This is a genomic window from Burkholderia diffusa, from assembly GCF_001718315.1.
In the GTDB taxonomy this organism is placed as follows: domain Bacteria; phylum Pseudomonadota; class Gammaproteobacteria; order Burkholderiales; family Burkholderiaceae; genus Burkholderia; species Burkholderia diffusa_B.
Genome location: NZ_CP013363.1, coordinates 277595 through 392114 on the forward strand (window position 1 = coordinate 277595; position 114520 = coordinate 392114).

General features: G+C 68.3%; 103 protein-coding genes and 2 pseudogenes (2 of these 105 cut by a window edge). 52 read left to right on the forward strand and 53 right to left on the reverse strand.

Annotated features, from left to right (window positions below):
- Positions 1–44: the 5' end (the start) of a LysE family translocator gene (locus WI26_RS16745; RefSeq protein WP_069226572.1), read on the reverse strand. It extends 571 nt beyond the left edge of the window; 44 of the gene's 615 nt are visible here — the first part of the coding sequence; it begins with the start codon at positions 42–44; its stop codon lies off the left edge, out of view.
- Positions 45–270: 226 nt separating this feature from the next.
- Here WI26_RS16745 and WI26_RS16750 point away from each other — a divergent pair, with 226 nt between their 5' ends.
- Positions 271–1422: a porin gene (locus WI26_RS16750; protein WP_059540382.1), complete on the forward strand. Its 1152-nt coding sequence runs from the start codon at positions 271–273 to the stop codon at positions 1420–1422.
- A gap of 278 nt (positions 1423–1700) precedes the next feature.
- Here the strand turns inward: WI26_RS16750 and WI26_RS16755 are convergent, their stop codons facing one another.
- Complete coding sequence (locus tag WI26_RS16755) at positions 1701–2720, reverse strand: zinc-dependent alcohol dehydrogenase family protein (protein ID WP_069226573.1); 1020 nt, start codon at positions 2718–2720, stop codon at positions 1701–1703.
- 127 nt (positions 2721–2847) lie between these two features.
- Here WI26_RS16755 and WI26_RS16760 point away from each other — a divergent pair, with 127 nt between their 5' ends.
- The 5 genes from WI26_RS16760 (at position 2848) to WI26_RS16780 (ending at position 8212) form a co-directional block, all read left to right on the forward strand.
- Positions 2848–3801: a LysR family transcriptional regulator gene (locus tag WI26_RS16760; RefSeq protein ID WP_069226574.1), complete on the forward strand. Its 954-nt coding sequence runs from the start codon at positions 2848–2850 to the stop codon at positions 3799–3801.
- 200 nt (positions 3802–4001) lie between these two features.
- A complete protein-coding gene (locus WI26_RS16765; RefSeq protein WP_069226575.1) occupies positions 4002–5960 on the forward strand; it encodes an arylsulfatase in 1959 nt (652 codons plus the stop codon).
- Between the two features lie 10 nt (positions 5961–5970).
- The gene (locus WI26_RS16770; protein WP_069226576.1) at positions 5971–7020 is read left to right on the forward strand and encodes a formylglycine-generating enzyme family protein; all 1050 of its coding nucleotides are present in this window, start codon (positions 5971–5973) and stop codon (positions 7018–7020) included.
- Positions 7017–7826 carry a MetQ/NlpA family lipoprotein gene (locus WI26_RS16775; RefSeq protein WP_069226577.1) on the forward strand — a complete coding sequence of 270 codons (810 nt, stop codon included), beginning with the start codon at positions 7017–7019 and terminating at the stop codon, positions 7824–7826. The genes WI26_RS16770 and WI26_RS16775 overlap by 4 nt, the downstream gene beginning before the upstream one ends.
- A gap of 62 nt (positions 7827–7888) precedes the next feature.
- A complete protein-coding gene (locus tag WI26_RS16780) occupies positions 7889–8212 on the forward strand; it encodes an antibiotic biosynthesis monooxygenase family protein (protein ID WP_059466094.1) in 324 nt (107 codons plus the stop codon).
- Positions 8213–8281: 69 nt separating this feature from the next.
- Here the strand turns inward: WI26_RS16780 and WI26_RS16785 are convergent, their stop codons facing one another.
- Positions 8282–9214 carry a LysR family transcriptional regulator gene (locus WI26_RS16785; protein ID WP_059466093.1) on the reverse strand — a complete coding sequence of 311 codons (933 nt, stop codon included), beginning with the start codon at positions 9212–9214 and terminating at the stop codon, positions 8282–8284.
- Positions 9215–9417: 203 nt separating this feature from the next.
- On the opposite strand from WI26_RS16785, the gene WI26_RS16790 reads away from it, so the two are divergent.
- From WI26_RS16790 to pdeR, 4 genes are all read left to right on the forward strand, one after another.
- Entirely contained in the window at positions 9418–10191 is a 774-nt protein-coding gene (locus tag WI26_RS16790) for a putative hydro-lyase (protein ID WP_069226578.1), read from the forward strand.
- Between the two features lie 176 nt (positions 10192–10367).
- Positions 10368–11675, forward strand: coding sequence for an MFS transporter (locus WI26_RS16800; protein ID WP_069226580.1), 1308 nt, complete (start codon positions 10368–10370; stop codon positions 11673–11675).
- Between the two features lie 118 nt (positions 11676–11793).
- Positions 11794–15432 carry a hydantoinase B/oxoprolinase family protein gene (locus WI26_RS16805; RefSeq protein WP_069226581.1) on the forward strand — a complete coding sequence of 1213 codons (3639 nt, stop codon included), beginning with the start codon at positions 11794–11796 and terminating at the stop codon, positions 15430–15432.
- A gap of 674 nt (positions 15433–16106) precedes the next feature.
- Positions 16107–18110 carry a cyclic di-GMP phosphodiesterase gene (gene pdeR / locus WI26_RS16810; RefSeq protein ID WP_069226582.1) on the forward strand — a complete coding sequence of 668 codons (2004 nt, stop codon included), beginning with the start codon at positions 16107–16109 and terminating at the stop codon, positions 18108–18110.
- 51 nt (positions 18111–18161) lie between these two features.
- On the opposite strand, the gene WI26_RS16815 is transcribed toward pdeR, so the two are convergent.
- Positions 18162–19025: a crotonase/enoyl-CoA hydratase family protein gene (locus WI26_RS16815; protein ID WP_069226583.1), complete on the reverse strand. Its 864-nt coding sequence runs from the start codon at positions 19023–19025 to the stop codon at positions 18162–18164.
- Between the two features lie 509 nt (positions 19026–19534).
- Between WI26_RS16815 and WI26_RS33025 the strand changes: the two are divergent.
- The 4 genes and pseudogenes from WI26_RS33025 to WI26_RS16830 form a co-directional block, all read left to right on the forward strand.
- Positions 19535–19854, forward strand: a pseudogene (locus WI26_RS33025) (amino acid transporter); the annotation flags it as partial.
- Positions 19855–20111: 257 nt separating this feature from the next.
- Positions 20112–21092 (forward strand): OmpA family protein, encoded by a 981-nt coding sequence (locus WI26_RS16820; protein ID WP_059466086.1) that lies wholly within the window; start codon positions 20112–20114, stop codon positions 21090–21092.
- Between the two features lie 61 nt (positions 21093–21153).
- Positions 21154–21585, forward strand: coding sequence for a DUF3617 domain-containing protein (locus WI26_RS16825; protein WP_059540376.1), 432 nt, complete (start codon positions 21154–21156; stop codon positions 21583–21585).
- A gap of 326 nt (positions 21586–21911) precedes the next feature.
- Positions 21912–22232, forward strand: a complete 321-nt coding sequence (locus WI26_RS16830) for a DUF1840 domain-containing protein (RefSeq protein ID WP_059540417.1) — start codon at positions 21912–21914, stop codon at positions 22230–22232.
- A 111-nt stretch (positions 22233–22343) separates the two neighbouring features.
- On the opposite strand, the gene WI26_RS32735 is transcribed toward WI26_RS16830, so the two are convergent.
- Together WI26_RS32735 and WI26_RS16835 are read right to left on the reverse strand one after the other, a co-directional pair.
- Positions 22344–22502 (reverse strand): hypothetical protein, encoded by a 159-nt coding sequence (locus WI26_RS32735; RefSeq protein WP_167359250.1) that lies wholly within the window; start codon positions 22500–22502, stop codon positions 22344–22346.
- A gap of 216 nt (positions 22503–22718) precedes the next feature.
- Complete coding sequence (locus WI26_RS16835; protein WP_059466084.1) at positions 22719–22904, reverse strand: hypothetical protein; 186 nt, start codon at positions 22902–22904, stop codon at positions 22719–22721.
- Between the two features lie 291 nt (positions 22905–23195).
- On the opposite strand from WI26_RS16835, the pseudogene WI26_RS16840 reads away from it, so the two are divergent.
- Positions 23196–25104, forward strand: a pseudogene (locus WI26_RS16840) (DUF3857 domain-containing transglutaminase family protein).
- A gap of 60 nt (positions 25105–25164) precedes the next feature.
- Positions 25165–25332, forward strand: a complete 168-nt coding sequence (locus WI26_RS32740; protein ID WP_167359251.1) for a hypothetical protein — start codon at positions 25165–25167, stop codon at positions 25330–25332.
- Between the two features lie 91 nt (positions 25333–25423).
- Here the strand turns inward: WI26_RS32740 and WI26_RS16845 are convergent, their stop codons facing one another.
- Positions 25424–26458, reverse strand: coding sequence for an AraC family transcriptional regulator (locus WI26_RS16845; protein ID WP_069226584.1), 1035 nt, complete (start codon positions 26456–26458; stop codon positions 25424–25426).
- A 70-nt stretch (positions 26459–26528) separates the two neighbouring features.
- Between WI26_RS16845 and WI26_RS16850 the strand changes: the two genes are divergently transcribed.
- A complete protein-coding gene (locus tag WI26_RS16850; RefSeq protein ID WP_059466081.1) occupies positions 26529–27740 on the forward strand; it encodes an MFS transporter in 1212 nt (403 codons plus the stop codon).
- 152 nt (positions 27741–27892) lie between these two features.
- On the opposite strand, the gene WI26_RS16855 is transcribed toward WI26_RS16850, so the two are convergent.
- From WI26_RS16855 to WI26_RS33035, 3 genes are read right to left on the reverse strand one after another with little or no spacing between them, the layout of a single operon-like run.
- Entirely contained in the window at positions 27893–28660 is a 768-nt protein-coding gene (locus WI26_RS16855) for an isocitrate lyase/PEP mutase family protein (protein ID WP_060320089.1), read from the reverse strand.
- Entirely contained in the window at positions 28647–29075 is a 429-nt protein-coding gene (locus tag WI26_RS33030; RefSeq protein ID WP_236849345.1) for a hypothetical protein, read from the reverse strand. The genes WI26_RS16855 and WI26_RS33030 overlap by 14 nt, the downstream gene beginning before the upstream one ends.
- Before the next feature lie 30 nt (positions 29076–29105).
- Positions 29106–29702 (reverse strand): saccharopine dehydrogenase NADP-binding domain-containing protein, encoded by a 597-nt coding sequence (locus WI26_RS33035; protein ID WP_236849346.1) that lies wholly within the window; start codon positions 29700–29702, stop codon positions 29106–29108.
- Positions 29703–29820: 118 nt separating this feature from the next.
- Here WI26_RS33035 and WI26_RS16865 point away from each other — a divergent pair, with 118 nt between their 5' ends.
- Positions 29821–30414: a TetR/AcrR family transcriptional regulator gene (locus WI26_RS16865; protein WP_069226585.1), complete on the forward strand. Its 594-nt coding sequence runs from the start codon at positions 29821–29823 to the stop codon at positions 30412–30414.
- An 18-nt stretch (positions 30415–30432) separates the two neighbouring features.
- On the opposite strand, the gene WI26_RS16870 is transcribed toward WI26_RS16865, so the two are convergent.
- Positions 30433–30900: a MarR family winged helix-turn-helix transcriptional regulator gene (locus WI26_RS16870; protein WP_059509478.1), complete on the reverse strand. Its 468-nt coding sequence runs from the start codon at positions 30898–30900 to the stop codon at positions 30433–30435.
- Between the two features lie 82 nt (positions 30901–30982).
- On the opposite strand from WI26_RS16870, the gene WI26_RS16875 reads away from it, so the two are divergent.
- Both WI26_RS16875 and WI26_RS16880 read left to right on the forward strand, forming a co-directional pair.
- Positions 30983–31351 carry a YciI family protein gene (locus WI26_RS16875; RefSeq protein ID WP_059466077.1) on the forward strand — a complete coding sequence of 123 codons (369 nt, stop codon included), beginning with the start codon at positions 30983–30985 and terminating at the stop codon, positions 31349–31351.
- Positions 31352–31445: 94 nt separating this feature from the next.
- Positions 31446–32063: a glutathione S-transferase family protein gene (locus tag WI26_RS16880; RefSeq protein ID WP_069226586.1), complete on the forward strand. Its 618-nt coding sequence runs from the start codon at positions 31446–31448 to the stop codon at positions 32061–32063.
- 72 nt (positions 32064–32135) lie between these two features.
- On the opposite strand, the gene WI26_RS16885 is transcribed toward WI26_RS16880, so the two are convergent.
- On the reverse strand, positions 32136–32858 hold the full coding sequence (locus WI26_RS16885; RefSeq protein ID WP_069227757.1) for an HAD family hydrolase: 723 nt from the start codon (positions 32856–32858) through the stop codon (positions 32136–32138).
- A 134-nt stretch (positions 32859–32992) separates the two neighbouring features.
- Positions 32993–33907, reverse strand: a complete 915-nt coding sequence (locus WI26_RS16890) for an NAD(P)/FAD-dependent oxidoreductase (RefSeq protein WP_059466075.1) — start codon at positions 33905–33907, stop codon at positions 32993–32995.
- 143 nt (positions 33908–34050) lie between these two features.
- Between WI26_RS16890 and WI26_RS16895 the strand changes: the two genes are divergently transcribed.
- From WI26_RS16895 to WI26_RS16910, 4 genes are all read left to right on the forward strand, one after another.
- The gene (locus tag WI26_RS16895) at positions 34051–34491 is read left to right on the forward strand and encodes an Rrf2 family transcriptional regulator (protein ID WP_059466074.1); all 441 of its coding nucleotides are present in this window, start codon (positions 34051–34053) and stop codon (positions 34489–34491) included.
- Between the two features lie 270 nt (positions 34492–34761).
- Positions 34762–35316, forward strand: a complete 555-nt coding sequence (locus tag WI26_RS16900) for a DUF2760 domain-containing protein (protein WP_069226587.1) — start codon at positions 34762–34764, stop codon at positions 35314–35316.
- A complete protein-coding gene (locus WI26_RS16905) occupies positions 35313–37154 on the forward strand; it encodes an Hsp70 family protein (RefSeq protein ID WP_069226588.1) in 1842 nt (613 codons plus the stop codon). Before WI26_RS16900 ends, WI26_RS16905 begins: the two co-directional genes overlap by 4 nt.
- Before the next feature lie 5 nt (positions 37155–37159).
- Complete coding sequence (locus tag WI26_RS16910) at positions 37160–39907, forward strand: Hsp70 family protein (protein ID WP_069226589.1); 2748 nt, start codon at positions 37160–37162, stop codon at positions 39905–39907.
- A gap of 153 nt (positions 39908–40060) precedes the next feature.
- Here WI26_RS16910 and ctlX read toward each other — a convergent pair whose 3' ends face one another.
- Both ctlX and WI26_RS16920 read right to left on the reverse strand, forming a co-directional pair.
- Positions 40061–41062, reverse strand: coding sequence for a citrulline utilization hydrolase CtlX (gene ctlX / locus WI26_RS16915; protein WP_069226590.1), 1002 nt, complete (start codon positions 41060–41062; stop codon positions 40061–40063).
- 58 nt (positions 41063–41120) lie between these two features.
- On the reverse strand, positions 41121–42200 hold the full coding sequence (locus WI26_RS16920) for an ornithine cyclodeaminase (protein WP_069226591.1): 1080 nt from the start codon (positions 42198–42200) through the stop codon (positions 41121–41123).
- Between the two features lie 295 nt (positions 42201–42495).
- On the opposite strand from WI26_RS16920, the gene WI26_RS16925 reads away from it, so the two are divergent.
- Positions 42496–42927: an Lrp/AsnC family transcriptional regulator gene (locus WI26_RS16925; RefSeq protein WP_059449152.1), complete on the forward strand. Its 432-nt coding sequence runs from the start codon at positions 42496–42498 to the stop codon at positions 42925–42927.
- 226 nt (positions 42928–43153) lie between these two features.
- Here WI26_RS16925 and WI26_RS16930 read toward each other — a convergent pair whose 3' ends face one another.
- Positions 43154–44575 carry a sensor histidine kinase gene (locus WI26_RS16930; RefSeq protein ID WP_069226592.1) on the reverse strand — a complete coding sequence of 474 codons (1422 nt, stop codon included), beginning with the start codon at positions 44573–44575 and terminating at the stop codon, positions 43154–43156.
- Positions 44562–45227: a response regulator transcription factor gene (locus tag WI26_RS16935; RefSeq protein ID WP_059466067.1), complete on the reverse strand. Its 666-nt coding sequence runs from the start codon at positions 45225–45227 to the stop codon at positions 44562–44564. Before WI26_RS16935 ends, WI26_RS16930 begins: the two co-directional genes overlap by 14 nt.
- Before the next feature lie 236 nt (positions 45228–45463).
- Here WI26_RS16935 and WI26_RS16940 point away from each other — a divergent pair, with 236 nt between their 5' ends.
- The 3 genes from WI26_RS16940 (at position 45464) to WI26_RS16950 (ending at position 48272) form a co-directional block, all read left to right on the forward strand.
- Positions 45464–46480 (forward strand): ABC transporter substrate-binding protein, encoded by a 1017-nt coding sequence (locus WI26_RS16940; RefSeq protein WP_069227758.1) that lies wholly within the window; start codon positions 45464–45466, stop codon positions 46478–46480.
- A 113-nt stretch (positions 46481–46593) separates the two neighbouring features.
- On the forward strand, positions 46594–47904 hold the full coding sequence (locus WI26_RS16945) for an MFS transporter (RefSeq protein ID WP_069226593.1): 1311 nt from the start codon (positions 46594–46596) through the stop codon (positions 47902–47904).
- A 104-nt stretch (positions 47905–48008) separates the two neighbouring features.
- Positions 48009–48272 (forward strand): prevent-host-death protein, encoded by a 264-nt coding sequence (locus tag WI26_RS16950; RefSeq protein WP_069227759.1) that lies wholly within the window; start codon positions 48009–48011, stop codon positions 48270–48272.
- 126 nt (positions 48273–48398) lie between these two features.
- Here the strand turns inward: WI26_RS16950 and WI26_RS16955 are convergent, their stop codons facing one another.
- Positions 48399–50201: a sensor histidine kinase gene (locus WI26_RS16955; RefSeq protein ID WP_069226594.1), complete on the reverse strand. Its 1803-nt coding sequence runs from the start codon at positions 50199–50201 to the stop codon at positions 48399–48401.
- A complete protein-coding gene (locus tag WI26_RS16960; protein WP_059542796.1) occupies positions 50198–50845 on the reverse strand; it encodes a response regulator transcription factor in 648 nt (215 codons plus the stop codon). The genes WI26_RS16955 and WI26_RS16960 overlap by 4 nt, the downstream gene beginning before the upstream one ends.
- Before the next feature lie 307 nt (positions 50846–51152).
- Here WI26_RS16960 and WI26_RS16965 point away from each other — a divergent pair, with 307 nt between their 5' ends.
- From WI26_RS16965 to WI26_RS16975, 3 genes are all read left to right on the forward strand, one after another.
- Positions 51153–51605, forward strand: coding sequence for a hypothetical protein (locus WI26_RS16965; RefSeq protein WP_069226595.1), 453 nt, complete (start codon positions 51153–51155; stop codon positions 51603–51605).
- Between the two features lie 102 nt (positions 51606–51707).
- Positions 51708–53726, forward strand: coding sequence for an LssY C-terminal domain-containing protein (locus WI26_RS16970; protein WP_069226596.1), 2019 nt, complete (start codon positions 51708–51710; stop codon positions 53724–53726).
- 163 nt (positions 53727–53889) lie between these two features.
- Positions 53890–54399, forward strand: a complete 510-nt coding sequence (locus tag WI26_RS16975) for a GNAT family N-acetyltransferase (RefSeq protein ID WP_069227760.1) — start codon at positions 53890–53892, stop codon at positions 54397–54399.
- A gap of 7 nt (positions 54400–54406) precedes the next feature.
- Here WI26_RS16975 and WI26_RS16980 read toward each other — a convergent pair whose 3' ends face one another.
- Complete coding sequence (locus WI26_RS16980; RefSeq protein WP_069226597.1) at positions 54407–55360, reverse strand: leucyl aminopeptidase; 954 nt, start codon at positions 55358–55360, stop codon at positions 54407–54409.
- A 58-nt stretch (positions 55361–55418) separates the two neighbouring features.
- On the reverse strand, positions 55419–55541 hold the full coding sequence (locus tag WI26_RS33255; RefSeq protein WP_059452075.1) for a hypothetical protein: 123 nt from the start codon (positions 55539–55541) through the stop codon (positions 55419–55421).
- Positions 55542–56039: 498 nt separating this feature from the next.
- Here WI26_RS33255 and WI26_RS16985 point away from each other — a divergent pair, with 498 nt between their 5' ends.
- Complete coding sequence (locus WI26_RS16985; RefSeq protein ID WP_069226598.1) at positions 56040–57290, forward strand: YbfB/YjiJ family MFS transporter; 1251 nt, start codon at positions 56040–56042, stop codon at positions 57288–57290.
- A 108-nt stretch (positions 57291–57398) separates the two neighbouring features.
- Here the strand turns inward: WI26_RS16985 and WI26_RS16990 are convergent, their stop codons facing one another.
- From WI26_RS16990 to WI26_RS17020, 7 genes are read right to left on the reverse strand one after another with little or no spacing between them, the layout of a single operon-like run.
- A complete protein-coding gene (locus WI26_RS16990) occupies positions 57399–58445 on the reverse strand; it encodes an ABC transporter substrate-binding protein (RefSeq protein WP_059540353.1) in 1047 nt (348 codons plus the stop codon).
- The gene (locus WI26_RS16995; RefSeq protein WP_069226599.1) at positions 58442–59593 is read right to left on the reverse strand and encodes an NAD(P)/FAD-dependent oxidoreductase; all 1152 of its coding nucleotides are present in this window, start codon (positions 59591–59593) and stop codon (positions 58442–58444) included. The genes WI26_RS16990 and WI26_RS16995 overlap by 4 nt, the downstream gene beginning before the upstream one ends.
- Positions 59586–61025, reverse strand: a complete 1440-nt coding sequence (locus WI26_RS17000) for an NAD(P)/FAD-dependent oxidoreductase (protein ID WP_069226600.1) — start codon at positions 61023–61025, stop codon at positions 59586–59588. Before WI26_RS17000 ends, WI26_RS16995 begins: the two co-directional genes overlap by 8 nt.
- On the reverse strand, positions 61022–61369 hold the full coding sequence (locus WI26_RS17005; protein WP_069226601.1) for a (2Fe-2S)-binding protein: 348 nt from the start codon (positions 61367–61369) through the stop codon (positions 61022–61024). The genes WI26_RS17000 and WI26_RS17005 overlap by 4 nt, the downstream gene beginning before the upstream one ends.
- Complete coding sequence (locus tag WI26_RS17010) at positions 61369–62163, reverse strand: ABC transporter permease (RefSeq protein ID WP_069226602.1); 795 nt, start codon at positions 62161–62163, stop codon at positions 61369–61371. The genes WI26_RS17005 and WI26_RS17010 overlap by 1 nt, the downstream gene beginning before the upstream one ends.
- Entirely contained in the window at positions 62160–63122 is a 963-nt protein-coding gene (locus tag WI26_RS17015; RefSeq protein ID WP_069226603.1) for an ABC transporter permease, read from the reverse strand. The genes WI26_RS17010 and WI26_RS17015 overlap by 4 nt, the downstream gene beginning before the upstream one ends.
- Positions 63123–64205, reverse strand: coding sequence for an ABC transporter ATP-binding protein (locus WI26_RS17020; protein ID WP_069226604.1), 1083 nt, complete (start codon positions 64203–64205; stop codon positions 63123–63125).
- Between the two features lie 293 nt (positions 64206–64498).
- On the opposite strand from WI26_RS17020, the gene WI26_RS17025 reads away from it, so the two are divergent.
- The 3 genes from WI26_RS17025 to WI26_RS17035 all read left to right on the forward strand — a co-directional run bounded on the left by WI26_RS17025 (position 64499) and on the right by WI26_RS17035 (position 66197).
- Positions 64499–65389 (forward strand): IclR family transcriptional regulator, encoded by an 891-nt coding sequence (locus tag WI26_RS17025; RefSeq protein WP_059466049.1) that lies wholly within the window; start codon positions 64499–64501, stop codon positions 65387–65389.
- A gap of 17 nt (positions 65390–65406) precedes the next feature.
- Positions 65407–65682 (forward strand): hypothetical protein, encoded by a 276-nt coding sequence (locus WI26_RS17030; RefSeq protein ID WP_236849347.1) that lies wholly within the window; start codon positions 65407–65409, stop codon positions 65680–65682.
- A gap of 131 nt (positions 65683–65813) precedes the next feature.
- Positions 65814–66197 (forward strand): hypothetical protein, encoded by a 384-nt coding sequence (locus WI26_RS17035; protein WP_069226606.1) that lies wholly within the window; start codon positions 65814–65816, stop codon positions 66195–66197.
- Positions 66198–66303: 106 nt separating this feature from the next.
- Here WI26_RS17035 and WI26_RS17040 read toward each other — a convergent pair whose 3' ends face one another.
- The 4 genes from WI26_RS17040 to WI26_RS17055 all read right to left on the reverse strand — a co-directional run bounded on the left by WI26_RS17040 (position 66304) and on the right by WI26_RS17055 (position 71545).
- Positions 66304–67863 (reverse strand): methyl-accepting chemotaxis protein, encoded by a 1560-nt coding sequence (locus tag WI26_RS17040; RefSeq protein WP_069226607.1) that lies wholly within the window; start codon positions 67861–67863, stop codon positions 66304–66306.
- Between the two features lie 301 nt (positions 67864–68164).
- Positions 68165–68575, reverse strand: a complete 411-nt coding sequence (locus WI26_RS17045; protein WP_069226608.1) for a VOC family protein — start codon at positions 68573–68575, stop codon at positions 68165–68167.
- 107 nt (positions 68576–68682) lie between these two features.
- On the reverse strand, positions 68683–70167 hold the full coding sequence (locus tag WI26_RS17050; protein WP_069226609.1) for an alkaline phosphatase family protein: 1485 nt from the start codon (positions 70165–70167) through the stop codon (positions 68683–68685).
- A 508-nt stretch (positions 70168–70675) separates the two neighbouring features.
- Positions 70676–71545, reverse strand: a complete 870-nt coding sequence (locus tag WI26_RS17055; protein WP_069226610.1) for a helix-turn-helix transcriptional regulator — start codon at positions 71543–71545, stop codon at positions 70676–70678.
- Positions 71546–71640: 95 nt separating this feature from the next.
- Here WI26_RS17055 and WI26_RS17060 point away from each other — a divergent pair, with 95 nt between their 5' ends.
- A complete protein-coding gene (locus WI26_RS17060) occupies positions 71641–72534 on the forward strand; it encodes an SDR family oxidoreductase (protein WP_069226611.1) in 894 nt (297 codons plus the stop codon).
- Positions 72535–72593: 59 nt separating this feature from the next.
- Here WI26_RS17060 and WI26_RS17065 read toward each other — a convergent pair whose 3' ends face one another.
- The 5 genes from WI26_RS17065 to WI26_RS17085 all read right to left on the reverse strand — a co-directional run bounded on the left by WI26_RS17065 (position 72594) and on the right by WI26_RS17085 (position 77320).
- A complete protein-coding gene (locus WI26_RS17065) occupies positions 72594–73583 on the reverse strand; it encodes a zinc-dependent alcohol dehydrogenase family protein (RefSeq protein ID WP_069226612.1) in 990 nt (329 codons plus the stop codon).
- 141 nt (positions 73584–73724) lie between these two features.
- Positions 73725–74627, reverse strand: a complete 903-nt coding sequence (locus WI26_RS17070; protein ID WP_059466038.1) for a LysR family transcriptional regulator — start codon at positions 74625–74627, stop codon at positions 73725–73727.
- 114 nt (positions 74628–74741) lie between these two features.
- The gene (locus tag WI26_RS17075) at positions 74742–76118 is read right to left on the reverse strand and encodes an FAD-containing oxidoreductase (protein WP_069226613.1); all 1377 of its coding nucleotides are present in this window, start codon (positions 76116–76118) and stop codon (positions 74742–74744) included.
- A gap of 162 nt (positions 76119–76280) precedes the next feature.
- Positions 76281–76856, reverse strand: a complete 576-nt coding sequence (locus tag WI26_RS17080; RefSeq protein WP_069226614.1) for a hypothetical protein — start codon at positions 76854–76856, stop codon at positions 76281–76283.
- Positions 76856–77320: a GNAT family N-acetyltransferase gene (locus WI26_RS17085; protein ID WP_059466035.1), complete on the reverse strand. Its 465-nt coding sequence runs from the start codon at positions 77318–77320 to the stop codon at positions 76856–76858. The genes WI26_RS17080 and WI26_RS17085 overlap by 1 nt, the downstream gene beginning before the upstream one ends.
- Before the next feature lie 156 nt (positions 77321–77476).
- Here WI26_RS17085 and WI26_RS17090 point away from each other — a divergent pair, with 156 nt between their 5' ends.
- On the forward strand, positions 77477–78115 hold the full coding sequence (locus tag WI26_RS17090; RefSeq protein ID WP_059452115.1) for a LysE family translocator: 639 nt from the start codon (positions 77477–77479) through the stop codon (positions 78113–78115).
- 132 nt (positions 78116–78247) lie between these two features.
- On the opposite strand, the gene WI26_RS17095 is transcribed toward WI26_RS17090, so the two are convergent.
- Positions 78248–79459, reverse strand: coding sequence for a hypothetical protein (locus WI26_RS17095; protein ID WP_069226615.1), 1212 nt, complete (start codon positions 79457–79459; stop codon positions 78248–78250).
- A gap of 454 nt (positions 79460–79913) precedes the next feature.
- Here WI26_RS17095 and WI26_RS17100 point away from each other — a divergent pair, with 454 nt between their 5' ends.
- Genes WI26_RS17100 through WI26_RS17115 form a run of 4 tightly spaced genes read left to right on the forward strand, consistent with a single transcriptional unit; the run spans position 79914 to position 85001 of the window.
- A complete protein-coding gene (locus tag WI26_RS17100) occupies positions 79914–80657 on the forward strand; it encodes a DUF3348 domain-containing protein (RefSeq protein WP_069226616.1) in 744 nt (247 codons plus the stop codon).
- Between the two features lie 10 nt (positions 80658–80667).
- On the forward strand, positions 80668–83715 hold the full coding sequence (locus WI26_RS17105) for a DUF802 domain-containing protein (RefSeq protein ID WP_069226617.1): 3048 nt from the start codon (positions 80668–80670) through the stop codon (positions 83713–83715).
- Positions 83716–83718: 3 nt separating this feature from the next.
- On the forward strand, positions 83719–84363 hold the full coding sequence (locus WI26_RS17110) for an OmpA family protein (protein ID WP_059466030.1): 645 nt from the start codon (positions 83719–83721) through the stop codon (positions 84361–84363).
- The gene (locus WI26_RS17115) at positions 84360–85001 is read left to right on the forward strand and encodes a DUF2894 domain-containing protein (protein ID WP_069226618.1); all 642 of its coding nucleotides are present in this window, start codon (positions 84360–84362) and stop codon (positions 84999–85001) included. Before WI26_RS17110 ends, WI26_RS17115 begins: the two co-directional genes overlap by 4 nt.
- A 29-nt stretch (positions 85002–85030) precedes the next feature.
- On the opposite strand, the gene WI26_RS17120 is transcribed toward WI26_RS17115, so the two are convergent.
- The 5 genes from WI26_RS17120 to WI26_RS33330 all read right to left on the reverse strand — a co-directional run bounded on the left by WI26_RS17120 (position 85031) and on the right by WI26_RS33330 (position 89596).
- A complete protein-coding gene (locus WI26_RS17120; RefSeq protein ID WP_069226619.1) occupies positions 85031–85603 on the reverse strand; it encodes an NADPH-dependent FMN reductase in 573 nt (190 codons plus the stop codon).
- Positions 85604–85657: 54 nt separating this feature from the next.
- Complete coding sequence (locus WI26_RS17125) at positions 85658–86335, reverse strand: histone acetyltransferase (protein ID WP_208604143.1); 678 nt, start codon at positions 86333–86335, stop codon at positions 85658–85660.
- Positions 86336–86437: 102 nt separating this feature from the next.
- Positions 86438–86587, reverse strand: a complete 150-nt coding sequence (locus WI26_RS32250; protein WP_155768785.1) for a hypothetical protein — start codon at positions 86585–86587, stop codon at positions 86438–86440.
- A gap of 363 nt (positions 86588–86950) precedes the next feature.
- Positions 86951–88234 (reverse strand): isoprenylcysteine carboxylmethyltransferase family protein, encoded by a 1284-nt coding sequence (locus WI26_RS17130; protein ID WP_059509558.1) that lies wholly within the window; start codon positions 88232–88234, stop codon positions 86951–86953.
- A 120-nt stretch (positions 88235–88354) separates the two neighbouring features.
- Positions 88355–89596 carry a collagen-like triple helix repeat-containing protein gene (locus WI26_RS33330; protein WP_069226621.1) on the reverse strand — a complete coding sequence of 414 codons (1242 nt, stop codon included), beginning with the start codon at positions 89594–89596 and terminating at the stop codon, positions 88355–88357.
- Between WI26_RS33330 and WI26_RS33335 the strand changes: the two genes are divergently transcribed.
- Both WI26_RS33335 and WI26_RS17145 read left to right on the forward strand, forming a co-directional pair.
- Positions 89541–90473 carry a highly repetitive protein gene (locus WI26_RS33335; RefSeq protein ID WP_069226622.1) on the forward strand — a complete coding sequence of 311 codons (933 nt, stop codon included), beginning with the start codon at positions 89541–89543 and terminating at the stop codon, positions 90471–90473. The two genes, WI26_RS33330 and WI26_RS33335, sit on opposite strands and share 56 nt — an antisense overlap.
- Positions 90474–90851: 378 nt before the next feature.
- The gene (locus WI26_RS17145; RefSeq protein WP_069226623.1) at positions 90852–91250 is read left to right on the forward strand and encodes a carboxymuconolactone decarboxylase family protein; all 399 of its coding nucleotides are present in this window, start codon (positions 90852–90854) and stop codon (positions 91248–91250) included.
- 40 nt (positions 91251–91290) lie between these two features.
- On the opposite strand, the gene WI26_RS17150 is transcribed toward WI26_RS17145, so the two are convergent.
- The 3 genes from WI26_RS17150 to WI26_RS17160 are packed head-to-tail and all read right to left on the reverse strand — an operon-like array spanning position 91291 to position 94746.
- Positions 91291–92277 (reverse strand): alpha/beta fold hydrolase, encoded by a 987-nt coding sequence (locus WI26_RS17150; protein ID WP_059466023.1) that lies wholly within the window; start codon positions 92275–92277, stop codon positions 91291–91293.
- Between the two features lie 7 nt (positions 92278–92284).
- A complete protein-coding gene (locus tag WI26_RS17155; RefSeq protein WP_069226624.1) occupies positions 92285–93847 on the reverse strand; it encodes a flavin-containing monooxygenase in 1563 nt (520 codons plus the stop codon).
- The gene (locus WI26_RS17160; RefSeq protein WP_069226625.1) at positions 93844–94746 is read right to left on the reverse strand and encodes an SDR family NAD(P)-dependent oxidoreductase; all 903 of its coding nucleotides are present in this window, start codon (positions 94744–94746) and stop codon (positions 93844–93846) included. The genes WI26_RS17155 and WI26_RS17160 overlap by 4 nt, the downstream gene beginning before the upstream one ends.
- Before the next feature lie 88 nt (positions 94747–94834).
- Between WI26_RS17160 and WI26_RS17165 the strand changes: the two genes are divergently transcribed.
- On the forward strand, positions 94835–95491 hold the full coding sequence (locus WI26_RS17165; RefSeq protein WP_069226626.1) for a TetR/AcrR family transcriptional regulator: 657 nt from the start codon (positions 94835–94837) through the stop codon (positions 95489–95491).
- 67 nt (positions 95492–95558) lie between these two features.
- A complete protein-coding gene (locus WI26_RS17170; RefSeq protein WP_069227761.1) occupies positions 95559–96026 on the forward strand; it encodes a hypothetical protein in 468 nt (155 codons plus the stop codon).
- Between the two features lie 187 nt (positions 96027–96213).
- On the opposite strand, the gene WI26_RS17175 is transcribed toward WI26_RS17170, so the two are convergent.
- The gene (locus WI26_RS17175) at positions 96214–97161 is read right to left on the reverse strand and encodes a LysR family transcriptional regulator (RefSeq protein WP_059466018.1); all 948 of its coding nucleotides are present in this window, start codon (positions 97159–97161) and stop codon (positions 96214–96216) included.
- A gap of 125 nt (positions 97162–97286) precedes the next feature.
- Between WI26_RS17175 and WI26_RS17180 the strand changes: the two genes are divergently transcribed.
- The 3 genes from WI26_RS17180 to WI26_RS17190 all read left to right on the forward strand — a co-directional run bounded on the left by WI26_RS17180 (position 97287) and on the right by WI26_RS17190 (position 100371).
- Entirely contained in the window at positions 97287–97931 is a 645-nt protein-coding gene (locus WI26_RS17180; RefSeq protein ID WP_059594270.1) for a glutathione S-transferase family protein, read from the forward strand.
- 31 nt (positions 97932–97962) lie between these two features.
- Positions 97963–100035, forward strand: a complete 2073-nt coding sequence (locus WI26_RS17185) for a pyridoxamine 5'-phosphate oxidase family protein (protein ID WP_069227762.1) — start codon at positions 97963–97965, stop codon at positions 100033–100035.
- Positions 100036–100167: 132 nt separating this feature from the next.
- Entirely contained in the window at positions 100168–100371 is a 204-nt protein-coding gene (locus tag WI26_RS17190; protein WP_059510474.1) for a DUF2970 domain-containing protein, read from the forward strand.
- A gap of 49 nt (positions 100372–100420) precedes the next feature.
- Here WI26_RS17190 and WI26_RS17195 read toward each other — a convergent pair whose 3' ends face one another.
- The 6 genes from WI26_RS17195 to WI26_RS17220 form a co-directional block, all read right to left on the reverse strand.
- Complete coding sequence (locus tag WI26_RS17195) at positions 100421–101560, reverse strand: porin (protein ID WP_069226627.1); 1140 nt, start codon at positions 101558–101560, stop codon at positions 100421–100423.
- A 330-nt stretch (positions 101561–101890) separates the two neighbouring features.
- Entirely contained in the window at positions 101891–103216 is a 1326-nt protein-coding gene (locus tag WI26_RS17200; RefSeq protein ID WP_069226628.1) for an NAD(P)/FAD-dependent oxidoreductase, read from the reverse strand.
- The gene (locus tag WI26_RS17205; protein WP_069227763.1) at positions 103213–103905 is read right to left on the reverse strand and encodes a S8 family serine peptidase; all 693 of its coding nucleotides are present in this window, start codon (positions 103903–103905) and stop codon (positions 103213–103215) included. The genes WI26_RS17200 and WI26_RS17205 overlap by 4 nt, the downstream gene beginning before the upstream one ends.
- Entirely contained in the window at positions 103898–105625 is a 1728-nt protein-coding gene (locus WI26_RS17210; protein WP_069226629.1) for an ABC transporter ATP-binding protein, read from the reverse strand. The genes WI26_RS17205 and WI26_RS17210 overlap by 8 nt, the downstream gene beginning before the upstream one ends.
- A 49-nt stretch (positions 105626–105674) precedes the next feature.
- Positions 105675–107606, reverse strand: a complete 1932-nt coding sequence (locus tag WI26_RS17215; RefSeq protein WP_069226630.1) for a sigma-54-dependent Fis family transcriptional regulator — start codon at positions 107604–107606, stop codon at positions 105675–105677.
- Between the two features lie 488 nt (positions 107607–108094).
- Positions 108095–109588 carry an aldehyde dehydrogenase family protein gene (locus tag WI26_RS17220; protein WP_059594264.1) on the reverse strand — a complete coding sequence of 498 codons (1494 nt, stop codon included), beginning with the start codon at positions 109586–109588 and terminating at the stop codon, positions 108095–108097.
- 447 nt (positions 109589–110035) lie between these two features.
- Here WI26_RS17220 and peaA point away from each other — a divergent pair, with 447 nt between their 5' ends.
- The 4 genes from peaA to peaD all read left to right on the forward strand — a co-directional run.
- Positions 110036–111637, forward strand: coding sequence for a quinohemoprotein amine dehydrogenase subunit alpha (peaA, locus tag WI26_RS17225; RefSeq protein WP_081334290.1), 1602 nt, complete (start codon positions 110036–110038; stop codon positions 111635–111637).
- A 71-nt stretch (positions 111638–111708) separates the two neighbouring features.
- Complete coding sequence (gene peaB, locus WI26_RS17230; protein WP_069226631.1) at positions 111709–113139, forward strand: quinohemoprotein amine dehydrogenase maturation protein; 1431 nt, start codon at positions 111709–111711, stop codon at positions 113137–113139.
- A 1-nt stretch (position 113140) separates the two neighbouring features.
- On the forward strand, positions 113141–113464 hold the full coding sequence (gene qhpC / locus WI26_RS17235) for a quinohemoprotein amine dehydrogenase subunit gamma (RefSeq protein WP_059466008.1): 324 nt from the start codon (positions 113141–113143) through the stop codon (positions 113462–113464).
- Positions 113465–113492: 28 nt separating this feature from the next.
- Positions 113493–114520, forward strand: the 5' portion of a protein-coding gene (gene peaD, locus WI26_RS17240; RefSeq protein WP_069226632.1) for a quinohemoprotein amine dehydrogenase subunit beta. Its footprint extends 91 nt past the window's final position; only the first 1028 of its 1119 coding nucleotides appear in the window; its start codon is at positions 113493–113495; the stop codon falls past the right edge of the window.

Sequence of the window (114520 nt, forward strand, 5' to 3'; positions counted from 1 at the left end):
AGGACGCCGGCGAGCGGCAGCAGGGTAGCGATAGTGGTCGACATGGCTTGGGCGGTGAAGCGACGGAAGGGATGTTGATCTTAACCGAGCACGACTTGCCGGTCGCCGCACGGCTGCTGGTGCGATTGTTGACGGCATTGGAAAGGTCCAATCCAGAAGCAGCAATATGTGCCGCGAATATGACCGATTATTCTCCCGAGCGCTATACCGGCAGTCGGACACGAATGCTGTCGGACTGCTTACAAAATCAATCGCTCAGGGAGGCCTTTCATGAAACGCATCGTCGTATCCGGTGGTGTCGGCGCGGTATTTGTCTTGACAGCGGCGTCGTCCGCATTTGCGCAGAGTTCCGTCACGTTGTATGGCCTCGTCGATACGGCGATCCGTTATCAGACGAACGCCGGCCCGGACGGCCGCGACCTGGTCGGCATGACGGTCGGCCCGGAAACGCATAGTCGCTGGGGCTTGCGCGGCAGCGAGGATCTCGGCGGCGGCCTGTCGGCGATCTTTCGTCTCGAGAACGGCTTCGAGCTCGGCGACGGCAAGCTGCACGTCGCGAACACGCTGTTCAGCCGGCAGGCATACGTCGGCCTGTCGAGCGACCGGTACGGCTCGCTGACCTTCGGCAACCAGTACGCGCCGCTGTACGACACGATGGGCGACGTGTTCGATCCGATGACCGTCGGCGACTACTGGCAGGACAGCTGGGCGTACAACGGCATCGGCAATTACCTGACCGTGCCGAACTCCGTGAAGTACAAGTTCACGTACAACGGCTTCAGCGTCGATGCGATCTACGGGTTCGGCAATCATGCCGGCGCGATGGGCCTCGACAGCACGTACGGAGTCGAGCTGACCTATGCGCAAGGGCCCGCGTCGATCAACGCCGGCTTCCAGCAAACCTCGGTGGCGTCCGTGAACGGCAGTGCGGTCAATGGCGCGAAAGTGAACTTCCTGCACGTGAGCGGCGCGTATCAGGTCACGCCGTCCGTGCGTCTGCTGGCCGGCTGGCTGCATGGTCAGGACAAGACGGGCACGACGGACTTCAACATGCAGCAGGCCGGTGCGCCCACGCTCGGCGGCGGCAGCCCGAATCGCATCGACGATACGTTCTACGTCGGCGCGAACTGGCAGGCCACCGCGCCGCTGCTGATCACGGTGGCCGGTTATTACGGCCACGCGCGCAATGCGGAGCGTCTCGACGGCACGCTCGGCTCCGGGATCAACTACTCGGCGACCGTGCTGGCGGAATATGCGCTGTCGAAGCACACGGAGGTGTACGGCACGGTCGATTTCGCACGCGGCAACGGCGCGTTCGCGGCCGACTATCCGGGTGCCACCAACCGGCTCACCGGCAAGGTCGACCAGATCGGCAGGACCAACAATGTCGGGGCCGCGATCGGCCTGCGCCAGATGTTCTGACGACGGCGCGCGCGGCGGTCGCAAACGAAAGAAACGCGTGGCGACCGGCGCCGCCACGCGTCCGGTATCGACGCGTGCGGCGCCCGAATCGGGCGTCTGCGCGTTCCGGCGTCGGAAGTCGAACCCCAGCCCGCCCGGTGCCGCGGCCCGCGCCGTATCCTTCTGCGCTTCCGACACGGTCGCATCGGTCGTCATCATCAGCCGCGCGACCGATGCAGCGTTTTGCAGTGGTATAGAGTGCGCGGCGACGAGAAGGTGGCGTGTGCCGCGTTCATCCGTCACGACGCGACGCGAATCACGACCTTGCCGAAATGCTGTCCCGACTGCAGGTAGGCATAGGCCTGCGGCGCCTCGTCGAAACCGAACACGCGATCGACCACCGGCTTGATCCGCTTCGCGTCGACGAGCCGCACGACGTCGTCGAGCATCGCGCGGCTGCCAACCATCAAGCCGTGCAGCTGCCGGATGCCGCCGATCAGCGACAGCAGTCCGAGTTCCGGGCCGCCAAAGCTGCTGAGGCCGCCGATGACCGAGACGATGCCGCCCATTTTCGTCGCGGCGATCGAGCGCGCGAGCGTATCGCGTCCGCCGACTTCGACGACGAGATCCGCGCCCGCACCGCCGGTGAGGCGCAGCACTTCATGCTGCCATTCGGGTGTCGTGCGGTAGTTGATCGTTGCGTCCGCACCGAGTGCGCGGGCGCGTTCGAGCTTTGCATCGCTCGACGAGGTCACGATCGTGCGCAGTCCGGCCGCATGAGCGAGCTGCAGCGCGATGATCGATACACCGCCCGTGCCCAGCAGCACGACCGTCGCGCCCGGCTCCAGCCCGCCATCGACGAACAGCGCATTCCACGCGGTGATGCCCGCGCACGACAGCGTCGCCGCTTCGTCGTAGTCGAGATGCGCGGGAATTCCGACCAGCGCGGTTTCCTCGGAGACGAAGCGTTCCGCGAGCACGCCGTCGAAATGGGAGCCGGGCGACCCCGAGACTTTCCGCGGCGTGGGCGGCCCGTCGATCCAGTGCGGGAAATACGTGTTGATCACGCGATCGCCCGGCTTGAACCGCGTGACGTCGCGGCCGGTTTCGACGACCTCGCCTGCGCCGTCGGCGACAGGGATCAGTGCGTCCGTGCCGATGCCGAGATAGTCGCCGCGCGCGAACATCAGGTCGCGATAGTTCAGTGCTGTCGAGTGGATCCTCACGACGACGTCGGTCGGTCCGACCGGGCGGAGCGTCGCGTCGATGCGCCGGAGCCCGGCAATGCCGTCTCCTGGTTTGACTTGCCATGCGTGCATGGCGACTCCTTTTTCGAGATAGACGGGACTATCATAATGTTGCGCAACGGGACGCATTGGCGAGAATTCGGCCAACGATTGTCGCCGAAGCGGATACAAATCAGTCATCCCACCGGAGCGGAATTGCATGGACGAGCGGCTGAGGGGCATCGCCGAATTTGTCGACGTCGTGGAGTCGGGCAGCTTCGCGGCGGCGGCGCTGCGCCTCGGCATGACGCGCTCGGCGGTTGCGAAGATCGTCGCGAGGCTCGAACAGCGGCTGGGCGCGCGGCTCTTGCGGCGTACGACGCGCCAGCTCGGCTTGACCGACGAAGGGCTCGTCTATTACGAGCAGTGTCGGCGCTTGCTGGCCGAACTCGGCGAGACGGAAGCCGCGCTCGACGCGGGCCGACGCCAGCCGACCGGGCGCGTGCGGGTCAGCGTGCCCGTGCTGTTCGGCCGCCAATGCGTGGCGCCTGTCGTGCGGCGTCTCGTCGAGCGTCATCCGCGGCTTGAAATCGACGTGTCGTTCAGCGATCGCGTCGCCGATCTCGTCAACGACGGCTTCGACATCGCGGTGCGTATTGGTCCGCTTGCCGACACGAGTGCGCTGGTCGGCCGCAAGCTGGGTGTGCAGCGCATGGGCATCTGTGCATCGCCCGCGTATCTCGATCGCCACGGCCGGCCGTCGGGGCTCGACGAACTCGCGTCGCACGGCGGCGTCGCCTATTCGCGCGGCGGGCAGCCGACGCCGTGGCGAATCATCGGCGCGGACGGCGCGGTGCACGACCATCGCCCGGCAGGCCGCCTGCGGTTCGACGACCTGCAGGCGATCGCCGACGCGGCGGCAGCGGGCGCGGGCCTCGCGTGGCTGCCATGCTGGCTGATGGCGCCGTACGTGCGCGACGGCCGTCTCGTGCTCGTGATGGACAGCGACAGCGTGTCGGGCGCCGAAGTGTTCGTGGTGCGGCCGGCGTCGCGCAATGTGCCGATGAAGGTGCGCGTTGTCATCGATGCGCTCATTGACGAGATTCCGCGGATGCTGGCGTCGGACGAGGCGGACGGCGAGCGCGTGCCGCGGCGCATCGTTCAGGCGCCGTAGCCACGACGCACGATCGGAGCGGCCGACGCGAACCATGGCGACCATACGCGCATTCGCGCAACGCACGCATTGTCGCGCGCGTCGTAAAACAAGGGCCGGCGTGCATATTCCCCATTCCCGTTAGCATGTGACGAATCCGACTTTGGGGCTTGCGCGGGCGACGCTAAGATCGCCGATCCGTAGATCGAGCGTTCGACAAAATGAAAAAATCCGCGTCGCCGTGGCATGCCTTCCGTTTCCGTGTCGTCTGCGCCGCGACCGCCGGCGCGCTGTCGCTCGCGTCGTGCGGCGGCATCGATGGCGATCCGCCGCCGCAGGCCAATGCGACGCCCGCGGCCAAGCGCCCGAACATCCTGTATATCATGGCCGACGATCTCGGCTATTCCGACATCCATGCATTCGGCGGCGAGATCAGCACGCCGAACCTCGACGCGCTCGTCGCATCGGGCCGCATCCTGTCGAATCACCACACGGGCACCGTATGCGCGATCACGCGCGCGATGCTGATTTCCGGCACCGATCATCACCTCGTCGGCGAAGGCACGATGGGCGTGCCGACCGACGAGCGGCGCGGGCTGCCCGGCTACGAAGGCTATCTGAACGATCGCGCGCTTTCGTTCGCACAACTTCTGAAGGACGCCGGCTATCACACTTATATCGCGGGCAAGTGGCATATCGGCTCGGGGATCGTCGGCAGTGCGACGGGCAGCGGACAGACGCCGGACCAGTGGGGCTTCGAGCGCAGCTACGTGCTGCTTGGCGGCGCGGCGACGAACCACTTCGCGCACGAGCCGGCCGGCTCGTCGAACTACACGGAAGACGGCCGCTATGTGCAGCCGGGCCAGCCCGGACAGCCGGGCGGCGCGGGCGGCGCGGGCGGCAGTCCGGCCGTGTTCTATTCGACCGACTTCTATACGCAGAAGCTGATCTCGTACATCGACTCGAACAAGCAGGACGGGAAGCCGTTTTTCGCGTATGCGGCGTACACGTCGCCGCACTGGCCGCTGCAGGTGCCGGACCCGTGGCTGCATAAATATGCGGGCGTGTACGACGCCGGCTACGACGCGATCCGCAACGCGCGGATCGCGCGACAGAAGGCGCTCGGCCTGATCCCCGCCGACTTCAAGCCGTTCGACGGCCTGCCGGAAACGACGTCGGCATCGCCGGCCACCGCGAACAACGGCACCGCGAACGCGAAGTACATCAGCGCCGTGCACTCGGCCGCCGACGGCTACAGCGACTACGGCGCCGGCAAGGTCGACAAGTCGTGGGCGAGCCTGACCCCGGCCGAGCGCCGCGCGCAGGCGCGCTACATGGAGATCTATGCGGGGATGGTCGAGAACCTCGACTACAACATCGGCCTCCTGATCCAGCACCTGAAGGACATCGGCGAATACGACAACACGTTCATCATGTTCCAGTCGGACAACGGCGCCGAAGGCTGGCCGATCGACTCCGGCGCGGACCCGACGGCGACCGATACCGCGAACGGGCAGGAGCCGGTCTATTCGACGCTCGGCACCGACAACGGCAAGCAGAACGCGCAACGGCTGCAATACGGGCTGCGTTGGGCAGAAGTGAGCGCGACGCCGTTCCGGCTCACCAAAGGCTATTCGGCCGAAGGCGGCGTGTCGACACCGACGATCGTGCGCCTTCCGGGGCAGACGCGGCAGTTGCCGACGCTGCGTGCGTTCACGCACGTGACCGACAACACGGCGACCTTCCTCGCGGTCGCGGGCGTCACGCCGCCGTCGCAGCCGGCGCCGCCGCTCGTGAACACGTTGACGGGCGTCGACCAGAACAAGGGCAAGGTGGTCTACAACAACCGCTACGTCTATCCGGTGACGGGGCAATCTCTGTTGCCGGTGCTCACCGGCTCGGCGACGGGCGAAGTGCATACGACGCCATTCGGCGACGAAGCGTACGGCCGCGCCTACTTGCGCAGCGCCGACGGCCGCTGGAAGGCGCTGTGGACCGAGCCGCCGCTCGGCCCGCTCGATGGTCACTGGCAGCTGTACGACCTCGCGGCGGACCGCGGCGAGACGACCGACGTATCCGCGCAGAACCCGTCGGTGATCGGCACGCTGGTCGACCAGTGGAAGACCTACATGGGCAACGTCGGCGGCGTGGAGCCGTTGCGTCCGCGCGGCTACTACTGAGGACGACACGATGCGGCTCCGCTTCTGGACGCTCGGCGCGGCGCTCGCGGCCACGCTGTTCGCCGCCGCGTTCGCCGCTGGCTATGCAAGCCCGTCGGCGTTGCCCCGCGGCGCCTTCGACGACGCGAATCGCGGCCGCACGCTCGCACCGCTCGGCTCGGAGCGGCAGTGCGAGCGCTACTCGGGGCTGCCGGCGAAGTGGCGCGACGACCCGAAGGCCGGGATGGTGCACCTGAGCGGCGGCGCGTTCGTGTTCGGCAGTACGCGCGGCTATGCGGACGAGCGTCCGGTCGGCGACGGCAAGACGCGTGTCGGCGGCTTCTGGATCGACCAGACCGACGTGACGATCGCGCAGTTCGCCGCGTTCGTGCAGGCGACCGGCTACGTGACCGAGGCCGAGCAGCAGGGCGGCGCTGCGGTGTTTCATGTGCCGACGCGCGAAGAGTTGAATGCGCGCGACCTCGCGTGGTGGACGTGGGTGAAAGGCGCATCGTGGCGGCAGCCGCACGGCCCTGGCAGCAGCGTCGACGGGCTTGGCAACCTGCCCGTCACGCTCGTCACGCTGCGCGATGCGCTCGCGTATGCGCACTGGCTCGGGCGCGATCTGCCGACCGAAGCCGAATGGGAATACGCGGGCAAGGCCGGTCGCGACGACGCGTCGCTCGACGCGGCGCCGCGCGACGCGCAGGGCAAGCCGGCCGCGAACTACTGGCAGGGCGCGTTTCCGGTGCTCGATACGGCCGAGGACGGGCACGCTGGGCTGGCGCCCGTCGGCTGCTACGCGGCGAACGGCTTCCGCCTGTACGACATGATCGGCAACGCATGGGAATGGACGAAGGACGCATACACGGGTTTGCATCAGTCGCACACGAACGGCGACACGGCGGCCATTGCGCCGCCGACGCGCCGGCACGACACGCCGATGGTGATCAAAGGCGGCTCGTTCCTGTGCTCGCGCGATTACTGCGTGCGCTATCGCGCATCGTCGCGCGAACGGCAGGAAGCCGATCTGGCTGCGTCGCATATCGGGTTCCGCACGATCCTGCGGGATGCGTCGTGAAGCAGGTGCTGCGTTTCATTGCCGCGTGGCTGACCGTTGCTTGCGGTCTTGCCCAACCGGTCGGGGCCGTTGCCGCCGAATCCGCCGCGCCGGTGGTACGCGTCGGCGTGACGCGAGGCGTGCATGCGGAGATCGTCGACGAAGTGAAGCGCGTCGCGGCCGCGCGCGGGCTGGGCGTTGACGTCGTCGAATTCGACGATGCGTCGCGCATCGATACCGCGCTCGCGGACGGCAGGATCGATGTGGCGAGTTTCGAGGACGCGCAGTGTCTCGCCGCGACGCGCGCGGCGAAAGGTTATGCACTGACTGCGGTTGCGCCGACCGTCACGCTGCCGATGGCGCTCTATTCGCGCAAGATGAGGAGTCTGAACGATTTGCTGCCCGGCGCCACGGTCGCGATCCCCGCCGATCCGCGCGGGATGGCGCGTGCGCTCGTGCTGCTGCAGAACGACACGCTGGTGACGCTGCGGGACAAGGCCGGCCTGCATGCGACGCTGCGCGACGTGACGGGCAACCGGCTCGCGCTGAAATTCGTGGCACTGCGCCGCGACCGGCTGCACGAGGCGCTCGATTCGGCCGCATTCGTCGCGATCGACAGCGAGGACGCCGCGCGCGCGGGGTTGCAGCCGGCGCGCGACAGCATCAATCTCGAGGATGCACGCTCGCCGTATGCGAACGTGCTGACCGTGCGCGACGCCGACCGCGCGAAGCCGTGGGTCGCGCAATTTGTCGCCGCGTATCACTCGGACGACGTCGCGCATTTCATCCTGACGCGCTACCAGGACTCGGTGCGCCGCCCGTGGTAGACGACTGCCGCCGCGCGGGCCTTACACTTGCCGCTCTTTCAACCGTCTCCGATGGAGTGCGCATGTACGCGTCGACCTTCATTTTCCGCGCGGGGCAATACGACGACGAGTTTCACCGGCTCGACCGCCAGATCGCCGACATGGCGCGCGCAACGCCCGGCTATCTTGGCGAGGAGACGTGGGAGAACGCCGAGGCCGGGCTGATCCAGAACGTCTACTACTGGGAATCGGAGGCGGCGCTGCAGCAGTTGATGCGGCATCCCGCGCATCTGGAAGCGAAGGCGAAGCAGGCGCGCTGGCTGGACGGCTATCGCGTGGTGATCTCGCAGGTGCTGCGCGAGTACGGCGACGGCAAGCTCGCGCAGCCGCATGCGGGACCCGCGTGATGCGGCCCGGCGGGCTCGCGCCGCCGATCGCGATTGCGGGGGCGATTCGCACGGTGACGTCGAACCGCATCAAAGCGCCTCCACCAGCAACCGGTTGCTCTTCTCGCAATACTCGTGACAGGCGGCTCGCGCCGCGATCGACGCGCCATGCACGAACTTCGGTGCGTCGGCCCGCCGCGACATCGACACGACGATCGACGGCGGCGACGGCTGCAGCGGCAGCTCGACGACCTCGCCGCTCGCGATCAGCGCATCGACGAACAGCACCGGAATCGCGGCGACGCCGAAGCCGTCGCGCACGAGCTGCACGATCACCGAGATCGACGGCGAGCCGGTGATGCGCGTCTCCGACAACGGCACGCCATGCGCGTGGGCCAGCGTGCGCACGATGTCCTCGAGCGCCCGGTGCGGCGCGGTCCCGCGCCCGTAGGTCAGGATCGGCTGGCGCAGCACCTGCCGCGCGAGGCCCGTGCGCGTGGCCGGCAGCAGCCCCGCGCGCGCGATCCAGCGCACCGGATAGTTCGCGAGTGCGTCGCAGACGACCGATGGCTCGTCGCTGCCTTCCACGCGAATGATCAGATCAAGCTCGCCGGCCATCAGCCGGCGTTGCAGCACGACGCTCACGTCGACGGTCAGATCGATCTCCAGCTGCGGATAGTCGGCGGCGAGGCGGCGCAGGTAATTCGGCAGCCAGCTGTGCACTACCGTCTCGATCACGCCCAGCCGCAGCTTGCCGCGCAGCGCGCTCTCGCCGGCAGCGGCGGCCTGCAGCTCGTGCGTGGCCTCGACGACGGCCTTCGCATAGCCGAGCAGGTATTCGCCGTTCGGCGTGAGCCGGAACTCGCGGCTGTCGCGATCGACGAGCACGGTCTGCAATTCGTCCTCGAGCGCCTTCAGGCGCTGCGAGATCGCGGCCGGCGTCGCGTGCAGCGCGGCGGCCGTCGTGCGGAAGTTGCGAAGTTTCGCGAGCGTAACGAAGGTTTCGAGGAAACGCGTGTTCATGGCGGGCTGACTGACGGTGGACGCGCAGCTTGCCGGTGGAGAAAAATGAACGGGACCGGGGAAAACCCCGAGATCCGTTAAGGAATTCTATACACGGGGCGCAAAAAAACTCGTTGGCGACAAAATTTTTTCTTTTCTATTCTTCGCCGTATCCGCTGACGCAACCGTCATCCCGACGACATACCGATCCGCCAACGACCATCATGACGCCTTCCGAATTCCGCCAGTCCGTCCGCAATGGCGCATTCCGCAGCCCGACTGCCGGCCAGTGCGGCCCGTTCGCGCAAGCGAATCTCGCGATCCTGCCGAATGCGTACGCGCACGATTTCCTGCGTTTCTGCCAGGCGAACCCGAAGGCGTGCCCGCTGCTGGGCGTCGGCGAACCGGGCGCGTTCCGGCTCGACGTGCTCGGCGAGGATCTCGATATCCGCACCGACGCGCCGAGCTACAACGTGTACCGCGACGGCCGCCTGACCGAGCGGGTCGAATCGCTCGAGGCGCTGTGGCGCGACGATTTCGTCGTGTTCGCGATCGGTTGCTCGTTCTCGTTCGAGGACATGCTGGCGCGCGAAGGGATCGGGCTGCGCCACATCGAGGAGGGGCGCAACGTGCCGATGTATCGCACGTCGATTCCGAATCGTCGAGCGGGAATCTTCGGCGGCCAGCTGGTCGTGTCGATGCGGCCGCTGCGCGGCGCCGACGCGATTCGCGCGGTGCAGATCACGAGCCGGTTCCCGGGTGTGCACGGCGCGCCGGTCCATATCGGCCATCCGCGTGAGCTTGGCATCGCCGATCTCGGCGCCCCCGATTTCGGCGACGCGGTGACGGTGCGCGACGACGAACTGCCGGTGTTCTGGGCGTGCGGCGTGACGCCGCAAACCGCGCTGATGGAAGCGAAGCTGCCGCTCGCGATCGCGCATACGCCCGGCTACATGCTGATGACCGACATCACGAACGCGTCGCTGGCCGTGTTCTGATCCGGCTGGCGCCGGCGGCCCGCGCGCTCGCCGGTCCGGTCCCGACACGGCGGCGCGCCGCGACCGCAGACGATCCGCGCGGCCGGAGGGCGGCGCGCAGCCGCGGCGCGGCAATCACGAGCACGACCCGCACGACCCGCACGGTTCCGACCGCACATTTCGACAGGAGCTTCACCATGGAAAGCAAGACCCTCGCGGCGCCCGCCGCCGACCCCGCGGGCCCCGCGAGCCCCGAGCGCAACGGCCCGTTCGGATGGTATGCGCACGCGCAACCGCGCGAACGCCGCGCGTTCTGGAGCTGCAAGGTCGGCTACATGCTCGACGGGATGGACACGCAGATGCTGTCGTTCGTGATCCCGACGCTCGTCGCGACCTGGGGCATCTCGCTCGCGGACGCCGGGTTCATCGGCACGATGACGCTGCTCGCGTCGGCGCTCGGCGGCTGGATCGCCGGGATCCTGTCCGACCGGATCGGCCGCGTGCGCACGCTGCAGCTGACGGTGCTGTGGTTCGCGGTATTCACCGCGCTGTGCGGGCTCGCGCAGAACTACCACCAGCTGCTCGCGGCGCGCGCGTTGATGGGCTTCGGCTTCGGCGGCGAATGGACGGCAGGCGCGGTGCTGATCGGCGAAGTGATCCGCGCGCGCGATCGCGGCAAGGCGGTCGGCCTCGTGCAGTCGGGCTGGGCGATCGGCTGGGGGCTGTCGGCGTTGCTGTATGCGCTGCTGTTCTCGGTGCTGCCGGCCGAACTGGCGTGGCGCGCGCTGTTCCTCGTCGGCCTCGCGCCCGCGCTGCTGGTGGTCGCGATCCGCCGCTACGTGAAGGAGCCCGACGTCTACGCGAAGGAGAAGGCCACGCAGGCGAAGGTGGCGGACGCGCCGCGCCTTACCGAAATCTTCGCGCCGAAGCTGCTGTCGACGACGCTGCGCGCGGCACTGCTGACGACCGGCGCGCAAGGCGGCTACTACGCGATCACGACCTGGCTGCCGACGTTCCTGAAGACCGAGCGGCATCTGACCGTGATGGGCACCGGCGGCTATCTCGCGATGATCATCTTCGGCTCGTGGGTCGGCTACCTGACGAGCGCATACCTGACCGATCGCCTCGGTCGCAAGCCGAACTTCATCCTGTTCGCGCTCGGCTCGATGGTGATCGCGTTCTCGTACACGTCGCTGAACCTGACCAACGCGTCGATGCTGTGGCTCGGCTTCCCGCTCGGCTTCTTCGCTTCGGGCATCTTCTCCGGGATGGGCGCGTTCCTCACCGAACTGTTCCCGACCCGCGTGCGCGGCTCCGGGCAAGGCTTCTGCTACAACGTCGGCCGCGCGATCGGCGCATTGTTCCCCTTCCTGATCGGCGCGCTGTCGAAGCAGTACGGGCTCGGCATGAGCATCGGCATCTTCGCGGTCGCAGCGTACGGCGTGGTGATCGTCGCTGCGCTGACGCTGCCCGAAACCCGCGGCCGCGAACTCGACGCCGCCTGAGCGGGCACCCGCCCGCTTTTTTTCCGCTCCCATTTCATCGAAGCCCTCACATGGCGCGCGACGCGCGCCGTGCGGCGGCGCTCGTCCTTCGCTTCAACGACGCATCGAGTTCATCGCCATGACCGACCGACATACTCTCCCCGTTTCCTCCGACGCCGCGCGCTGGCAATTCTGGATCGACCGCGGCGGCACCTTCACCGACATCGTCGCGCGCCGGCCCGACGGCTCGCTCGTCACGCACAAGCTGCTGTCGGAGAACCCCGAGCAGTATCGCGATGCGGCCGTGGCCGGCATCCGCCACCTGCTGGGCCTCGCCGACGGCGAGCCGATCACGCCCGAACGCGTCGACATGGTGAAGATGGGCACGACGGTCGCGACCAACGCGCTGCTCGAACGCAAGGGCGAACGCACCGCGCTCGCGACGACGCGCGGCTTTCGCGACGTGCTGCGCATCGCTTACCAGAACCGGCCGCGCCTGTTCGATCTCGACATCGTGCTGCCCGATGCGCTGTACGAGACCGTCGTCGAAATCGACGAGCGAATCGGCGCGCACGGCGACGTCGTCGTGCCGCTCGACCTGAACGGTGCGCAGGCAGCGTTGCGCCGCGTGTTCGACTCGGGCGTGCGCGCGCTGGCCATCGTGCTGATCCACGGCTATCGCTACACGGCGCACGAACGCGCGCTCGCGGACCTCGCGCGCCGGATCGGCTTCACGCAGGTGTCGGTGTCGCATGAGGTGTCGCCGCTGATGAAGATGGTGTCGCGCGGCGATACGACCGTGGTGGACGCGTATCTTTCGCCGATCCTGCGCCGCTACGTCGAGCAGGTCGCGCACGAGATGCCCGGCGTGAACCTGCAGTTCATGCAGAGCAGCGGCGGCCTGACGCGCGCGGATGCGTTCCAGGGCAAGGACGCGATCCTGTCCGGCCCGGCCGGCGGCATCGTCGGCATGGTGCGCGCCGCGCGCGCGGCCGGCTTCGATCGCGTGATCGGCTTCGACATGGGCGGCACGTCGACCGACGTATCGCACTACAACGGCGAATTCGAACGCGTGTTCGAGACGCAGGTGGCTGGCGTGCGGATGCGCGCGCCGATGATGAGCATCCACACGGTCGCGGCCGGCGGCGGCTCGGTGCTCGGCTTCGACGGCGCGCGGCTGCGCGTCGGGCCCGAATCGGCCGGCGCGAATCCGGGGCCGGCCGCGTACCGGCGCGGCGGCCCGCTGACGGTGACCGACTGCAACGTGATGCTCGGCAAGATCCAGCCCGATCATTTTCCGCGCGTATTCGGCCCGCACGCGGACGAACCGCTCGATCGCGACGGCGTGGCCGCGAAATTCGCGGCGCTCGCCGACGAGATCCACGCGGCGACCGGGCGGCGCGACACGCCCGAGGCGCTGGCCGAAGGCTTCCTGGAAATCGCGATCGGCAGCATGGCGAACGCGATCAAGAAGATCTCGGTGCAGCGCGGTCACGACGTGTCGCGCTACGTGCTGACGACGTTCGGCGGCGCGGGCGGTCAGCACGCATGCGGCGTGGCCGACGCGCTCGGGATGACGCAGGTGTTCGCGCATCCGCTCGCGGGCGTGCTGTCAGCCTACGGAATGGGGCTTGCCGACCAGACCGCGATGCGCGAGCGCGCGGTGGAGGCCGTGCTGTCCGATGAGTCGTTGCCGGCGCTGAATGCCGCGCTCGACCGGCTGACCGACGATGCCGTCGGCGCGCTGCTCGAACAGGGCGTGCCGCCGGAGCGCATCGCGACCGAGCGGCGCGTGCACCTGCGCTACCAGGGCACCGATTCCGCGCTCGACGTGCCGGCCGGCAGCGTCGCTGCGATGCAGCAGGCGTTCGAAGCCGCATACCGGCAGCGTTACGCGTTCCTGATGCCCGGCACGCCGCTTGTCGCCGAACTGGCATCGGTCGAGGCAATCGGCCGTTCCGATGCGCCGGTCGAGATCGCGCCGCTCGCGCCGCGCGGCGCGGGCGCGACGCCGCACGCGCACAGTGCCGTGCGCTTCTATTCCGGTGGCCAATGGCATGACGCGGCGCTGTACGTGCGCGACACGCTGCTCGCCGGCGACGCGATCGACGGCCCCGCGATCGTCGCGGAAAAGAATGGCACGACCGTCGTCGAACCCGGCTGGCGCGCGCGGATGACCGCGCAGGGCAACCTCGTGTTGACGCGCACGACACCGCTGCCGACGCGCCGCTCGCTCGGCACCGACGCCGACCCGGTACGGCTCGAGATCTTCAACAACCTGTTCATGTCGATCGCCGAGCAGATGGGGTTGCGGCTGCAGAACACCGCGTATTCGGTGAACATCAAGGAGCGGCTCGATTTCTCGTGCGCGATCTTCGACGGCGGGGGCAACCTGATCGCGAACGCGCCGCACATGCCCGTGCACCTGGGCTCGATGGGCGAGAGCATTGGCACGGTGATCGAGCGCAATCGCGGCCGCATGCGCGACGGCGACGTGTTCATGCTGAACGACCCGTATCACGGCGGCACGCACCTGCCGGACGTGACCGTCATCACGCCGGTGTTCGCCGACGGCTCGGACGCACCGCTGTTCTACGTCGGCTCGCGCGGCCACCACGCGGACATCGGCGGCACCACGCCGGGCTCGATGCCGCCCGATTCGACACACATCGACGAGGAGGGCGTGCTGATCGACAACTGGCAGCTCGTGTCGGCGGGCGTGTTGCGCGATGCCGATACGCGCGCGTTGCTCGCATCGGGCCGCTATCCGGCGCGCAACGTCGAGCAGAACATGGCCGATCTTCGCGCGCAGATCGCGGCGAACCAGAAGGGCGTCGACGAGCTGCGGCGGATGGTCGAGCAGTTCGGCCGCGATGTCGTGCTTGCGTTCATGCGACACGTGCAGGACAACGCGGAAGAGGCGGTGCGGCGCGTGATCGGCGCGCTGCAGGACGGCGCGTACCGCTATCCGCTCGACAACGGCGCGGAGATTCGTGTTGCGATTCGCGTCGATCGCGCGGCGCGCCGTGCGGAGATCGACTTCACCGGCACGTCCGCGCAGCTCGACAACAACTTCAACGCGCCGAAGGCCGTCTGCATGGCCGCCGTGTTGTATGTGTTCCGTACGCTGGTCGGCGACGACATCCCGCTTAACGCCGGCTGCCTGAAGCCGCTGACGGTAATCGTGCCCGCGCGCTCGATGCTGAATCCCGAGTATCCGGCGGCGGTCGTGTCGGGCAACGTCGAGACGTCGTCGGCGATCACCAATGCGCTGTACGGCGCACTCGGCTGCGTCGCATCGAGCCAGGGAACGATGAATAACTTCACGTTCGGCAACGATCGCTACCAGTACTACGAAACCATTGCCGGCGGCAGCGGCGCGGGCGACGGCTTCGCGGGCGTCGGCGCGGTGCAGACGCACATGACGAACTCGCGGCTGACCGACCCCGAAGTGCTCGAATGGCGCTATCCGGTGCGGCTCGACTCGCATCGGTTGCGGGCGGGCTCCGGCGGCGGCGGGCGCTGGCGAGGCGGCGACGGCGCGGTGCGGCGGATCCGCTTCCTCGAGCCGATGACCGCGTCGATCCTGTCGAACAACCGGATCCATGCGCCGTTCGGCGCGGCGGGCGGGGAGGGCGGCGCGCTCGGCCGCAACACGATCGAGCGGGCGGACGGCACGGTCGAAACGCTCGAGCACGTCGGCCGCGCGCAGATGGCGCCGGGTGACGTATTCGTCGTCGAAACGCCGGGCGGCGGCGGTTACGGCGCCGCCGGCTGAGCGGTGCGATGCAATGCAACGTGCGGAAACGGTGCGGCGGCGCGCCCGACGTACGGTTTTCGCGCGTCGCGGCAACGAGGATCACACCGGCTCGATTACCTCGCCGCGAGGCCTGCGCGACTCGGCGAGATATTCGTTTGCGGCAATTGGCCTGATATTGCGGCGAATATGGGAATAAGGACGTACATTCCCGCATGAACGGAAATGGAAATTCTCCATTTTCCGCATCGCTCAATGCGATCCGACCCCGTCTAGAATGCCGCCGCGCGCGGATCGCCGCCGGGCATGGCGATCCCTCGGAACGTCCGCCTGGCAAGGCGCGACGCCGGTTTCACCAGCCTGGTTCAGGGTTTCCGCGCGCGCCCGTGCGCGAGTTGCCGATCACGAAAAATCCCCCGAGGCAATCGAATTCCGATTCCTTGACACCTCGTTCAAGATGTGAGTGCCAATCCTCTTCGTCATTTGATAAGATGGCTTCCATCATTCGGTTGGAAACCTGCGCGCGACATGCGCGAACGCCGGTTCGCATTGGTTGGAAACAAGTACGCAACGAGGGGCCGCTGGCACGGTCATCACGACTGCCCCGCCGGGTACGCGCGCAGCGCGCCCGGGATCGGTGGCGGCCGGCTCGCCTCCGTCTAAACTGTGCGTTTTTTCTCGATCGGGGCGTGTCCATGGATGACGAAAACGATAGCGCCGTGCTCGAAGCGCATCTCGGTACGCGCAGCCCATGCTGGCGTCTCGGCTGCGACAGCAATGCACTCGAACTGGCCGCCGTTCGCGGCCTGACCAATGTCGCGGTGGCACTGACCGGCGAGCAGGCCGCGCGGATCCGCGCGCTTACCGGCGTCACGTCGCATCTCGTGCTTGAACTCGCGCTGTTCGGCGATCCGGTCAGCCTCCATCTGGTCGGCCGGAAGGTCGATACCGCCAATTGGGCCGGCACGGCCTCCGCCTATTCCGATACCGCGTCCGTCGCCAGCGACCTCGCGCACGGGCTCGCGTTCGCCGAGCAGGTCGTGTCCGAAGTGAATTCGCTCGTCGTGATCCTCGACCGCAACGGCATGGTGCAGCGCTTTAACCGTCTGTGCGAGGAAGTGACGGGCAAGCGCGAGGTCGACGTGATCGGCCGAAGCGCGTTCGAGCTGTTCATGAGTCCCGAGCAGGGTGCGCAGTCGCGCAGCAACATCACCGGCTTTTTCCAGAACAACCGCTCGTTCGCGGTCGAGCGCTACATCAACACGGTCAACGGTCCGCGCCTGTTCCAGTTCCGCAACAAGTTCGTGCAGAGCGGCAGCGGCGTCGACGAGCAGTTCCTGATCTGCTCGGGAATCGACGTCACCGAGGAGCGCAACGCGCAGCAGCGGCTCACCGAGCTCGCGAATACCGACGTGCTGACCGGTTTGCCGAATCGTCATGCAATCAGCGAGCGCATCCGTGTCGCGCTGGCCGCGGACCGCACCGACGTGCGCGGCCAGGTCGGCATCCTGTTCCTCGATCTCGACAACTTCAAGCGCGTCAACGACCACTACGGGCACATCACCGGCGACCGCCTGCTGCAGGACGTATCGGCGGTCATCGGCGGCTGCCTGCCGTCCGGCGCGACGCTCGCGCGGCTCGGCGGCGACGAATTCCTGGTGCTGTTCGAGCACGGCACGCGGCCGCTGCTCGAGGCGACCGCGCAGATCATCCTCGAGCGGCTGCGTACGCCAATGCATCTCGGGCTGGTGGAGGTCTACACGAGCTGCTCGATCGGCATCGCGATGTATCCGCAGCATGGCGATTCGCTCGAAACGCTGATCCGCAGCGCCGATACCGCGATGTACGTCGCGAAGGAAGAGGGCAAGCATACGTACCGCGTGTTCTCGCTGGAGATGAACCAGAAGGTCGCGAAGTACATGTGGCTCGACACGAACCTGCGAAAGGCGCTCGAGGAAGAGCAGTTCGTGCTGCACTACCAGCCCGTCGTCGACATCGCGACCGGCGACGTGCACGGCGTCGAGGCGCTGATCCGCTGGCAGTCGCCGGATCGCGGGATCGTCGCGCCGATCGAATTCATCCGTTTCGCGGAGGAGTCGGGGTTGATCGCGCCGCTCGGCCGCTGGGTGATGCGCACCGCGGCCGCGCAGGCTGCCGCGTGGAAGGCGAAGGGGCTGGGCGTGCGAATCGCGGTGAACGTGTCGGCGCGCCAGTTGCAGGACATGAACATCGTCGACCAGTTCGCGTCGATCCTCGACGGCGCGGGGCTGAAGCCGAGCCTCGTCGACATCGAGCTCACCGAAAGCAGCTTCATCGAGGACGAGGAAGCAGCGCACGAGCTGATGAAGCGGTTCCGCCAGCTCGGCGCGGAGATTCACCTCGACGATTTCGGCACCGGCTATTCGTCGCTGTCGCAGCTGTCGCGGCTGCCGCTCGATTCGATCAAGCTCGATCGCTCCTTCATCACGGGCATCGACCGCAACCCGCGCTCGCAGGCGCTCGTGCGCTCGGTCGTGTCGCTTGCGAAGGCGCTGAGTTTCTCGGTGGTCGCCGAAGGTGTCGAGACGCGCGCGGAAGCCGAATTCCTGAAGCAGATCAACGTCGACCACGCGCAGGGTTTCTACTTCGCGCGGCCGATGCCGGCCCAGGCGTTCGAGGCCTGGCTCGCGGAAACGAGAAAGCTCAGGATGATCGCCTGAGCCTCACCGCATGACGGGCGCCGCCGGTTTCGCGGCGGCGCCTCGCTCACATCACACCGTGCGCAGCTTCGACACGCGCCGGTTCTGCAGCATCACAAGGCGTTCCATGTACGCGAGATCCTTCGGCTCGATCGTGAACGCCGCGTGAACCCATTGCTCGGTGATGTCCATCAGCTCGGAACGCGTGAGATTGAACACGCGCTCGCGTGCGCGCAGCATCGCGCGGATGCCGTTCAGCTTCGGCTTCATCACGTCGATGAAGGTGCGCGTCGCGAGATACGCATCGCCCTCGTCGAACGTCTGGTCGATCAGCCCGCGATCCTCGTACCACTCGGCCGCATGCGCCTCGCCGGACGAGATCAGCGATTCCGCGAGCCCCCGGTCCGCCTTGCGCGCGACCAGCGAATAGCCGCCCATGCCCGGAAACAGGTTGAACGCGATCTCGGGAAAGCCGAGCTTCACGCCCTTCTGCGCGAGCATGTAGTGGTGCGCGAGGGCGGCCTCGAAGCCGCCGCCCAGCGCGCTGCCCTCGACCATCGCGATCGAGATCGCGCCGGTACCGAAGCCCGTGTAGATCTCGTACACGCCGTCGATGCACGAGCGCGCGTAGGCCATCAGTTGGTCGCGGCGACCGCTGCGGATCGCGTCGACGAAGAAGCTCAGGTCGCCGCCGACGTTGAACAGCTCGGGAACGAGCGAGCCCGTCACCCAAAAGTCGAACGGCAGGCCCGAGTCGCGTGCGACGCGCGCGAGATGGATGATGTCGGTGACGAGTTGCTGGTTGAAGCACGGGCGCGGCTCCGATCGCAGCATCATCCACATGACGTTGCGGCCTTCTTCGTAGAACGCGGTCAGTTGCGTGAGTTCGCCTGCTTCGTAAAACGGACGGCACGCCGGATGGGATTGGAGTTGCATGGTATGTCCTCGTGAGATGTGGTTTTCAAGAACCGCCGCGGCCGGCATCGTGGAAACCTTCCCCCGGACGGCGCCGGCCGCGAGGCACCGCCATTGTTGCGCGCGCATAGAAGCGGAAATGCGCGGAACAACGCATGAACGGGACGCGAGCGGGCAGTGCGTTCGGCGCGAACCGTGCGAGCCATGCGAATGAAGCGATCGATGCGATCGCTCGACGGGAGAATGGCGACGTCGAGTGCCGGTCGGGGTGCGGCCTCCCGGCCGCGCGGAGGCGGCAAGGGCGGTCGGGGTGACGATGCGGTGATCGTTCGTGCGTTCGACCGCTGGTCGGTACGGGCATGCGGTTGCGGCGCGACTTGCCAATCGTTTGCGCGTTGAAAACGGCGTTGGGCCGCCGGCCGCGTCTCGTGGAATGTGCGGACCGATGCGGCGGCCGGGGCGGCTGGCTTTAGAGAACGCCGCCACGCCGGGCGTTACGGGAGGGACCATGACCGACCGCATTCCAGAGGGTGTGTCGGTCGCGCGTCGGAAAGCCGCTGAACGCGCTCGACCCGCATGCGGCTTGCGGTCGGCGTGACGCCGTCGGGGCCTGGGTCGAGCCCGGCGCCGACCGGATATCGCCATCGTGCTACGGCCAGGAAGAGGCGTTCCTCGCGCTCGTGCACCACACGCCGCTTGCGCTGTTCCTTGCGTGTGCCACTGTGGCGGCCGTGTTCGTCATCGCGCTCGGCTACAAGCAGGAAATCGAGCTGTTCCCGACCGGCGCCACGGCTGGCGCATCGCGACGTCGTTGCTCGGGGGGAAGCCGGGGCTGGTGTCGGGCGTGGCTTCGTCCTCCTGCATTTCCTGCTGAGCGTCCGATCCGCGCGTGCCGAACGGCCAGGTGACGATGCGGTACACGTCGACGTTGCTCGCGCTCACGGCCGGCGGCGGGCTCGCGGTCGCGAATCGGGCGCACGAAAACGTTGTCGCCGGAAGGGCGCTGAAAACATATTCAGGTATCGATATTTTGTCCGGAAAGATTTGGTAATATTCGCGCGCTTCGTTGCTTTCGATCACACAACAAAACCTTTTCCGAGGGACTCAATGAAGAAGGCTGCAACATCCACATTGCGCGGGCTGTCCGCTGTCGCGCTGCTGACGCTCTCCACGCTGGCCTCTGCCGCCGGCGACGTACCGGGTTCGAAGGATCATCCGCTGCTCACGCGCTTTTCCGGCGCGACCATCAACGCTTATTCGCAGACCGAGTTCGACGAAGCGTTTCTGCCCAACCAGCCGATCGACAACGTCAAGGCGGCCAAGGGCCTGGCGCTGGAAGGGAAGGTGACGCGTGTCGCGTATACCATCGGCGGCAACAGATCGACGCTGGAAGTCGAGCGCAACTATCTCGACGCGTTGCAGAAGGGTGGGTTCCAGATTCTGTTTCGTTGTACGCAGGATCAGTGTGGTCAGGGCAACGGCCTCGAGTTCCAGCGCTTCGTGATCAGCTCCAACAAGATGATGAAGTCGGGTGGAGGCGAAGCGTACTTCGGCGACAAGCACCGGACGATCCTCGCGAAGCTGCCGCGCGCGTCGGGCGATGCATATGTGTTCCTGCACGTGATGGACGATTCGGCGTCGAACAAGCGGACGCTCGTCTACGAGGAAGTGGTCGAAGTGAAGCCGATGCAGACCGGCCAGGTCAAGGTGCTCGATTCCGGCGCGCTGCAGAAGGGCCTGGCAGCGACGGGCAAGGTCGCGCTGTACGGCATCTACTTCGATACCGACAAGGCACAGGTTAAGCCCGAGTCGAAGCCGCAGCTCGACGAGATGGCGAAGCTGCTGACGGCGAACCCGGCGCTCAAGGTCTACATCGTCGGCCATACCGACAATCAAGGGCAGTTCGCACACAATGTCGACCTGTCGCAAAAGCGTGCGGAGGCGGTCGCACAGGCGCTTGCGACGTCCTACAAGGTCGCGCCGGCGCGGCTCGTCGCGAAGGGCGTCGCGTCGTTGTCGCCGATCGCGTCCAATGGCGACGACGCCGGCCGCGCGCAGAATCGCCGCGTCGAACTCGTGCAGCAATAACACCTTCCGGACCGAGCGCATGCGCTGCCGCGCATGCGCCTTTCAATCGATCCTCGACCCCATGAAAATGCTGGTTGCCGCCGGTCTTTCCGGCATTGCTTTCTCGACATTCGCGCAGACCGTCTCGCCGGGTATCTGGCACGACGAAGCCGCATACACGCTGAACGGCAAGCCGCTGCCGCAAGGCACTGACCCGGCGCCGGACCAGTGCCTGACCGATGCGGATGCGAAGAACCTGCGCAAGACGATGGCGTCGCGCCTGCAGCGCGACAACGTCAAATGCACGATTACGAACTGGAACTATGCAGGCACGACACTGAAGGTCGCGTTGACCTGCGCGAACGAACAGGGCCGCGGCAATGCGACCGTGACCGGCGACGTGACGTCGACGCGCTACGACCTGAAGGGGCAATTGCATGGTCAGCATGCGCAGGCTGGCGCGTATACGCTCGCCTGGACGTGGCGCGGCAAGCGCATCGGCGACTGTCACTGACGCGACGATGCGCGCCGCGCGCGTGCCGCACGGCGCGCGGCATCCCCGGCGCACACTGGCAGCTTTTGCGCCAAACGTGCCGTCATTCCCGGGCCTGATGCTTGAATGCATCATAATGTGACATAAAATAAAGGCAGGCAGTTGTCTGCGGCGGGTGCGCCGCAAACGCACTGCCGTACGATGCGCACATCGTGCCGGGCGAACCACCGGTTCAGAAGCTCGGCGCGACGACCGTGCACATCGGCATCGCCGCGCAGGCAGGGCTCGCCGCGACCGTCGGCGAATGACGGCGCGCGGTCCCGCGGCGACGACAACGGAGCATGGCGATGATGGTGACGTTTCGGTCGTCCGCCGCACCGGACATCGTGATGTTGAGCGATCTGGCGCAGTACCTGCTGGGAATTGCCGGCAAGGGGCTCGACGTGCGCGGCGTGATTTCCGCCGACGAATTGCCGGGTGCCATCGCGCGGCTCGAGCAGGCGATCAGGGACGACATGACGCGGGAAAGCGCGCACGAGCGCTCGACGCAGGCATTGCGCAGCGAGTTGCCGCCGCATGCGGGCGGGCTTGCGCAACGCGCGTGGCCGCTGCTGGACATGATGCGTGCGGCCTGCGAACAGGGGCGGCACGTGATGTGGGGCGTGTAGGCGCGCCACGTGCGCCGGCTGCCCGGGAACCGGACCTCCGCTGCAAGGCCGACGGCGTGGCGTCGCGAGACGCCATGCCGTCGGCCGATTTTTGTGCGCGGCGCTTGCCCCTTATGAATGGTGGTGCCTATGCGAGCGTGCCGAGCGCCGCGACGTGCGGTGCAGCAGCCGGTCGCGCGTGCTGTCGCGGCTGCGCCGTTCCGCGAAGAACAGCACCGCGAATACGAGGACCGCGAGCAGCAGGATGGTCGCGACGATACCGTTTTCCATGTCGCCTCCAACAGATTGGGGAACGATGGGCTCCGTGAGCCGGCGTCAGCCGACTGGCCCCCGGACCGGCCAACGCGCCCGCGCGAATCCCGCATTGATGCCAGGCCAGGCAGAGCGCGAACTCCATGATCCCTCCGTCACGCGTGCCGGCCCGTTCCGACCCCGCGCCGGAGGTGCGTGGCGGGGAGGGGGAACGAGCGAGGGGCCAAGCCGCGCTTACGTGAGCATCGGCATCGCCTCGATCAATGCGATCCCGAGCAGTGCGCCGATCGCGGCGCCGACCAGCTTCGGATGCCAACGCTCGAGATGCAGCGATGTGAGCAGTGCACCGATCAGGATCACGCCCAGCAGCGCAAACGCGATCACGAGATAACCGATTTCGAAATCGTTGTTGATCAGCATGATGTCTCCTTCCCCATGCCGGCGTGTCGAATTCGACGGACTCGTCATTCGTTTCGGCGACGTCGCATGCATCGTTACCTGTCCGAATTATATGTCACGACGTGATGTAAATGGCGATCTCGCGAAGCCGATCCGTGAAAGTGTGACGGACCGCTCGAGCCGCGCCGGCGGCCCGCAGCGGCTTGACGCTCGCGGGCGCGTCACCCACACTGGACTGAACGACAGGGCGTGGCGCGCGCATGCGTGTCCGTTGCGCCCCGACATGAACACGAACGCGCGGAGAGCTTCGACGTGGTGCGTTTTCCGTTCCGATCGACGGGCAGGCTGCCGGGCCGTGCCGCCGCGCTGGCGGTTGCCGCCGCCGTCGTCGCGCTGGTATTCGTGCGTCCCGCTTTCGCGGACACGGGCGACGAAGCGCCCGTCACGCTCGTCAGCGATGTCCATGTGTTCGTGATCCAGCACGACGGTTCGCTCGACGAGCACGACGATTCGACACTGCGAGCGAACAACGCGAACGGCATCGACCCCGTCGCGCAGCGCTACGTGTGGTTCGACAAGAACCTGGAGAAGGTCGACCTGCTCGCGGCCGAGACGATCGATCGCGACGGCGTCGCGCATCCGGTCGGCCCTGACGGCATCCGCGACGTCCAGGAGCCGCGCTCGGCCGGCGCGCCGACGTTCCAGGACGGGTTGCTGCGCACCGTCGTGTTTCCGGGCGTCGAGGCCGGGTCGAGCACGCGCATTGCGTTCCGCAAGTCGCGCACGAGGCCCGTCAACGTCGGGTATTTCGGCTACTACGTCGAACCGTCGCGCGAGCCGGTGGAGAACCAGCGGCTGATCTTCGACGTGCCGGCCGACATGACGCTGCACGCGGACGCGCGGCTACGTCGCACTGCCGCCGGTGACCGCGAACGGCCGCACGCGCTACGAATTCGATTACCGGCACGGCCCGTACGAGCGCATCGAGAGCGGCGCGGTCGGCTACCCGACCTACGGCGACCGGCTCGTGGTATCCACGCTGCCCGACTATGCGGCGTTCGCCGCGCGCTACCGCGACGCGGCCGTCGACCCGGGCGTGAACGATCCGGCCGTCGTGCAACTCGCACGCGCGCTCACCGCCGACGCCGCCGATCCGCACGACAAGGCGCGCATCCTGTACGACTGGGTGCAGGCGAACGTGCGCTACGTCGCGCTCTTTCTCGGCGAGACGGCCGCCGCGCCGCATCGCGTGACCGACATCCTGCGCAATCGCTACGGCGACTGCAAGGACCACGTCGCGCTGTTCGGCGCGTTGCTCGCGGCCGTCGGCATCCGCAGCGAACCGGTGCTGATCAATCTCGGCTCCGTGTACACGCTGCCGTCGGTGCCGGGTTACGGCGGCGGCGCGATCAATCACGCGATCACATGGCTGCCCGATTTCGGCTTCTACGCCGACACCACGACGGCCGGCATCGCGTTCGGCTACCTGCCGCCGATCGTGATGGATCGGCCGGCGCTGCTCGTCGACTCCGGCGTGCTGTCGCGCACGCCCGCCATGCAGCCGAAACACCGCACCGCGCGCGTGGCGATCGATGCCTCGCGACCGGGCGCCGCGCCGTTCCACGCGCTCGTCGAGGACGACGGCTGGACCGCCGAGCTCGAACGCACGCTGTTTCGCCGTGCGGCGCCCGACCGCATCCGGCAGCTCGCGAACGAACGCCTGCGGCAAAGCGGGTTGCGCGGTCGCGCACGGATCACGACGAGCGATCGCCGTGCGACGGGCGGCCCGTTCGACGTGACGTATGCCGGTACGCTCGATCACTTCGTGTGGCCGGACGGCACGACTGCCGTGCCCGTGCTGTCGAGCCTCACGGGCGGCATCGCGACGCAGGTGGAAGGCTGGCTGGCCGAACCCGTGCGCACGCAGCCGTGGACGTGCGTCGGCGGTACGTTCGAGGAGACCGGCCAGATCGCGCTGCCGCCCGACGTCGCGGTGACCGACCTGCCGGCCGATGCGGCCGTGCACGACCGCTTCGTCGACTTCGCGTCGCATTACGTATTCGATGCGGCCACGCGGATCGTGCAGGTCACGCGGCGGATGAAGGCGGAATTCGGCCGTCAGGTCTGCACGCCCGACGAGTTCACGGCGCTGCGTGCGTCGCTCGAACGCATCGAGCGCGACACGCAGGCGCAGATCGTCGTGCGCGCGAAAGGGCATTGAGCGGCCAGGGGAAAGTGAGCGCGTCGCCCGCCATCGGCGCGGCGCGCAAGGAGGAACATCATGACGGAACGGGACAACGAGATCGCCGATCTCTCGAAAGATTTGCTGGGCCGGATCGTGCAGGGCACCGTCGCAAACGGTGCGCCGGTGGACGCAGAGCAGTGCGCGGCGCTGGCCGTGCAGTGCGCGACCGCGCTGGTCGACAAGCTCGACGCGCGCAGCGGCTGAACGCAGTCGTCACGGGCGACGGCGGATCGATTGATGCCGGTGCGATTCGGAAGGCATTCGCCCGGCCCCGCGCTGCGCGAGGCGTTGTACGTCACACGTCGGCGTGCGTGTCGCCTTCGGCACGCACCGCCCCCGGCGGCCTGCCGACCACGCGCTTGAACGCGCGGCTGAATGCGGCGAGCGACCCGTAGCCGAGCCGGTACGCGACGGCTTCGATCGTCTCGCCCTCGCGCGCGATCCACTGCGCGGCGAGCCGCATCCGCAGCTCGGTCAGGTAACGCACCGGCGTCATCCCGGTGGCCGCGAGAAAGCGCTCGGCAAACACCGAGCGCGATACGCCCGCTTCGTCCGCGAGATCCGCGACGCTCCAGTTGCGCCCCGGATCGCGATGCAGCGCGACGATCGCGCGGCCGAGCTTCGGCTCGCGCAGTGCCTGTACCCAGCCCGTCGCGTCGCCGCATCCGCATTCGACCCAGCCGCGCACGATGAACGCGGCGACCACGTCCGCGAGCCGAGCGAGGATGCCCGCGAAGCCCGCGCGCTCGGAGCACGATTCGCGCTCCATCGCGTCGAGCATCGGGCGGATTTCCGGGTAGCGCGCGAGCAGCGTGCCGACATGCATGAATTCCGGCATCGTTCCGACGAGCGGCTGCATGCCGCCTAGATCGAGTTCCATGCACGCGCTGAAGATCAGCGCATCGCCGGCGGCCGGCTCCGTCGCGGCGCACGACGTCGCGCCCACCGCGGCGACCGTGTCGCAGATCTTCGCGGCCTCGAATCCGCCGATCTCGCGGCACGGCGCATCCGGATCGGACACCAGCGCGTGCATGCGGCCGTGCGGCAACAGGATCGCGTCGCCGGCCTCGAGCCGCATCGTCGTGCCGTCCGCGTCGCGCAGCAGCACGGGCCCGCGCCCGACGAAATGAAACTGCGCGCGGCCCGGCGCATGGCCGAAACTCAGCCCGAACGGCCGCGGCACCTGGATGCGGCGGTATTGCACGCCGCTCAGGCGCATCCCCAGCAGCAGCTCGCTGACGAGGTCGTGCACGTCGGGGACGGGAGGGAGCAGGGGTTCGGACATCGCGAAATTCGGACGATCGATCAACAAGAACGGATTGTATGTCATAGACCGTCCTGCTGTCGTTCCTTACGATACGCCCTCATCAGTATTTTCCCTATACGACTCGGAACGACGCATGAATCCCGGAATCTCCTCTGCCGCCACCACGGCGGCCCCCCGCGAGCCGGCCTGGGGCGCCGTCTTCGCGATGACGCTCGGCGTGTTCGGTCTCGTCACCGCCGAATTCCTGCCCGCGAGCCTGCTCACGCCGATGGCCGACAGCCTCGGCGTGACCGAAGGCGTGGCTGGCCAGGCCGTCACGGCCACCGCGACGGTCGCGCTCGTCACGAGCCTGTTGATCTCGGCGCTGACGCGCACGATCGACCGCCGGCGCGTGCTGCTCGCGTTCTCGGTGCTGCTGGTCGTGTCCAATCTCGCGGTCGCGTTCGCGCCCAACCTGACGACGCTGCTGATCGGCCGCGTCGTGCTCGGCGTCGCGCTCGGCGGCTTCTGGACGATGGCGACCGCCACCGCGATGCGGCTCGTGCCGACCGCGATGGTGCCGCGCGCGCTGTCGATCATCTTCAGCGGCGTGGCGGTCGCGACGATCGCGTCCGCGCCGATGGGCAGTTATTTCGGGCACCTGATCGGCTGGCGCAACGTGTTCCTGATCGCGGCCGGACTCGGCGGTCTCGCGTTCGCGTCGCAGGTGATGACGCTGCCGTCGATGCCGCCTAGCGGCACGACGCGACTGCGCACGCTCGTCGACGTGCTGCGCCGGCCGACCGTCGGCCTCGGGATGTTCGCGACGATCCTCGTGTTCACCGGGCATTTCGCGTTCTTCACGTATCTGCGGCCGTTCCTCGAACAGGTTGCCGGTGTCGGCGTGAACGGGCTGTCGGCGATCCTGCTCGGCTACGGGATCGCGAACTTCGTCGGCACGTCGCTCGCGGGCCGCGTGCTCGAGCACCGGCTGCGGCCGATGCTGATCGGGATGCCCGCGCTGATGGTCGTGCTCGGCGTCGCGCTCGTCGCCCTCGGCCGCGCACCGATGATCGACGCGGTGCTCGTCGCGTTGTGGGGAATGGCGTTCGGCGGCGTGCCGGTCGCATGGTCGACATGGGTCACGCGCACCGTGCCCGATGAAGCCGAGAGCGCGGGCGGGTTGATCGTCGCGGCGATCCAGCTCGCGATCGCGACGGGCGCGGCGGCGGGCGGCGTCGTGTTCGACGCGAACGGCGCAGGCGGCGTGTTCCTCGGCGCGGCCGTGGTGCTGGCCGTGGCGGTCGCGACGATCGTGACCGGCGTGCCGAAGCGGGTGGGCGTGGCGCCGGCGCTCGCCGAGTGACGTGCACGCGGGCCGCTCGACGCGCGCGGTGAGCGCGCTCCGGTGCGGTCCGTCGGTCGGGAATCCAGCGCATCTGGATGAAGTGATCGGCGCGGGCACGCTGCACCTTGCAGCGTGCCCGCAGTTTGCTTCATGCGACATTCAGCGGCCGATCAGCCGCCCTGCCTGACCACTGCCGCAAGCGCCTTCATCGCCTGCAGGTAAGGGTACGGCCCGTGACTGATGCGCGCGACGCCGTACGACGCGAGTTCGGCCAGTGTCGGCGTTTCCGCCACACGCATGATGTTCACCGGCAGCGGCGACGCCGCCGTCAGCGCGCGAATCAGCGCCGGCGACCGCAGCCCCGGCACGAAGAGCCCGTCGGCGCCGGCTTCCGCGTACGCACGCGCGCGAGTCAGCACGTCGTCGAGCAAACGTTCGTCGTGTGTGTCGGCCGCGGCCTTGAAGAACACGTCGGTGCGCGCGTTGATGAAGTAGCCGGTCTGGGCGCGGTCGGCCGCCTGCCGTGCCGCCGCGAGGCGCGCCGCCGCGGCGTCGACGGCGCGCAGTTCGCCCGTCGCCGGAAAGCTGTCCTCGAGATTGCAGCCGATCGCGCCGGCCTCGATGCTGCGCGCGATCGTGTCGGCGACATCCTCCAGCCGCTCGCCATACCCGCTTTCGAGATCGACGGTGACGGGCAGGTCGGTCGCCTGCGCGATCCGCGCGAGCACTTCCATCGCGAGCGCTTTCGGAATCTGCTCGCCGTCGACGAAACCGTTGGCCACCGCGACCGACCAGCTGCCGGTCGCCAGCGCGACGCCGCCCGCGTCGGCCACCGTGCGCGCGCTGCCGGCGTCCCACACGTTGAACAGCGCGAGCGGCTGGCCCGCGCGGTGAAGCGAACGGAAATACGCGGCTTTCTCGTCGTTATTGCGGCTCATGCTCGTTCCTCCGGTTGAAATTCCGATCGGTGATCGTGTCGAACGATACGGCGACCGTGTCGAGCGCCGCGAGAAAATCGCGTGCGTCGAACAGTTCGCCGAGGCTGCGTACGCCGCCCGGCGTCGGCGTCCCGCCGCGCAGCAGGCGGCGCGCCGCCTCGACGACGATCGGCGCGCTGACCGCATAGATGTCGCGTCCCGACGCGGTCGCGCGATGCGGGGTGCCGTTCTGCACGGCGACCACGTCCATCGCGAATTGCTGCGCCGAGCGGCCGAGCGCGTCGGCCGGTTGCGGCGGCGGCGTGCCGGCATCGCGCACGTCGCGCAGCGCGCGCGTCGCGAGCCAGGACTCGATCGTATCGATGCGCAGATGACGCGCGAGTGTCATCACTTCCGAAAACGGCAGCAGCGTCACGTCGATGTCGCCGAGCGGCGCCGGGAACGACTACCTGCGTTCGCGCGGCGTCGACGGCACCTCGGTCGGCTTGCCGTCCTTCCGGATCAACCGGATCGCATGATTGCGCGCGCCGGTCACGCGCGTGCCGCGCGTCGGATGCCAGCTGTCGAGGCCGGTTGCGACATCGACGCGCTCGATCGGCTCACGTGGGTCGACGACCGCCGTGACGAGCAGATCGGCCAGGCCGCCGTAGAACGCGGCGGCCGGCACGAGCGTCACGCCGGCGGCGCGTGCCTGGGCATCGCGCTGGTCGGTCAGCGCCTGGACCGACGGCTGCTCGGCCGTCAGGTCGAGGTACGGAATGCCGGCCCGCAACGCCGCGTCGGCGAGCGGCAGCGCGGTATCGAGGTACGGGCCCGCGCAGTTGATCACCGCATGCGCGCCGCGCAATGCGGCGTCGAGCGCGGCCGGATCGTCGACCGACGCGACGCGCCACGGCGCCGCGTCGTGGCCGCCTTGCGCGAGTCGCGCGGCATCGCGCCCGATGCGGATCGCGCCAAGGCCGCGCCGTTCCAGTTCGGCCACGACGAACCGCCCCGTGTGACCCGTGGCGCCATACACTGCAACCGTCATTCGATCGTCCATGATCAACTCCGATACAGAACGGTCTGTTTTATAGTACAGACCTGTAGCGTCGTCAACTTCCCGGTGCTATCATCGGATGCACTTTCGCGGGACAGGCGGCCTCGGCGGCCGGGCTTGGATGAAAAAGGGAACGGACACGAACGGGCGCGCGCCCGATACGCGCGAACGCATTCTGCAAACGGCGAGCGCGCTGTTCTACCAGGAAGGAACGCGGGCGGTCGGCGTGGACCTGATCGTCGCGCAGGCGGGCGTCGCGAAGACGAGCCTGTATCGACACTTCGCGACGAAGGACGACCTGATCGAGGCGTTCCTGCTGCGTGAGGACGCGGATTTCTGGGCGCACTGGGACGCGGTGGCCGCGCAGTACCGGCGCACGCCGCGCGAGGAACTGGATGCGCAACTGCGGTGGATCGGCGAGCGCATCGAGCGCCCCGGCTATCGCGGCTGTCCGCAGATCAATATCGCCGCCGAGTACGCGGACGGCAATCATCCGGCCCGCAAGGTGGCCGTCGCGCACAAACAGGAATTGCGGCGCCGGCTGACGGAGCTGGCCAGCGCGATGCGGATCGACGAACCGGAAACCTACGCGCTGCGCCTCGCGACCGTCATCGACGGCGCGCTCAGCAGCGGGCAGGCGTTGCACGCGCACGGGCCCGTGCGCTTTCTGCAGGAGTTCGCGCAACTGCTGATGCCGACGAAGGGGCGCAAGTGAAGCGCATGGCGCGCCACGTCAGCCGCGCGTAACCGGATCCTCCGACAGCGCGCGCAACTGCCCGCGCAGCACATCGACTTCGCCCGCTGCGAACGGCCGCTCAATTTCGGCGTGCGTCTGCTGCCACAGCGGGAACGCTTCGGCGAGCAACCGATGGCCGGCCGGCGTGAGTTCGAGCAGGCGGCTGCGCTTGTCGTCCGGATCCTGCGTGATCGTGAGCAGCCCGCGCCGCTCGAGCGGCTTGAGCGCGGCGGTCAGCGTGGTGCGGTCCATCGCGAGCAACGACGCGACCGATTTCATCGCGGCCGGCTGCGGGCGGTTCAGCGACATCAACAGCGAAAACTGGCCGTTGGTGAGATCGAGCGGACGCAGCACATCGTCGAAGATGCGCGCGAGATTGCGCGCCGCGCGCTGCATGTGCAGGCACAGGCAGCAATCGCGCACCATCAGCGTCGTTTCGAAGGGGAGCATTTCTTTGCGTGCCATGTTGCAATTGTGTTGATATCAACCTATTGTGTCAAGGGCGAGGAGCGGCAGCCCGTCGTTCCCGCCATCGGACGGAGGAAGCATGAGTGCGCAACAGCAGTTGTATCTCGCGGTATTCCTCGGCAGCAAGGATAGCCCGGGGATGAAGGCATGGATGGCGCTCCCGGAAGACGAGCGGCGTGCGCGGGAGCGCGAGGGGATCGCCGCATGGCATGCGTGGGTGGAGCGGCATCGCGACGCGGTCGTCGAGCTCGGCGGGCCGCTCGGCAAGACCAAGACCATCGACAAGGGTGGCGTGACGGACACCGCCAATGCGATGAGCGGCTTCACCGTCGTGCGCGCCGCTTCGCACGATGCGGCCGCCGCGCTGTTCGAAGGCCATCCGCATTTCACGCTGTTCCCGGGCGACGCGATCGACGTGATGCCGGTGCTCGCGGTGCCGGGCATGTGAGCGGCGACAGGCGCTGCGTGCGCGGCCGTCGCGGCCGATGGCCCGTCGCCCGTGCGCGGCGATTTTTCCCGACATTATCGATGGAGACATTGCGATGAAGCTTTACGGATTCGCCGGCACGCGCTCGCAACGCGCGCTCTGGGGGCTCAAGGAACTGGACGCGGATTTCGAGTTCGTGTCGGTCAACCTGCTCGAGGGCGAGCACAAGCGGCCCGAATTCCTGCGCCTCAATCCGGCCGGCAAGGTGCCCGTGCTCGTGGACGGCGACCTCGTGATTCCCGAGTCGGCCGCGATCGTGCTGTATCTCGCGGACAAGTACCCGGAGAAGGCGCTGCTGCCCGTCGATCCGGCGCTGCGCGCGCAGGCCTATCGGTGGGTGATGTTCGCGGTGACGGAGCTCGAGCAGCCGCTGTGGCGGATTACGCGCCATTCGTTCATCTATCCGCCGGAAAAGCGCTCGCCAGCCGATATCGAGCTGGCCCGCGAGGATTTCGCGACGATGGCCGCGATCCTCGACACGCATCTCGAAGGACGCGAATTCATCGTCGGCGATTCGTTGACGGTGGCCGATTGCGTGACGGTCTACCTGATCGACTGGGCGAGCGAATGCCACCTGATCGAACCGTTCCCGCAATTGCGCGCGTATCTCGAGCGGCTTTATGCGCGGCCGAAGGCGCCGCAGCGGATCGCGGACGCGCGCAAGGCGGCGTGACGCGGCGGTCGATCGTGCCGACGGGGACGATCGACCTCGGCCGCGCGATCCAGCGGCCTGGCCGGCTTCCGGTTACGACGCTTCGACGGGGCCGCCGAGCGCACGACACAGCACCGACAGGTCGCTAACGGTCAGATGCGGGGACGGAGCACGCTGCGCCGCGTGCTCCGCTTCCGTGTCCTGGCGGCGCACGACCCACGCCGCCTGCAGCCCCGCATTCAATGCGCCGACGATATCGAGGTGAAAGTCGTCGCCGACGTGGAGCAGTTCCGCCGCAGGCACGCCGAGCGTCGCGGCAGCCGCGTGAAAGATTTCCGGCTCCGGTTTCGCGAACCCGAACGCACGCGCGCTGAGCGTTTCACGGAAGAACTCGCCGCCGCCGGTCAGCCCAAGATCCGCATTGCCGTTCGTCACCGCGATCAGCGGAAATCGCGCGCTCAACCACGCGAGCGCCGGCAACACGTCGTCGAAGAACTCGACCTGGTTTCGTGCGGAATAGAACACGTCGTATGCGCGGTCGGTCAGCGTGACGTCTTCGTTCGCGCGTTCGAGCGCAAGCCGGATCGATCCGATGCGCAATGCGCGGTAGTCACCGACGAGGTCCGGGCGCAAGCGCTCGTATTCGTCGCGCAGCTGGCTCAGTGCCTGCGATGCGGGCAGTACGCTCGCGGTATTGGGCGCATGCGCGATCAGCCACGCATGCAGCGACGCCTCGGCCCGTTCGACGGAAGGGCCGAACGGCCACAGCGTGTCATCGAGATCGAACGAGATGGCGGAAACTTTGGACAGATGCATGGCGATGGAAGATATCACGCCGTCGTCGTTCAGCGCGCGACAGGCCGGATGCGACGCGCCGATCGCGCACGCTGCGCGCGGCATGAAGAAGGCCGCGTGCCGCATCGTCGATCAAGGCGGACGCCCCGCACGCATCACGCGTCGAGCCCGAAAATCAACGACCGATGCGCGCCCACGCCGGCCGCGACGCCGGACGCCGACGCGAACGTCGCATTCGTCATCAGGCTCGACGCATCGCCGGCCGCGAACACGCCGGGAACGCTCGTCTGCTTCCACGTATCGACGCGAATCGCCGTACCCAGCGGCCCGTCGTCGAATGCACAGCCGAGCTGTCGGGCGAGATCGCTCGCCATCTCAGTGCGCGCGCCGATGAACAGCGCATCGATCGGCACGGCCTGCCCGTCGGCGAGCCGCAGCGCGTCGATGTGCGGCGCTTCGCCGAGGATGTCGACGACGGGCGACCGCTCGATACGCACGCCGCGCTTGGCGAGCAGCGCGGCTTCCTCCTCGTTCGCCTCGACTACGCCCTGCGTGAACCACGTCGTCGGTCCCCAGTCCGGAATCAGGATCGCCTGATGCACGGAGAGCGGATGCGTGGCCAGCACGCCGAGTCGACGGCCCGATACCTCGTAGCCATGGCAATACGGGCAATGCAGCACGCTGACGCCCCAGCGTTGCGCGAGACCCGGCAGTGCGGGCAGTTCGTCGCGGATGCCGGTCGCGAGGATTAGCCGCTCGGCGCTTGCGCGGCTGCCGTCCGCCAGTGTCACGTGAAAGCGGCCATTCGCATCGCGCTCGGCAGTGCGCGCGTCGCCGGCGATCCGCTGCACGGTCGGATAGGCAGCGAGCTGCGCGGCGGCTTCCGCGACGATCTGCGCAGGCGGCTTGCCGTCCTGCCCGAAGAATCCGTGTGCATGTTCGGCAAAACGATTACGCGGCTGCCCGGCATCGATCACGAGCACGCGGCGCCGCGCGCGTGCCAGCTGCATCGCGGCCGATAGCCCCGCAAAGCTGCCGCCGATCACGATCACTTCATGATGATTCTGCATGTGTTCACTCCTTTCCCGAATCCGCATCAAGCGAAGAACGTGCTTCGACGGTCACTCACTCATGAAACACGAGAAGTTGCATGATAGGTCGATGGTATCATTCATGCAACTTCAAGAGTTTCGAGAGTGGAGGCCAACCGTCCGTGAGAACCGATAGCCGTTTGTCGCGCATGCTTCATGCGCTGATTCACATGGACCAGGCCGACGGCCCGCTGACGTCGGAGGCGATCGCGGCGATGCTGGGCACGAATCCGGTCGTCGTGCGGCGTTTGCTCGGCGGGCTGCGCGACTGCGGTTATGTGCAGTCGGAGAAAGGGCACGGCGGCGGCTGGGCGCTCAGCGTCGCGCTCGACGACATCACGTTGCTCGACGTCTATCGCGCGGTGGGCGAGCCGCCGGTGTTTTCCGATCTGGTGGCCGAGGATGCACCCGAATGCCTGGTCGAACAGGCGGTCAATGCGCATCTGTCGGCCACGCTGAAGGAGGCCGAGGCGGTGCTGCTTGCGCGCTTCGGCGAGGTCACGCTCGGCATGCTGTCACGCGATTTCGAGACGAAGGCGGCGCGCCGCCGCAAGCCGCGCTGACGCGCCGCAACATCTCGGCCGTCGCCCGACCGTCACCCGATAGCCGGCAGTCCGACGCAATCCGGCGCGGCGCGAAACCCGCGCGCCGCCGTGTTCTGTCCCCCAACTTCTGCCCGGTTCGCTCGCCACAGGGCAAAATACGGGTTTTCCGCACCCGAGAGGGCGCGCCCGAATCACGCGCCGGGCGGCGGCAGTGCGCAATCGCACGCCGCCGCCCGGCGCCCAGGCAAGTTGCTCGCCGTGTCGCGAGCCCACAGGAGTCCAGACCCCATGCCCGAATCCAACCTGTCCTTCTTCGGCCGGCTGTCGCTGGCCGTCGGCACGTTCTTCTCCGTGATCGGCAACCGCGAGTTCGCGGCCGGCGTGCTGCGCGTGCGCGATGGCGCCCCGGCCCCGGCGCCTGCGCCTGCGCCCGTGAAGGCTCCGGCCCCCGAGCTGCGCGAAGCGAGCCCGCAAGCCGCGCTGCAACTGCTCGGCCTGCTGCAGCGCGATGCGCGCTTCATCGACTTCGTCGAGGAAGACATCGCCGGCTATGCGGACGCCGACATCGGCGCCGCCGCACGCCTCGTGCACGACGGCTGCCGCGCTGCGCTACGCGAGCATTTCACGATCGTGCCGGTGCGCGATGAAGCCGAAGGCAGCCGCGTGACGCTGCCGGCCGGCTTCGACGCGACGGCCGTGCGCGTAACGGGCAACGTGGTCGGCGCGGCGCCGTTCACGGGTACGGTCAGCCATCGCGGCTGGCGCGTGGCCGACGTGCGCCTGCCGAAGCTGACGGGCAGCCACGACGCATCGGTGATCGCACCGGCGGAGGTGGAACTGTGAGCGATCCGCGCTATTCGATCGGTATCGACCTTGGTACGACCCATTGCGCGCTGTCGTACGTCGACAGCGCCGCGAGCGACGGCGAAAAAATTACGCAGCAGGTGCTGCCGATCGCGCAGCTGACCGCGCCCGGTGCGCTGGAATCGCGCGACCTGCTGCCGTCGTTCCTCTATCTCCCGCATGAAAGCGAGCTGACGCAGGGCGACCTGACGCTGCCGTGGACCGCCACGCGCACCTTCGCGGTCGGCGAAATGGCGCGCACGCGCGGCGCGGGCACGCCGATCCGCCTCGTGTCGAGCGCGAAGAGCTGGCTGTGCCACCCGGGCGTCGACCGCCGTGCGGCGATTCTGCCGAGCGATGCGCCGCCGGAAGTGTCGCGCGTGTCGCCGCTGGAAAGCTCGATCCGCTATCTGACGCACCTGCGCGAAGCGTGGGACCACGCACATCCGGACGCGCCGTTCGCCGATCAGGACGTGACGGTCACGATCCCCGCATCGTTCGACCCGGCCGCGCGCGAACTGACGGCGGAAGCCGCGCGTGCCGCCGGCTATTCGCGGATGACGCTGCTCGAGGAGCCGCAGGCCGCGCTCTACAGCTGGATCCAGAAAAGCGAAGGCGGCTGGCGCAAGCAGGTGCAGGTCGGCGACCTGATCCTGTGCGTTGACGTCGGCGGCGGCACGACCGACCTGTCGCTGATCGCGGTGGTCGAGCGCGACGGCAATCTCGAACTGCATCGCGTGGCGGTCGGCGAGCACATCCTGCTCGGCGGCGACAACATGGATCTCGCGCTCGCGCACGTGGTCGCGCGCAAGCTCGCGCAGCAGGGCACGCAGGCCGATCCGTGGCAACTGCGCGCGCTGACCTACGCGTGCCGCGCGGCGAAGGAAACGCTGCTGTCCGACCCGACGACCGATGCGGTGCCGCTCGTCGTGCCGAGCCGCGGCTCGAAGCTGATCGGCGGCTCGATCCGCACGGAGCTGACGCGCGCGGAACTCACGCAGACGATCCTCGAAGGCTTTTTCCCGCAGGTCGACGCGGCGGCGCGTCCGGTGAGCCGTGCGCGCGTCGGCCTGACGCAGCTCGGCCTGCCGTATGCGCAGGACGCGGGCATCACGCGCCATCTCGCGGCGTTCCTCGGCCGCCAGGTCGCGGCGCTCGATACGCTCGACGGCGTGCAGCGCACGCTGCCGCAAGGCGCGACGTTCCTCCATCCGACGGCGGTTCTGTTCAACGGCGGCGTGTTCAAGTCGACGTTGCTCACGCAGCGCGTGCTCGACACGCTCAACGGCTGGCTGGCCGCCGAAGGCGCATCGCCCGCGCGCCTGCTCGAAGGCGCGGACCTCGATCTGGCGGTCGCGCGCGGCGCGGCTTATTACGGTTACGTGAAGCGCGGCCGCGGCGTGCGCATTCGCGGCGGCACGGCGCGCGCGTACTACGTCGCGATCGAATCGGCGATGCCCGCCGTGCCGGGGCTGGAGCCGCCGGTGCAGGCGCTCTGCGTCGCGCCCTTCGGGATGGAGGAAGGCACGGATGCGGCGCTGCCGCCGCAGGAGTTCGGCCTCGTCGTCGGCGAACCGGTGCAGTTCCGCTTCTTCGGGTCGTCGGTGCGCCGTCAGGATCAGGTCGGCACGCTGCTCGACTACTGGTCGCCCGAAGAGCTGCAGGAGCTCGAGGAAATCCAGGCGACGCTGCCCGCCGAAGGGCGCACGGTCGGCGAGGTCGTGCCGGTGAAGCTGCATGCGTGCGTGACCGAAGTCGGCACGCTCGAGCTCGAGGCGATCCCGAGCGGCACGAACGAGCGCTGGAAAGTCGAGTTCGACGTGCGCGGCGCCGCCTGAGCGCGATGAAGCGCTATACGGTAGGCATCGACCTCGGCACAAGCAACACGGTCGTCGCATACGTCGAGGCCGGCTCCGACGCGATCCGCGTGTTCGACGTCGAGCAGCTGGTTGGCCCCGGCGCGGTGGCCTCGCAGCCGCTGCTGCCGTCGGTGCGCTATCACCCGGCGGCGGGCGAACTGCCGCCGGACGCGCTGCGCCTGCCGTGGACGCATGACACGACCCGCGCGGCCGCGGCCGATGCGCCGCCGGCCGTGATCGGTCGTTATGCGCGCACGCTCGGCGCGCAGGTGCCGGGGCGGCTCGTCATCAGCGCGAAGAGCTGGCTGTCGCACGCATCGGTCGACCGGCTCGCGGCGATCCTGCCGTGGGGCGCGGCCGAGGGCGTCGACAAGGTGTCGCCGGTCGACGCGAGCGCGAGCTATCTCGCGCACGTGCGTGCCGCGTGGGACGCACGCTTTCCCGATGCGCCGCTCGCGAAGCAGGACGTCATTCTGACGGTGCCGGCGTCGTTCGACGACGGCGCGCGCGCATTGACGGTCGAGGCCGCCAGACGCGCGAAACTGCCGGCGTTGCGGTTGCTGGAAGAGCCGCAGGCCGCGTTCTACGACTGGTTGTACGGCCAGCGCGCGACGTTGCGCGACACGTTTGCCGCCGCGCGCCGCGTGCTGATCTGCGATGTCGGCGGCGGCACGACCGATCTCACGCTCGTCGACGTCGCGCCGGGCGAAGGCGGCGAACCGGCCTTCACGCGCGTCGGCGTCGGCAATCACCTGATGCTCGGCGGCGACAACATGGACCTCGCGCTTGCGCGCCTGCTCGAGCCGCGGTTGACCGAGCCCGGTACGCGGCTGTCCGCCGCGAGCCTGTCGCAGCTCGTCGAACGCTGCCGCGCGGCCAAGGAGCGGCTGCTCGGCGACGACGCGCCGGCGTCCGTCGCCGTGACGCTGCTCGGCGCGGGCAGCAAGCTCGTCGGCGGCGCGCGCTCGGCCGAGCTGACGCGGCAGGAGGTCGAGCAGATCGTCGTCGACGGCTTCTTTCCGCAGGTCGAGGCCGGCGAGCTGCCGCGCCGTGCGCGGGCCGCGATCGTCGAATTCGGCTTGCCGTATGCGAGCGACCCGGCCGTCACGCGCCACGTCGCCGCGTTCCTGAATCGCCATGCGGAAGGCCCGCTGCCCGACACGCTGCTGCTCAACGGCGGCGTGTTTCGCGCCGGCGCGCTTGCCGGCCGTCTCGCGCAGACGCTCGGCGCGTGGCGCGGCGCACCGCTTAACGTGCTGCACAACGCGCATCCGGATGTGGCGGTCGCGCGCGGCGCGGTGGCCTACGGGCTGGCGCGGGCGGGGCATGCACCGCGCATCGGCGGCGGCTCCGCGCGCAGTTATTTCCTCGTGCTCGACGATGGCGACGGTGACGCGGCCCCGCGCGGCGTCTGCCTGTTGCCGCGCGGTTCGGAAGAGGGCCGCGAGATCCGGCTCGAGGAGCGCACGTTCGCGCTTCAGCTCGGGCAGCCCGTGCGTTTCCACCTCGTATCGACGGTAGCCGACACGGCATACCGGCCCGGCGATCTCGTCGAACTGGACGGCGGAGATTTCGTGCGGTTACCGCCGATCGCGACGGTCGTCGACCGGCAAGCCGGCGGCGATGCGCGCGAAACGCCGGTGAAGCTCACCGCGTCGCTGACCGAAGTCGGCACGCTCGAAATGCACTGCATCGCGACCGACGACGCGGCGCGGCGCTGGCGGCTCGAATTCCAGTTGCGCGGCGATGCGCCCGCGCAGGGCGACGACACCGCGCTCGCGCGCCATCCGCGTCTCGATCACGCGATCGAGTTGATCGACCGTTCGTTCGGCAGCAAGGCCGCGAACGTCACGCCGAAGGACACGCGACGGTTGCGTGCGCAACTTGAACAGGTGCTCGGCCCGCGCGACGAGTGGGACGTCGCGCTCGCGCGCGAACTGTTCGACGCGTTGCTCGCGCGGGCGCGTCGCCGCCGGCGCTCGGCCGATCACGAGCGCGCGTGGCTGAACCTCGCCGGCTATTGCTTGCGCCCGGGCTTCGGCCATCCGCTCGATGCGTGGCGCATCGAGCAGCTGTGGCCGCTGTTCGACGACGGGATTCAGTACGTGAACGACGCGCAGGTGTGGTCCGAATGGTGGACGCTGTGGCGGCGCGTGGCCGGCGGCCTCGACGACGACGCGCAGACGCAGGTGCGCGATGCCATCGCGTTCCTCGAACCATCCGATGACAAGCGCCGCAAGCTGCCGTTCGATCCGGCCAAGGTCGGCCCGGCCGATATGACGCGCTTGTCCGCGTCGCTCGAACGATTGCCGGTCGAGCGCAAGGTGGAACTGGCCGAGCGTTTGATCGTGCAATTGCAGAAGCCGGCCGAACGCACGCTGTGCGCGTGGGCGCTCGGGCGGATCGGCGCGCGGCGGCCGTTCTACGGGAGCGCGCACAGTGTCGTGCCGGCCGACGTCGCGAACCGCTGGCTCGACGCGTTGTTCGCGCTGGACTGGAAGCAGGTCGAACCCGCGGCATTCGCGGTTGCGCAAATCGCGCGGATGACGGGCGACCGCGAACGCGATTTGCCGGATGAAACGCGCGAGGCGGTGATCAAACGCCTGTCTTCCGCGAATGTGTCGGCCGCGTGGATCGACATGGTGCGCGAGGCGATCGCGTTCGACGAAGCCGACACGGCACGCGTGTTCGGCGAAACGCTGCCGGCCGGGTTGAAGCTGCTGGCGGGGTGAGTGGCGCTGCGGGCTCCGGTATCGTTCGGATGCCGGAGCATTCTGCAGCATTGCCGATTCGGGCTGACGCTTGCCGGTTCAATCGCCTTCAAATAAAGAACGGTTGTCGTTGCATCGCATCGGCAACCGTTCTGCGCTTTGCATGCCTGGCGGTCAGATTTGCGACATCGTCTCGCGTGGCAATGCGGCCGATTCCACGGCGGTCGCATCCCGCGCGGTTGTCCGCCGCGCGAGATAAATCCCCGCGAGCATGCAGCGCACCGAGCCGCCGGCCAGTTCGATCGTCGGCACGTCGAGCGGCAGCAGCCGCGCGCTGCGTTCGATCGTCGCGCGCTGGTCGCCGGTGAGGCAGTCGAACGCGCGCCGCGACAGCGCGAGCACGCGTCCGTTCGTGCCCGACAGTTCCAGCGTATTGCCCGCGAAATTCGCGATCTGCGCGTGATCGAGCGCGATCACCGTGCGGCCCGTTTCGGCCAGGCGTTGCACGATTTCGCCACGGCGCCGGCGATCGGCGATCAGGTCGAGACCCACCATCGCGAAGTCCGTTGCGACGCTCATCATCACGTTCGTGTGATAGATCGGTTTCCCGTTCGCGTCGGCCGTGTCGAAGCAGATCGGCTCGAAGTTGAAGTTCGTACAGAAGCGTTCGAGCGCAATCGGATCGGCGCGGCGCGAACGCGCGGTGTATGCGATCCGCGCGACGTGGTCGAGCACCATCGCGCCGGTGCCTTCCAGGAACACGTCGTCGTATTCGAGCCCCGAGTAGTCGATCACGTCCTGTACGCGGTATTCCGCTTTCAGCATCTCCACGATGTCCGCGCGCCGCTCACGGCGGCGGTTCGGGCTATACATCGGAAACAGTGCGATGTGCCCGCCCGGATGCGTCGAGAACCAGTTGTTCGGGAACACCGAGTCGGGCGTGTCGCGCTCGCCGTGATCGTCGAACACGTGCACGCGCACGCCTGCGTCGGCGAGCGTGCGCGCTGCGGCCGTGACTTCATCGCGTGCGGCGGCCGACACCGACGCGGTGCCGTTCGCGTCGGCGGCGGGCGTGCGCTGGAAGGCGTTGTCGGCCGCGGTCTGCGGATTCGGCAGGAAGCGGTGCGGCCGGATCATCACGACGGCGGCCGGCGCCTGGATCGATACGAGATTCATGAGCGGTAACGGCGAGAGGCGGAGAGCAGGGCGGCGTGCACGCCGCCCGGGATGACGATCAGCGCGCGAACGCGGCGACGGCTTCGGTCACGAAGGCCGCGTGACCCTGCGCGACCGCGGCCGGATCGTCGATCAGCGCGAACAGGTTCTTCGGATCGACGGCCGGCGGAATCAGCGCGATCTCGACGCCTGCGTTGTGCTGCTGCGCGAGCGCGTACAGGTAGCGCAGCGCCGAGTAGTCCTCGAGCGCGAAGCCGACCGAATCGAACACGGTGACTTCGTCCGCGTGTTCACGGCCGGCCGCCTCGCCCTGCAGCACACGCCACAGTTCGGTCACCGGGAAGTCGGCCGGCATCTGCTGGATTTCGCCCTCGATGCGCGACTGCGGCTCGAATTCGACGAACACGCGGCCCGCGCTCAGCACGTCCGCTTCAAGCTCGGTCTTGCCCGGGCAGTCGCCGCCGACCGCGTTCAGGTGCATGCCGGGCTCGATCATGTCCGCCGTGACGATCGTCGCGTACGCCTTGTCGGCGGTGACGGTCGTCACGATGTCGGCGCCGCGCACGGCGTCGGCGGTCGATGCGGCGCGTACGACGTGCAATTCAGGGTACGCGGCAAGGTTCTTCACGAGCTTGTCGGTCGCGTGGCGGTCGACGTCGAACACGCGGATTTCGTCGATGCCGAGCAGCGTGTGGAACGCGATGGCCTGGAATTCGCTCTGCGCGCCGTTGCCGATCAGCGCCATCGTGCGCGAGTCGGGGCGGGCGAGGGCCTGCGCGGCGAGCACTGACGTCGCGGCCGTGCGCAGCGCGGTGGTCAACGTGAGTTCGGCGAGCAGCAGCGGGTAGCCGGTGTCGACTTCGGCAAGCGCCCCGAACGCCATCACCGTGTGCATGCCGCGCGCGGCGTTGACGGGATGGCCGTTCACGTACTTGAACGCGAACAGCGATGCGTTTGCAACGGGCATCAACTCGATCACGCCGTCGCGCGAGTGGCAGGCGACGCGCGGTGACTTGTCGAAGTCGGCCCACTGCATGTAATCGGCGCGCAGCGTGTCGACGAGCTCACGCAGGAACGGCGTGACGCCAGTCCTGGCGATCAGTCGGGCGGTGGCGGGAACGTCGAGGAAGCGGGTCATCGGTCTGTCTCCAATTTTTGCCGGTACGGGTGTCCAGGCGTCCTGGCCGACCGGGGCGGGCGCGACGGCCTGGGCCCCGGCTCCATCAAAAGCGGCGTCGCGGCGTGTGCGGCCGGTCGATGGAGTCATTATTTCCGTGAGTCGAGCCAACAAAAAGACGGCAAAAGTGGCAGATTTATCGATAGACTTCGCAAATTGCTGGTCATATCCGGCAGTTTGTACAAGCCATGGTGGTCGAAATGCGCGCCGTCCGGCACGCTGGCGGCCGTCTCACGTTCAACAGGAAGGTCCGTTCATGATTACGCTCGACGACGTCGACCGGCAGCTCATCGCGCTGCTGCGCGACAACGCGCGGATGCCCGTCGTCACGCTCGCGAAGGAATTGCGCGTCGCGCGCGCGACCGTGCAGAACCGGCTGACGCGGCTGGAGAAGAACGGCGTGATCGTCGGTTATACGGTGCGGCTCAAGCCGGCGGCCGAGCGACACCGGATTCGCGCGCTGATGTCGATCGCGGTGCAGGGCAATCGCGGCGCGGAAGTAGTGAAGGTGCTGCGCGGGCATCCGAACGTCGCGTCGATCCACAGTACCAACGGGCGCTGGGATCTGGTCGCCGAGCTGCATGCCGATTCGCTCGAGCATTTCGATCGCGTGCTCGGCGCGATCCGCCTGATCGACGGGATCGCGAATACGGAAACGAGCATCTTGTTGTCGACGCACAAGGCGTAGTCATCCAGTTGCGTCGGTTTTGCCGAAGGCGCGATGCTGCGGATGTCGGGAAACACGCCAGCGTCGGAACGTTGTGGCGGCCGTTCCGCGACTGCCAGTATGGCCAGTTGGATCTGCTGGTGGCGCGACGTGCGCAGCGCAATGCCGATGATGACCGCGACAGCGACGACCGAGCGTCTGTCGCCATGTGGCGTTCGATTGCTCGCGCGTCAGATCATACGGTTCCCTAAGCTTCGCTTGCGCGCTTCGTCGCCGCTTGCGGAAACGTCAGCACCACCGCGAACCCGCCCGCATCGGGAAACGCGAACCCGATACGTCCGCCGTGCGCCTTCATCACTTCCTGCACGATCGCGAGCCCGAGCCCCGATCCGGTTCGACGCTCGCTGCCGTCCGGCGCAATCCGGACGAACGGCTGCAGCGCCGCGTCCCAATGCTCGCGTGGAATCCCTTGCCCGTTGTCGGTGACGGTCAGCGTCACCGCTCGATCCGCGTTGCCCGCGCTGGCGACCGACACGACGATGTCGTCCGCATGCCCATGCAGCAGCGCGTTGTGCAGCACGTTCGACAACGCCTCCTGCAGACTGATCGCATCGCCGTCGATCCATGCATGCGGTGCGTCGCTCGCGAATGCGACCGCCACATCGCGCGCGTCCGCGAGCGGAATCGTGCGGCCGAGCACGTCCTTCGCGAGCGCGACGAGGTCGACGGGTTGCAGCGGCACGACCTCGGTGCGATGAATCACCATGGCATGATTGAGCAGCTGCCCCGTGAGGCGGCCGACATCCGAGCAGGTCGCGCGCAACGCATCGAGCCGCGCCGCATGACGCGCGGGATCGACTTCCCCGTCGAGCAATTCGATCTGTGCGTCGAGGCGCGCGAGCGGCGTGCGCATCTGGTGCGCGGCGTCGGCAATGAAGCGCTGCATCGCGTTGATCCGCTCGGCGAGGCGGCGCATCAGTCCGTTGATCGAACCGATGATCGCGTCGATCTCGCTCGGCGTGTCGACGGCCACCGGCCGCAGATCGGCCGGATCGCGCGCGGCAATGATCGTGCCAATCTGAGCGAGCGGGCGCAGCCCGCGCCGGATCGCCAGGCCGCTCGCACCGATCGCGAGCACGCTCATCAGCAGGATCAGCGTCCACACCTTGATGCTCATGTCGTTCGTCAGCTGCTGCCGCGCATTGATTGTCTGCGCAACGGTGACGAGCGCCCAGCCTGGCGTGCTTTCCTCGGGCATGTAGCGTGCGATGGTGGCGGTGCGGATCCGGTGCCCCTGGTAGACGGCGTTCGCGAACGCAGGCCCTTGTTTCGCGGCGGCGAGCGTCGCGGGGCTCGCGAGATCGTTGTAGCCGGCCACGACGACACCGCGCGAATCGACGACCTTGTAGTACACGAGGTCGTAGCGCGACAGCGTCGACAGCGCGGCGACGGGCGGGTTCAGCGCAAGCACGCCGCCCTGCACGTACAGGTTCTCCGCGACCTGGATCGATGCGCCGGCGAGCAACTGGTCGTACGCGCGCTCGGCCGCGACGCCCGCGTAGTAGCGCGCAATCGCGGCAAGCGCGAGCGCGCCGGTCGCGACGACGAGCGCGATGAAAAGCAGCGTGCGCCCGAACAGCGTCTTCGGGAACCAGTCAATGCGCGGCAATCTGATACCCCATTCCGCGCGCGGTGCGAATCTCGACCGAGCTGCCCTGCAGCTTCTTGCGCACGCGCGTCACGTATTGCTCGACCGCGTTCGCGGTCGGCTCGTTGCCGAAGCTGAAAAGCTGGTTCAGCAGTTCGTCCTTGGAGAAGATCCGCTGCGGTCGGCTCGCGAGAATCTCGAGCAGCGCGAATTCCTGGCGCGACAGCGACAGCGGCTGGCCGTCGAGTTCGGCGAGACGGCTGCTGCGGTCGATCACGAGGCCGCCGAGCGTCAGCACGTCGTTCGCGTGGCCGCTGTTGCGGCGCAGCAGCGCCTGCACGCGTGCATCGAGCTCGCGGTAGTCGAACGGTTTCACGAGATAGTCGTCGGCGCCGAGGCCCAGGCCGCTCACGCGGTCGTCGATCGCGGAGCGCGCGGTGACGAGCAGCACCGGCGTCGTGCTGCCCGATGCGCGCAGGTTGCGCAGCACCGAGAAGCCGTCGAGGCCGGGCAGATTCGCATCGAGCACGACGAGATCGAAACGCTCGACGCGCAGCAAGCCGTTCGCGATCGAGCCGTCGGTTTCGAGATCGACCGCATGGCCGAGCCGCACGAGGCGGCTGTGGATCGCCGCGCCGATTTCGGCATCGTCCTCCACGACGAGAATGCGCATGGTGCCGTTTGCAGGTAGATGAGTTAGGGGTTTCCCCGGGGGCGGGATGTCAGCATTTTCTCAGACTCGCTCGATAACCTGTGTTCAGCCGGCACGAGCGATGACGGCATTAATACCAGAGGAGACGGCAACATGCAGCATGTCACGGGCACGACGAAGGCGCGACCGAATGCACGGCGAAGCCTGACGCGGGCTGCGGCATCGTCGCTTGCCGCCGGCCGCACGAGGGCATGCGCATGATCGCGTCGCCGCGCCGCCGCGCGTTGCTCGCCGCCGGCCTCGGCATGCTTGCCGCACCGTCGCTGGTGCGCGCGAAGCCGCGCACGGTGCGGATCTCGAAAGGCTATGGCGTGCTGTACCTGCCGTTGCTCGTGATGGAGAAACAGCGGCTGTTCGAGCGGCATGCGGTGCGGCACGGCCTGCCCGAGATCGCGGTGGACTGGGTGCTGCTCGACGGCGGCAATTCCGTCAACGACGCGATGATGGCCGGCACGCTCGATTTCGCAGGCGCGGGCGCGCCGGGTTTCATCGAGCTGTGGGCGCGCGCGCGGGGGATTCCGAACGTCGAGGTGATCGGCATCAGCGGATTGTCCACGACGTCGCTGTCGCTCAATGCGAATCGGCCGGGCCTCGCGTCGCTGCGCGACTTCACGCCGTCCGACCGGATCGCCGTACCGGGCATCCGCACGTCGCTGTCGGCGGTCGTGTTGCAGATGGTCGCGAGTCGGCAACTCGGCGCGAAGCATTTCGCGCAGCTCGATTCGATCACGGTGAACCTGCCGCATCCGCAGGCGATGCAGGCGCTGATTCGCCGCGAGAACGGCGTCACCGCGCACTTCACGTCACCGCCGTTCTCGACGCTCGAGTTGCGGCAGCCGGGCATTCATCGCGTCGTGAATTCGGTCGACGTGCTCGGCCCGCTGACGCTCGACGTCGTGTTCGCGCCGAAGCGGCTCGTCGACACGGAGCCCGCACTGGCCGCGGCGTTTCTCGGCGCGCTCGACGAAGCGAACCGCCTGATCGCGCAGGACCCGCGCGCGGCCGCCGCGTTGTATGCGGCCTCATCGGGTGTCGGCGTGTCGCACGACGACGTGATGCGGATGCTCGCCGCGCCGGACACGCGTTTCTCGGTGCGGCCGAACCAGCTGATGGACTACGTCGAATTCCTGTATCTCGCCGGCACGATCAAGGCGAAGCCGAGCGCATGGCACGAGATGTTCGCGCCGATGCTCGACGACTACCGGACCGGCTGACTGCCGCCGTCCGTTGCCGGACCGCGATTTCATCGAACATCCCCGCGCCCGCGCATGCATCGCGCGCGGCGCCGATTCAACCGACAAGCAACCGATTCACGGAGGAGCCCGCAGTGAATACCACCGAGACCCTGGACCCCGCGTCCGCCGAAGAACAGCGCATCATGTCGAAGATGGCGCGGCGCCTGCTGCCCATCCTCGTCGTGATGTTCCTGATCGCATTCATCGACCGGCAGAACGTTGGCTTCGCGAAACTGCAGATGGTGCACAGCCTCGGCATGACCGAGGCAGCGTTCGGTCTCGCGTCGTCGCTGTTCTTCATCGGCTACCTGCTGTTCGAGGTGCCGAGCACGCTCGCGCTGCATCGCTATGGCGCACGCGTGTGGCTCGCGCGGATCATGCTGACGTGGGGCCTCATCACCGTGCTGATGGGCTTCACGACGTCGATGCCCGCGTTCTGTTCGCTGCGCTTCCTGCTCGGGATCGCGGAGGCCGGCTTCTATCCGGGCGTGATCTATTACCTGACGCTGTGGTTTCCGCAGAGCTACCGCGCGAAGGTGCTCGGCATCTTCACGCTCGGCAGCGCGCTCGCGAACATGCTCGGCTCGCTGGTCGGCGGCGTGCTGCTGAGCCTGAACGGCGTGTGGGGGCTCGCGGGCTGGCAATGGGTGTTCGTGGCGACGGGCATCCCGGCCGTGATCGTCGCGATCGTCGTGTTCCGCGTGCTGCCGGCGTCGTTCCGCGATGCGCCGTTCCTCGACGAACGCGAGAAGCAGATCGTCGCGGCCGCGCTCGAGCGCGAGAAGCCGATGCAGGCCGAGCATGCGCAGCCGTGGAAGGCGCTGCTCGATCCGCGCGTGATGCTGTTCGCGGCGACCTACATGCTGATGTCGACATCGTTGTACGGTGTCACGTACTGGCTGCCGACGCTCGTCAAATCGTTCGGCGTGTCGAGCGGTACGAACGGCTTGCTGAGCATGCTGCCGTGGGCGCTCGCGGTGCTGCTGCTGCTGTGGCTGCCGTCGAAGCTGCGGCGCGCCAAGAGCATCCTGCGCACGATCGCGATCGTCGCGGCGCTCGGCGCGCTCGGCTTCCTGCTGAGCCTCGTGCTGCCGTCGACGCCGCTGCGCTTCATCGCGCTCGTGCTCGGCGGCGCGTGCATCCCGCTGCTGTATCCGTGCTTCTGGTCGATGCCGCCGCGCTACTTCACCGGCGCGCGTGCGGCGGCGAGCGTCGCGGCGATCAACTCGATCGGCAATCTCGGCGGCTTCTTCAGCCAGAACCTGATGCCGTTCGCGGGCAAGATGACGGGCACCGCATTCGGGCCGATGATCGTGCCGATCGTGTGCCTCGCGCTGCTCGGGATCGGCGCGCTGGTCGCATGGACGCGCTCGGAGCGGGGGATGGTGGCCGCGCGGGCGTGAGCGACGGCGAGAGCCGGGGGCTGCGTTTTTTTGCAGTCCCCGCACTCGATCGTGCCGATGTGCTACCGGGCACCCGATCGTGACGCATGGAGAGTGAAGCGGAAATGACGGCGACATCGGGACTACCGATCAGTCAGAGCCTGCTTGAGGAAGCGGAAACCGTGTTGGCGGAACACGAGACGCTGCCGGTGTTCGTGGAGCCGACGCTGCGCGAGGCCGTCGCACGGCGACGCGTGCAGCGCGAGTTCGTCGCGCGCGGCCGGGCATCCGCCATGGAGGCGCGGCGCACGGGTGAGTACGTCGATGCCACCGAAGTGCACGCCACGTTTCAGACGATGCTGAACGCTGCGCGCAGGCGCACGAACTGATTGGACGAGCGGCGAAAACCCGTGCGCGCGATAGAACAGGTCGCGATCCTCGCCGTTCGGCATCAATGCGAAGAAGACGACCACCGACCCCCGGCCGCGGCATTTCGCCGTTGCTGCCCGACGGCTTTATCCCTGCGCCCGCGACGCCCCGCTTCCTTCATGCGCAATCGCCACATGCGCAGCCGCCACCGGAATATCGACCTCCACCGTCGTCCCTTCGCCGAGCGTCGTATCGATCCGCAGCGTGCCGCCGACGAGATACGCGCGCTCGCGCAAACCGACCAACCCGAACGAGCCCGACTTGCGCGGCGCACCGGGATCGAATCCCGCGCCGTCGTCTCGAATCGTCAGCGCGATCGTCTCGTCACGATAAACGAGGGCCACTGTCGCGCTCGACGCGGCCGCGTGCCGCGCGACGTTCGCGAGCGCTTCCTGTGCAATGCGGAACACGGCCGTCGCATACGGTTCGTCGAGTTGCAATTCGCCTGGCTCGACATGCAGCGTGCACGCCATGCCGTGGCGGTGCCGGAAATCCTCCACGAGCCACTGCATCGCGGCCGCGAACCCGAGATCGTCGAGCATCAGCGGACGCAGGTCCGACGCGATGCGCCGCGTGGCCGTTACCGCGCCGCGCGCGAGCCCATGCATTGCCGCGATCTTGCGCGCCAGCGGCGCATCGTCCTGCGGCACGCGATCGAGCAGCCATTCGAGATCGTTCTTCAGCGTCGCGAGCGTCTGCGCGAGTTCGTCGTGCAGTTCACGCGCGATGCGGCGCTGTTCGGCTTCGCGTGCGCTCGCGCTGATCGCCGCGATCTCGCGCAGCTCTTCGCGCGATGCCTGCAGCGCCCGCTCCGCGCGCACGCGCTCCTCGACCTCGCGCCGCAGGTCGCGGTTCGACGCGCTCAACTGCGCGGTGCGCGCCGCAACGCGCTGTTCGAGCCGTTCGTTTGCTTCGTTGAGCTGCGCGCTCTTCTGCACGACGAGCAGGTGCTGATAGCGTGCGCCGGCCAGCGCGCGCACCGTCTGCGCATGCAGCCGGCCGTTCTCGAACAGCAGTGCGAACAGCACCACGGCCGACGCGACGAGGCCGTAGGTCCGTCCCGCGTAGAAGCCCAGGTCGAAGCGTCCGTGGTTCAGCATCGACGACAGCGCGATGTCGAACAGCCATGCGACGAGCACGATCATCACCCACAGGTCCAGCACGGAATGACGGCGCCGCTGCCGCCACATCAGCACGAGCGCGGCGAGGTTCAGCGCCCAGACGACCGCGATCGCGTTCGTCATCGTCGAGGCCATTCGGTTGCCCTGCATGATGCGTGGCAGCAGGTCGTGGCCGACGGTCGCGAGCAGCGCGAGCGCGCCGGTGGCGCCGGCCGTCAGGACGATGCAGAGCAGGAGCGGAATCGCGGCACGGCGCTGCTCGAGCGACGGCGGATGCGCGTGCGGCGCCGCACGCAGCAGCGCGTATGCGGCGACCGCCAGCGGAAAGCCGCCGTGCCAGAACAGATAAAGCCATGCGGTCGTCTGTTCGCCCGCGCCGAGCAGCCCCGTCGGCGTGAACAGCCCCGGAAAGGTCAGCATGTGCGTGCCGGCCATGAAACCCGTGAACAGGTAGCCGCTGGCGAGCGCGAGCAGCGATTTCTCGCGCAGGATCGCGTACTGACCGAGAAGGAGGCCGGCCGTGACCATGTCGTTGACGACGATCGCCGACTGGTACACGGGAATGAAGCCCCACACGCGGGCAAGCGGCATGCCCGCGAACGGCGCGAGGGCGACGAAGATCACGGCCGACACGACGACCGTCGCGATCGCGAGTCGCCGCTCGCGCCGCTGCGGCGGCAGCGACGACATGAACAGGCGCGACGGCTCCGACGCATCGTCGTCGGGGGCCGTGGCTGTGGCCGCGCGGAAGCGGAATGCGGACATCATGCGTCGTCGACGCCGAAGTCGAGATCGTGGCGCATTGCGTAGCGCACCAGCGCGGCTTCGTGCGGCAGCTCCATCTTCTCGAGGATGCGCGTCTTGTAGGTGCTGACCGTCTTCGCGCTCAGCGTGAGATCCGCCGCGATCCGCGTGACCGTCTGGCCCGCGACGATGCGGCGCATCACGTCGAGCTCGCGCTCGGACAACCGCTCATGCGGCAGCATTTCGGACGGCGCGCGCATCGTGCGCGCGAGGCTTTCGGCCGCCGACGCGCTCACGTACACGCCACCGGTCGCGACCTTGGTGACGGCCTGGACGAGTTCGGCGGTCGCGCTGTCTTTCGTCAGGTAGCCGGTCGCGCCGGCCTTGAACGTGCGCGCCGCGTACTGCGTTTCCGCATGCATCGTCAGAACCAGCATGCGTAGGGATGGCGCCCGCGTCTTGACCAGCCGGATCAATTCGATACCGGTCGGTGCGGGCATCGACAGGTCGAGCAGCAACACGTCGGCCGCGCGCCGCTCGACCAGCGCGAGCGTGGCCGCGCCGTCGCTCGCCTCGCCGACGATTTCGAAACCGCCGGCCGTTTCCAGGATGTAGCGCAGTCCGTCTCGCATGACTGCGTGATCGTCAGCCAGAATTACCCTGATCATCTAGCGGTCCTCTTCGGGATGACGCCGCGGGTTGCTCTGCCGGTTGTCGCCGCGGCGGTTCTTCTGATCAATATATGCCGCCGCAACGGGAAATGGTGCGCCTCAGGGACATTTTTGAGACATCCGGGTGTCGAATGTGTGTTGAAGCGAAATAATCGTCGCGAAATGGCATGGGTGGTAGAGGCAGACGGGGAGGGTATTCCCGAGGAATCGTCACGGTCGGGCGGACGGCGTGCCCTCCCGGACCACCGTGATTCAGGGATAAACTGGTGCCCGATTGCCCGTCAAGACCCGAGGAGCCGCCACGATGATCGATCTCGCCCGCATCCTGCCGTCCGCGTTGCCCGACGCCGTCGCATGGGCCGACGCGCAGGCGGCTCATGGGCTCGCGACGGGCGTGCCGCTGACGTCCGCGCAGGCCGACGACGCGCGTATCGTGGGCGTCGCACAACCGGAGCGGATCCGCGTCGTGGTCGGCGACCGGCTGCCGTTTCCCGACACGCCGGCGCTCGGCGCGATTGCGCGCGACACCGGGCTGCTGTCGCCGGGAACCATCGGCCTCACGCTCGGCCATGCGGTGTTCGTGCTGCGCGGTCACGATACGCGCCGCCTGCTTACGCACGAATTCCGCCATGTGCATCAATACGAGAGGGCCGGGTCGATCGGCGCGTTTCTCGTGCGCTATCTGCACGAGATCGCGACCGTCGGCTACCACGACGCGCCGCTCGAAGCCGACGCGCGGCAACACGAGTTCGACTGACGCGGCCGGCGGGCGCGAACGTGCACGCATACCGATGAACCTTCCCCACGCCATCGCCGGCCCGGTGCGGAATCGTCGCGCCGCCACGCCGCGCGGCCCGCGATGAGCGAAACGATCCACGCGTGGCTCAGTGCGATCGGCGCGCACCCGGCGCTGGTGCTGGCGATCGTGTTCGCCACCGCCTGCGCCGAGGCGATCGCGTTGATCGGCACGGTCGTGCCGGCCGGTGCGGTGATGTTCGCGGCCGGCACGCTGATCGGCGCGGGCGCGCTCGACGGCTGGACGGCAATCGGCGTCGCGGCCGCCGGCGCGATCGTCGGCGACGGGATCAGCTACGAGCTCGGTCGCCACTACCGCGGCGCGATCCGCAATGGATGGGTCCGGCTGGGCTATGCGGATGCGTATGCGCGTGGCGAGCAGTTCGTGCTGCGCCACGGGGTGAAAAGCATCGTGCTCGCGCGCTTCCTGGCGCCGGTGCGTGCGGTCGTGCCGGTGGTGGTGGGGTGCGCAACGCTGCCGCGCCGGTCGTTCTATCCGGTCAACATCGCGTCGGCGCTGATCTGGGCGCCCGTGCACGTCGCGCCGGGCATCCTGTTCGGCGCGTCGGCGGTGCTGGCCGCCGCGATCAGCGTGCGGGTCGCCGCGATCCTGCTGGTGGTCGTCGCGCTGGTCGCGCTCGTGTGGATCGGCGTGCGCGTCGCGCTGCGGCGCGGCTGGCCGCTGCTGCGCCGTGTGCTCGCCGCGCTCATGTACGCGTGCGTGCGCCGCTGGCCGCGATTCGGCGCGCGGCTGCACGACGCGCTGGTGCGTGTGCGCCGCCTGCCGGGTGCGGTGCCCGTGTTCGCGCTGCTGTTCGTCGGCTGCGTGTGGCTGTTTGCCGGCATCGTGCAGGACGTCGTCGCGAATGATCCGCTGATGCACGCCGACATTGCGCTGTATGCGTTCCTGCAGAACCTGCGCACGCCGCCCGTCGATGCTGCGATGCGTGCGCTCGCGGTGCTGCACGGACACGATACCGGGCTGATCGTCGCAGCGGCGTTTCTCGTCTGGCTGATGATCCATCGCTGCTGGATCACGTCCGCATGGTGGCTCGCGACGGCCGGCATCGCGCTCGTGCTCGTGCCGGCGTTTGGCGCCGGCTCGCCCGGCACGATACCCGCGAGCCTGCCGCCCGGCGCGCTGCACGTGCCGCTGCCCGACGCCGACGCGGCGTTCGCGATGCTCGCGAGCAGCGGCATTGGCTGGGTGCTGACGCGCGACCGGCCCGCGCTGTGGCGCATCCCGGTCGTGACGGCGGTCGTGCTGTGGATCGTGCTCGGCGGTTTCGCGCGGCTGTACGTCGGCGATACGTGGTTGTCGGGTCTGCTCGGCGGCTGGAGCCTCGGGCTCGCGTGGTTCGCGATGTTGGCGGGCGCGTATTCGTACTGGCGCGTGCGCGAGCATGTGCAGCCGCGAGGCGCATTGGTCGCCGTGCTTGTCGTGCTCGCGACGACTGGTGTCTGGACCGTGCCCGCGCATTGGCAGCTCGATCGCGCGGCGCGTCCGCACGCGGGCGACGTCGTCGCGATGACCGTCGATCAGTGGATGCGTGGCGGGTGGCAGCGCGTGCCGACGCGGCGCACCGAAATCGGCGGCGATCGCGAGGAATATCTGCCGCTGCAGTGGTGCGCGACGTCGGACACGCTCGACCGCCATCTTTCGATGGCCGGCTGGCAGCGCGCGACGCCGTGGTCGCCTGCCACGGCATTGCGCTGGCTGCTGCCGCAGGCGCGGGCCGATGCGCTGCCCGTGCTGCCGCGCTACACGCAGGGCGAAAGTACGCGCCGGGTATTCGTGCGTGTCGATCCGGCCCGACCGGACAGCCGCCTCGTACTGCGGCTGTGGCGTTATCCGTATGTGCTGCAGGATGCGCTCGGCATGCGGCCGCTGTGGTATGGCGCGCTGTATCGCGAGACGCTGCATCGGCCCGCGCGGCTGATGACGATCGTGCGCACGGCGACCGTCGACGACGCGGCGGCGATCGCGCAGGCGCTGCAGGTCGAGCCGACGGTCGAGCGGCCGCCGGCGGGGATGAGTGCGGCGCCGGCCGCGATGCTGCTCGTATGGATGGTGCAGCCTTGAAGCGTGAGCGGCGTGTCAGGCACACGCCGGTTGCGCGGGCTACGTGGCGGTCCTTGGATGGAGCGACATGGTCGGCGCGTTTCTGGCAACATCGCGCGATACGCGCGGCTCGCGGCGCTACCGCTGCAATGCCGCCTCGATCCCTCGACTCGAAAGGACCCGCATGATCACGCTTCGCCCGATGACCGAAGATGATTTCCCCCGCTTCTGGCCCACGTACCACGCGATCGTCGCCGCGCAGGAGACCTATGCATTCGATCCGGCGGCGACGCAGGAGACCGCTCGCGCGCTGTGGCTCGACGCGCCGCTCTGCACGTGGGTCGCCGAGGACGATGGCGTGCTGCTCGGCTCGTACTACCTGAAGGCCAACGCGGCCGGGCCCGGCAATCACGTGTGCAACTGCGGGTATATGGTCGCCGAGGCCGCGCGCGGCAAGGGCGTCGCGCGCCTGATGTGCGAGCACTCGCAGCAGGTCGCTCGCGAACGCGGTTTTCTCGCGATGCAGTTCAATTCGGTGGTCGCGACGAACGAGGTGGCGGTCGCGCTGTGGCAGAAGCTCGGCTTCGAGATCGTCGGCCGCTTGCCGCGCGCGTATCGCCACGCGCGGCTCGGCTTCGTCGACTGCCTCGTGATGTACAAGTGGCTCGGCGATACGGCGGCCGCCGAAGCCTGATCGAAAGTCAGACGGCGAACGCGCCGTCGAACACGATCCGCTCGTCGAACGCGAGCGTGCCGTGCGCGAAGATCAGGTCGAGGTGGTGGCTGCCGTTCGCGCCGCCGCCGAGGCCGAGATGCAGGCCCGGATGGCGCTCCTCGAACCCGGCGTTGCGACCGTACAGCGCGCGGATGCCCAGGTTCGTGCCGATGCCGAACTCCTCGATGCGCCGGTGATTGTCATGCCGGTCGAGGTACGACGCGAAGTCGCGCCGGAAGCCTGCGTCGTCGCTGTCGAAATCGACGATCAGGCTGTCTTCGACGTGCAGCGTCGCGAGCCGTTCCGTCACGCGGTACTTGATCGCGAACGGCACGGTGCCGAGGAACGTGCCGCTGAATACGATCGAGCCGTGCAGGTCGGTGACGTGCGTCGCGATCTCGCCGGGCACGACGTCGAGATTGCCCATCCCGTCCACGCTCGTCCATTTCTGGTCCGGCGAAAGCGAGCCGGTCAGCGTGTTGCCGGCTTCGTCGATGAAGTGGACCTGCGATGCGCGCGCGGCCGCTTCGATCAGCCGGCCGTTGCGCGCGGCGATGTCGTCGAGCGATTCGGCGAACGCTTCGTCGAGATGCGGGCCGTAATCCTTGAACAGCACCGACTTGCTCCAGTGCTCGACGATCGCGGGACGGATCGCGGCCAGGAATGGCGGGCCGCTCGGTGACGGCGTCGGCAGGCACGACGAGTCGTACAGCAGCACGAACAGATCCGCGCGCGCGAGCGCGGCGGCGATGTCGGCAGGCGGGGTGGTTTCGAGGCAGAGGGTCGCCGCGTCGAACGAGTCGGGCAACGCGGAAAACGCGCGCAACGCGACGTCGCGATTGCGGGTGTCGTAGCCGACCAGCAGTTTGCCCGTTTCGCCGCGTGCGAGCTTGTCGCGCAGCGCCGGGTGATAGCCGAGCGCGCGGTGCAGGTTCAGCATGCGTATCTCCGGAAGCGGCGGAAGGGCCGCAGCCCTTCCGCGGGAACGGGCTGGCCGCTCAGACCGGCCACAGCGCGGTGCCGAACGGCACCACGGCATCCTCGACCATCATGTCGACGGCCTCGGGGTGCGTGTCTTCCTGCATCCAGTCAAGCAATTCGATCTGCGTAGTTTCCTGCATGTCAATTCTCCTGTGGTGAACATGAGCGATTCAACATGAAGCGCGGTAAAGGAATGACCGCCACTCGTCAGGAATTTCGTGAATACCGGACGAGTGGCGTCGATATTAGTCTGACGATTTCGCGAATGCAATGCGCTGCAAGGTTTTTAGCTGTGGTGTGCTAAACAAGCGGGTTTGCTGCGGGTCGTTCGATGAAGGCGTGTGAATCGGATCGAGAAGGCCATGGATTTTTTTGAATATCAAGGTCGTCAATGATGAATGGAGTCATGCGATTTATTTGAATTGCGACTGCAATCGCGTCGATCGTTTCCATTTTCACCATTCACGAACGATGCGCACGCGTCGAGCGTCCATGCGAATGGTCCACCGGCCGTCGTCGAGCCGACCTCGGCGGCGGCCCGGATTTTCTGGCACCATCTGACGACTTCGCGTGCGGGTCGCAACCGTGCGCACACCGCCGTCCCGGCGGCACGATTCGAACCACGATGGAGACACGCGATGCGCGCAGCGCCGCAACCGGAGCACGCCGGCCGAGCACGGCCCGATGCACGCGCCACCGAACCCGACCGGATGGCCGCGTGGCGGCTCGCGATCTGCCTGTCGCTCGGCAGCGCGATCGCGCTCGGCCTCGCGCGCTTCTCGTATGCATTGCTGCTGCCGCCGATGAAGGCCGATCTCGGCTGGAGCTTCGCGCAGGCCGGCGCGCTGAACACGGCGAACGCGGCCGGTTACCTGATCGGCGCACTCGTTTTCCCGTTCCTGTCGCGCCGCTGGCGCAGCGGCTCGCTGCTGGCGGCCGGCTGCGCGCTGACCGCGGTGTTGATGGCCGCATGCGGGCTCACGTCCGGCATGAACGCGCTGCTCGTCGAGCGGCTCGCGACCGGTGTTGGCAGCGCGCTGATCTTCATCAGCGGCGGCGTGCTGGCCGCGCGGCTCGCGTCCGCGTCGCCGCGCGATGCAGGGCTGCTGCTCGGGCTTTATTACGGCGGCACGGGGTGGGGCATCGTTGCATCATCGCTGCTCGTGCCCGCGACGCTCGTGCATCGCGCGCACGGCTGGCAACCGGCATGGTTCGCGCTCGCGTTCGCATGCGTGCTGTTCTCGGCGATCGCCGTGGCGGCGGCGCGTCGCATCGAGCATGCGCACGCGGCGCCGGCCGGGCGGCGCGACGGTGCCGCGCCGGCGGCGAGCGCGAGCGCCGCGCGCTTCGCACTTGCGCTCGCGGGCTACGGGCTGTTCGGCGTTGGCTACATCGGCTATATGACGTTCATCGTCGCGCTGCTGCGTGGCGCGGGAATGAGCGGCGTGGTCGTGTCCGCGTTCTACGTGATGCTCGGCGTCGCGACCGTCGTGTCGGCGCGGCTGTGGTCGGGGTTGCTCGACCGGATGCGCGGCGGCCAGGCGCTCGCCGCGCTCAATGCGTTGCTCGGCGTGGCGACGCTGATGCCCGCGCTGTTCGTACATCCGGCGGCCGCGTTCGCGTCGGGCGTGCTGTTCGGCGCGACGTTCCTGTCGGCGGTCGCGTCGACGACCGCGTTCGTGCGCCACAACCTGCCACCGGAAGGCTGGGCGAAGGGCATCAGCGCGTTCACGACGATTTTCGCGTTCGGGCAGATCGCCGGGCCTGTCGCGATCGGCTGGGTGTCCGACAGCGCGGGGCTCGCGCGCGGGCTCGTCTATTCGGCGCTGACGCTGTTCGCGGGCGCGGCGCTCGCGGCGGGACAGCGCGCGTTGCGGGGAGCGACGTAACAGGCACCGCCGCCCTGATGGAGTCCGCAGAGAAAAAGGGGCGTGGCGTCGCTCCCGCACATGATGGTCGCGGCGCGCGCGGCCGTTCCCGCGCGCGCCCGGCGCCAATTACCGCTCGATCTGCCGGTTCCAGCGCGTGTCCCATTGCGCGCGGCGTGCGTTGATCGCCGTCCAGTCGACCACCGTCACCTTGCGCACCAGCTCGTCGATGTTGCCGAGGCTTTGCTGCATCGCGGCGGGCATCTTCGCGAGGCGGTTGGTCGGGATCTGTTTGCCGGCCTCCGCCGCCTTCGTCTGCGCGGGCGCGGACAGCAGGAACTGCGCGAGCTTCTGCGCCAGTTGCGGATCTGGGTTGTTCGCGACCACGCAAAGGTCGACGAGCAGCAGCACCGGGCCTTCCTTCGGGTTCGCATACGCAACCGGAATGCCCTTGTCCTGCAGGTCGCCGACGCCGGTCGGCGTCAGCGGGAACAGGCCGGCCTCGCCGGTCTGCACCATCTCGGAGATCTTCGCGGAGTTCGGGATGTACTCGACGACGTTCGGCCCGACCGTGCTCGCCCACTTGCTGAAGCCCGGCTCGACGTTCTGTTCGCTGCCGCCGAGCAGCCGGTTGATCGCGAGAAATCCGTGCAGCCCGAACGTGCTGCTCGACGCGGACTGGAACACGACCTTGCCCTTGTATTTCGGATCGGCGAAATCCATCCACGACGTCGGCGGCGCCCAGCCTTTCTCCGCGAACAGTTTCTTGTTGTACGCGATGCCCGTCATCCCGAGCTGCACGCCCGCGCCGACGTCGTCCTTCATCCGCGCGAACGGATACAGCTCCTTCAGCACCGGCGAATCGTCGAGCTTCTGGCATACGCCGAGGCTGACCGCGCGCGCCATCACGCCGTCGTCGAGGAACGCGACGTGGATCTGGGGCTTGTTGCGGTTCGCGAGCAGCTTCGCGAGCACGTCCGACGACGTGCCGGGCACGACGACGACCTTCACGTTGTTCGCTTTCTCGAAGTCGGGCAGCACCTGGCTCGTATAGGCCTTTTCCATCGGGCCGCCGTTCATGCCGACATAGATCGTCTTCGTTTGCGCGAATGCGGGCGCGCTGGCGCCTGCGATGCAGAAGGCGGCAGCCGCCGCGATCGTTCCGAGCAGTTTCATCGTTGGGTCTCCTCTTGACGGAAAGGGGCGGTCGGCGCGGCTTCGCGGAAGAAGCGGCCGATCGAGAATGCATCGAGTGGCGTGGCGGTTTCGCCCGTTACGACGAGATCGGCGAGCACCTCGCCGACGCCCGGCGCGAGCAGGAAACCGCCGCCGGAAAAGCCGAACGCATGCAGCAGGTTCGGCGTCGTGCGGCTCGCGCCGATGATCGGGTTGTGGTCCGGCGTGCAGCCTTCGACGCCGCTCCACGTGCGGATCAGCAGCGCGTCGCGCAATGCGGGCAGCAGCGCGCACGCATCGCGCATTACCGCGCGTGTCGTATCGACCGACGGCTGACCGAATTCGCCGTCGCCGCGGCCGCGCCCGCCACCGATCACGCAGTTGCCGCGCGCAACCTGCCGCGCGTAAACGCCGCCGCCGTACACGCCGAGGTTGTGCGTGATGAACGGCGGCAGAGGTTCGGTTACCCACATGTTCGGGTAGATCGGCTCCATCGGCACGGCTTCGCCGAAGCGTGCGGCGATCGTGTTCGCCCATGCGCCGGCCGAGTTGATCAGCCACGTCGCGGTGCATGCGCGGTCGCCGGCATGAACGTGAAAACGCGTGCCGTCGTGCCGGACCTCATCGACCGGCGTGTGCTCGAATACGTCGGAGCCTGCCGCGCGGGCTGCGCGCGCGAATGCGGGCGACACGACGCGCGGGTTCGCATGTCCGTCGGTCGCGCACAGCGAGCCGCCCACCGCCGCGCGGCCGAGCCACGGATAGCGGCGGCGGAACGCGTCGCCGCGCATCACCTGCAGCGGCAGGCCGTGCTCGCCGGCGAGCATCGCATAGGCATCGAGTGCATCGAGATCGGCGTCGCTGCGCGCGAGCCGCAAGTGGCCCGACACGACGAACTCGCCGTCGATGCCGATCAGCTCGGGCAGGCGATCCCAGATGCGCCGCGCGCGCAGCGCGAGCGGCAGCTGTTCGGCAGGGCGGCCCTGGCAGCGTACGCCGCCGTAATTCACGCCGCTCGCCTGCGCGCCGCAGTCGCGGCGCTCGAACAGGGCGACGCGCAAGCCGCGCGTCGTCAGCGCCAGCGCGGCCGATGCACCGACGAGCCCGCCGCCGACGATCGCGACGTCGTAGTGCCGATGCTCACTCATCGCGCGCCTCGTCGGGGATCGCCGCGACATCGTCGCCCGCGAGCGCGGCGGAGATCGGGAACGGCTTTACCGGTGGTTGCGCGCGCAACCGACCGACGTCCTCCAGCGAACGGCCGGTCTCCGCGGCGAGCACGAGTGCGGTCGCGTCGCCGCACATGCGGCCCTGGCAGCGGCCCATCCCGGCGCGTGTCAGCGCCTTCACCCGATTCAGCTCGGTCGCTTCGCCGGCGCGAATGCAGCGTCGCAGCGCACCCGCATCGATTTCCTCGCAGCGGCACACGATCGTGTCGTCGGGGCAGCGCGCGGCGAGTGCGGCCGGCGGCGCGAACGCGGCTTCGAGGCCCGCGCGGAACGCGCCGAGCCGGGCCAGCCTGCGTTCCAGCATCGCCGCATCGGGTTTGCCGGCGCGCGCGGGCGACGACGTGTCGATGCCCGCATCGTCGAGCAGCGCAAGCGCGGCGCGTCGCCCGGACGCCTCGGCAGCGTCGGCGCCTGCGATGCCGGCGCCGTCGCCCGCGACGTAGATGCCGGGCACGGACGTGCGGCCGGCCGCGTCGCGCTCGGGCAGCCATGCGCGGTTAAGCGGATCGAAACTGAACCGGCAGCCGGCGAGATCCGCAAGCTGGGTTTCCGAACGCAGCCCGAAGCCGAGGCCGAGCGCATCGCAGTCGAGCATCCGCGGCGGCGCGCCGCCGCCGGCCGCGCGCCATGCGAGTCCCGTCACGTGCCGCTCGCCGAGCACGCGCTCGAGCGTGACGCCCGTTTCGATCGCGACGCCATGCGCGCGCAGCCAGCCGATGTAGTACAGCCCCTTCGCAAAGGTGGACGGCATGCGCAGCAGGGCCGGTGTCGCGGCTGCCTGCTGGCGCAGCGGGCTCGTGTCGAGCACCGCGGCGACCCGCGCGCCGGCCTTCGCGTATTGATAGGCGACGAGATACAGCAGTGGTCCCGTACCCGCGAACACGATGCGGCTGCCGATCGCGCAGCCCTGCGCCTTCAGCGCGACCTGCGCGCCACCGAGCGTGTAGACGCCGGCGAGCGTCCAACCCGGCACCGGCAGCATGCGGTCGGTCGCACCGCTCGCGACGATCAGATGAGAGAACGGCACGGTCGTCTCGCGACCGTCCTGCAGCGTGTCGACGCGGCCGGCGCCGCAAGCCCATGCGAGCGTGTTGGGTCGATAGTCGACATGCGGCAGCAGCGCGGCCATGGTCCGGTGCACGGCATCGGCCTTCGCAGCCTCGAAGCCGTACAGCACGCGCTTGCCGCGCGCGAACGCACCTTCGGCCGGCGGTTGACGATAGATCTGTCCGCCCCACCGCGCGTTCTCGTCGATCACGACGGGGCGCAGCCCCGCGTCGACCAGCGCCTCTGCCGCGCGTACGCCGGCCGGCCCGGCGCCGACGATCACCGGGCGCAATGCGTCGCTCATGATGCGTCTCCCGCCGCGGCGGGCTGCGCACCCGTGAGAATCCGCATGCCGTCGACGATCGGCGTCGAACATGCGCGCACGCGTGCGCCGGCCTCGGTGCGCACCCAGCAGTCCTGGCATGCGCCGATCAGGCAAAAGCCCGCGCGCGGCTTGCCGCTGAATTCGCTCACACGCACGCGGCGCTGCGCGACGAGGATCGCGGTGAGCACGGTGTCGCCGGCGAGCGCGTGCGCGGGACGGCCATCGAGCATGAACGCGACGGCGGCGCGCTCGCGTTCGGCAACGCGCACGAACTGCGCACCGTCGTCCGCGAGGCCTGTGGAACGGGAAACGGGAGTCGTCATCAGTGTTGGCCGATCAGGATGCGGTTCAGGCCGTACACGCGATCGAGCAGCAGCATCGCGCCGGCGGTGATGAAGATAACGAGCGCCGATACCGACGCCATCATCGGATCGATCGATTCGGTCGCGTACATGTACATGCGCACCGGCAGCGTGACGGTCTGCGGCGACGTGACGAAGATCGACATCGTCAGTTCATCGAAGCTGTTGATGAACGCGAGCAGCCAGCCGCCGGTGATGCCGGGCACGATCATCGGCAGCGTGATGCGGCGAAACGTCGTCCACGGATCGGCGCCGAGCGAGCATGCGGCCTGTTCGACGCTGCGATCGAGGCCGGTGACGGACGCGAGCACGAGCCGCATCACGAACGGCGTGATGACGATCATGTGCGCGACCACCAGCCACGCGAACGAGCCGGTTGCGCCGATCAGCGCGAAGAACCGCAGCAGCGCGATGCCGAGCACGAGGCCGGGGATCACGAGCGGCGACAGCAGCAGGCCGTTGAGGAACGCGCGGCCGGGAAACACCGCGCGACCGATCGCGAGCCCGGCGGGCAACGCAATCGCGAGCGACAGCGTCGCCGATGCGAACGCGAGCTTCACGCTGTTGGCGAAGGCGGTGACGAAGTCCGGATAGTCGAGGATCGCGCGGAACCAGCGCAGCGACAGGCCATGCGTCGGCAACGTGAGCGTTTCGTCGGGCGTGAACGCGACGAGCACGACGATCACGAGCGGCGCGAGCACGAACAGCATCACGAGCGTGTGGAACGCGAGGGCGAAGGGGCCGTTCTTTCTCATCGGGAAGCGCCTCCGAGGCTGCGCGCATAGCGGCGTTCGAGCACGCGGTAGTAGGTGAGCATCACGACGAGGTTCGCGACCAGCAGCAGCACCGCGATCGTCGCGCCGAGCGGCCAGTTCAGCGAGCCGAGGAATTCGTCGTAGACGGCGGTTGCCGCGACCTTCAACCGGCGTCCGCCGAGCAGGCCCGGAATCGCGAATGCGCTCGCCGACAACCCGAACACCATCAGGCTGCCGGACAGCACGCCCGGCATCAGTTGCGGTACCACGATACGGCGCAGCGTCGTGAACGGCGATGCGCCGAGCGACAGCGCCGCGTGCTCGGTCTGCGGATCGAGCCGCTGCAGCGCGGTCCACACGGGAATCACCATGAACGGCAGCATCACGTGCACCAGCGCGATCACGATCGCGAACGTCGTGTATTCGAGCTTGTACGGCCCGAGACCGACGAGCCCGAGCGCCTGGTTCACGAGCCCGCTCGTGTTGAGCAGCATGCTCCAGCCGAATGCGCGCACGACGACCGATACGAGCAGCGGGGCAAGGATGACGAGCAGGAACAGCGAGCGCCACGGGTCGCGCATTTTCGACAACACGTACGCTTCGGGCGTGCCGATCGCGACGCAGATCGCGGTGGTCAGCGCGGCGATGCCGAACGTGCGCGCGAAGATCGTGTGGAAGTACGACGAGCCGAGCACCTCCGCGTAGTTGCCGAACTGGAACGCGGCGATCGGGCCGGTGGCCGGGTCGTAACGGTAGAACGTGAGCGCGAACGTCATCGCGAGCGGCACGAGCACGAGCGCGGCGAAGAGGAGGAACGCGGGCGCGCACATCAGCCACAACGGCGCATGAGCACGCCATGACGCACGCAACGTGCAACCGCCGGCCGATGCGGGCGCGGCCGCTTGCGGGAGCACGGCCGGCGTACCGTCGGTCGGGAGCGGTCGGGCAGGCTGTCCCATTCAGGCCTCCCGCCGCATCACGCGCACCGCGTCGCTGTGCCAGTCCACGCCGACCGGCGCACCTTCGGCGAGCGGCTCCGCCCCTTCGTTCTGGCAGCACACGAGCACTTCGCCGAGCACGCTTTCGACGCGGTACAGCCACTGGCTGCCGAGGAAGAAGCGGCTCGTGACGGTCGCGGCGAGGCGGCCCGCGCCCGGCGCGCACAGGCGCAGCTTTTCAGGGCGGATGCACACGGACACGGCGTCGCCGATGCGTACGTCGCGCTCACGCGCCGGCAGGTGCGCGGTGCGGCCCGTCTCCGCGAGATCGTGGCCGAGGTCGATGCGGATCGCGTCGCCGTCGTGCGCGACGATCGTGCCGGGCAGCAGGTTCGCCTTGCCGATGAACTGCGACACGAAGTGGCTTTCCGGGCGCTCGTACGCACGATACGGCGTATCGGTCTGCGTGATGCGGCCGGCTTCCATGACGACCACGCGATCGCTGATCGACAGCGCTTCCGATTGATCGTGCGTGACCATGATCGTCGTCGTGCCGATCTTGCGCTGGATCGCGCGCAGTTCGAACTGCATCTCCTCGCGCAGTTTCGCATCGAGGTTCGACATCGGCTCGTCGAGCAGCAGCACCGGCGGTTCGATCACGACCGCACGTGCGATCGCGACGCGCTGCCGCTGGCCGCCCGACAGCTCGCGCGGAAAGCGGTGCGCGAGCGCATCGAGACGCACGAGCGCGAGCGCCGCGCGGATGCGTTCGGCGCGCTCCGCCTTGTCGACGCCGCGCATGTCGAGCCCGAAGCCGACGTTCTCCGCGACGCTCATGTGCGGAAACAGCGCGTAGCTCTGGAACACGATGCCGAGCCCGCGGCGGTTCGGCTTCATGTGCGTGATGTCCTGACCGTCGAGCGCGATGCGGCCGCGCGTGACGTCGACGAAGCCGGCGATCATCTGCAGCGTCGTGGTCTTGCCGCAGCCTGACGGCCCGAGCAGCGACACGAATTCGCCCTGTTCGACCGACAGGTTGACGTCAGCGACGGCCGTAAGCTCGCCGAACGATTTCGTCAGATCCGTAAGCGTGAGAAACGACATGGGAGCTCCGGGTTCGCACACCGGATGGCCGGTGCATCATTGACGCGGACTCTAGCCAGCCATATTTCGGAGCGTCAATTTCGAATTCTGCTCAACGGGATGAATTTCGAAAAAATTCCATTGGGCGGAATGATTTGAGTTTTCGCCGGAAAATCGTTCCATTCAATGAGGGGTGGCCGGGTAGTGAATGGCGCGCGTCAATCCCGTGCACACCCGGATGCCCGCCGCATTTCGGCGGCACGACAATGGCGGCTGGCGTATTCCGTTCAATGAAATCACCGAGGAGAACTCGCATGCAGGAACCTCATTCGCGCGGAACGTCGCGTGCCGCACGCATGCCGGCCCCGGACGAGGACACCGCCGCCGATGCCGCCGGTGCGCCGGGCACCGGCATGCTGCAGCGCGCGTTCGCGATCCTGCGCGCGCTGGCCGGCATGCAGCAGGACGGCGTGCGCGTCACGCACCTCGCGAAGGCCGTCGGCCTCACACAGGGCACCGCGCACCGGATCCTGCAATCGCTGATCGCCGAAGGGATGGTCGAGCAGGACGAGCAATCGAAGCTGTACCGGTTGAGCGTCGACTTCTTCGCGCTCGCCGCGCTGGCGGGCAACCCGAGCAGCATGCGCACGCTGTGCCGGCCCGCGCTGCTGCGGCTGTGCGCGAGTCTCGGCGAGACGATCTTCCTGCTCGTGAAGAGCGGCTTCGACGCGGTATGCCTCGATCTGTGCGAAGGGCCATTCCCGATCCGCTCGTTTACCGGCGACATTGGCGGGCGCGTCGCGCTCGGCGTCGGGCAGGGCAGCCTCGCGATCCTCGCGTTCCTGCCGGAAGCCGAGCGCGAGGAAGTGATCCGCTTCAACGTGCCGCGCATTCGCGGCTACGGCGTGCTCGACGAAGTGTATCTGCGCACCGAGATCGAACGCGTGCGCCAGCTCGGCTATGCAGGCCGCAACAGCGGCGTGCTCGACGGGATGGCCGGCGTCGCGGTGCCGATCCTCGACCGCACCGGATATCCGGTCGGCGCGCTGAGCGTCGGCACGCTGGCGTCGCGCCTCGGCGACGACCGGATGCCGATGGTCGTCGAACTGCTCAGGCGCCAGGCCGACGCGATCGGCCCGCGCACGAACCCGTTCGACGCCGCATTGCGGCGACCGATGCACGGACTGTCCGGGAAAACCGCATAGCAGCATCACGCGCGGCCGTGTCGTCGGCTTGCTTGCTCATCGACCTGTTCCGCCCGCACATGATGCCGATGAACCTGCCCGTGTATCGCGTGACCTGTTTCGCGAACGCGGCCGGCGTGTGCATGACGATGGTCGGCGGCCGCATGCCGATGGAGGATCGCCGCGTGTTGTCGATCGACGAGAACGAGATTCTCGAGCGCGTGACGCCGGTTGCGCAGACGATGATCGCGCGCAGCGGATTGCGGCACCTGCTCGACCAGCCGAAGACGCTGTGGGGGCGCAGTCGCTGCTGAACGGCGCCGCGGGGGCTGCGGTTTGTGCGCTGCAATGACGCGGAGGGCGGGCCGGTTCGGGGCGGGTTTTTTCCTGGTTTCGCCACCGATGGACATGCTAGGATTTCCGTCAAACAACTCCGGAGACTGCCATGCCGTTCATCTGCGAAAACGTTGAATGCCGTGCCGTGCTGGCTCGCGGTCAGGTCAAGCCCGGTCGTGAAGAAGCGGGATGGTGTTTCTATTGCCCCGACTGCAAGGCCAGGAACGAGTTGACGAGTATCGGCGTGCCGGGCGGTCCGGTCGAGTTGAATCAGCCGGAGCGAGCCAGTCCCCCGCACAAGGTCGTCGCGATGGCGCATCCCCTGGAGGACGGCGGATTCGCAGCCCAGCTGCGCGTTCAGCGGGCGCTCGCCGTGAAAGGAACCTACGCGGCCGAAGAGCGCTGGGAGCAGCTCGGCGTATTCCCCGACGCGCAGGAGGCCGTCGCGCACGCGAAGTCCTTCGCGATGGACCTGCTGGCGCGGGCGGCCTAGGCGCGAGCAGCACGCCGGACGATCCACATTTTGCCGGCAACGTTACCGGGCGCGACTCGCGTGTCGTACCGTGCCGGCAGGCCCGACACCGGTCGGGCCGATCACGTCACGCCGCCGCCTGTCGAAGACGGAATTGCGCGACGGCATCGCTGAGCCGCGTGCTCTGATCCTCGAGCGACAGCGCCGCGGCGGCCGCTTCTTCCACCAACGCGGCATTGCGCTGCATCGTCTGCTCCATCTGGATGACGGCAGCGTTCACCTGCTCGATGCCGGCTGTCTGCTCGTCGAACGCGATGCTCGTTTCACCCATGATCGCGTTCACGCGTTCGACCGCGGCGACGAGTTCGTTCATCGCCGAGCCGGCGAGCGCGACGAGGCCGCTGCCATCTTCGACGCGCTGCGCCGAGCGGCCGATGAGTTCGCGAATCTCCTTCGCCGCCGACGCGCAGCGCTGTGCGAGGCCTCGCACCTCGGTTGCCACAACGGCGAAGCCACGCCCCTGTTCGCCCGCACGCGCCGCTTCGACCGCGGCATTCAACGCGAGGATGTTGGTCTGGAATGCGATGCTTTCGATCACGCCGACGATGCCCGAGATCCGCGTGGAACTCTGCGAGATCGCCGACATCGTTTCGACGACGCGCTGCATCGCGTCTCCGCCCTTCGAGGCGATACCGGCCGCGCCTTGCGCGTAAGTGCGCGCATCGCGCGCGTTGTCCGCATTCTGGCGCACGGTTGCGGTCAGCTGCTCCACGCTCGCCGCCGCCTGCTGCAGCGACACGGCCTGCTGCTCCGTGCGCGCGGACAGGTCGACGTTGCCGCTCGCGATGGTGCGGACGTCGCCGACGATCGTCTCCGTGCTCGAGCGCACCTGGTTCACGGTTTCGACGAGGCCCTCCTGCATCCGCTTCAATGCATTCAGCAGATACGCCATTTCGTTTTCGCCGGGAATGACGACCGTGCCGGTCAGGTCGCCTTTCGAAATCCTGTCGAAATGCGCGACGGCGAGATGGATCGGCGCGATGATCGCCTTCGCCAGCACGCGCTGCGCCAGGAAACCGACGATCAGCGCGAACAGCGCGACCGCCACCATGGCCCACACGATGCGGTGGAAGCGCGCGCCGGCCGCATCGTAGCGCGCCTTCTGGCGTGCGACCTGGAATGATTCGAGCGCGTCGATCGATTCCTGGTAGGCGGTGAAGAGTGCCGGCGGCGCGGTGCGGTGCGTGTCGAGGAAGTCGAATGCGTTGTCGTGATCGAGTTGCGACATCGCCTTCAGGAATACCTGGTCGAGCAGGGTGCGACGGCGATTGCGCAGTGTGTCGAACAGCGTTTGCTCGTCGGCGTCGCGCGCATGCAGGCGCGTGTATGCGTCCAGTTCGTCGTCGCTCTGCTTCAGGAGCGTGTGGAGTTGCGCGATTTCCGCCTTCGCGGGCTGGCCGGCGCTGATGATCTGCGCGACGTCGCTCACGCGTTCGCGCAGCACCAGCATGCGTTCGGAGCTGGTTTTCAGGTGCAGCAGCGACGCGGTGTCGTCGCGGTACATCGCTTCGAGCGAGCCGTTCCCGGCATAGAGGGCGGCGATGCACGCGCCGACGACCAGCACGAGCAGCGCCGTATAGCCGGCGATGGTCGCGACGAGTCCGCCGCGGATGGTGAGTTTTCGCATGACGTTCCCTTGCAGACGGCCCGACGGGCGGCCGACTGCGGATGTGGATTCCGGATCACGAACGACGATGGGGCGCCGCGTCGAAATGCGGGGCGCCGGGGTTGCTAACGGATTAACGGCAGGCGCGGCGCGGAGGTTTTACTCGCACGCGACGCGAATCTGAACGAATGCGACAGCAGGGCGGGGCGGAAGGCGGATGCGTTGTCGTGGCGAGCGGCGCGCCGGCAGCCGACGCACGCATCGCATGCACGGGTTGAGATGCACGCGAAGCATCGATGGGTTCCGGTGTCCCGGCTGTCGCTTACGCGTCGCCAGCCAGCCGAGCCCGGATCTCGTCAACCGACAGATCGCGCCGATGCGTGGCGATCTGCCACGTGTTTCCCCACGGATCCCGGACCATCGCGCGCCGGTCGCCGTACGGCATGTCGGCCGGCGCTTCGAGCGAAGTCGCATTTGCGGCAATCGCACGGCGATAGGTCGAGTCGGTGTTCTCGACATAGACGTAGAGAAACGCCGGCATCGGGTCGCGCAGCCCGTCCCCGCCGCTCACCATCACGACGGAATCGCCGATCCTGATTTCGGCTGGCAGTCCTGAACGGAATTCGCCCTGCGCGTGAAAGACCACCTTGATGAAGGCGATCAGGTGGTCGGGATCGGGAACGACGATGCGAGGCGTGACGGTATGCCAACCGTCGGGCTGGAATCGGGCCATGTCGAGCGACCTCGGTGGGAATCACGGCGTATTGTCCTCCGGCGCCGTGTGCGAGCAAAGGGGCGGCTGCATCGATTTCGATCGGCGCAGCCGCGTGCGCGCCGCCGTCATGCGCCCGTCCGGAATCGGAGCGCGGCTGCCTTCGCGCGCAATTCGGCGAAACGGTCGACTGCCGGACTGGACGACGGTCCGGCCGCCATTTGCGACGGGTCGATGCCGGAGACCGAACCGGACGGCGAGGGTGCGGTCTGCCCGGGACACGCTCCGCCGAACGGTCCTTGCGCGACCGTGAACGCCGGCGCGTCCGTGCGCGGCGCGTCGGCGAAATCGAGCGCGTAAGCGAGGTTGAATGTCGCCGGGTCGCTGCCGCGTACACCGAGCGGCTTCAATCCGAAACGCCATTGCAGCAGTGCATGAATCGAGCTCGGGTCGAACGGGTAGCGCGTCACCGTGCCTGCGCGAACGCGCGGGCCGAGCAGCGCAAGCGGCACGCGAAAGCCGAGCTTGCCGTCGTTGCCGATCGCGTGCTCGCTGTTGCTGATCGGCCGGATCGGCGGCACCACGTGCTCGAGAAAGCCGCCCCATTCGTCGTACACCACGATCATCAGCGTGCGATTCCAGATGGGGCTCGTGCGCAACGCGTCATAAACCTGGTTGAGGAACGCCTGCCCGTCGCGAATATCCGCATGCGGATGATCGTCCGCGGAAACACCTTGCTGCTCGCCCGTGAAAGCCGGGTCGACCATGCAGAACGGCGGCAGCGTTCCCGCCGCCGCATTCGACAGGAAATCCGAAAACATGTGCGAGATGCCGAGATAGCGCGTGCCGTACAGCGCGGTGAACGGTACGTCGTGGTAGTAGTAGCTGCAACCCACGTTGGCATCGCTCAGGTTGTCCCAGATCGTGCGCAGCGACGAGTTGTCAGCAGTGTCGGCGAGGCGGTCGGTGGCGCCGCTGTGCAGGTAGAGGCGATTCGGAAACGTGTTGGTCAGGATGCCGCTGAAGTAGAAATCGCCGATCGTGTAGCTGCTCGCCACCCCGCTGAAGAACGGCAGATCGGCCGACGTGTAAAAGCCGATGGGCAACAGGTCGCCGCGCGTCAGGCTCGTTCCCGGCGTCAGGAGCCAGCCGTTCATCGCCCCCGAAGCCAGTTGCGTGCGCGCGCCCTCGTAGCTGTGGTTCGGGTCGTGGTACGCGCATGCCTGATAGCCGTAAGCGGGATTGGCCGACAGCGGGAACGGCGCATTGGTCCCGCCGAACGCGTCGTTGAATTGCTGATTGGCGGGCATGCCTTCGGCGCCGGGCACCCAGCTCAGGTAGTGGTCGAATGAGCGATTTTCCATCGTGACCAGCACGATGTGATCGATGCCGGAACTCGCGGGGTCGGGCAATGCCGGCCGTGGCAGGTTGTAGCGATCGCGGCCGTTCGGTGACGGCGTGTCGCCGATTGACGGTGCGCTCGCGTTGCCGTCCGTGCCGGGTCCGTCGCCGTCTCCGCCGCAACCTGGCAGCGCAACGCTGCCCGCCATCGCTGCAACGCCCGCGAGAAAGCGTCGGCGATTGTAGCGGCGATATGCATTCGTCTCGTCCATGACAACGTTCTCCTTCGTTATGGGATGCGGCGCTGACCGGCCAGTCACGCATCGCCGCCGCGAAGCGACGCGCACTCGCCGTTGCAGATTGCGAGCGCGCGGGAGGCGCAAGCTTCATGCCCGTTGCGCAAGGCGCCGCATCGTGCAGGCCGCCGAGGTCGTTCGTTGCATGCGCACACGCGCGTCGCATGCTGCGCACGCTGTCGCGCGTTCGCCGTCGTCCGATGCGTGCATCGCGGCGCAGCGTTTTGCCGCACGTCGATCCGGCGGCTGTCGTCAGATGAATGAGCCGCGCAATTTCACTGGCCGTTGGTTAAAACGAACGCGGCAAAACGGGAGCTGAAGCGGGGAAAAGGGGCAGCGCACGCGCGAGACGCGCCTTCGAACCGGCAGGCGGCCGAGGCCGTCGCGGCGGGCGGCGTGGCACCGGCAGCGCGCGCGGCGCGTCCGTTTCAAGCACGGCGCCGGATGCGATTCCGACGGCGGCTGCGGGCGAAAATTCGACGTGTCAGGCGGCCGGCGCGCGCGATTCGTCCGCCCGTTCGCGGGCCTTGTCGCGCGCGGCGACGAGCGTCCGGATGCGCGCACGATCGGCCGGCGTCGCCGGCGTGAAGATCACGAGACTCAGGTCGGGGCGCCCGGTCACCGAGAACGCCGAGTATTCGAGCGCGATCCGCCCGGCCTGCGGATGACGAATCTCCTTCGTCCCTTCGTGATGCGAATGAATGTCGTGATCGCGCCACATCGCATCGAACTCCGCGCTCGTCGCGCGCATCTCGTCGATGAACGCCTGCACGGCCTGCGTCGCTCCGCCGCGTGCGATGTCGGCGCGAAACGCGCCCACCGCGAACCGCGCGACGCGCTCCCAGTTCTGCTGTGCGTCGCGCACTCCGGCATCGACGAAGATCAGCCGCAGGATGTTGCGCGCGGGCGGCGACAGCGTCGCATAGTCGGTCAGCGTCGCGGCGGCCGCGTCGTTCCACGCGACGACGTCCCACGTCGCCGTGCGCACGATCGCCGGGCTGGCGTCGAGCGAATCGAGCACGTGCTGCAGGCGCGGCGTGACGTCACTGCTCGCGTGATAGCGCACCTCGGGCGGATGGCCGAGGCCGATCAGGAACAGATGCTCGCGTTCGGCGTCGTTGAGCAGCAGTGCGCGGGCGAGCCGGTCGAGCACGTCGGCCGACGGCGCGCCGCCGCGCCCCTGTTCGAGCCACGTGTACCACGCGGCGCTCACGTGCGCGCGCTGCGCGACTTCCTCGCGCCGCAGGCCCGGCGTGCGGCGGCGCGCGACGGGCAGCCCGAGCGCGGCCGGATCGAGTTTCTCGCGGCGGTCCCGAAGGTACGCGCCGAGCAGGTTGTCGGATGCGTCAGCCATAGCCTGTTAGTTCGTTTACCGGTAAACCGTCACGTCTTCACCGCCCGCGACGGTCGACAGATAGTAAGCCTCTCATTCATTCGGAGGGGTCGATCATGCGTGTCTTTGTTACGGGAGCGTCGGGTTTCGTCGGCTCCGCAGTCGTTGCCGAACTCGTGGCCGCCGGGCATGCGGTGCTCGGTCTCGCGCGCTCCGACGCAGCCGCAGCGGCGGTCGCGGCCGCGGGCGCCGACGTTCATCGCGGGTCGCTGGAGGATCTCGACAGCCTGACACGGGGCGCCGAGGCCGCCGACGCGGTGATCCACACGGGATTCAATCACGATTTCTCGCGCTTCGCGGAAAACTGCGAGCTCGACCGCCGCGCGATCGAGACGATCGGTGCGGCGCTCGCGGGGTCGGCGCGGCCGCTGATCGTCACGTCGGGCCTCGCGCTCGTCGCACCCGGCCGGGCGGCGACGGAGGACGATCCGCACGTGCCGGTGTCGCCGACCTATCCGCGCGCGTCGGAAGCGACGGCGGCCGCGCTGCACGCGCGCGGCGTGTGCGCGTCGGTCGTGCGTCTGCCGCCGTCCGTGCACGGCGACGGCGATCACGCGTTCGTGCCGCGCCTGATCGCGTTCGCGAGGGAGAAGGGCGAGTCGGCGTATCTGGGCGACGGCGGCAACCGCTGGCCGGCCGTGCACCGGCTCGATGCGGCGGGCGTGTACCGGCTTGCGGTCGAACGCGGCGCGTCCGGCGCGCGCTATCACGCGGTCGACGATACGGGCGTGCCGTTCCGCGAGATCGCGGAAGTGATCGGCCGCCGGCTGAGCGTGCCGGTCGTGTCGAAATCGGCCGCGCAAGCCGGTGAGCATTTCGGGTGGTTCGCGATGTTCGCGGGAATGGATGCGCCCGCAACGAGCGAGCGCACGCGGGCCTGGCTCGACTGGAGGCCGGTGCAGCCGGGATTGCTGGCCGACATCGACCGGCCGCGGTACTTCGAGACCTGATGCGCGAATGCGCGGGGGCGTGCCGCCGCTTCCGGTCGGCACGCCCGTCGCCGCAACGCTCAGACGGTCACGACGATTTTGCCGACTTGCGTGCCGGCCTCCATGTACCGGTGGGCTTGCGCGATGTCATCGAACGCGAACGTACGGTCGATCGACGGCTTCAGCGCGCCGGCCGCGAGCCCGTCGACGATGAAGCGCTTCGCACGTTCGAGCCGTTGTGTGTTGCCGGTAACCTCGAACAGCTCGTAGCCGCGCAGCGTCAGGTGGCGCGCGAGCAGGTCCATCACCGGCACCGGGATGTCGCGCGTGTCGAGCGCGCCGTACTGGAAGAACGTGCCGTTCGTGCGCAACGCACGCAGCAGATTCGCCGCGTCGGGGCCGCCGACCGGATCGAACGCGATGCGCGCGCCGAGGCCGCCGGTCAGTTCCGCGACTTGCCGCGGCAGATCCGCCGGGCTGCCGGCGATCACGTGCGCGGCGCCCGCGTCGAGCAGCGCCTGGCGCTTCGCTTCGCTGCGCGTGAGCGCGATCGGCATCGCGCCGACCCGGTTCGCGACCTGGATCGCCGCGAGCCCGACACTGCTCGACGCGGCCCCGATCAGCACCGCGTCGCCGCGCTCGAGCCCGCCGAGTTCGATCAGCGCGCCCCAGGCCGTGACGAACATCATCCATGTTGCGGCGGCTTCCTCGAATGACAGGTTCTCCGGATGCCGGACAAGTGCATGCGCGGGCACGTTGACCACCTCGCCGTACATCCCGTAGTCGGCGAACGAGAACGCCGGCACGACGCTCACCGCGTCGCCGGCGGAGAACGACGTCACGTCCGGCCCGACCGATGCGACGACGCCCGATGCTTCGTAGCCGAGCGATGCGGGAAGGCGCGGCGCAAACGTGTACTCGCCGCTGCGGTACATGACTTCCGCCCGATTGATGCCGATCGCCTTCACCTGCAGCTGCACTTCGCCGGGGCCGGGCGCACGGACGTCGACGGTGTCGATCTGCAGCACGTCGGGGCCGCCGGTACGATGGAAACGAACGATACGGGACATGAAGGACTCCTTCGATGAACGGGTGTGGATGAAGGAGAACTGTAGGCGGCGGCCCCTGCCGGATAAACGCGCGACGGAATTACTGATTGTTATCCGACGAATAACAATCGCCGCTCGTGGGATGGCGAGCGGCGGGGTGTGTCAGGCCGGATAACGACGTGCGAACAATTCCGTGAGCCAGTCGATGAACACGCGCACCTTGTCGGGCAGGTGCGCGCGGTTCGGGTACATCACCGACACGGGCTTCGGCTCGGCCGGAATGCCGGGCAGCAGCTCGACCAGCTGGCCCGAGTCGATGCTCGGCTGCAGTGCGGGCCGCAATGCGTGCACGATGCCGAGGCCGGCGAGCCCGCACGACAGCAGCGCTTCCGAGTTGTTCGTGAGCAGGCTGCTCGGCAGCTTCACGTCGACGGGTTCGCCGTTCTGGCGGAACGTCCATTCGAGAATCTTGCGATTGGCGCCCGTGAAGAAGTTGACCGCGCGATGCGCGCGGAGATCGTCGAGCGTGCGCGGCAGCCCGTGGCGGACGATATAGGCCGGCGATGCGCACGTGACCATCGGCACCGCGCCGACCGTGCGCGCGACCATGCTCGAATCCTTGAGCGTGCCGACCCGCACGACACAGTCGATGCCTTCGCCGATCAGGTCGGCCGGCTGATCGCTGGCGCCGAGCACGAGCTCGATCTGCGGGTAGCGCTGCTGGAATTCGGGGAGGGCGGGGATGACGACCGTCTTCGCGAGCGCGACGGCAATATCGAGCCGCAGCCGGCCCTTCGGCACCGTGCGCTGTTTCGGGAACGATGCGAACGCGTCGTCGATACTGCCGAGCAGCTGCACGCAGCGCGCATAGAACGCTTCGCCCTCGGCCGTCACGCTGACGCGGCGCGTGCTGCGGTTTAGCAGCCGGATGCCGAGTTCCTGTTCGAGCTGCTGCACGGCCTTGGTGACGGCTGGCCGATGCAGTTGCAGCGCATCGGCCGCCTGCGTGAAGTTGCCGCGTTCGACGATCTGTACGTAGATCTGCATCGTTTGCAGACGGTCCATGGCGCTTCCGGGTGTCGTGGCGAACAGCCATCTTCGCACACGGTTCGGCGCCGGGGCGGGCACGCAACGCACGCGCGAACCGGGCGCGCAGGGCGCTCGCGCGCCCGCCGACTTTCATTCGACCGGATGCAGATCCTGCAGCAGCGTCGGCAGGAGCTCCGACACGGTCGGGTGAATGTGCATCGCGCGGCTGATCGTCGTGTACGGTGCGCCGGCGGCCATCACGTCGAGCAAACCGTGCACGACCTCGTCGCCCGTCACGCCGAGGATCGATGCGCCGAGGATCGCATGGGTGTCGGCGTCGACGATCACCTTCATGAAACCCTGGCTCTCGCCTTTTTCGACCGCGCGGCCGACCCGCGTCATCGGCCGCGTGCCGACCAGCAGCCGGCGGCCGGTCTGCCGCGCTTCCGCGAGTGTCATGCCGACGCGGCCGAGCGGCGGATCGATGTACATCGCATACGCGGTGATGCGGTCGGACACCTTGCGCGGATCGTCGTCGAGCAGATTGGCCGCGACGATCTCGTAGTCGTTGTACGCGGTGTGCGTGAATGCGCCGCGCCCGTTGCAGTCGCCGAGCGCCCAGATGCCGGGCACGTTGGTGCGCAGCTGGTCGTCGACCGTGATGTAGCCGCGCGCGTCGACCGCGACGCCGGCCTGTTCGAGCCCGAGATCGTCGGTGTTCGGCACGCGGCCGACCGCGAGCAGCAGGTGCGAGCCCGCGACCTCGCGGCGGCCGCCGGTGCAGTCGAGGCCGATCACGACACCGTCGCCGTCGCGCCGCGCGCTCAGGCAGTCCGCATCGAGCTGCACGTCGATGCCTTCGTTCGCGAGAATCTCGTGCACGGCCTGCGACACGTCCTCGTCCTCGCGATGGATCAGCCGCGACCCTTTCTCGACGATCGTGACCCGCGAGCCGAAGCGGCGGTACATCTGACCGAATTCGAGCCCGACGTAGCTGCCGCCGACGATCACGAGATGCTCGGGCAGGAAGTCGACGTCCATCATCGTCGAGTTGGTCAGGTACGGCACCGAGTCGAGTCCAGGCATCGGCGGGATTTGCGCGCGCCCGCCGACGTTGATGAAGATGCGGTCGGCTTCGAGCACGTCGTCGCCGACGCGTACCGCGTTTGCCCGCTCGAATCGGGCGTGACCCTGAAACACGGTCGTATTGTCAAGGCCGCGCACCCATTGCTCGACGCCGTGGTTCGAGCGGCCGGAAATCCGGTCCTTGCGCGCCTTCACGGCCTTCATGTCGACGCTGACGGGGCCGACCGACACGCCATATTCGGCCGCACGGCGTGCAAGCTGCGCGGCGTACGCACTCGCGATCAGCGTTTTGGTCGGAATGCAGCCGGTGTTCACGCAGGTTCCGCCGAAGCGGCCGCGCTCGACGACCGCGACTTTCATGCCGGCGCCCGCGAGCCGCGCGGCGAGCGGCGGGCCGGCCTGGCCCGTACCGATGACGATCGCGTCGAAGTGTTGCGTCATGACGTTCTCCTGCGCTGGTTCAACGTGGGAAACGGGGACGCGCAAGCCGCATGCCGCGCCGGTGCGCGCCCGAACGGCGACGAGCGCCCATGGTAGACCGGTTGGCGGGGCGAGGCGAGTCGTGTCGATGCAAGAGGCGGAACACGATTCGCCGACGGCTTTTCAGTCCTTGCGCCGCCATTGGCCGAACGTTACCGGGCGGTGCGCATCGGCGCGCGTGACGGTGACTTCGTCGGGCTTGTCGTCGAGCGGAAACGATTCGGTGTAGATCTCGCTGGAGAACAGCCAGCCGTGCGTGCGCGGGTCGTGGCGGAACGTTACGTAGTCGCTCCAGTGCTGCCCGCACGCGACGAAGTTCTGCACGGTGAAATAGCGGCCTTTCACCGACAGGCCGCTGTCGGCGGCGTCTTCGGGATCGAACGGATCGCACTGGCCGCCTTCGTTCGCGCGCAGGACCACGTGGTCGTTGCGCGCGGCGAGCCGGTACGCGCGATCGGGCCGCTCCTCGAAGATCAGCAGCGGGCGGGGCGACGGCTGCCCGCGCGTATCGGCCGCGCGATGCACGACGACGAGAAAGCTGCGCCGCCCGTCGCCGAGGTCCGGTCCTTCCCGCGCGACGATTGGTTGGTAGCCGGACGGCAGCTGCGTCGCGATGGATGGCGGCAGCCCGTCGGCCCGTGCGCCGGACGCCAGCACGGCGAGCAGCGCGAGGAGGGCACGACGCGCGGTCCTGCCCATCACAGATCCCGGCCGAGGAACTCGGTGCCGGGCACCGGATTGAACGCAACGGGTGGCGCCGGCGTGAAGCCGAGCGAACCATACAATTGCCTTGCGGCGACGAATTCGGGCAGCACATCGAGGCACATCCGCGCATAACCGGCCGCCTTCGCATCGCGCAACAGCCGTTCGACGAGCTGGCGGCCGACGTTCAGCCCGCGTGCTTCGGGACGCACGTACACGCGCTTCATCTCGCACGTCGTCGCGTCGATTTCGCGAAACGCCGCGCAGCCGACCGCGCGCTCGCCGCGCCACGCGAGCAGCAATTGCCCGCGCGGCGCCGCGTATTTGCCCGGCAGCGCGGCGAGTTCGGGCTCGTAATCCTGGAACGCGAGGCTGACGGTGGGGCTCGCGATGTATTCGCGGAAAATCGCTTCGACGACGGCGGCATCGTCGGGATAGCGGGCGGCGCGGATCTCGATCATGGGAAGCGTGGCGCGATGGCGGGAACGGCGCCCAGCATAGCAGCGCGCGGGTGCTTTCGGCGGGCGGCGAAGCGTGCCAGAATCATCAGCTTCACCGTCGGGAATCGACGCGCTGGCGCCGCCGGCGCTTCGCCGTCGCTGATCAAGGAGACTTCGATGACTGCATCGGCTGCCGTACTCGCCATTCTGGCCGCGCTGTGGCTTGGCGCGATGATTCCGGGCCCGAGTTTCGTGCTGGTCGCCCGCAACTCGATCGGGCTGTCGCGCCGTGACGGGCTGGCGACCGCGCTCGGCATGGGCGTCGGCGGGATCGCGTTCGGCGGCGTCGCACTGGCCGGGCTCTACACGCTGCTGCAGGCGGTCGAATGGCTGTACGTGGGCCTGAAGCTCGCGGGCGGCGCGTACCTGATCTACATGGCGTCGAAGATCTGGCGCGGCGCCGATCGGCCGATCGCGATGGACGATTCGCACGCCGTCGCGGCCGGCAGCGCGCGCAAGTCGTTCTGGACCGGCCTCACGACCCAGCTCAGCAACCCGAAGACGGCAATCTGGTACGGCAGCATCTTTGCGGCGCTATTGCCGCAGCATCCGCCGCTCTGGTGCTATCTGGCGCTGCCGCCGCTCGTGTTCGGCGTCGAATTCGGCTGGTACACGATCGTCGCGCTGTGCTTCTCGACGCGCCGGCCGCGCGAGCTCTATCTGCGCGCGAAGAAGTGGGTCGATCGCGTCGCGGCCGGTGCGATCACGCTGCTCGGCCTGCGGCTGATCCTGAACGCGCCGAAGGCGGGGATCTGACGGCAGGCGGTGCCGCCGCCGCGCGCCGCGATTGCCCGCCTGGAAGGCATGCGGCCACGGCCGCTCATTGCGCATGGCGGCGTGGTGGGCCTACCACCCGGATTCACCGCCCCCTGGCTGCGCGAGCGCGCGTCATACCGCCGGAAATCGCTCCAGCAGCGCCGCGAAGCGCGCATCATCCGGAAACGCCGTCACTTCATACCGCACCGGCTGGTGCGCGGTGGCCGTCATCAGGTCGCCGCATGCGTCGCGCAGCGCGGCCATCGGCACGTGGGCCGACTGCCGCGTCGCTTCCCGATAGAGCACGACGATGTCCGTGTCGGGCAGCAGCGTCGGCACGCCGTCGCTCCACACGCCGACGCTGAACAGCTCGCCGTTCTGCCGCCGGTACACGGTGTACGACGCCACGAAGACGTCGATGCCGTTCCGCTTGTGCAGATCGTCCAGCAGCGTGCGCTGATCCTGGTAGTCGCCCGCGAGTTCGTCCACGCGCAGCGCGTGCAGTTTCGCTTCCAGTCCTGCCGGAACGAAATTTCGCCACGCAGCGCCATCCCAGCGCAGCATCAGCGGCGGCAGCGGTCGCGGTTGCGCGCGCGCCTGTTCCGCGAGTTCGACCATCGTCGCGAGCCCCGCCGCATTGCGGTCGCCGGTGAGCAGCAGCACGGCCCGGTTCGGCGCCATCACCACCGGCGCGCCGGAGATCGGCTGGCGGTGCAGCAGGTCGGTCAGCAGCAGCCGCGCCGCGTCGTAGTAGTCGCCGAACTGCGACAGGAACACGCCGTCGCGCAACGCGGCCCATGGCGCCGACGACGCACCGCGCAGGTTGTCGATCGCGATGTCGCATGCGTCGTCGAAACTGACGCCCCATTCGGCGAGCCGCGCGCTCGTCAGCCGCGCGACGCTGAATTCGCCGTCGTACGCGATGCCGATCTCGAGGTTCTCGCACAGCGGCCGGAACGCGACTTCCGACGCGGCGGGCTGTCCGGCCAGCTGCAGCGCGACCGTGCCGCGCTCGGTCGCGCTGCGGATCACCGGGCGCAGCCGTGCGCGGACATCCGCGAAGTTCGCCGGAATCTCGTGCTGCATCATCGCGCTCGCCTGGCGCTGCAGCGTCGCTTCGCGCTCGGCCGGTTTCGCGTCCGCGTAGTCGCGGAACAGGTTGTGCAGGTTGATGATGTTCGACGGGACATCGGCTTGCACGAGGCGGCCCTTGTCGTCCTCGTGAAGCCACTCGCGCGTGTCGCCGGTCGCGCGCAGCGCGGCGATCAGGCGGTTGGCGAAGTCCTGCCGGGTCGGCGGTTTGCTGAAGCGCTCGCGCAGGCGCGCGACGAAGTCGGAAAGCATCGTGAGCGGTCGGGCAGGCCCGTCTGTTATCGGTCGTTGTCATGGGCGGCGGCGCGCGTCACCCGGCGCGCCACCCGCGGCCCGCGGATATCGGCCGGATATCCATGGCGCGTCCGGCGGCCCGCGCGCCGGCTGCAGGGGGCGCGGGCCCGCATCGGTCGCGAATCGCGTGGCGGGTGTCGCGATGGTACCGCACGTCCGTGACGAAAACGTACGCAGGCGAACATCATGGTCTGGCGTGAACCGGCGCCCGCAGGCGAGGCTCCGGAACGCGTCCGGACGCGTGGCCAGCGCCGCGCCGGCACACCGGGAGACCCCCGCGATCGGCCCGCGAGCCTTGTGCTGCGGGCGTTCGGGCCGGTTGCGCGGCGGGCCGCGCCGGGTCGCTTCCCCGATTCTGGCGGTCGACCTCCCGACGACGTGTAAACTGCTGCCTTTTTTGACGGTTTGCAGCATGGTGCAAGCACCCCCGCGCCCGGCGCTGAGCGGCCCGACGCTCGTCCGGCTGCTCGCGCGCCTGACCGATGCCGACGTCGCGGAATCCCGGCAGACGCTGTCGGACCGCCTGAGCCAGTGGCTCGGCTGGACCGACGCGATCACGCTGTCGTCCGCGCTGAATGCGAGCCCGCCCGGCGTCGCGGCCGGCGTGCGTGGTTACGACGCCGAGCGTGACTGCGCGCGCGTGCGCCACGATCTCGCGCAGGCGATCGCGGCCGCCCATCGCCCCCGCACGCGGCGGCGTCCCGGCGAGCTGCCGCCGTCGCCCGCCGATACGGCCGACTTCGCGGATTTTCGCCAGAGCTGCCTGACGCTCCAGCAGGAAATGGAGACCGCGATCGGCCAGTTGCGCGGCCGCTTGCGGGTCGCGGTCGCCGCGCGCTCGTCCGGGATGGCGCGGCTCGCGACGCTCGACGCGATCATGGAGCGCGTGCTCGGCGCGCGCGAGCGCAGCCTGCTGTCCGCCGTGCCCGCGCTGCTCGGCACGCGCTTCGAGCGGCTGCGCGACGCGGAACGGCAGGCGCTGGCCGACGCGCAAGCGGCGCCCGATGCCGAGGGCGACGCACCGTCCGCCGCGGCGATCGTGCCCGGCACGTGGCTCGACACGTTCCGCAACGAGATGCAAAGCATCCTGCTCGCCGAACTCGAAGTCCGGTTTCAAACGGTAGACGGGCTGCTCGCGGCCCTTCGTACCTGCTAATCCCTACGCTATGTCCAGAATTCGTCTTGATCTCGTTGTCTTCATCGCCGGCCTGCTCGCAGTGTGCTGGATCGGCGTCGGCTATGTCGCGTCGAACCCGCTCGCGACGGCCGTCACACTGCTGATCGGCGCGTGCTACATCGCCGGTGCGTGGGAGCTGCAGCGCTACCGGCAGGCCACCGCCACGCTGTCGCGCGCGGTGGCCGGGCTGACCGAACCGCCGGCGAAACTCGACACATGGCTCGATACGCTGCCCCCGGGCCTGCGCGGCGCCGTGCGGGCACGCGTCGAAGGCGCGCGCGTCGCGTTGCCGGGCCCGTCGCTCACGCCGTATCTGGTCGGCCTGCTCGTGCTGCTCGGCATGCTCGGCACGCTGCTCGGGATGGTCGTGACGCTGAAGGGCACGGGCGCCGCGCTCGAAAGCGCGACCGACCTGGACGCGATCCGCGCGTCGCTCATCGCGCCGGTGAAGGGTCTCGGCTTCGCGTTCGGCACGTCGATCGCGGGTGTCGCCACGTCCGCGATGCTCGGCCTGCTGTCCGCGCTCGTGCGCCGCGAACGGCTCGACGCGGGCCAGCAGCTCGACGGGAAGATCGCGACGACGCTGCGCGTGCATTCGTCCGCGCATCAGCGCGACGAATCGTTCCGGCTGCTGCAGCGCCAGGCCGACGTGATGCCGGCGCTGGTCGACCGGCTGCAGACGATGATGGCGACGCTCGAGGCGCGCAGCGTCGCGTTGCACGATCGCCAGATCGAAAGCCAGCAGGCGTTCTTCGATCGGACGGAGCGTGCGTACGCGGGCCTGGCATCGAACGTCGGTGATGCGCTGAAGGAAAGCGCCGCCGAGAGTGCGCGCGTGGCCGGTGCCGCGCTGCAGCCGGTCGTCGCGGCGACGATGACGGGGCTCGCGCAGGAGATGGCCGCGCTGCGCGATACCGTGACGGGCGCCGTGCAGCGTCAGCTCGACGGGCTGACCGACGGTTTCGAGAAGACCAGCGCGAATGTGACCGCCGTCTGGAGTCGCGCGCTCGACGAGCAGCGTCGCGCGGGCGATGCCGTGGCGCAGCAGTTGCAGACCACGCTCGGCCAGTTCACCGATACTTTCGCGCAGCGTTCGACGGACCTCCTCGACGGCGTCGCGACGCGCCTCGAATCGACCGAAAGCCGGCTGTCCGACGCGTGGCGCGATGCGCTCGCGCGCCAGGAGCAGGTTGGCGAGACGCTGGCCAGCCAGCATGCGAAGGCGCTCGGCGAAGCCGCTGCGACGTTCGAGCGGCATTCGGGCGCGGCGCTCGCCGCGATGCGCGAATCGCACACGGGGCTGCAGATGCAACTGGCCGCGCGCGATGAAGAGCGTCTGGCGGCGTGGAATGCGTCGCTGGCCGCGATGGCCGCGAAGCTCGGCGACGAGTGGCAGCGCGCGGGTGCGCACAGCGCGGGCCGTCAGCAGGAAATCTGCGACGCGCTCGCCCAAACGACGCGCGATCTCGCGGCACAAGCATCCACGTTCGAACAACGTTCGAACGACCTGCTGTCGACGATTCGCGATTCGCACTCGGGCCTGCAGACGCAACTGGCCGCGCGCGATGAAGAACGTCTGGCGGCATGGAACGCGTCGCTGGCCGCGATGGCCGCGAAGCTCGGCGACGAGTGGCAACGTGCGGGCGTACACAGCGCGGGTCGCCAGCAGGAAATCTGCGACGCACTCGCGCAAACGACGCGCGATCTCACGGCACAAGCGTCCAAGTTCGAACAACGTTCGAACGACCTGCTGTCGACGATTCGCGATTCGCACACGGGCCTGCAGACGCAACTGGCCGCGCGCGACGAAGAACGTCTGGCGGCATGGAACGCGTCGCTGGCCGCGATGGCCGCGAAGCTCGGCGACGAGTGGCAACGTGCGGGCGTGCACAGCGCGGGCCGTCAGCAGGAAATCTGCGACGCGCTCGCCCAAACCACGCGCGATCTCGCGGCACAAGCATCCACGTTCGAACAACGTTCGAACGACCTGCTGTCGACGATTCGCGATTCGCACTCGGGCCTGCAGACGCAACTGGCCGCGCGCGACGAAGAACGTCTGGCGGCATGGAGCGATTCGCTGGCCGCGATGGCGGAAAAGCTCGGCGACGAATGGCAACGTGCGGGCGTGCACAGCGCGGGCCGTCAGCAGGAAATCTGCGACGCGCTCGCCCAAACCACGCGCGATCTCGCGGCACAAGCATCCACGTTCGAACAACGTTCGAACGACCTGCTGTCGACGATTCGCGAATCGCACGCGAGCCTGCAGACACAACTCGCCGCACGCGACGAAGAACGCCTGTCCGCATGGAACGACTCGCTGGCCGCGATGGCCGCCGCGCTGCGTGACGAGTGGGCGCGGACGAGCGCACAGGCCGCGACGCGCCAGCAGGACATCTGCGACACGCTGACCCGCACCGCGAACGACATCACTGCCCAGGCGCAGGTGCATGCGAGCGACACGATCACCGAAATCTCGCGCCTCGTGCAGGCCGCATCCGAGGCGCCGAAGGCCGCGGCCGACGTCGTCGCCGAACTGCGCCAGCGCCTGTCCGACAGCATGGTGCGCGATACCGCGATGCTCGAGGAGCGCAGCCGCCTGCTCGCGACGCTCGAGACGCTGCTCGGCGCGGTCAACCACGCATCGACCGAGCAGCGCGCCGCGATCGACGCACTCGTCAGCACGTCGGCCGACCTGCTCGAGCGCGTCGGTGCGCGCTTCAACGACGCCGTCGATGCCGAAACGCGCAAGCTCGATTCGGTCGCCGCGCAGGTCACGGCGGGGGCGGTCGAAGTCGCGAGCCTCGGCGACGCGTTCGGTGCAGCCGTGCAGGTGTTCGGCGAGTCGAACGACAAGCTGCTGAACCATCTGCAGCGCATCGAGGCCGCGCTCGAGAAGTCGCTCGCGCGCAGCGACGAGCAGCTCGAGTACTACGTCGCGCAGGCGCGCGAGGTGATCGATCTGAGCATGATGTCGCAGAAGCAGATCGTCGAGGACCTGCAGCAGATCGCCGGTCGGCGGGCATCGGTCGGAGCGTAACGCATGCACGACGAAATCGACGACGGCGCATCTTCCGCGCCGGTGTGGCCCGCGTTCGCCGACCTGATGTCGGTGCTGCTCGGCGCATTCGTGCTGATCCTCGTCGGCGTGATCGGCATGCAGCTGCAGCTCACGTCGAAGCTCGAGGAAGCCGTGCGTGCGCGCCAGCAGGAGGCGCAGCAGCGCAAGTCGCTCGAAGAGGCGCTTGCCGGGCCGCTCGCGGCCGGCCGCGTGACGCTCGTGAACGGCCGCATCGGCATCAGCGGCAACGTGCTGTTCGCGCTGAACTCCGACCAGCTGCAGCCCGAGGGCCGCGATCTGCTGAAGACGCTCGCCGCGCCGCTGGCCGCGTACCTGAAGACTCGCGACGAGATCCTGATGATCAGCGGCTTCGCCGACGACCAGCAGGTGCGCGCCGGCAACCGCCAGTTCGCGGACAACTGGGAACTGTCGGCCAAGCGCGCGCTGACGGTCACGCGTGCGTTGATCGACGCCGGCGTGCCGGCGCCGTCGGTGTTCGCGGCCGCGTTCGGCTCCGAGCAGCCGGTCAGCTCGAATGCGGACGATGAAGGCCGTGCGAAGAACCGCCGCGTGGAGATCGCGCCGGTGCCGCGCAAGAGCGCATCGAACGGAGGGAAGGCGAAGTGACGGGCGACGCGACGCACGTGCGCGCGACGCTCGACGCGTGGCGCGAGCAGGGCGCCGACCGGCTCGATCCGGTGCGCTTCCAGCGGCTCGACGCGCTCGAGAAGCGCGCGGCCGCGCTCGACGGCGACGCGCGCGCGTTGCTCGACGCGCGACTCGAGACGCTACTGGAAGGGTTTGCGCAGATCGTCTCGCGAGCCGGTGAAACGGCAGCCGCGAGCGAGAAGGCAGAAGCAAACGCGCCGGCGCCTGCGCCTGCGCGCAGCTTGCTCGGCGAGCTCGTCGAGCAGCTAGCGCGCGACGCGCAGGCCGATCGGCGCGGGATCGATCCCGACCTGATCGACTACTTCCGCGCGATGTGGTCGAAGGTCCGCACCGAACAGCAGTATCGCCAGTCGCTCGACCAGGTGCCGCGCAACGCGGGGCCGCTCAATTCGAATAGCCTCGTGCATCGGTCGCTCGCGACGATGCGCGAGCTGTCGCCGGAATACCTGCAGCAATTCCTGTCGTACGTCGATGCGCTGGCGTGGCTCGAGGATCTCGCCGGCGGCGGTGCTCAGCCCGAGAAGGAAGCGCCGCGCGCGAAGGCCGCGAAGCCGGCGAAACCCGCGAAGAAGACTACACGCGCCAAGGCGCGATAACGCACGCTTTCAGCGACGCCGGTCGCCGTCTAGCGCCCCGGCGCCGGTGCGTCGATCGCCGCGCGCAGCGCGTGCAACGCGTCGGTCAGCGCCGACGCGAACGGCGGATGCGCGGCGATGCCCGCCGCATCGAGCTGGCTGCCGAGGATCGGCAGCGCGACCGACGCGCGCTCGACGATGCGCGCCGACATCACCGACAGCGTTTCCCGCAGCGCCGCGTCTGCATGCGTCGCGCGCGGCGACGCGTTCAATACCGCGACCGGCTTGTACACCACGGCTTCGCATCCCACGACCCAGTCCAGCGCGTTCTTCATCACGCCCGTCACGCCGTGCGCGTATTCCGGGCTCGCGATCAGCATGCCGTCCGCGGCGTTCAGCCGCTCGATCAGGTCGCGTACCGCGGCCGGCGACGGATATTCGGTATCGGGATTGAACAGCGGAAATTCGCCGAGACGATCGAAGCGCGTGATGCGCATCCCGCGCGGCGCGACGCGTGCGGCTGCGTCCAGCAGCGCCGCGTTGTACGACTGCGCGCGAAGGCTGCCGCACAGCGCGACGATTTCGATGCGGCGCTCGGAATCGGTTCGGGGTTCGGTAGCCATCGGCGAGCGTAGGGGAAGGTGGCTTGCGCGGCGACGCCGCGCGGATCCGATGGATTATCGCATCGGTGCGCGAGCGCCGGGACGCGCGTTCGCGACACGGCGCAGGTGATGCCATTCGCGTCCTTCCCGCGGAAACTTCACGTCCTGACGCGCCGCTGCAAGCGTGTCGATCATCCCGGTTGCGCGTGCCAGGTCGCCGAGTGTCCATCCGTTGCCGAGCAACAGCCGGCGCGTATGCAGCGCACCGTATACGTCGTCCGCGACGGCTTCGCCGAGATAGCGCAGCGCGCGGCCTTCGACGTCGACGAAGCCGTGCCGGTAGTTATGCGCGAGCGCGGTCCATAGCTGCGCCGCGCCGACCGACTGACGTGCGCCGCTGATCAGGCACAGGCCAGCGTCGAGCCCCCATCGATACAGCGTCGTCGCGAGCCCCTTGCGTTGCGCGGACCCGCGCAGCCGCGTGTGCGGCGCGCGCAGGTAGCGGTCCGCGCGGCGCGGCAGTTCGGGGAGCCGGTTGAAGATCGTGTAGCCGGCGAGCTGCCGGGCCGACGGATCCTCGACGTAAAGGAAGTATTCGCCGTCGGCCTCGCGATGGCGGACGATCAGGCCCGAATCGCCGAGCGCGACGGCCGGCAGGCCGTGCAGGCGATGGCCCGGCTGGTGCAGACGCGCGTGGAGCGTGTCGAGTTCATCGTCGATGTCTTGCTGGGAATGCTGTACGTCGATACGCATGGCAAAAGGCGCCCGTCCCGGGCGCATCGAGAAAGTGGATCATCGCAAACGGAAAAAAATGGCAGCGGCCCCCGGGCTCGGCGAGCGAGCCGGGGCCGCGAATCAGCTGGGGATGTGCTGGAAACCGGCGGCGATCGCGGCGAGGCCCGCGATGCAGAGTGCGAACAGGATCAGGACTTTGTGAATCACGCCTGTCTCCTCATGAATGCGCGGCGCCGAACGCTGTGCCGCGGAGACGGTGATGGCGGGCACGGCCCGCGCGGCCGTCGTGCGGGACGACGGTCGGAGGTCCGGGCGACAGGCGCGCGGACGGTCAGCACCATACGCGACGGGCACGGGGCGGGCAATCGGACTGACGGAGAAAAGCGACGAAACGCGGAGAATCGCGGTGTTTCGCGACAATTGGTCGCAAGGGGCGGATGTGTCGAAGTCGCTTGTCGGCGTTCGTCGCCCGGCGGTTCGTGTCGAATCGGGGCGTGTTGCGCTGCTTCGTCCGGGCGCCGTCGTCATGATGACAGGGGCGGCAGCGCTGTATTACAGCGTCCGGAGCATGCTCGACGGCAGTCGCCGATGTGATGCCCCGCGCCTGCCGACGGCCCGCTGCCCGTCGCTGCCTCACCCCGCCTGCCGCCCCCCGAACGCGTGCCTGATTCGCGCGAACAGCCCATGCTGCGCGATCCACTCCGCATACGCACGATAGTCAGGATCGCGCATCAAATGCCGCTCCTCGGTCTTCGCTCGCGTGTAGTAGATCAGATTGACTGCGACGAGCCCTGCGCAGTGCATCAGTCCGACCTGCCAGCCGAGCGGCTCGACGAACGGCACCGAGACCATCCAGTACGACAGGTTCTTCGTGATGTACGCCGGATGCTTCGTGAAACGATACGGGCCGGACGTGATGATCCCGCGGTTCGTGAGGTTCGAGAAACGGAGTCCGAACGAGATCGTCGACAGCGCATAGGTCATCAGCAGCAGGATGATCGCCGCGCCCCAGATCACGCGCAGCGTCGGCGCGGACAACAGCCAGTTGTCCCAGAACAGCGAGCCTTCGTAGCGGATGTAATTGTTCGAGATCAGCGACCAGAACGGCTGGTAGCACATCAGCGCGGCGACCCAGCCGAGCGTGGTCGGCTCGACGGTGCGCACGTGGCTGTCGAGGATGCGGAACGTGCACAGATAGCCGACGGTGCCGAACATCAGGTCCATCGTGAACGACAGGTCGTACAGGAACACGAAGGTCGCGAGCGTCATCGGCGCGTGCAGCGCGTTCGCGAGCGACGCGCTCAGATGATCGGCGTCCTTCGACAGATAGACGGTCATCAGCGGCAGGAAGAATGCCTTCACACCCCAGCCGGCGAGCATCTCGCGCACGGGCTGCCAGCTCGCGGGCTTCTCGCGGCGAAACACGTAGCGGCCCCACAGCAGGTACGCGTCGTCGGTTTCGCGCTGGTGGCGATCCATCCATGCGAAGTAGAACGGCGCGGCGACGATCACGTAAGGCGCGAGCGAGCGCAGCAGCGACCAGAACGGCAGATAGAACGTGCCGTGATATTCGGGCAGCAGCCAGTAGATCATGCCGATGCCGGCGTAGATCGACGTCAGCGCGCCGAGCCGCGTCGCGACGCGCGCGAGCCCGAGCGGGCGTACGGCCTGTCGCGACAGGCCCGCGCTCGGGCGCAGGTAGACGCGCGAGATGAGGATTTCGTGCAGCGCGATCGTGCCGATGATCGCAAGGCTTGCGATGACTGCGCGCGCGGCCGCGTCGAGGTTCGGCTGGTCGCGCGTGATCCACAGCGCGAAGAGACCGGCCGCGATGCCGAGCAGGCCGGCGCGGAATGGCGTGGCGGAACGGGGCGGGCGGTCCTGGACCGCGGCGATGCCGTCGAGCGTGGAATTCATGATTGGATCCTCGTCGGGATGAGGGCCGGCGCCCCCGCTTGGCGGGTGGCGCCGGCCGTCGACCGGGCTTTGGATTGGAATGTGCCCGGCCATTGGCCTGTGGTTCTGATAGGTGAAGCGTTACTTCTTCGGCGTGGCGCCGAGCAGGCCGCCGAGCAGGTTCGTCACGGGTGCCAGCAGGTTGGTCGCGCCAGCCGTGGTGCCGCCGTTCGAGCTGCCCGTGAGGCCGGCCGTGACGGCGCCGCTGCCGGACGGCGTCGTCGCCGTGCCGGCCGCACCGGCCGGGCTGGCCGTGCCGACCGCGCCGAGCGCGCCGGCCGGCGACGTCAGCGAGCCCGTCAGCGTGCCGACCGGACCGTTCGTCAGCGCACCGCCCAGGTTGCCGGTCAGGCTGCCGCCCGGCGTCGTGACCGTGCCGGTGAGGCTTGCGCCAAGCGGCGTCAGCGCGTTGACCAGGCCGGTGACCGGTGCAAGCAGGCCGCCGATGCCCGAGCCGCTGGTGCCGCTGGTGCCGCTCGTACCGCTGGTGCCGCCCGTACCGCTCGAACCGAGGCCGCCGAGTGCACCCGTCACCGTGCCGAGGAGGCCCGTGATCGGCGCGAGCGGGCCGCCGCTGGTGCCGCTCGTCCCGCTGGTGCCGCCGGAGCCGCTCGAACTGCTGCCGCCGCCGAGTCCGCCCGTCAGCGTACCGAGCAGACCGGTAATCGGTGCGAGCGGGTTGGTGCCGCTGCTGGAACTGCCGCTGGACAGCAGGCCGCCGGCCGATGCCACCGTGTTGCCGAGCTGGGACACGCTGTTGCCGGCGCTCGTGCCGACCGGGTTGCCGGTCGCGCTCCCGATCTGCGAACCGGCGAGGCCGAGGCCGCTGCCGAGTGTGCTCAGCAGGCTGTTGAGCGGGGCGCCGAGCATGGTTGCACCGCCGAGCGTTTGCGTGGCGCCCGGCGTCGTGACGCCGCCGGTCAGCGTGTTCGTGATCGGGTTGATCACGCTGCCGAGTTGCGTTTCGAGTTGCTGGACCGGCGCGCTGTTCAGCGCGGTATTCAGTGCCGATGCGGTCGAGTTGACCGCGGTGCCGACCGTGTTGACCAGACTGCCGACCAGGGTCGTCGCCGGCGCGAGCGGCGACAGCGGACCGGTGCCGAGGCTCGTCACCGCGTTGCCAAGGTTGTTGACCGCGCCGCCGGCGCCGGTCAGCAGGCCGGTGGCCGACGTGAGCGTCGGGCCGAGCGGGTTCGGCGACACGCCGATCGAGCCGAGGCCGGCCGCAACGCCGTTGCCGAGCGACTGCACGCCGTTGCCGAGGCTGGTGACGGCGTTGCCGATGCTGGTGGCCGTCGTCGGGTTCGTGCCCGGAACTTGCACGCCGCCGATCTGCGACCCGCCGTTCGCGACCGTCGTGCCAAGTGCCGTGACGAGCGTGCCGGTTTGCTGGAGGACATTGCCGAGCGGGGTGACGCCGGTGCCCGAGGTGCCTGAGGTGCCGGAAGTGCCCGACGTGCCGGAAGTGCCCGACGTGCCCGACGTACCGGAAGTGCCCGAGGTGCCGGAAGTGCCCGACGTACCGGAGGTGCCTGACGTGCCGGAGGTGCCTGACGTGCCGGAGGTGCCCGACGTACCGGAAGTGCCAGACGTACCGGAAGTGCCAGACGTACCGGAGGTACCGGAGGTGCCAGACGTGCCAGACGTGCCAGACGTGCCGGAGGTGCCCGACGTACCGGAAGTGCCCGAGGTGCCGGAAGTGCCCGACGTACCGGAGGTGCCTGATGTACCGGAGGTGCCTGACGTACCGGAGGTGCCTGACGTACCGGAAGTGCCCGACGTACCGGAGGTGCCCGACGTACCGGAGGTGCCTGATGTGCCGGAAGTGCCCGAGGTGCCGGAAGTGCCCGAGGTGCCGGAAGTGCCCGACGTACCGGAGGTGCCTGACGTACCGGAGGTGCCAGACGTGCCGGAGGTGCCCGAGGTGCCGGAAGTGCCCGAGGTGCCGGAAGTGCCCGACGTACCGGAGGTGCCCGACGTACCGGAGGTGCCTGACGTACCGGAGGTGCCAGACGTGCCGGAGGTGCCCGAAGTACCGGAAGTACCCGAAGTACCAGAGGTTCCCGACGTCCCCGAACTACCGCCGCTGCCCGACGTGCTCGGCTTGATCGACGGCGTGACCGGTCCGTCGACGGAGCCGCAGCCGTACAGTGAGAGCAGTGACAGGACGGCCAGCGATACCGCCGTCTTCTTCAAGTAATGGTGCATGGTGGCCTCGACATTGGAAGTTGTGTCGGGCCGATTACTGCAAATTCCGCGCCATGACATATTCCGCGCAATGCGCCAGCGCTTTGTTGCGGGAATCGGGAATATCGGCGCGATTTAAACGGAGGAATGGTGGTTTCGCGAGATGGGCGCATCCGATGCGCCGACGGGTTCGCCGTGATGTTCCCGTAAGGAACCGTAACGCCGGCCCGGATGTTACGTAGCGTTCGATCCGACGTTGCCCGTGCGACGTGGCCGGCCACGACCCGAGGGCGCTTTCTTTGACGAAACGCCCGCGCGCCGCGAACATGACGTGGACCCATCCGGCCGCCCGCGACGACGAAGCCGGCCACGACTTCAGACAGGACACGACATGAGTGAACAGGACAGGGAACAGGGTAAGGCGCGCCGCACCGAGGTGATGGGCGACGCATTCGTCGAGCGCGCGATGCGCGACCTCGACGGTTTTTCGCGTCCGTTGCAGAACTGGCTGAACGAGCACGCGTGGGGCAGCACATGGCAGCGCGGCGGGATCGACCTGAAGACGCGCAGCCTTTGTACCTGTGCGATGCTGGCCGCGCTCGGCCGCGGCACGGAACTGAAGGGCCACGTGCGTGGCGCCCTCAACAACGGCGCGAGCCTCGTCGAAATCCGCGAGGTGCTGCTGCACAGCGCGCTGTACGCAGGCGCGCCGGCGGCGGTCGAGGCGTTCCGCAACGCGCGCGAGGTCATTGCGGAGCTCGGCCTGTCGCTGCCCGACGACGAAGCCTGACCGGCCCGCGACGCATCGCGCCCGGCAGGCCCGTTGACGATCAATGCGCGACGTGCGCGCCCTGCGCCGGCGCGTCGACCGGCGCGGCGGCGACTTCGAGCAGCCAGTCCGCCGTCGCGTCCGGAATCGTGACCGGCAGCATGTGGCCGCCTTCGACGACTTTCAGCCGCACGCGCGCCGACTTCTGCGCGAGCGCCTCGCCGTGCGTCCGCCAGTTCAGGATCGGATCGGCGCGGCCGTACAGCACGTCGACCGGCAGCGAGAGGTCCGCGTAGCGGCGCTCCATCGCGGGCAGGTCGACGGGCGCCGACAGCAAGTCCGTCGCCGTTGCGTAGAACACGTGCGGCCGCAGCCCGAGCAGGCCGCCGCCCTTCACCGGGAAGTCGCGCGGCACGGCTTCCGGCGCAAATACCTGGTTCACGGCCTTGCGCCCGGTCAGGATCGTCAGCGGGATCGCGAAGGTCCACGACACGAAGCGGCGCACCAGCGGCGACGGCAGCATCAGCGGCTTGAACGGCGCCGGCGGTTCGGTCTGCTCATGCGACAGCGGCGCGATCAGCGCGAGCCGGCTCACGCGCTCCGGATGGTTGAGTCCGACCGCGAGCGCGATCGCGCCGCCGAGCGAATGGCCGACGAGCACGGGCCGATCGAGCTTCAGCGCATCAATGAACGCGGCAACCGTGCGGGCCTGCGCGAACACGTTGGCCTGCGAACTGGCGCCGCGCAGCGAGCGGCCGGCGCCGGGCCGATCGACGAGGATCACGCGATGGTGCTGCGCGAGCCGCGTGAGCGGCAGGTACGCGAAGTTGCGCCACTGGCCGGCAAGCCCGTGCACGAACACGAGCGGCGGGCCGCTGCCGTATTCGACGTAATGGATGTGGTCGCCGCCGATGTCGACGAAGCGGCCTTCGGGCGGAAACGCGCGTGTCACGCGGCGCGCGACGTAGCCGGAAAACAGCGCGAGCGCGGCGAGCACCGCGACGACGCCGAGCAGCACGTTCTGGATCAGGTGGAGCGTATGGCTCATGTCGGCCTCAACGGGTTTCGAGTACGGGTTCGGCAACCGGCGCGGCCGCCGGGCCGGCTTTCGCGCGGCGTTCGAACTGCATTGCGGAATCGGTGAGCCCGCTGAACTTCAGCGACGCGAGATCGAGCACGTAGTTCTGGTGGAATTTCCACGGCTTGCGATGCCCCTGCTTCGGCAGGATGCCGGCCGCGCGCTGGATGTAGCCCGAACTCAGGTTCACCGCCGGCACGTCGCCGAGATCGCCGGCGCCGAGCCGCGGCACGCAGGTGTCGTAGCCGTTCGCGCGCATGTGGTTGAGCAGCCGGCACACGTAGCGCGCGATCAGCTCGGCCTTCAGCGTCCACGACGCGTTCGTGTAACCGAACGACGACGCGAGATTCGGCACGTCGCTGTACATCATTCCCTTGTAAGACACGGTCTGCGGCAGATCGACCGCGCGGCCGTCGACCGTGACGCGCGCGCCGCCGAGCATCTTCACCTTCAGCCCCGTCGCGGTGACGATCACGTCCGCGTCGAGTTGCTGACCGCTCTTCAGTTTCAGGCCGGTTGGCGTGAAGCGCTCGATCTCGTCGGTGACGATCGATGCGCGGCCCGCACGGATCGACTTGAACAGGTCGCCGTTCGGCACGAGGCACACGCGCTGGTCCCACGGCATGTAGCGCGGTGTCAGGTGCTTCGCGACGTCGAAGTCGGGGCCGAGCTGCTTGCCGGCCGCGCGGATGATGAACTGTTTCGTCCGCTCGGGCTTGCGGCGCGACACGTTATAGAGGTACATCGTCAGCAGTACGTTCTTCATGCGCACGACCCGGTGCGCGAGGCGCGACGGCAGCACGCGGCGCAACGCGTTCGCGATCTTGTCGCGCGCGGGCAGCGACACGATGTAGGTCGGCGAGCGCTGCAGCATCGTCACGTGCTTCGCATCGGCCGCCATCGAAGGCACCAGCGTGACGGCCGTCGCGCCGCTGCCGATCACGACGACGCGCCGGTTCGCGTACGGCAGGTCCTTCGGCCAGTGCTGCGGATGAACGATTCGGCCTTCGAACGATTCCATGCCGGCCCAGTCGGGCAGGTAGCCGCCGTCGTAGTCGTAATAGCCGCTGCACATGTAGAGGAAACGGCACGTATAGATCAGCGTGTCGACCGCGCCGTCCCGTGTGCGCTCGATGCGCACCGTCCAGCGCGCGCGGTTCGAATCCCAGTCGGCCGCGACCACCTTCTGGCCGTAGCGGATCGTCTTGTCGATGCCGTATGCGCGCGCGGTATCGCGGATGTAGTCGAGGATCGTCTGGCCGTCCGAAATCGCCTTGTCGCTGTGCCACGGGCGGAAGCTGTAGCCGAGCGTGAACATGTCGGAATCCGAACGGACGCCCGGATAGCGAAACAGGTCCCACGTGCCGCCGATCGCGTCGCGTGCCTCGACGATCGCGACGCTCGCATACGGGCAGCGCTTTTTCAGGTGATAGGCGGCGCCGATGCCGGACAGGCCGGCGCCGACGATCAGCACGTCGAGGTCGCGGCCGTCGCCGCAGGCGGACGGCGCGTCGCGCCGGTCGGTCGTCGTCGAGGTCATGCGGGATCCTCGGTCGGTGTGGTCGGGAGCGCGGCCGAGGCATGAGTGCGTTCGAGATTGCGTGCGCGGGCGCGGCGCACGTGGCGCAGCACCAGCCGCTGGTAGCCGGCGCCGAGCAGGCGGGCGAGCTTGTCGAGTCGGCGGGCATCCGCGCCCACCAGCACGCGGCGCGCGTTGCGCTCGACACCTGCGAGGATCTGCCGCGCGGCATCGTCGGCCGTTGTCGCGTTGATCAGGCGGTTCGCCTGGCGGCGATGAGTCGCTTCGTCCTGGCCCGTGAGCGCGTGGATGCTGGTGTCGACGCGGCTCGCGTCGACGATGCTGGTCGCGACGCCGCCCGGATGCACGCAGGTCGCGCTCACAGGCGCGCCGTCGAGTTCGAGCTCCATCCGCAGCGCCTCGGTGAAACCGCGCACCGCGAACTTGGTCGCGTTGTACGCGCTCTGCGTCGGCATCGCGACGAGCCCGAACAGGCTCGACGTGTTGATCACATGCCCGTCGCCCGACGCGCGCAGATGCGGCAGGAACGCTTGCGTGCCGTGCACGACGCCCCAGAAGTTGATGCCGACGATCCATTCGAGATCGGCGATGCGCGCGGTCTCGGCGCTCGCGGCCAGCGACACGCCGGCGTTGTTGAAAATCAGATTGACCTTGCCGTGTTCGGCGCGCACGAAATCGGCCCATGCGAACACCGCATCGCGGTCGGCGACGTCCAGCCGCCGCGTGCTCGTGCGCACGCCGTGCTTCGCGCACGCGGCCGACGTGCCGGCGAGCCCGACGTCGTTGACATCGGCGAGCGCGACCTCGCAGCCGCGCCGCGCGAGCTCGACCGCAAGGCTGCGGCCCATGCCCGAACCGGCGCCCGTGATCGCGGCGACCTTGCCGGAAAACCCCTTCATTCGTCGTTCCTCCCGTTCCGCTTGTGCTGCGTCGGCGGCGCGCCTATTGTGGTGTTATTCGTCACCACTTTAGTTTTCGGGTGTCCTGATGTCAAATAGCGAAATGGAGAAAGCACTCGAAACGGAAAAACGGGGCCGGGCGTATGGCGGCGTGGCGCCCGAGGTGCGGGCCGCCGAGCGGCGCGATGCGCTGATCCGCGCGGCGACGCGCGTGTTCGGCACCGTCGGCTTCCGCAAGGCGACCGTGCGGTCGATCTGCCAGGAAGCGAAGCTCAACGACCGCTATTTCTATGCGGCATTCGACAGTACCGAGGATCTGCTGCGCTGCACCTACCTGCATCACGCGCAGCAACTGCACGACGCGGTCGCGCGTGCGGTGGCCGAGCGCGGCGGCGATCTGCGCGAGCGCATCGACGTGGGGCTCGCCGCGTTCTTCGGCTTCCTGCGCGACCCGTGCGCGGCGCGCGTGCTGCTGCTCGAGGTGATGGGCGTAAGCGCGGATACCGACATGACGTACCAGCGGATGCTGATCGACTTCGGCAAGCTGATCATGGCGATCGGCACGGCGCGCGAGGCCGTGACGCCTGCCGAGCGCACCGAGCAGCGGCTCGTCGGGCTCGCGCTGGTCGGCGCGATGACGAACGTCGGCGCGGCGTGGCTGCTCACCGGGTATCGCGACCCGGAGGCGCAGATGGTCGCGAGTTGCAGGAAGGTGCTGCTGGGAACGTTGCAGACGACTGGATAGACGGGACGCGGGCGCCGGGCCGGCTGCCTGCGATCGCGTAGTGCCGATAATCGATAACAAGGAATTCATGCAAGCACGGAACCGATGGTTGTGCCGTACGGCGTGGGCTGGGCTGGGGGCTTCTGTCCTGATGCTGACGGGCTGCGGCTGCTGGCCGTTCAGCGAGACGACGCGCTACGAAACCAGGTGGAAATCGCAGACGCTCGCGGCGATATTCAGGAATGCGGACCAGGAAGGCGATCGATGTCGCGATGCCATCTACACGCGACACCTTCAGGATGCCATTGCGGCCTGCAAGAGCGGGGAATATGAAAAGATCCGAAACATCATCACCGGGGAGCCTTTGAAGACCAGCCTCGCCAAGGCGATTTGCGAAGAGGCACAGGACGAACTGGATCACGGCCTGCCCACCGCGATCGACCGGCGGATCTTCAATCTGAAGCCGCTGCCGGACGAGTACGCTTCGTGCATGGCCGACAGAGGATTCAAGCGCGAAGAGGTCGAGAGGAAGGAGTGCTACGTGAAGTTCATGTGACGGACGGTGGCCGCGGAGGGGTGTTTCATGAAATTTTCAACGTGAGACAAGCCGGTCATCTATCTCAAGAGCCACGCGGCCGAATCGTCAAGGAGAGAGAAGGCTGATGGCGGCGCATTGACGATCGGGGCAGGCGAGTCGTCGGGATGCCGAAAGACCACGCGGCGCAAGCATTCCGCCATGCGTTTCAGCCAGCCGCGCGCTTGGAACGCATCGAGCGTGGCCGAGCCGCCGTCTCGCCGGTCCGCGCCTTCATCGCATCGATGAACGCCCGCACCTTCGGCGACGGCAGCCGCGTCGACGGATACACCGCATGAATCCCGGCGCGCGCCGAGCGCCACGCGGGCAGCAGCCGCACGAGCCGCCCGGCCGCGACGTCGTCCGCGGTCGAAAAATCCGTCAGCAGTCCGAATGCGCCGCCGGCCAGCACGATCGCCCGACACGCCGTCGCGGTGTTCGACACGAAATGCGGCACGCAGCGCACCGACGCCTTGCCTTCGTGCGCGCTGTCGAGCTCGAGCGTCTGCGGGCGCGACAGCGTCGACAGCATCACGAACGGCAGTGCGGCGAGCGCGTCCGGAGCACGCGGCAGCCCGTGCCGCGCGACGAACGCCGGGCTCGCGACCAGCCATTTCTCGTACTCGCCGAGCTGTACCGCGCGATAGTTCGAATCCGCGAGGCGGCCGATGCGGATCGCGACGTCGAGATTGTCGGCGACGAGATCGACGACGCGATCGTTCGCGATCAGTTCGACGTCGAGCCCGGGGTGTGCGTCGCGCAGCGCGACGACGGCCGGCGCGACGACGAGCGCGCCGTAGTCGATCGGCACGCTCACCCGCAGCGTGCCGCGCAGCGGCGCCGAGTCGGACGATACCGCATCGAGCGCGCTTTCGGTCGCGCGCACGATGTCGCGGCACGCGTCGTAGAACGCGCGTCCCGCATCGGTCACGCTCAGCCGTCGCGTGGTGCGTACCAGCAGGTTCGCGCCGACCTCGGATTCAAGGCGCTGCATGTGCGTGCTGACGACCGTCTTCGCGAGGCCGAGCCGCTCGGCTGCGGCCGTCAGCGAGCCGGCATCGACCACTGCGACGAAGATCGCCAGCCGGTTCAGGTTTACGTCGCGAAGATCGGCCATCGGTGATTGTCCTATGAAAGCGGATAATGTTTCAGCGATTATCCGTCTTCTGGGCATCGACGGCGAGCGCTACGCTGGAGCCGTTCGTCGCCGATTCCCGGCGGCGCGAGATCCAGGAGTGTTTCATGTCCGTCGCCAGCAAGCCTGCCCGCCCGGTTCGCGTCTATTCGTTCCCGCTGTCCGGGCATGCGCATCGCGTCCGGCTGTTCCTGTCGCTGCTGGGGCTGCCGTTCGATACCGTCGATGTCGATCTCGCCGGCGGCGCGCAGCGCGAACCGGCGTTTCTCGCGCTCAATCCGCTCGGGCAGGTGCCGGTGATCGACGATGACGGCACCGTGCTCGCCGACTCGAACGCGATCCTCGTCTATCTCGCGAAGCGCTACGGCGACGCGCACTGGCTGCCCGACGATGCCGCCGGCGCGGCGACCGTGCAGCGCTGGCTGTCGTACGCGGCCGGGCCGATCGCATCGGGGCCGGCGGCCGCGCGGCTCGTCACCGTGTTCAGCGCGCCGCTCGACCACGACGCGGCCAAGCGCACCGCTGCAAAGATACTGGCCGCGATCGACCAGGAACTCGCCGGCAAGCCGTTCGCCGCCGGCGAGCAGCCGACGATCGCCGACATCGCCGCCTACACGTACATCGCGCACGCGCCGGAAGGCGGTGTGTCGCTCGAGCCGTATCCGCACGTGCGCGCGTGGCTCGCGCGCGTCGAGGCGCTGCCGGGCTTCGTCGCGATGCCGCCGACCCGTGCCGGCCTGCTTGCCGCCTGACGCGAAGCCGCGCCTTTACCGGGAGAACGCGATGACCGCGCCGACCGCCGCCGTACCGGGCTGGGAACTCGACGTTGCGCCGTTTCATGCGGGCGAGCTTGCCGTGCAGCAGCGCGCGGGCGTGACGGAGGCCGCGGACACCGCCGGCCGGCGCGGGATTCGCCGCTTCATGCCGGACCAGCACCGGGCCTTCTTCGCGCAGTTGCCGTTCTTCGTGCTCGGCGGCGTGGATGCACACGGCCAGCCATGGGCGACGCTGCGTGTCGGGACGCCCGGCTTCGTGACGACGCCGGACGCGCGCACGCTGCGCATCGACGGCGATGCGCTGCCAGGCGATCCGCTGGCCGGCGCGTGGCAGCCCGGTGCGCCGCTCGGCGGGCTCGGGATCGAGTTCGATACGCGCCGGCGCAATCGCGTGAACGGCGTCGTGCGCGCGGCCGACGACGGCGGGCTGACGATCGCGGTCGAGCAGAGCTTCGGCAACTGTGCGAAATACATCCAGGGCCGCAAACCGGTGTTCGTCGCGCGTGAAGCCGGGGCGGCCGGCGTGTCCGCCGTGTCGGACCGGTTGAGCGACGCGGATCGCGCGTTGCTCGCGCAGGCCGATACGTTCTTTGTCGCGAGTGCGAACACGTCGGCCGACGCGGGCGCCGCGCGCGGGGCGGACGTGTCGCATCGCGGCGGCATGCCGGGCTTCGTGCGCGTCGACGACGCGCACACGCTGACGACGCCGGATTTCAGCGGCAATCGCTTCTTCAATACGCTCGGCAACCTGCAGCACGATCCGCGCGCGGGGCTGCTGTTCGTCGATTTCGACAGCGGCGATCTGCTGTATGTTGCCGCGCGGGCGGAGATTGTATGGGACGGGGCGCTCGTCGCGTCGTTCGACGGCGCGCAGCGGGTCGTGCGGTTTCATGTGCGCGAAGTGCGGCGCATGCGCGGCGTGCTGCCGTTCCGGTGGTCGGCGGTCGAGCGGGCGCCGCAATTCGCGGCGATGGCGGGGGCTGGTATGCAGGCCGCATCCGCGTCCACATCAGCACCTGCGCCTGCATCCCTACCCGCATCCTCATCGCCCTCCGGCTGGCGTCCGCTGCGCATCGCGAAGATCGTCGACGAGGTGCGCGCGATCCGCTCGTTTCATTTCGAACCGGCGGATGGCGATGCGTTGCCGGCGTACGAAGCCGGGCAGCACTTGACGCTGCGCATCGCGCTGCCTGACGAAGATGCGCCGGCGATCCGCAGCTACACGCTGTCTGATGCACCTGGCGCACCGGGTTACCGGATCACCGTGAAGCGTGAAGGACGCGTATCTGCCTGGCTGCACGATCATGCGCGTGCAGGCATGACGCTCGACGCGAAGATGCCGCGCGGCCGCTTCACGTTCGACATCGCGAGTCCGCGTCCGGCCGTGCTGGTGTCGGCCGGCATCGGCATCACGCCGATGATCGCGATGCTGCGCCGCGCGCTCGCCGACGGCGACGCATCGCGTCGCATCGTGTTCGTGCACGGCGCGCGCGACTCGGCCGACCGGCCATTTGCAGCGGAACTGACGCGCATTGCCGACGCCGACGCGCGCGTGTCGCTGCACTGGTTCGACAGCCGGCCGCGGCGCGACGGCGCGGCGAGACCGGGCCGCATCGACATCGCGCAACTGAAGCGCATCCTGCCGTTCGACGACTACGATTTCTACCTGTGCGGGCCGTCCGCGTTCATGCGCGATTTGTACGACGGATTGCGCGCGCTGAACGTGCCGGACGAGCGCATCCGCTTCGAGGCGTTCGGGCCGTCGAGCATCGCGCGCCACGCGAGCCGCGCGGCGAGCGCACCGGCGGTGGCAAGCATGCCCATCGTGTTCCGCCGCTCGGCGCGCGACACCGAATGGACGCCCGCCGACGGCACGTTGCTCGAACTCGCCGAAGGCCAGGGCGTGGCCGTGCCGTCCGAGTGCCGGGCGGGGTCGTGCGGCACGTGCGCGACGCGCGTGCTGTCCGGCGCGGTCGATTACGTGCAGACGCACGATGCGCCGGTCGAACCCGGCTGCGCGCTGCTGTGCGTCGCGCGGCCTGCCGAAGGGGCCGCGGTGCCGCTCGTGCTCGATTGTTGACGTGCGTGCGACAATGCTGCGACACACGGTCGCACAGCGCGTGCTGCGCACAATCCGCGCGCAACTGCTTCTTTTTCCGAAGACCGGTCGGATCGACGATAGCGTCAACCGATAGAGAAAAGGAGCAACATCATGAAATTGTTGAGCATGATCCGCCTGGTTCTGTGGAGTTTCTTCGGCGTGCGAAACAGCAAGGCGCACGCGTCCGATCTCGCGAACGTCAACTTCACGTTGCTGCCGTTCGTCGCGATCGTGCTCGCGGTGCTGGTCGGCGCGGTGATTTACGGCGTCGTCCATCTGGTCGTCGATCCGACGGTGACGATGCAGGGGTTCTGAGCGTCGCGCGTGCCGCGCCCATTCGCGGCACGGCGCGCGGCGACCCCGATCAGAACGTGTGATTCATCGCGACGCGCGCGACGAGTTGATGGCCGTTCGACGATGCACCGGGCGAACCGGGCACGAGCCCGCCGTCGAGCGGCGTGCCGCTCGCACTGCCGCCGACCAGCTGATACGCGACCTGCGTATAGACCGACGTGCGCTTCGACAAGAAGTACTGCGCCATCGCGCCGAACTGGTTCCAGTGCAGCGACGATTTCGCGCCTGCCTGATTCAGGCCGCCGCGTGTGTACGTGTACATGCCGCCAACGAGGAAGGCCGGCGTGACGTTGTACTTCGCGTTGACTTCGAAGTTGTCGAACGTGAGCCGAGCATTCGCGAGGCCGAGACTGCCCGCATACAGCGATGCATCGGGCTGGCCGACGTTCACGTGCGAATAGACGGCGCCGAAAGTCGCTGGTCCGATTCCGTAGTTCGCGCCGATCCCGTAGATTTTCTGGTTGCCCGCGACGAAATCCGTGTCGTCCGGCGTGAGTGCGCCGCCCGTCGTGGCACCGGGGTGGGACATGTTTTCGTAGACGGCGGCCACCGACAGCGTCTGGTACGTGTAGTTCAGGCCGACACCGAGCATCCGGTTCCGCGCGAAGCCGCCCGCCAAGTTGCTCAACCCGTACATCACGGTGCCCGAGAAGCCGCCGAATGCGGGGCTCGTGTACTTCACCGCATTGTTCGCATGGAACGACGCATCGGTGTTGTCGTTGTCGAGCGGATGCGAGAACAGGAAGCCGGCCCAGCTGCCGTTCGCGGTCAGCGGCCCGATCGTGTCGGCGACGGTGTCGAACTGGCGGCCGAGCGTCAGCGTGCCGAGCCGGTCCGACTGCAGCCCGACGTACGACTGGAAGCCGAACAGGCGGCCGCCGTAGCCCAACTGACCGCTTTCGACCGCGAAGCCGCTTTCCAGATCGAAGATCGCGTGCAATCCGCCGCCGAGATCCTCGTTGCCCTTGATGCCCCAGCGGCTCGTCGCGAGATCGCCACTCGCCATCTGCCATGACGACTTGCCGCCGACATTGCTCGTGTAGTTGATCCCTTCGTCGAGGACGCCGAACAGCAGGACGGAACTTTGAGCATGCGCGTTCGCGCAACCGATCAGGAATCCTGCCGACAGGATGAAGCGTGCTTTTTTCATGTGATGTTCGGGCTCGAAAGATGAAACGGGCGATGGTCCGGCGCGCGGCGCAAGCGGCGCGTGACCTTCCATAAGCAGATGGCATGCCATCACCCGTTTCAAGACCGCGATGCGCTCTCTGCGTTCCATTTCATTTGGATGTGGCTGCCGAATCGCGCTTGATCGCGCGCAAATCGCGTAGCAATTCGCATCGCCTGTCGCAGGCCGCGTCTCAAGTTGAGACGCGAGACCCGATGCGGGATCGCGCGGACGAAATGACGCGCGTCGCGACGCGGAGGTCGCGGCAAGACGGCGTGGACGTGGCGGGAGAAGGAGGCGGAAAATCGCGCGTCAGGCGCGCGCAAACGGATATCCCTGCGTTTCGAGCCAGCGCCGCACGAGCGCGGCCTGCGGCGGCGTGAACGCCGCCAGCACCTGCGCGACCGGTCGTTCCCGCAACGCCGCGACGATCGGCGCGAGCGGAATGCCCTGCAGATGCCAGATCCCGAGCGGCTGGTCGGGGCTCGTGACGACGTCGGCTTCGGCGATCGTGTCGCCGTCGATCACGGGGGCCCGCTCGATCGCGAGCGCGTCGAAATCGGGCGCGCGATGTAACGGCGCATCGTCGGGCCACGCGCGGCGCGCGTGCCAGAACGGCCGATCGGTCCATTGCGTGTCGAGCGCGTAGAAGTCGCGGCCGATCCGTGCGAAGCGCATGAACAGCGCGTTGATGCGCCGCGCGTGAAAGCGCAGCGCGAGTGTCGCGCGTTCGGGATGTGCGAGCAGCGTATGGATGACGGCCGGCGCCTGAAGCGCGGACGACAGCGACTGGAAGATGCCGTTTCCGGACAGCGGATCGACGGCCATCGCCGCGTCGCCGACGCGCAGCCAGTTCGGGCCGCCGGTGTCGCCGCACAGTGTGGCGCTGCTGGTGCGCGCGTACACGCGTGCATCGGTGCCGGAAGCCAGGCCGTTCGCGCCGAAGAAGTCGCGCGCGAATCGCGTTTGCCGCAGCGTTGCGCACCACGCGGGCAGCGCATCGCGCAGCGGCAGCGTCGTGGTCGCGACGTCGAGCGTCGCTTGCCAGTAGCAGCGGCCATCGGGCAGGCGTGCCATCCACGCCCAGCCGTCCGGCAAGCTCTCGATCGCGGACGCCGCTTCGCCCGGCGCGCGTTGCCACACGTTCAGCAGACTGAGCGTCCGCGGTCCACGAATCGCATCACGGGCGAGCGGCGCGAGCCGGCCACGCGCCTCGACGACGAACGTCGCTTGCAGCGTTTGCGCACCGCCCGGCGTGTCGATGCGAATCGCGTGGCCGTCGCCGTCCGCCTGCACCGAGCGGACGGTCGCTTCGTGCACCGCGATGCCTGCGTCGGCGAGATCGCGGCGCAGCGCCGCGTCGAAGCGGCGGCGATCGATCAGGTGTTCGTGATTGAGCGTGCGCGTGTGGCCGTTCCAGCACGTCGTGCGGGCACAGGGCGGCAATGCGCATGCGGCGGCCTGCACGAGCCCGGCATGCCGCAGCCCCTGCAGCACGCGGTCGGACACGCCTTCGACCGCATCGAAGTGTCGCCATTCGCTGACGACCGCGACGGGATAGCCGAGCCGTGCGAGGCCGAGCGCGGCGGCCGCACCGGCCGGCCCCGCACCGAGCACGACGATCGATGCGCGGCTCATGACGCGTGCGTGCGCCGTTCGACGCCGACGTAGGCGGCGTTCGTGCGCAGATGATCGAGAAGTGCCGCCGTATCGGCATCCGGATGGCGCGCCAACCAGCGTGCGGCGAGGCCGCTGAGCGCCGCGCACGCGATGCTCGCACCGGCCGGCGCGTGCGGTGAGCCGCCGGATACGACCGCACCGAAGTCGGCCTGTGCGCTGTCGAGCCACGACCATTGGCCGGACGCGCAGCGCGCGTCGCCCGTGACGCGCACGATACCCGGATAGCTGGCCGGAAAGACCGGCGCGCCTTGCGCGGGGCTCGATGCGAACACGGTCACGCGCTGCGCGACAGCGGCCGCGCATGCATCGCGAAGCGCGTCGCGATCGGCGAGCAGGCCGAGACTCAGGTTGATTACGTGGATGCGTTGCGTCAGCAACCAGCCGATTGCGTGCGCGATCTGAGCGGCACTCGTCACGCCGCGCGCTTCGAACACCTGTGCGACGACCAGCGCCGCATCGGGTGCGGCGGCCGCGATCGTCGTGCAGATCGCGCTGCCGTGACCGATGCGGTCGGATTCGACGGCAGCGGCCTGAACCACCGACGCATCGTCGAACGCGAAGCGCCGCGCGTCGACGACGCGTCCGCTCAGCGACGACGGATAGCCGCTGTCGACGACTCCGACACGCACGGCCCGATCGTCAGGCATGCGCGACATCCCGGTGCGTGCGCCGCGCGAGTTGCCCGTCCGCAAGTTCGAAATGCAGGTCGACACCGGTGAGGGTCGATGCACGGTGGCTGACGAGGATGCGTGTGCGGTCGCCGAACAGCGTGTCGATCTGCGCGATGACCTGCCGCTCGGTCGCTTCGTCTACGGCCGATGTCGCTTCGTCGAGCACGAGGATCGCCGGCGCCTGCAGCAGTGCGCGCGCGATCGCGATGCGCTGCTTCTGGCCGCCCGACAGTTGCTGCCCGCGTTCGCCGACCGGTCCGTCGAGCCCGCCGGGCAGCGTCGCGATCAGTTCGTCGAGCTGCGCGGCGCGCGCGGCATGTACGATGTCGTCGTGCGTCGCGAGCGGCGCCGCATAGCGGATGTTGTCGGCGAGGCTGCCGCGAAACAGCACGATGTCCTGACTGACGACGGCGACGTGGCGGCGCAACGCGTCGAGATCGACGTCGCGCAGATCGATCCCGTCGATACGCATGCTGCCGCGCTGCGGGTCGTAGAAGCGCTGCATCAGGTCGATCAGCGTGGACTTCCCGCTGCCCGACAGCCCGGTCAACGCGACCTTGCTGCCGGCCGGCACACATGCACTTGCGCCGCGCAACACCGGTTGCGTGCGCTCGTCGTGCGCGAACCACACGTCGACGAATTCGAGATCGCCGCGAGGCGGCAGCTCACGCGCGCCGGCCGGCGGCTGAACGGCCACCGGCGCGTGCTGCAGCTCCATCACGCGGCCGAGGCTGACCGTCATCCGCTGCAGCGCGACGTAAAGCCCGAGCAGGCTCTTCACGGGGCCGATCGCCATCCCGAGATAGCTCGAGAACGCGATCAGCGAGCCTAGCGGCCAGTCGCCGCGAATCACCCAGTAGCCGCCGACGATGAAGGCACCCGCGCGCGACAGGGACGTCAGCGTGCCGGGCACCGACTGCGTGATGAACTCGGTGACCTGCAGCTTCAGCAGGCGCGCCATATAGCGATCGCCGAGGCCGTCGAGCCGTGCCCGTTCCGTACGCTGGCGGCCGGCGGCCTGGATGAACTTCATCGCCGGCAATGTCTCGACGAGGAAGGACGACACGTCAGCCGCGCCTTCGCGCACCGAACGCGCATCGCGCTCGACCTTGCGACGCATCGTGCGCAGCCACAGGATCTCGAACGGAATCAACAGCAACGCGAGGAGCGACAGTTTCCACGACAGCGTGACGAGCAGCGCCAGCGTGCCGACGAGGCCGATCACGTTCGACACGGCGGAGAACAGCGCGTCGAGCGCGAAGCGCTGGATCTCGGCGACGTCGCCGTCGAGGCGCGACAGCAGGTCGCCGAGGCGGCGCTGTCCGTAGAACGACGGCGACAGCCGCTGCAGGTGCGCGTAGACGGCGCTGCGCAGCGAGAACAGCACGCGGCCGGACAGGCGCGTATGCAGATAACGGTTAATGCCACCGAGCAGCGTACCGACGAAGCCGGCGAACACCATCGCGAACGCGATCGCGACGAGCATCCGGAAATCCTTGCCTACCAGCCCGCGGTCGATCAGCTCCTTCGTGAGCCACGGTTGCGCGAGCGCGAGCAGCGATGCGCAGGCCGACAGCGCGAGCAGACCGGCGATCGCGAGCCGGTGCGGCCGAACGAAGCCGTACAGCCAGCCGAGCGCACGCGCGAGCTGCGCGCGATCGTCGGTCTTCACGAAGCGGAGGACGAGTTTCAGCATCGGCGCGATCGACGCTTGACGAACGTATCGGCCGAATGCTCGCGCGTCATCATGACTGGAGCCGCTTGAGCCGGCGGTACAGCGTCGCGCGGCTGATCCCGAGCGTCTGCGCGGCGGCTGCGACGTTGCCGTCGTGGCGTGCGAGCGATTCACGGATCAGTTCGTCCTCGTGGCGACGAATCAGTCCGAACGAAGCGTTCGGCGCCGGACACACGCCGTCGACGAAACCGTCGCACAGATGGTCGAGGCCGAGCACGTCGTCATGCGGGTCGCGCACCGCGAGCGCGGTGCGCAGCACCATCTCGAGCTGGCGGATATTGCCGGGCCAGCGGTGCTGGCGAAACACGTCGGCGAGTTCGGCGTTCACGCTCACATGCGGCGCGCCGAGCCGCGCGAGCAGTGCGGCGACGATCAGGTCGACGTCGTCGCGTTCGCGAAGCGCGGGTAGCTGCACGTTCACGCCGTGTATCCGGTAATAGAGATCCTCGCGGAAGATCTTCTCGCGCACCATCGTCTGCAGGTCGCGGTGTGTCGCGCAGATTACCGCGATGTCGATCGGCTGCTCATCCCCCGCACCGAGCGGCGCGACCTTGCGTTCCTGCAGCACGCGCAGCAGGCGGGCCTGCAGGTGCAGCGGCATGTCGCCTATCTCGTCGAGAAACAGCGTGCCGCCGTGCGCCTGCATCAGCCGGCCCGTCATCCCGCCCTTGCGCGCGCCCGTGAACGCGCCGTCGCGATAGCCGAACAGTTCCGATTCGATCAGCCCTTCGGGAATCGACGCGCAGTTCACTGCGACGAAAGGTTTGCCGGCGCGCTCGCTCGCATCGTGCAGCGCGCGCGCGACGACTTCCTTGCCGGTGCCCGTCTCGCCCTGCACGAGTACGGGCAGCCCGTTGTTGAGCCCTTGCCGTGCCATCGTCAGCGCGCGCAGCAGGCGCGGCTGACGGCCAGCCAGCGACGCGAGCGCCTGGCTGCCGGCATCGTCGCGGGCAGCGGCGGCCTGCGACGGCACGCGTTCGCGCACGGCCGGCACCGCGGTCGCGCGCGGCAGGCGCAGCGCCTTGCAATGGAACGCCGCGTCGACGCCTTCCACGCGCAACATCCCGCCTTGCTCGGCGAACGCGATGAACGACGGCATGCGCGTGACTGCCGCGCTTTCGCAGCGGCGGCCGACGAGCGCATCGCGCGCCGTGCCGAGCAGTTCGCACGCATGCGCGTTCGCGGCGACGATGCGGCCGTCTTCCGACACGGCAAGCACGCCGCTCCAGCTCGATCCGAGATACGCAGGACGCGGGTGGAACACCAGAACGACATGCTCGGGGAAATAGGCATCGAACAGACGCGTCTCGATGTGCGTGGCCGCCGCGCTCATCAGCAACGACATGCCGTCGAGCGTGAGCGGCAGGTCGCCTTCGCGCGTGAGGTCGAGCACGCCGATGGGCTTGCCGTGCGGATCGCACAGCGGCAGCGAACGACACGAGAAGCGGCTCAGTCGGCCGAGGAAATGCTCGCCGCTGTCGATCGCGACTGCACGGCCTTCGACGAGCGCGGTGCCGAGCGCGTTGGTGCCGCGCAGCGACTCGCACCAGCTCGCACCTGCGCGGATATCGCCGATGCCGAGCGCGGCGAGCTGGCTCACGTCGCCGTCGACCGACAGGATCGTTGCGCGCGCATCGGCCAGCAGGATCATCCCGTCGCGTCCGCAGCGCTCGGCGAGGAATGCGAGTTCCGGGGCGGCAGCGTCGAGCAGCGGACGATTCGCGTCGCGCAGTTCGTCGACATTGCAGAATTCATGCAGGTTCAGCCGCGCGTCGTCGTCCCAGCGCACGCCGTGATCGAGGCTGCGCCGCCACGACTGGTCGATTTCGATGCGCAGGCAACCTTGCGGCAGCACGCCGTCGGAACTGAGGCGTTCGCGAATCAGGCGGGTTGCCTGCAGCCGGTCCGGAAGTCGTTGGCCGGAAGGGAAGTAGTCTTGCACGTCGCCCCTCCTCAGGAGAATGTCGGGCCCACCGATCCGGCGCGGCCGCACGCAAAAAGGCTCGCCGAGTCTGGCATAAGCCCGGGCATAAATCCATCCGGTCAAAAACCTAAGATCCAGGCGGGGCGCGGCCACGCGGGCGATTCGCGCGCGTGTGCGGAGCGCGTTCGGCGTGCGTGGCGGGGCGGTGTGCATGGCTGGGAGGCGTGTGGACTTCGCGCGATGGCGGCGGTTACATCCGTGGGTCGTATGCGTTGCACCAGCCGCCGATCGCAACCCGTTTTCCGGCGAACGGCGGTAGCGCGGCGGCCGGCAGCAGGCCCGCGGCCGTGATCATGAACGTGCGGCGGGAAGCGGGGTGGCGGCGCATCGGGCGTCTCGTTGTCGTTATAGGTGAGGAAAAGCGCGGAAATATGAGCATGCGGGCGGAGCAGGCACGCCGCGCGACCTTGCCGCGCGGCGCAGGCGTGCTTGCATCGGCAACGCGATCACACGTTCATCAGCACGGATTTCAGCTCCGTATAGTGTTCGATCGCGGCCGCGCCCATCTCGCGGCCGAAGCCCGACATCCGGTAGCCGCCGAACGGCAGCGCCGGATCGAGCGCGCTGTGGCAATTGACCCAGACCGAGCCCGAGCGGATTTTCGGGATCATCCGGTGCGCGGCTGACAGGTTGTTGGTCCAGATGCTCGCGCCAAGCCCGTAGCGCGTGTCGTTCGCGAGGCGGATCGCATCGTCGATCGTGTCGAACGGCATCGCGACGAGCACCGGCCCGAAGATTTCCTCCTGCACGAGCGGGCCTTTCTGGTCGACATCGACGAGCACGGTCGGCTTCACGAAGTAGCCGGGGCCGTACGCTTCGCCGCCGCACGCGAGCTGCGCTCCCAGCTCGCGTCCGCGCTCGATGTAGCCGGCCACGCGCTTTTGCTGCTTCGCCGAGATCAGCGGACCCATGTCGACCGACGGGTCGAGCGCATTGCCGAGCTTCATGTTGCTCGCGATGCCGGCGATGTCGCCCACGACGCGATCGAAGTGCTTGCGCTGCACGTACAGGCGCGAGCCCGCGCAGCACACCTGGCCGTGATTGAAGAAGATCGCGGTCGCCGCACCTTGCGCCGCGACGGCCGGGTCCGCATCGTCGAACACGATCGTCGGAGACTTGCCGCCGAGCTCGAGCGTCACGCGCGTCATCGATTCCATCGCGGCCTTGCCAATCAGCTTGCCGACTTCGGTAGAGCCCGTGAAGGTCAGCTTGTCGACGTCGGGGTGGTGCGCGAGCGCGGCTCCCGCTTCGGCGCCGGTGCCGGTCACGACGTTGAGCACACCGGCCGGATACCCGGCTTCCTGCACGAGTTCCGCAAGCCGCAGCGCGGTGAGCGGCGTTTCGTCGGCCGGCTTCAACACCATCGTGCAGCCCGTCGCAAGCGCGGGGCCCAGCTTCCAGCATGCGAGCAGCAGCGGGAAGTTCCACGCGACGATCGCGCCGACCACGCCGACGGCCTCACGCCGGATGAAACCGTGGAACTGGCTGTCGGGCATCAGCGGCATCGACACGTCGACGGTCGCGCCTTCGATCTTGGTCGCCCAGCCGGCCATATAGCGCAGGAAGTCGATCGCCAGCTGCACGTCCATCACGCGTGCGATCTGCGCGCTCTTGCCGTTGTTCACGCATTCGAGCTCGGCCAGTTGCTGCGCGTCGCGTTCAAGGAGATCCGCGAGACGCCACAGCAGGTTCTGCCGTTCTCGCGGGCGCATGCGGCTCCACGCGGAATCGTCGAACGCCTGGCGGGCGGCGCGCACCGCGCGGTCGACGTCGGCCGCGCCGGACGCCGGCACGCGGCACAGTTCGTCGCCGGTCGCGGGATTGTGGACGGCCAGGGTAGCGCCGCTTTCGGCGCCGCGCCACGTATCGCCGATCAGCATCGACGGCGTGCGTGCGATGAACGACTGGGTTTGCGGAAGTAACGACAACGTTGCCTGCATGGAAGCTCCTCGCTCATCGGGGTTCGGGTGTCATGGCAAAAAGCAGCTTCCATTCCAACGATCGCGCGGCGGCCCGCGTGTGTGCCGCATGCGTCATGCGGCGCCGGGCGTGCGGCGCGACAGCTCGCGATCGCAAATGTGCCCGGTATCGCGCCGCGTTCGCTACGTGGCGTCTCAATTTGAGAATCCGGATGCAACATGAGACGCGACATGCGGCACGCGCGCTGCCGGCTGCCACGGCGGCAGCGCCGCAAAGGCGCGCGATTGCCGGTTTGACGCGCCGGTTTGAATCGGGATTTTCCCGAGCGTTCGGCGGCAAAAGCGCGTGTTTTCCTTGTGGCGAACCCGATGTCGGCAATTGGCACGGCCTGTGCTTGAAGAGCGTGAGACAAGCGCCGCAGCGCTGCATGCCGGACGATTCGAGACCCCACGTAAAGGAGCAGAGCCTTGTTCAAGACTTTCATTCGACGCAGCAGGCCGCCCCGCGCGGCCGCGGCCGTCGCCGCCGCCGGTGCGCTTGCGCTGGCCTCGGGCGCCGTACAGGCCCAGGCGCCGCGCGACGCGCACGCGATCCTGAGCCAGACATGCGCGGCCTGTCACGCGGCCGAGTCGAAGGATTCGTGGAGCCGCATCAGTCACCAGCGCAAGACGCCGGAAGGTTGGCTGATGACGATCGCGCGAATGCAGACGATGCACGGTCTCACGATCAGCGACGACGAGCGACGCATTCTCGTGAAGTACCTGTCGGATACGCAGGGCCTCGCGCCGTCGGAGACGCAGGATTTCCGTTACGCACCCGAACGACGGTTGAACACGCAGGAGACCGTCGGCAACGAGGAATTCAAGCAGATGTGCGCGCGCTGTCACTCGGCTGCGCGTCCGCTGCTGCAGCGCCGCCCGGTCGCTGAATGGGACAGGCTCGTCAATTTCCACCTCGGGCAGTGGCCGTCGATCGAGTATTCGGCGATGGGCCGCGACCGCGACTGGCTGAAGGTCGCGCTCACCCGGATGGCGCCGATGCTCGCGAAGGATTACCCATACGACAGCAAGGCGTGGGCCGAGTGGAAGCAGCATCATCCGCCCGCGACCGCGCTCGCCGGCACGTGGAGCTTCGGCGGCCACATGCCGGGCAAGGGCGACGCGTACGGCACGATGACGGTAAAGGGCGGCGCGGGCGACCGCTTCGACATCGAACTGAAGGGCCGCTTCGCGGATGGCAGCCCGCTCGTCGGTACCGGCACCGCGACGTTGTACACGGGCTACGAATGGCGCGCGAGCGTGAAAGTTGGCGACACGACGATGCGTCAGGTGCTGATGGCGAGCGACGGCGTGCTGCGCGGCCGAATGTTCGACGATGCGCATGACGAGCGCGGCCTCGACTTCAATGCCGCCAAGCTCGGCAATGCACGGATCATCGCGGTGCAGCCCGCTTATGTGAAGGCGGGCGGCGAGGCCGACGTGACGATCGTCGGCGCGAACCTGCAGGGCGCACCTGTATTCGGGCCGGGTGTCACGGTCGCATCGGTGCTCGAACGCACGCCGGCTTACGTGCGGGTGCGCGTGAAGGCTGCCGACGGCAGCGCGATCGGCACGCGCCGCGTGAGCGTTGGCGCCGCGCATGCGGACGGGTTCGCGGTCTACCGTGAAATCCGCGACGTGAAGGTCGAACCCGACTTCGCGGTCGCGCGCATCGGTGGCAACGGCGGCTCGACGCCGAAGGTCGAAGGGCGGTTCGATGCGGTCGCGTGGGGTGTCGACGGTGCGGGCAAGCCGTTCCGCATCGGCGTCGTGCCTGCGCAATGGTCGATCGCGCCGTTCGACGATCAATCGAAGGGCGATCGCGACACGCAGTTCGCCGGCACGATTCAGGCATCGACGGGCATCTTCACGCCGGGTGACGCGGGCCCGAACCCCGCGCGCCGGATGGGCACCAACAACACGGGCAATCTGAACGTCGTCGCGACGGTGACGGACGGCTCGCGCACGGTGACGGGCACCGGGCACATGATCGTCGCGGTGCAGCGCTGGAACAATCCGCCGCTGCCCTGACCGGTCCGCATGTCCGCGCGCCGGGCCGCGAAGCGGCCTGGTCCGAATCCGAACAACGCAAGGAGAATCCGATGAGCGCCCTGCTGAACGTGGTCGAGCGCAACGTGCACGAAGTGCGCGTCGACGACGAGCGCCTGATGTTCCATGTGCCGAGCAGCTCGCTGTTCGCGGCCGATCGCGTGACGGCCGACATCATCGATGCACTGCGCGCGAGCAGCTGCACGGCCGACGAACTGTTCGCGCGGCTTGCCAGCCGTTCGCCGCGCGGCGAACTCGCCGAGACGCTCGGCGAGCTGATGGCCCTCGAGGTCGTCAGCGACGGCTCGCCGCTCACGCCGGAGATCGCGGTGAAGCGCGTCGAGCGCACCGCGATCGACACGGTCGTGCTGAACGTGAACACCGGCTGCAACCTGAGCTGCACATACTGCTACAAGGAAGACCTCGACACGCCGTCCGCTGGCCGGCGGATGGACATCGATACCGCGAAGGCATCGGTCGAGATGCTGCTCAAGGAGTCGCCCGACCTGCCGCGCTACACGGTCGTGTTCTTCGGCGGCGAACCGCTCAGCAATCGAAAGTTGATCGAGTGCATGGTCGAGTATTGCGAGCTGCGCTTCGGCGCGCTCGGCAAGCAGGTCGAATTCGTGATGACGACCAATGCGACGCTCCTGACCGAGGAGATCGTCGACTGGCTCGACGCGCACCGCTTCGGGCTGTCGGTCAGCATCGACGGGCCGCGCTCGATCCACGATCTGAACCGTCGCACGGTCGGCGGCGCGGGCACCTACGATGTCGTGCGCCGCAAGGTCGAGATGCTGCTCGAGCGCTACCGCAGTCGCCCGGTCGGCGCGCGTGTGACGCTCACGAGCGGCGTGACCGACATCGAGGGCATCTGGGATCACCTGTTCAACGAGCTCGGTTTTGCGGAAGTCGGTTTCGCGCCGGTCACGTCGGGGCAGCTCGACACGTTCAATCTGAAGCCCGACGAACTCGCGCGGGTGTTCGCGAACATGAAGGCACTCGGCCGGCGCTACCTGGATGCCGCGCTCGAGAACCGCAACATCGGCTTCTCGAACCTCCACCAGTTGATCACCGACCTGCACGAAGGGCACAAGAAGTCGCTGCCGTGCGGCGCGGGGCTCAAGATGCTCGCGGTCGACCACAAGGGCGACTTGAACCTGTGCCACCGCTTCACCGGCTCGACGCTGCCGACCTTCGGCAACGTGCATGAGGGCGTCGCACAGGCCGAGCTCAACGACTTCCTGTCGCAACGGCTCGAGCGCAGCGGCACCGGCTGCGAGACCTGCCGCATCCGCAACCTGTGCTCGGGCGGCTGCTATCACGAGAGCTACGCGCGCTACGGCGATCCCACGCATCCGACCTACCACTACTGCGAGCTGATGCGCGACTGGATCGATTTCGGCATCGAGATCTACAGCCGGATCATCGCCGGCAACCCGGCGTTCATCGGCAACCACATCACTCCGCGCAAGGCGAACTGACATGAAACATCTGAAGCCGCTCAACAACAAGGCGAAAAAGCTCGAGGAGGCCGTGCAGCAGGATCGCCTCGAGGAAGTCGTCGCGATGACTTCCGTCGCGGGCTGTACGTCGACGACGGATCCCGGCTGGGAAACGGACGTGTTCGGCGGGGTCGCGTCGTTGTGCCAGCCGATGGAGGCCGACCTGTACGGCTGCTCCGATCCGTGCTGGTGGCCCGCGCAGGTACCCGACATGATGAGCACCTATCCCGACTGGAACAAGCATGCGGCCGATTCCGGCGCGGACTGGCGCCAGCTCGGCAGCGTGTTTCCGAAAGACAAGTGATCCACCCGGCATCGATCAAGGATTCTCCATGCGATTCACGACACCCCTGAGCCGCGCGCTCCTCGCCGCAGCGCTCGCCTCCGCCGCGTCGCTGTCGGCGGCGGCCGACGGTCCGCTGCAGGCCGGCCGCGAATACCTCGCCGTCACGAACTACCCGAACAACCTCACGGTGATCGACACGGGCACCGACAGCATCGTCAAGACCTGCACGTTGCCCGACGCGTTCGGCCCCGGCACGATCCAGATCAGCCCCGACCGCATGCGCGCGTACGTGCTGAACAACCACTACGGCGACCTGTACGGCGTCGATCTCGATTCGTGCAAGACCGTGTTCCATGCGGAACTCGCGGAAGCGGGCAACGAGCGGGCGCGCGCGATGTTCTCGATCGGCCTGAGCCCCGACGGCACGGAGATCTACAGCGTCGTCAATCCGACGAAGCTGAACCGCGACAGCTACGAAGTGCAGTCGCCGCGCCTGCAGGTCTACCGCACCGACGCCGGCCTCGACGCGAAGCCGGTGCGCACGTTCGCGGCGCCGCGCCAGACGACGATGCTGCAGGCCGCCGACGACGGGTCGCTGTTCATCGTCGGCGCGGACATCTACCGGATGAACGCGCAGACCGGCAAGTACGACGTCGCCGTGCCGCTGCGCAACTGGAACCGGCCGCTGTACGGCCAGCCGGACGTGCTGTATGTGTGGCCGCAGCAGCGTCCGCAGCACACGTTCAACCTGCTCTATACGGCCGACCGTTTCAAGGACGCGAAGAAGGATCCCGCCTCCGCGCAGACGATGTACGGTTACATCGACATCGACCTGAAGACGGGCAACGCGACCATCAGGGATTTCGCGCCGGTCACCGAGGTGTACTTCACGGGCGGGCTGTCGCCGAAGGATCCGAACGCGATGTACGGCGTGCTGAACCGGCTCGCGAAGTACGACGTGAAGAACGAGAAGCTGGTCGAGGCCGCGTCGCTCGATCACTCGTACTATTGCCTGTCATTCAATCGCGAAGGCAGCAAGGTCTATCTCGCGGGCACCTTCAACACGGTCGCCGT

Coding starts and splice junctions, on each gene's coding strand:
- WI26_RS17070 (WP_059466038.1), bottom strand. CDS start 74,627: ATGGACCGTCTGCAAACGATGCAGATCTACGTACAGATCGTCGAACGC.
- WI26_RS16865 (WP_069226585.1), top strand. CDS start 29,821: ATGAAAAAGGGAACGGACACGAACGGGCGCGCGCCCGATACGCGCGAA.
- WI26_RS17035 (WP_069226606.1), top strand. CDS start 65,814: ATGCCGTTCATCTGCGAAAACGTTGAATGCCGTGCCGTGCTGGCTCGC.
- WI26_RS16820 (WP_059466086.1), top strand. CDS start 20,112: ATGAAGAAGGCTGCAACATCCACATTGCGCGGGCTGTCCGCTGTCGCG.
- WI26_RS16875 (WP_059466077.1), top strand. CDS start 30,983: ATGAGTGCGCAACAGCAGTTGTATCTCGCGGTATTCCTCGGCAGCAAG.
- WI26_RS16855 (WP_060320089.1), bottom strand. CDS start 28,660: ATGAGCCGCAATAACGACGAGAAAGCCGCGTATTTCCGTTCGCTTCAC.
- WI26_RS16845 (WP_069226584.1), bottom strand. CDS start 26,458: ATGACATACAATCCGTTCTTGTTGATCGATCGTCCGAATTTCGCGATG.
- WI26_RS17195 (WP_069226627.1), bottom strand. CDS start 101,560: ATGAAAAAAGCACGCTTCATCCTGTCGGCAGGATTCCTGATCGGTTGC.
- pdeR (WP_069226582.1), top strand. CDS start 16,107: ATGGATGACGAAAACGATAGCGCCGTGCTCGAAGCGCATCTCGGTACG.
- WI26_RS17085 (WP_059466035.1), bottom strand. CDS start 77,320: ATGATCGAGATCCGCGCCGCCCGCTATCCCGACGATGCCGCCGTCGTC.
- WI26_RS16910 (WP_069226589.1), top strand. CDS start 37,160: ATGAAGCGCTATACGGTAGGCATCGACCTCGGCACAAGCAACACGGTC.
- WI26_RS16970 (WP_069226596.1), top strand. CDS start 51,708: ATGAGCGAAACGATCCACGCGTGGCTCAGTGCGATCGGCGCGCACCCG.
- WI26_RS16920 (WP_069226591.1), bottom strand. CDS start 42,200: ATGACCCGCTTCCTCGACGTTCCCGCCACCGCCCGACTGATCGCCAGG.
- WI26_RS17025 (WP_059466049.1), top strand. CDS start 64,499: ATGCAGGAACCTCATTCGCGCGGAACGTCGCGTGCCGCACGCATGCCG.
- WI26_RS16805 (WP_069226581.1), top strand. CDS start 11,794: ATGACCGACCGACATACTCTCCCCGTTTCCTCCGACGCCGCGCGCTGG.
- WI26_RS17090 (WP_059452115.1), top strand. CDS start 77,477: ATGACTGCATCGGCTGCCGTACTCGCCATTCTGGCCGCGCTGTGGCTT.
- WI26_RS16815 (WP_069226583.1), bottom strand. CDS start 19,025: ATGCAACTCCAATCCCATCCGGCGTGCCGTCCGTTTTACGAAGCAGGC.
- WI26_RS16885 (WP_069227757.1), bottom strand. CDS start 32,858: ATGCATCTGTCCAAAGTTTCCGCCATCTCGTTCGATCTCGATGACACG.
- WI26_RS16785 (WP_059466093.1), bottom strand. CDS start 9,214: ATGAACACGCGTTTCCTCGAAACCTTCGTTACGCTCGCGAAACTTCGC.
- WI26_RS17095 (WP_069226615.1), bottom strand. CDS start 79,459: ATGCTTTCCGACTTCGTCGCGCGCCTGCGCGAGCGCTTCAGCAAACCG.
- WI26_RS17200 (WP_069226628.1), bottom strand. CDS start 103,216: ATGAGCCGCGCATCGATCGTCGTGCTCGGTGCGGGGCCGGCCGGTGCG.
- WI26_RS16995 (WP_069226599.1), bottom strand. CDS start 59,593: ATGAGTGAGCATCGGCACTACGACGTCGCGATCGTCGGCGGCGGGCTC.
- WI26_RS17015 (WP_069226603.1), bottom strand. CDS start 63,122: ATGGGACAGCCTGCCCGACCGCTCCCGACCGACGGTACGCCGGCCGTG.
- WI26_RS16790 (WP_069226578.1), top strand. CDS start 9,418: ATGACGCCTTCCGAATTCCGCCAGTCCGTCCGCAATGGCGCATTCCGC.
- WI26_RS17060 (WP_069226611.1), top strand. CDS start 71,641: ATGCGTGTCTTTGTTACGGGAGCGTCGGGTTTCGTCGGCTCCGCAGTC.
- WI26_RS17120 (WP_069226619.1), bottom strand. CDS start 85,603: ATGGCTACCGAACCCCGAACCGATTCCGAGCGCCGCATCGAAATCGTC.
- WI26_RS16880 (WP_069226586.1), top strand. CDS start 31,446: ATGAAGCTTTACGGATTCGCCGGCACGCGCTCGCAACGCGCGCTCTGG.
- WI26_RS16975 (WP_069227760.1), top strand. CDS start 53,890: ATGATCACGCTTCGCCCGATGACCGAAGATGATTTCCCCCGCTTCTGG.
- WI26_RS16825 (WP_059540376.1), top strand. CDS start 21,154: ATGAAAATGCTGGTTGCCGCCGGTCTTTCCGGCATTGCTTTCTCGACA.
- WI26_RS17180 (WP_059594270.1), top strand. CDS start 97,287: ATGTCCGTCGCCAGCAAGCCTGCCCGCCCGGTTCGCGTCTATTCGTTC.
- WI26_RS17075 (WP_069226613.1), bottom strand. CDS start 76,118: ATGACGCAACACTTCGACGCGATCGTCATCGGTACGGGCCAGGCCGGC.
- WI26_RS17100 (WP_069226616.1), top strand. CDS start 79,914: ATGGTGCAAGCACCCCCGCGCCCGGCGCTGAGCGGCCCGACGCTCGTC.
- WI26_RS17110 (WP_059466030.1), top strand. CDS start 83,719: ATGCACGACGAAATCGACGACGGCGCATCTTCCGCGCCGGTGTGGCCC.
- WI26_RS33035 (WP_236849346.1), bottom strand. CDS start 29,702: ATGGACGATCGAATGACGGTTGCAGTGTATGGCGCCACGGGTCACACG.
- WI26_RS16770 (WP_069226576.1), top strand. CDS start 5,971: ATGCGGCTCCGCTTCTGGACGCTCGGCGCGGCGCTCGCGGCCACGCTG.
- WI26_RS16870 (WP_059509478.1), bottom strand. CDS start 30,900: ATGGCACGCAAAGAAATGCTCCCCTTCGAAACGACGCTGATGGTGCGC.
- WI26_RS16830 (WP_059540417.1), top strand. CDS start 21,912: ATGATGGTGACGTTTCGGTCGTCCGCCGCACCGGACATCGTGATGTTG.
- WI26_RS17170 (WP_069227761.1), top strand. CDS start 95,559: ATGCAAGCACGGAACCGATGGTTGTGCCGTACGGCGTGGGCTGGGCTG.
- WI26_RS17210 (WP_069226629.1), bottom strand. CDS start 105,625: ATGCTGAAACTCGTCCTCCGCTTCGTGAAGACCGACGATCGCGCGCAG.
- WI26_RS16890 (WP_059466075.1), bottom strand. CDS start 33,907: ATGCAGAATCATCATGAAGTGATCGTGATCGGCGGCAGCTTTGCGGGG.
- WI26_RS16750 (WP_059540382.1), top strand. CDS start 271: ATGAAACGCATCGTCGTATCCGGTGGTGTCGGCGCGGTATTTGTCTTG.
- WI26_RS17065 (WP_069226612.1), bottom strand. CDS start 73,583: ATGTCCCGTATCGTTCGTTTCCATCGTACCGGCGGCCCCGACGTGCTG.
- WI26_RS16965 (WP_069226595.1), top strand. CDS start 51,153: ATGATCGATCTCGCCCGCATCCTGCCGTCCGCGTTGCCCGACGCCGTC.
- WI26_RS17000 (WP_069226600.1), bottom strand. CDS start 61,025: ATGAGCGACGCATTGCGCCCGGTGATCGTCGGCGCCGGGCCGGCCGGC.
- ctlX (WP_069226590.1), bottom strand. CDS start 41,062: ATGAATCTCGTATCGATCCAGGCGCCGGCCGCCGTCGTGATGATCCGG.
- WI26_RS16900 (WP_069226587.1), top strand. CDS start 34,762: ATGCCCGAATCCAACCTGTCCTTCTTCGGCCGGCTGTCGCTGGCCGTC.
- WI26_RS16990 (WP_059540353.1), bottom strand. CDS start 58,445: ATGAAACTGCTCGGAACGATCGCGGCGGCTGCCGCCTTCTGCATCGCA.
- WI26_RS17105 (WP_069226617.1), top strand. CDS start 80,668: ATGTCCAGAATTCGTCTTGATCTCGTTGTCTTCATCGCCGGCCTGCTC.
- WI26_RS17145 (WP_069226623.1), top strand. CDS start 90,852: ATGAGTGAACAGGACAGGGAACAGGGTAAGGCGCGCCGCACCGAGGTG.
- WI26_RS17130 (WP_059509558.1), bottom strand. CDS start 88,234: ATGAATTCCACGCTCGACGGCATCGCCGCGGTCCAGGACCGCCCGCCC.
- WI26_RS16955 (WP_069226594.1), bottom strand. CDS start 50,201: ATGATGTCCGCATTCCGCTTCCGCGCGGCCACAGCCACGGCCCCCGAC.
- WI26_RS16980 (WP_069226597.1), bottom strand. CDS start 55,360: ATGCTGAACCTGCACCGCGCGCTCGGCTATCACCCGGCGCTGCGCGAC.
- WI26_RS16960 (WP_059542796.1), bottom strand. CDS start 50,845: ATGATCAGGGTAATTCTGGCTGACGATCACGCAGTCATGCGAGACGGA.
- WI26_RS16935 (WP_059466067.1), bottom strand. CDS start 45,227: ATGCGCATTCTCGTCGTGGAGGACGATGCCGAAATCGGCGCGGCGATC.
- WI26_RS16760 (WP_069226574.1), top strand. CDS start 2,848: ATGGACGAGCGGCTGAGGGGCATCGCCGAATTTGTCGACGTCGTGGAG.
- WI26_RS17160 (WP_069226625.1), bottom strand. CDS start 94,746: ATGAAGGGGTTTTCCGGCAAGGTCGCCGCGATCACGGGCGCCGGTTCG.
- WI26_RS16950 (WP_069227759.1), top strand. CDS start 48,009: ATGACGGCGACATCGGGACTACCGATCAGTCAGAGCCTGCTTGAGGAA.
- WI26_RS17020 (WP_069226604.1), bottom strand. CDS start 64,205: ATGTCGTTTCTCACGCTTACGGATCTGACGAAATCGTTCGGCGAGCTT.
- WI26_RS16780 (WP_059466094.1), top strand. CDS start 7,889: ATGTACGCGTCGACCTTCATTTTCCGCGCGGGGCAATACGACGACGAG.
- WI26_RS16985 (WP_069226598.1), top strand. CDS start 56,040: ATGCGCGCAGCGCCGCAACCGGAGCACGCCGGCCGAGCACGGCCCGAT.
- WI26_RS17175 (WP_059466018.1), bottom strand. CDS start 97,161: ATGGCCGATCTTCGCGACGTAAACCTGAACCGGCTGGCGATCTTCGTC.
- WI26_RS17045 (WP_069226608.1), bottom strand. CDS start 68,575: ATGGCCCGATTCCAGCCCGACGGTTGGCATACCGTCACGCCTCGCATC.
- WI26_RS16800 (WP_069226580.1), top strand. CDS start 10,368: ATGGAAAGCAAGACCCTCGCGGCGCCCGCCGCCGACCCCGCGGGCCCC.
- peaB (WP_069226631.1), top strand. CDS start 111,709: ATGAGCGCCCTGCTGAACGTGGTCGAGCGCAACGTGCACGAAGTGCGC.
- WI26_RS17165 (WP_069226626.1), top strand. CDS start 94,835: ATGTCAAATAGCGAAATGGAGAAAGCACTCGAAACGGAAAAACGGGGC.
- WI26_RS16835 (WP_059466084.1), bottom strand. CDS start 22,904: ATGCTGATCAACAACGATTTCGAAATCGGTTATCTCGTGATCGCGTTT.
- WI26_RS17050 (WP_069226609.1), bottom strand. CDS start 70,167: ATGGACGAGACGAATGCATATCGCCGCTACAATCGCCGACGCTTTCTC.
- WI26_RS17055 (WP_069226610.1), bottom strand. CDS start 71,545: ATGGCTGACGCATCCGACAACCTGCTCGGCGCGTACCTTCGGGACCGC.
- WI26_RS16850 (WP_059466081.1), top strand. CDS start 26,529: ATGAATCCCGGAATCTCCTCTGCCGCCACCACGGCGGCCCCCCGCGAG.
- WI26_RS17220 (WP_059594264.1), bottom strand. CDS start 109,588: ATGCAGGCAACGTTGTCGTTACTTCCGCAAACCCAGTCGTTCATCGCA.
- WI26_RS17155 (WP_069226624.1), bottom strand. CDS start 93,847: ATGACCTCGACGACGACCGACCGGCGCGACGCGCCGTCCGCCTGCGGC.
- WI26_RS16765 (WP_069226575.1), top strand. CDS start 4,002: ATGAAAAAATCCGCGTCGCCGTGGCATGCCTTCCGTTTCCGTGTCGTC.
- WI26_RS17005 (WP_069226601.1), bottom strand. CDS start 61,369: ATGACGACTCCCGTTTCCCGTTCCACAGGCCTCGCGGACGACGGTGCG.
- WI26_RS17010 (WP_069226602.1), bottom strand. CDS start 62,163: ATGAGAAAGAACGGCCCCTTCGCCCTCGCGTTCCACACGCTCGTGATG.
- WI26_RS17150 (WP_059466023.1), bottom strand. CDS start 92,277: ATGAGCCATACGCTCCACCTGATCCAGAACGTGCTGCTCGGCGTCGTC.
- WI26_RS33255 (WP_059452075.1), bottom strand. CDS start 55,541: ATGCAGGAAACTACGCAGATCGAATTGCTTGACTGGATGCAGGAAGAC.
- WI26_RS17040 (WP_069226607.1), bottom strand. CDS start 67,863: ATGCGAAAACTCACCATCCGCGGCGGACTCGTCGCGACCATCGCCGGC.
- WI26_RS17080 (WP_069226614.1), bottom strand. CDS start 76,856: ATGGGCAGGACCGCGCGTCGTGCCCTCCTCGCGCTGCTCGCCGTGCTG.
- WI26_RS32735 (WP_167359250.1), bottom strand. CDS start 22,502: ATGGAAAACGGTATCGTCGCGACCATCCTGCTGCTCGCGGTCCTCGTA.
- WI26_RS16925 (WP_059449152.1), top strand. CDS start 42,496: ATGATTACGCTCGACGACGTCGACCGGCAGCTCATCGCGCTGCTGCGC.
- WI26_RS17205 (WP_069227763.1), bottom strand. CDS start 103,905: ATGCCTGACGATCGGGCCGTGCGTGTCGGAGTCGTCGACAGCGGCTAT.
- WI26_RS16755 (WP_069226573.1), bottom strand. CDS start 2,720: ATGCACGCATGGCAAGTCAAACCAGGAGACGGCATTGCCGGGCTCCGG.
- WI26_RS17190 (WP_059510474.1), top strand. CDS start 100,168: ATGAAATTGTTGAGCATGATCCGCCTGGTTCTGTGGAGTTTCTTCGGC.
- WI26_RS32740 (WP_167359251.1), top strand. CDS start 25,165: ATGACGGAACGGGACAACGAGATCGCCGATCTCTCGAAAGATTTGCTG.
- WI26_RS17125 (WP_208604143.1), bottom strand. CDS start 86,335: ATGCGTATCGACGTACAGCATTCCCAGCAAGACATCGACGATGAACTC.
- WI26_RS16940 (WP_069227758.1), top strand. CDS start 45,464: ATGATCGCGTCGCCGCGCCGCCGCGCGTTGCTCGCCGCCGGCCTCGGC.
- qhpC (WP_059466008.1), top strand. CDS start 113,141: ATGAAACATCTGAAGCCGCTCAACAACAAGGCGAAAAAGCTCGAGGAG.
- WI26_RS17185 (WP_069227762.1), top strand. CDS start 97,963: ATGACCGCGCCGACCGCCGCCGTACCGGGCTGGGAACTCGACGTTGCG.